The organism is Chelatococcus sambhunathii, from assembly GCF_001418005.1.
Lineage (GTDB): Bacteria > Pseudomonadota > Alphaproteobacteria > Rhizobiales > Beijerinckiaceae > Chelatococcus_A > Chelatococcus_A sambhunathii.
In genome coordinates this window covers 1-110,658 of the sequence record NZ_LIOL01000011.1, presented here as the reverse complement: position 1 = coordinate 110,658, position 110,658 = coordinate 1, and the positions used below count along the sequence as shown (strand labels likewise).

The 110,658-nt window shown below is 67.9% G+C and carries 119 protein-coding genes and 2 pseudogenes (1 of these 121 only partly in view); 52 read left to right on the top strand and 69 right to left on the bottom strand.

Annotation, left to right across the window (positions count from 1 at the left end):
* The 10 genes from ASC46_RS17705 to ASC46_RS17655 all read right to left on the bottom strand — a co-directional run.
* On the bottom strand, nt 1-128 hold the 5' portion of the coding sequence (locus ASC46_RS17705; RefSeq protein ID WP_055460629.1) for a DUF2190 family protein. It extends 208 nt beyond the left edge of the window; only the first 128 of its 336 coding nucleotides appear in the window; the start codon lies at nt 126-128; the stop codon falls past the left edge of the window.
* A gap of 72 nt (nt 129-200) precedes the next feature.
* Nucleotides 201-1,886 (bottom strand): phage major capsid protein, encoded by a 1,686-nt coding sequence (locus tag ASC46_RS17700; protein ID WP_055460628.1) that lies wholly within the window; start codon nt 1,884-1,886, stop codon nt 201-203.
* A gap of 88 nt (nt 1,887-1,974) precedes the next feature.
* Entirely contained in the window at nt 1,975-2,607 is a 633-nt protein-coding gene (locus tag ASC46_RS21355; RefSeq protein WP_141659713.1) for an HK97 family phage prohead protease, read from the bottom strand.
* Nucleotides 2,608-2,612: 5 nt separating this feature from the next.
* A complete protein-coding gene (locus ASC46_RS17690; protein ID WP_055460626.1) occupies nt 2,613-4,094 on the bottom strand; it encodes a phage portal protein in 1,482 nt (493 codons plus the stop codon).
* Nucleotides 4,095-4,107: 13 nt separating this feature from the next.
* Entirely contained in the window at nt 4,108-4,302 is a 195-nt protein-coding gene (locus ASC46_RS17685) for a phage head-tail joining protein (RefSeq protein ID WP_055460625.1), read from the bottom strand.
* Between the two features lie 2 nt (nt 4,303-4,304).
* Nucleotides 4,305-6,362, bottom strand: coding sequence for a terminase gpA endonuclease subunit (locus ASC46_RS17680; protein ID WP_072249560.1), 2,058 nt, complete (start codon nt 6,360-6,362; stop codon nt 4,305-4,307).
* Entirely contained in the window at nt 6,359-6,913 is a 555-nt protein-coding gene (locus ASC46_RS17675) for an ArsR family transcriptional regulator (protein WP_210166012.1), read from the bottom strand. Before ASC46_RS17675 ends, ASC46_RS17680 begins: the two co-directional genes overlap by 4 nt.
* A gap of 165 nt (nt 6,914-7,078) precedes the next feature.
* A complete protein-coding gene (locus tag ASC46_RS17670; RefSeq protein ID WP_055460623.1) occupies nt 7,079-7,693 on the bottom strand; it encodes a phage tail protein in 615 nt (204 codons plus the stop codon).
* 293 nt (nt 7,694-7,986) lie between these two features.
* Nucleotides 7,987-8,850 carry a hypothetical protein gene (locus ASC46_RS17660; protein ID WP_055460621.1) on the bottom strand — a complete coding sequence of 288 codons (864 nt, stop codon included), beginning with the start codon at nt 8,848-8,850 and terminating at the stop codon, nt 7,987-7,989.
* Nucleotides 8,851-9,192: 342 nt separating this feature from the next.
* Nucleotides 9,193-10,668, bottom strand: coding sequence for a primase-helicase family protein (locus ASC46_RS17655; protein ID WP_055460620.1), 1,476 nt, complete (start codon nt 10,666-10,668; stop codon nt 9,193-9,195).
* Between the two features lie 194 nt (nt 10,669-10,862).
* On the opposite strand from ASC46_RS17655, the gene ASC46_RS21350 reads away from it, so the two are divergent.
* Nucleotides 10,863-11,627, top strand: coding sequence for a hypothetical protein (locus ASC46_RS21350; protein ID WP_141659711.1), 765 nt, complete (start codon nt 10,863-10,865; stop codon nt 11,625-11,627).
* Between the two features lie 26 nt (nt 11,628-11,653).
* Here ASC46_RS21350 and ASC46_RS17650 read toward each other — a convergent pair whose 3' ends face one another.
* The 6 genes from ASC46_RS17650 to ASC46_RS21880 all read right to left on the bottom strand — a co-directional run bounded on the left by ASC46_RS17650 (nt 11,654) and on the right by ASC46_RS21880 (nt 15,584).
* Entirely contained in the window at nt 11,654-12,220 is a 567-nt protein-coding gene (locus tag ASC46_RS17650; RefSeq protein WP_055460619.1) for a GcrA family cell cycle regulator, read from the bottom strand.
* Nucleotides 12,221-12,223: 3 nt separating this feature from the next.
* On the bottom strand, nt 12,224-13,501 hold the full coding sequence (locus tag ASC46_RS17645; protein ID WP_055460618.1) for a DNA-methyltransferase: 1,278 nt from the start codon (nt 13,499-13,501) through the stop codon (nt 12,224-12,226).
* A complete protein-coding gene (locus tag ASC46_RS17640) occupies nt 13,498-14,700 on the bottom strand; it encodes a DUF7146 domain-containing protein (protein WP_055460617.1) in 1,203 nt (400 codons plus the stop codon). The genes ASC46_RS17645 and ASC46_RS17640 overlap by 4 nt, the downstream gene beginning before the upstream one ends.
* Nucleotides 14,700-14,897 carry a hypothetical protein gene (locus tag ASC46_RS17635; RefSeq protein WP_055460616.1) on the bottom strand — a complete coding sequence of 66 codons (198 nt, stop codon included), beginning with the start codon at nt 14,895-14,897 and terminating at the stop codon, nt 14,700-14,702. The genes ASC46_RS17640 and ASC46_RS17635 overlap by 1 nt, the downstream gene beginning before the upstream one ends.
* Before the next feature lies 1 nt (nt 14,898).
* On the bottom strand, nt 14,899-15,384 hold the full coding sequence (locus ASC46_RS17630) for a phage regulatory CII family protein (RefSeq protein ID WP_055460615.1): 486 nt from the start codon (nt 15,382-15,384) through the stop codon (nt 14,899-14,901).
* A gap of 65 nt (nt 15,385-15,449) precedes the next feature.
* Nucleotides 15,450-15,584 (bottom strand): hypothetical protein, encoded by a 135-nt coding sequence (locus ASC46_RS21880; protein ID WP_280949170.1) that lies wholly within the window; start codon nt 15,582-15,584, stop codon nt 15,450-15,452.
* Between the two features lie 152 nt (nt 15,585-15,736).
* Here ASC46_RS21880 and ASC46_RS17620 point away from each other — a divergent pair, with 152 nt between their 5' ends.
* Nucleotides 15,737-16,729, top strand: a complete 993-nt coding sequence (locus tag ASC46_RS17620; RefSeq protein ID WP_210166011.1) for a S24 family peptidase — start codon at nt 15,737-15,739, stop codon at nt 16,727-16,729.
* Here ASC46_RS17620 and ASC46_RS17615 read toward each other — a convergent pair.
* Nucleotides 16,721-16,957: a hypothetical protein gene (locus tag ASC46_RS17615; protein ID WP_141659710.1), complete on the bottom strand. Its 237-nt coding sequence runs from the start codon at nt 16,955-16,957 to the stop codon at nt 16,721-16,723. The genes ASC46_RS17620 and ASC46_RS17615 overlap by 9 nt on opposite strands.
* Nucleotides 16,958-17,149: 192 nt before the next feature.
* Here ASC46_RS17615 and ASC46_RS17610 point away from each other — a divergent pair, with 192 nt between their 5' ends.
* The 17 genes from ASC46_RS17610 (at nt 17,150) to ASC46_RS17545 (ending at nt 26,312) form a co-directional block, all read left to right on the top strand.
* A complete protein-coding gene (locus tag ASC46_RS17610) occupies nt 17,150-17,395 on the top strand; it encodes a hypothetical protein (RefSeq protein WP_141659709.1) in 246 nt (81 codons plus the stop codon).
* Nucleotides 17,392-17,529, top strand: a complete 138-nt coding sequence (locus tag ASC46_RS21345) for a hypothetical protein (RefSeq protein ID WP_157672353.1) — start codon at nt 17,392-17,394, stop codon at nt 17,527-17,529. The genes ASC46_RS17610 and ASC46_RS21345 overlap by 4 nt, the downstream gene beginning before the upstream one ends.
* 1 nt (nt 17,530) lies before the next feature.
* A complete protein-coding gene (locus tag ASC46_RS21340) occupies nt 17,531-17,671 on the top strand; it encodes a hypothetical protein (protein ID WP_157672352.1) in 141 nt (46 codons plus the stop codon).
* A complete protein-coding gene (locus ASC46_RS17605) occupies nt 17,668-18,312 on the top strand; it encodes an HD domain-containing protein (RefSeq protein WP_055460610.1) in 645 nt (214 codons plus the stop codon). Before ASC46_RS21340 ends, ASC46_RS17605 begins: the two co-directional genes overlap by 4 nt.
* A 21-nt stretch (nt 18,313-18,333) precedes the next feature.
* Nucleotides 18,334-18,678, top strand: a complete 345-nt coding sequence (locus ASC46_RS17600) for a hypothetical protein (protein ID WP_055460609.1) — start codon at nt 18,334-18,336, stop codon at nt 18,676-18,678.
* Nucleotides 18,679-18,705: 27 nt separating this feature from the next.
* Complete coding sequence (locus ASC46_RS17595; RefSeq protein WP_055460608.1) at nt 18,706-19,644, top strand: DUF2303 family protein; 939 nt, start codon at nt 18,706-18,708, stop codon at nt 19,642-19,644.
* 94 nt (nt 19,645-19,738) lie between these two features.
* On the top strand, nt 19,739-20,848 hold the full coding sequence (dnaN, locus tag ASC46_RS17590) for a DNA polymerase III subunit beta (protein WP_055460607.1): 1,110 nt from the start codon (nt 19,739-19,741) through the stop codon (nt 20,846-20,848).
* Between the two features lie 2 nt (nt 20,849-20,850).
* Nucleotides 20,851-21,135, top strand: a complete 285-nt coding sequence (locus ASC46_RS17585) for a hypothetical protein (protein WP_055460606.1) — start codon at nt 20,851-20,853, stop codon at nt 21,133-21,135.
* Between the two features lie 3 nt (nt 21,136-21,138).
* Complete coding sequence (locus ASC46_RS17580) at nt 21,139-21,384, top strand: hypothetical protein (protein WP_055460605.1); 246 nt, start codon at nt 21,139-21,141, stop codon at nt 21,382-21,384.
* Nucleotides 21,377-22,429 (top strand): DUF5131 family protein, encoded by a 1,053-nt coding sequence (locus tag ASC46_RS17575; RefSeq protein ID WP_055460604.1) that lies wholly within the window; start codon nt 21,377-21,379, stop codon nt 22,427-22,429. The genes ASC46_RS17580 and ASC46_RS17575 overlap by 8 nt, the downstream gene beginning before the upstream one ends.
* Entirely contained in the window at nt 22,426-22,929 is a 504-nt protein-coding gene (locus ASC46_RS17570) for an ASCH domain-containing protein (RefSeq protein WP_055460603.1), read from the top strand. Before ASC46_RS17575 ends, ASC46_RS17570 begins: the two co-directional genes overlap by 4 nt.
* A complete protein-coding gene (locus ASC46_RS17565) occupies nt 22,926-23,276 on the top strand; it encodes a DUF4326 domain-containing protein (RefSeq protein ID WP_072249557.1) in 351 nt (116 codons plus the stop codon). The genes ASC46_RS17570 and ASC46_RS17565 overlap by 4 nt, the downstream gene beginning before the upstream one ends.
* Nucleotides 23,276-23,770 carry a single-stranded DNA-binding protein gene (ssb, locus tag ASC46_RS17560; protein ID WP_055460601.1) on the top strand — a complete coding sequence of 165 codons (495 nt, stop codon included), beginning with the start codon at nt 23,276-23,278 and terminating at the stop codon, nt 23,768-23,770. Before ASC46_RS17565 ends, ssb begins: the two co-directional genes overlap by 1 nt.
* Nucleotides 23,771-24,023: 253 nt before the next feature.
* Nucleotides 24,024-24,497: a thermonuclease family protein gene (locus ASC46_RS17555; RefSeq protein WP_055460600.1), complete on the top strand. Its 474-nt coding sequence runs from the start codon at nt 24,024-24,026 to the stop codon at nt 24,495-24,497.
* The gene (locus ASC46_RS17550; protein ID WP_055460599.1) at nt 24,494-24,892 is read left to right on the top strand and encodes a dihydrofolate reductase; all 399 of its coding nucleotides are present in this window, start codon (nt 24,494-24,496) and stop codon (nt 24,890-24,892) included. Before ASC46_RS17555 ends, ASC46_RS17550 begins: the two co-directional genes overlap by 4 nt.
* Nucleotides 24,889-25,248 (top strand): hypothetical protein, encoded by a 360-nt coding sequence (locus ASC46_RS21740; RefSeq protein ID WP_072249555.1) that lies wholly within the window; start codon nt 24,889-24,891, stop codon nt 25,246-25,248. Before ASC46_RS17550 ends, ASC46_RS21740 begins: the two co-directional genes overlap by 4 nt.
* Nucleotides 25,173-26,312 (top strand): tyrosine-type recombinase/integrase, encoded by a 1,140-nt coding sequence (locus ASC46_RS17545; RefSeq protein ID WP_245280610.1) that lies wholly within the window; start codon nt 25,173-25,175, stop codon nt 26,310-26,312. Before ASC46_RS21740 ends, ASC46_RS17545 begins: the two co-directional genes overlap by 76 nt.
* 408 nt (nt 26,313-26,720) lie before the next feature.
* Here the strand turns inward: ASC46_RS17545 and ASC46_RS17540 are convergent.
* Nucleotides 26,721-26,965 (bottom strand): annotated as a pseudogene (locus tag ASC46_RS17540) (transposase); the annotation flags it as partial.
* Nucleotides 26,966-27,099: 134 nt separating this feature from the next.
* On the opposite strand from ASC46_RS17540, the gene ASC46_RS17535 reads away from it, so the two are divergent.
* Entirely contained in the window at nt 27,100-27,465 is a 366-nt protein-coding gene (locus tag ASC46_RS17535; protein WP_055460598.1) for a hypothetical protein, read from the top strand.
* A 255-nt stretch (nt 27,466-27,720) separates the two neighbouring features.
* On the opposite strand, the gene ASC46_RS17530 is transcribed toward ASC46_RS17535, so the two are convergent.
* From ASC46_RS17530 to ASC46_RS17505, 6 genes are all read right to left on the bottom strand, one after another.
* Entirely contained in the window at nt 27,721-28,308 is a 588-nt protein-coding gene (locus ASC46_RS17530) for a MerR family transcriptional regulator (protein ID WP_055460597.1), read from the bottom strand.
* Between the two features lie 99 nt (nt 28,309-28,407).
* Nucleotides 28,408-28,719 (bottom strand): integration host factor subunit alpha, encoded by a 312-nt coding sequence (locus ASC46_RS17525; protein ID WP_055460596.1) that lies wholly within the window; start codon nt 28,717-28,719, stop codon nt 28,408-28,410.
* Nucleotides 28,720-28,874: 155 nt separating this feature from the next.
* Nucleotides 28,875-29,852, bottom strand: a complete 978-nt coding sequence (locus ASC46_RS17520; protein ID WP_055460595.1) for a beta-ketoacyl-ACP synthase III — start codon at nt 29,850-29,852, stop codon at nt 28,875-28,877.
* Between the two features lie 14 nt (nt 29,853-29,866).
* Nucleotides 29,867-30,907, bottom strand: a complete 1,041-nt coding sequence (gene plsX, locus ASC46_RS17515) for a phosphate acyltransferase PlsX (protein WP_055460594.1) — start codon at nt 30,905-30,907, stop codon at nt 29,867-29,869.
* 99 nt (nt 30,908-31,006) lie between these two features.
* Entirely contained in the window at nt 31,007-31,549 is a 543-nt protein-coding gene (locus tag ASC46_RS17510; protein WP_055460593.1) for a YceD family protein, read from the bottom strand.
* 2 nt (nt 31,550-31,551) lie between these two features.
* Nucleotides 31,552-32,091 carry a ubiquinol-cytochrome C chaperone family protein gene (locus ASC46_RS17505; RefSeq protein ID WP_055460592.1) on the bottom strand — a complete coding sequence of 180 codons (540 nt, stop codon included), beginning with the start codon at nt 32,089-32,091 and terminating at the stop codon, nt 31,552-31,554.
* A 120-nt stretch (nt 32,092-32,211) separates the two neighbouring features.
* On the opposite strand from ASC46_RS17505, the gene ASC46_RS17500 reads away from it, so the two are divergent.
* Nucleotides 32,212-32,700 carry an outer membrane protein assembly factor BamE gene (locus ASC46_RS17500; RefSeq protein WP_055460591.1) on the top strand — a complete coding sequence of 163 codons (489 nt, stop codon included), beginning with the start codon at nt 32,212-32,214 and terminating at the stop codon, nt 32,698-32,700.
* A gap of 72 nt (nt 32,701-32,772) precedes the next feature.
* On the opposite strand, the gene ASC46_RS17495 is transcribed toward ASC46_RS17500, so the two are convergent.
* The 13 genes and pseudogenes from ASC46_RS17495 to ASC46_RS17435 all read right to left on the bottom strand — a co-directional run bounded on the left by ASC46_RS17495 (nt 32,773) and on the right by ASC46_RS17435 (nt 46,281).
* Nucleotides 32,773-34,896: a sodium-translocating pyrophosphatase gene (locus ASC46_RS17495; RefSeq protein WP_055460590.1), complete on the bottom strand. Its 2,124-nt coding sequence runs from the start codon at nt 34,894-34,896 to the stop codon at nt 32,773-32,775.
* A gap of 195 nt (nt 34,897-35,091) precedes the next feature.
* Entirely contained in the window at nt 35,092-36,294 is a 1,203-nt protein-coding gene (locus ASC46_RS17490; RefSeq protein ID WP_055460589.1) for an MFS transporter, read from the bottom strand.
* 23 nt (nt 36,295-36,317) lie between these two features.
* Entirely contained in the window at nt 36,318-37,313 is a 996-nt protein-coding gene (gene thiL, locus ASC46_RS17485; protein ID WP_055460588.1) for a thiamine-phosphate kinase, read from the bottom strand.
* 7 nt (nt 37,314-37,320) lie between these two features.
* Nucleotides 37,321-37,785: a transcription antitermination factor NusB gene (gene nusB, locus ASC46_RS17480; protein ID WP_055460587.1), complete on the bottom strand. Its 465-nt coding sequence runs from the start codon at nt 37,783-37,785 to the stop codon at nt 37,321-37,323.
* A complete protein-coding gene (gene ribH / locus ASC46_RS17475; protein ID WP_055460586.1) occupies nt 37,782-38,276 on the bottom strand; it encodes a 6,7-dimethyl-8-ribityllumazine synthase in 495 nt (164 codons plus the stop codon). The genes nusB and ribH overlap by 4 nt, the downstream gene beginning before the upstream one ends.
* A 101-nt stretch (nt 38,277-38,377) precedes the next feature.
* The gene (locus tag ASC46_RS17470; protein WP_055460585.1) at nt 38,378-39,025 is read right to left on the bottom strand and encodes a riboflavin synthase; all 648 of its coding nucleotides are present in this window, start codon (nt 39,023-39,025) and stop codon (nt 38,378-38,380) included.
* The gene (gene ribD, locus ASC46_RS17465; protein ID WP_055460584.1) at nt 39,025-40,137 is read right to left on the bottom strand and encodes a bifunctional diaminohydroxyphosphoribosylaminopyrimidine deaminase/5-amino-6-(5-phosphoribosylamino)uracil reductase RibD; all 1,113 of its coding nucleotides are present in this window, start codon (nt 40,135-40,137) and stop codon (nt 39,025-39,027) included. Before ribD ends, ASC46_RS17470 begins: the two co-directional genes overlap by 1 nt.
* A 3-nt stretch (nt 40,138-40,140) precedes the next feature.
* Nucleotides 40,141-40,691: pseudogene (gene nrdR / locus ASC46_RS17460) on the bottom strand (transcriptional regulator NrdR); the annotation flags it as partial.
* A gap of 24 nt (nt 40,692-40,715) precedes the next feature.
* On the bottom strand, nt 40,716-42,020 hold the full coding sequence (gene glyA / locus ASC46_RS17455) for a serine hydroxymethyltransferase (protein WP_055460582.1): 1,305 nt from the start codon (nt 42,018-42,020) through the stop codon (nt 40,716-40,718).
* A 297-nt stretch (nt 42,021-42,317) separates the two neighbouring features.
* Complete coding sequence (locus ASC46_RS17450; protein ID WP_082464892.1) at nt 42,318-43,598, bottom strand: L,D-transpeptidase family protein; 1,281 nt, start codon at nt 43,596-43,598, stop codon at nt 42,318-42,320.
* Nucleotides 43,599-43,864: 266 nt separating this feature from the next.
* Nucleotides 43,865-44,365: a transcriptional regulator LdtR gene (gene ldtR, locus ASC46_RS17445; RefSeq protein WP_055460581.1), complete on the bottom strand. Its 501-nt coding sequence runs from the start codon at nt 44,363-44,365 to the stop codon at nt 43,865-43,867.
* A gap of 331 nt (nt 44,366-44,696) precedes the next feature.
* Nucleotides 44,697-45,185 (bottom strand): DUF6163 family protein, encoded by a 489-nt coding sequence (locus tag ASC46_RS17440; RefSeq protein ID WP_245280609.1) that lies wholly within the window; start codon nt 45,183-45,185, stop codon nt 44,697-44,699.
* A 31-nt stretch (nt 45,186-45,216) separates the two neighbouring features.
* Nucleotides 45,217-46,281, bottom strand: a complete 1,065-nt coding sequence (locus tag ASC46_RS17435; RefSeq protein WP_245280608.1) for an enoyl-CoA hydratase/isomerase family protein — start codon at nt 46,279-46,281, stop codon at nt 45,217-45,219.
* A 327-nt stretch (nt 46,282-46,608) separates the two neighbouring features.
* Here ASC46_RS17435 and hemB point away from each other — a divergent pair, with 327 nt between their 5' ends.
* The 6 genes from hemB (at nt 46,609) to ASC46_RS17405 (ending at nt 52,423) form a co-directional block, all read left to right on the top strand.
* Nucleotides 46,609-47,616 carry a porphobilinogen synthase gene (gene hemB / locus ASC46_RS17430; protein WP_055460646.1) on the top strand — a complete coding sequence of 336 codons (1,008 nt, stop codon included), beginning with the start codon at nt 46,609-46,611 and terminating at the stop codon, nt 47,614-47,616.
* Between the two features lie 41 nt (nt 47,617-47,657).
* Nucleotides 47,658-48,995: a branched-chain amino acid ABC transporter permease gene (locus tag ASC46_RS17425; RefSeq protein ID WP_055460579.1), complete on the top strand. Its 1,338-nt coding sequence runs from the start codon at nt 47,658-47,660 to the stop codon at nt 48,993-48,995.
* An 87-nt stretch (nt 48,996-49,082) separates the two neighbouring features.
* Nucleotides 49,083-50,327, top strand: a complete 1,245-nt coding sequence (locus ASC46_RS17420) for a threonine ammonia-lyase (RefSeq protein WP_055460578.1) — start codon at nt 49,083-49,085, stop codon at nt 50,325-50,327.
* A 41-nt stretch (nt 50,328-50,368) separates the two neighbouring features.
* Nucleotides 50,369-50,818, top strand: coding sequence for an RDD family protein (locus ASC46_RS17415; protein WP_055460577.1), 450 nt, complete (start codon nt 50,369-50,371; stop codon nt 50,816-50,818).
* 76 nt (nt 50,819-50,894) lie between these two features.
* The gene (locus ASC46_RS17410; protein WP_055460576.1) at nt 50,895-51,641 is read left to right on the top strand and encodes an arginyltransferase; all 747 of its coding nucleotides are present in this window, start codon (nt 50,895-50,897) and stop codon (nt 51,639-51,641) included.
* Between the two features lie 215 nt (nt 51,642-51,856).
* Nucleotides 51,857-52,423, top strand: a complete 567-nt coding sequence (locus ASC46_RS17405) for a biotin transporter BioY (protein WP_055460575.1) — start codon at nt 51,857-51,859, stop codon at nt 52,421-52,423.
* A 49-nt stretch (nt 52,424-52,472) separates the two neighbouring features.
* Here ASC46_RS17405 and ASC46_RS17400 read toward each other — a convergent pair whose 3' ends face one another.
* A complete protein-coding gene (locus ASC46_RS17400) occupies nt 52,473-53,825 on the bottom strand; it encodes a cytochrome c peroxidase (RefSeq protein ID WP_245280607.1) in 1,353 nt (450 codons plus the stop codon).
* Between the two features lie 7 nt (nt 53,826-53,832).
* Nucleotides 53,833-54,690, bottom strand: coding sequence for a hypothetical protein (locus ASC46_RS17395; RefSeq protein ID WP_055460573.1), 858 nt, complete (start codon nt 54,688-54,690; stop codon nt 53,833-53,835).
* Between the two features lie 107 nt (nt 54,691-54,797).
* On the opposite strand from ASC46_RS17395, the gene ASC46_RS17390 reads away from it, so the two are divergent.
* Complete coding sequence (locus ASC46_RS17390; protein ID WP_055460572.1) at nt 54,798-55,457, top strand: Fe2+-dependent dioxygenase; 660 nt, start codon at nt 54,798-54,800, stop codon at nt 55,455-55,457.
* Nucleotides 55,458-56,121: 664 nt separating this feature from the next.
* On the opposite strand, the gene ASC46_RS17385 is transcribed toward ASC46_RS17390, so the two are convergent.
* The 8 genes from ASC46_RS17385 to ASC46_RS17350 all read right to left on the bottom strand — a co-directional run bounded on the left by ASC46_RS17385 (nt 56,122) and on the right by ASC46_RS17350 (nt 63,848).
* Entirely contained in the window at nt 56,122-56,874 is a 753-nt protein-coding gene (locus ASC46_RS17385; RefSeq protein ID WP_055460571.1) for an AAA family ATPase, read from the bottom strand.
* A gap of 12 nt (nt 56,875-56,886) precedes the next feature.
* Nucleotides 56,887-59,133, bottom strand: a complete 2,247-nt coding sequence (gene parC / locus ASC46_RS17380; protein ID WP_055460570.1) for a DNA topoisomerase IV subunit A — start codon at nt 59,131-59,133, stop codon at nt 56,887-56,889.
* A 139-nt stretch (nt 59,134-59,272) separates the two neighbouring features.
* A complete protein-coding gene (recO, locus tag ASC46_RS17375; RefSeq protein ID WP_055460569.1) occupies nt 59,273-60,007 on the bottom strand; it encodes a DNA repair protein RecO in 735 nt (244 codons plus the stop codon).
* Between the two features lie 30 nt (nt 60,008-60,037).
* Complete coding sequence (gene era / locus ASC46_RS17370; protein ID WP_055460568.1) at nt 60,038-60,988, bottom strand: GTPase Era; 951 nt, start codon at nt 60,986-60,988, stop codon at nt 60,038-60,040.
* Nucleotides 60,981-61,688 (bottom strand): ribonuclease III, encoded by a 708-nt coding sequence (rnc, locus tag ASC46_RS17365; RefSeq protein ID WP_055460567.1) that lies wholly within the window; start codon nt 61,686-61,688, stop codon nt 60,981-60,983. The genes era and rnc overlap by 8 nt, the downstream gene beginning before the upstream one ends.
* Nucleotides 61,689-61,704: 16 nt before the next feature.
* Complete coding sequence (gene lepB / locus ASC46_RS17360; protein ID WP_055460566.1) at nt 61,705-62,475, bottom strand: signal peptidase I; 771 nt, start codon at nt 62,473-62,475, stop codon at nt 61,705-61,707.
* 210 nt (nt 62,476-62,685) lie between these two features.
* Nucleotides 62,686-63,090 (bottom strand): holo-ACP synthase, encoded by a 405-nt coding sequence (gene acpS / locus ASC46_RS17355; protein WP_055460565.1) that lies wholly within the window; start codon nt 63,088-63,090, stop codon nt 62,686-62,688.
* Between the two features lie 8 nt (nt 63,091-63,098).
* On the bottom strand, nt 63,099-63,848 hold the full coding sequence (locus ASC46_RS17350) for a pyridoxine 5'-phosphate synthase (RefSeq protein WP_055460564.1): 750 nt from the start codon (nt 63,846-63,848) through the stop codon (nt 63,099-63,101).
* A 271-nt stretch (nt 63,849-64,119) separates the two neighbouring features.
* Between ASC46_RS17350 and phhA the strand changes: the two genes are divergently transcribed.
* From phhA to purF, 14 genes are all read left to right on the top strand, one after another.
* Nucleotides 64,120-64,995, top strand: coding sequence for a phenylalanine 4-monooxygenase (gene phhA, locus ASC46_RS17345; protein WP_055460563.1), 876 nt, complete (start codon nt 64,120-64,122; stop codon nt 64,993-64,995).
* A 104-nt stretch (nt 64,996-65,099) separates the two neighbouring features.
* Complete coding sequence (locus ASC46_RS17340; protein ID WP_055460562.1) at nt 65,100-65,621, top strand: c-type cytochrome; 522 nt, start codon at nt 65,100-65,102, stop codon at nt 65,619-65,621.
* 1 nt (nt 65,622) lies between these two features.
* Nucleotides 65,623-65,925: a hypothetical protein gene (locus ASC46_RS17335; RefSeq protein WP_055460561.1), complete on the top strand. Its 303-nt coding sequence runs from the start codon at nt 65,623-65,625 to the stop codon at nt 65,923-65,925.
* A 289-nt stretch (nt 65,926-66,214) separates the two neighbouring features.
* Nucleotides 66,215-67,609 carry a reverse transcriptase domain-containing protein gene (locus ASC46_RS20950; protein WP_082464891.1) on the top strand — a complete coding sequence of 465 codons (1,395 nt, stop codon included), beginning with the start codon at nt 66,215-66,217 and terminating at the stop codon, nt 67,607-67,609.
* A 241-nt stretch (nt 67,610-67,850) separates the two neighbouring features.
* A complete protein-coding gene (rpsF, locus tag ASC46_RS17330) occupies nt 67,851-68,291 on the top strand; it encodes a 30S ribosomal protein S6 (protein WP_055460560.1) in 441 nt (146 codons plus the stop codon).
* Nucleotides 68,292-68,294: 3 nt separating this feature from the next.
* On the top strand, nt 68,295-68,531 hold the full coding sequence (rpsR, locus tag ASC46_RS17325) for a 30S ribosomal protein S18 (RefSeq protein ID WP_019404164.1): 237 nt from the start codon (nt 68,295-68,297) through the stop codon (nt 68,529-68,531).
* A gap of 189 nt (nt 68,532-68,720) precedes the next feature.
* The gene (locus ASC46_RS17320; RefSeq protein WP_055460559.1) at nt 68,721-69,719 is read left to right on the top strand and encodes a DUF2232 domain-containing protein; all 999 of its coding nucleotides are present in this window, start codon (nt 68,721-68,723) and stop codon (nt 69,717-69,719) included.
* 18 nt (nt 69,720-69,737) lie between these two features.
* On the top strand, nt 69,738-70,304 hold the full coding sequence (gene rplI / locus ASC46_RS17315) for a 50S ribosomal protein L9 (RefSeq protein WP_055460558.1): 567 nt from the start codon (nt 69,738-69,740) through the stop codon (nt 70,302-70,304).
* Between the two features lie 191 nt (nt 70,305-70,495).
* Nucleotides 70,496-71,749 carry a cyclopropane fatty acid synthase gene (locus tag ASC46_RS17310; RefSeq protein ID WP_055460557.1) on the top strand — a complete coding sequence of 418 codons (1,254 nt, stop codon included), beginning with the start codon at nt 70,496-70,498 and terminating at the stop codon, nt 71,747-71,749.
* Between the two features lie 385 nt (nt 71,750-72,134).
* Entirely contained in the window at nt 72,135-73,625 is a 1,491-nt protein-coding gene (locus ASC46_RS17305) for a replicative DNA helicase (RefSeq protein WP_055460556.1), read from the top strand.
* A gap of 39 nt (nt 73,626-73,664) precedes the next feature.
* Entirely contained in the window at nt 73,665-74,816 is a 1,152-nt protein-coding gene (alr, locus tag ASC46_RS17300; RefSeq protein WP_082464890.1) for an alanine racemase, read from the top strand.
* Between the two features lie 3 nt (nt 74,817-74,819).
* Nucleotides 74,820-76,232 (top strand): DNA repair protein RadA, encoded by a 1,413-nt coding sequence (radA, locus tag ASC46_RS17295; RefSeq protein WP_055460555.1) that lies wholly within the window; start codon nt 74,820-74,822, stop codon nt 76,230-76,232.
* A gap of 102 nt (nt 76,233-76,334) precedes the next feature.
* Complete coding sequence (locus tag ASC46_RS17290; RefSeq protein WP_055460554.1) at nt 76,335-76,976, top strand: CvpA family protein; 642 nt, start codon at nt 76,335-76,337, stop codon at nt 76,974-76,976.
* A 136-nt stretch (nt 76,977-77,112) separates the two neighbouring features.
* Nucleotides 77,113-78,561, top strand: a complete 1,449-nt coding sequence (gene purF / locus ASC46_RS17285; protein ID WP_055460644.1) for an amidophosphoribosyltransferase — start codon at nt 77,113-77,115, stop codon at nt 78,559-78,561.
* 227 nt (nt 78,562-78,788) lie between these two features.
* On the opposite strand, the gene ASC46_RS17280 is transcribed toward purF, so the two are convergent.
* Together ASC46_RS17280 and ASC46_RS17275 are read right to left on the bottom strand one after the other, a co-directional pair.
* Nucleotides 78,789-79,397 (bottom strand): L,D-transpeptidase, encoded by a 609-nt coding sequence (locus tag ASC46_RS17280; protein ID WP_055460553.1) that lies wholly within the window; start codon nt 79,395-79,397, stop codon nt 78,789-78,791.
* Between the two features lie 159 nt (nt 79,398-79,556).
* A complete protein-coding gene (locus tag ASC46_RS17275; RefSeq protein WP_055460552.1) occupies nt 79,557-79,988 on the bottom strand; it encodes a hypothetical protein in 432 nt (143 codons plus the stop codon).
* 176 nt (nt 79,989-80,164) lie between these two features.
* Here ASC46_RS17275 and ASC46_RS17270 point away from each other — a divergent pair, with 176 nt between their 5' ends.
* The gene (locus ASC46_RS17270) at nt 80,165-80,905 is read left to right on the top strand and encodes an SDR family NAD(P)-dependent oxidoreductase (protein ID WP_055460551.1); all 741 of its coding nucleotides are present in this window, start codon (nt 80,165-80,167) and stop codon (nt 80,903-80,905) included.
* Nucleotides 80,906-80,945: 40 nt separating this feature from the next.
* Here ASC46_RS17270 and der read toward each other — a convergent pair whose 3' ends face one another.
* The 3 genes from der to ASC46_RS17255 form a co-directional block, all read right to left on the bottom strand.
* Entirely contained in the window at nt 80,946-82,307 is a 1,362-nt protein-coding gene (gene der, locus ASC46_RS17265) for a ribosome biogenesis GTPase Der (protein ID WP_055460550.1), read from the bottom strand.
* A gap of 19 nt (nt 82,308-82,326) precedes the next feature.
* Complete coding sequence (locus ASC46_RS17260) at nt 82,327-82,989, bottom strand: tetratricopeptide repeat protein (RefSeq protein ID WP_055460549.1); 663 nt, start codon at nt 82,987-82,989, stop codon at nt 82,327-82,329.
* 123 nt (nt 82,990-83,112) lie between these two features.
* Nucleotides 83,113-84,021: a DMT family transporter gene (locus ASC46_RS17255; protein ID WP_055460548.1), complete on the bottom strand. Its 909-nt coding sequence runs from the start codon at nt 84,019-84,021 to the stop codon at nt 83,113-83,115.
* Nucleotides 84,022-84,174: 153 nt separating this feature from the next.
* Between ASC46_RS17255 and ASC46_RS17250 the strand changes: the two genes are divergently transcribed.
* Nucleotides 84,175-84,612 (top strand): Lrp/AsnC family transcriptional regulator, encoded by a 438-nt coding sequence (locus ASC46_RS17250; protein ID WP_055460547.1) that lies wholly within the window; start codon nt 84,175-84,177, stop codon nt 84,610-84,612.
* A gap of 69 nt (nt 84,613-84,681) precedes the next feature.
* On the opposite strand, the gene ASC46_RS17245 is transcribed toward ASC46_RS17250, so the two are convergent.
* The 4 genes from ASC46_RS17245 to ASC46_RS17230 all read right to left on the bottom strand — a co-directional run bounded on the left by ASC46_RS17245 (nt 84,682) and on the right by ASC46_RS17230 (nt 88,747).
* Nucleotides 84,682-85,311, bottom strand: a complete 630-nt coding sequence (locus ASC46_RS17245; protein WP_342585602.1) for a LysE family translocator — start codon at nt 85,309-85,311, stop codon at nt 84,682-84,684.
* A gap of 82 nt (nt 85,312-85,393) precedes the next feature.
* Nucleotides 85,394-86,266 carry a 3-methyl-2-oxobutanoate hydroxymethyltransferase gene (gene panB, locus ASC46_RS17240; protein ID WP_055460545.1) on the bottom strand — a complete coding sequence of 291 codons (873 nt, stop codon included), beginning with the start codon at nt 86,264-86,266 and terminating at the stop codon, nt 85,394-85,396.
* 19 nt (nt 86,267-86,285) lie between these two features.
* Entirely contained in the window at nt 86,286-86,861 is a 576-nt protein-coding gene (locus tag ASC46_RS17235) for an NnrU family protein (protein WP_055460544.1), read from the bottom strand.
* A 422-nt stretch (nt 86,862-87,283) separates the two neighbouring features.
* Nucleotides 87,284-88,747 (bottom strand): catalase, encoded by a 1,464-nt coding sequence (locus tag ASC46_RS17230; RefSeq protein WP_055460543.1) that lies wholly within the window; start codon nt 88,745-88,747, stop codon nt 87,284-87,286.
* Between the two features lie 100 nt (nt 88,748-88,847).
* On the opposite strand from ASC46_RS17230, the gene ASC46_RS17225 reads away from it, so the two are divergent.
* Nucleotides 88,848-89,780 carry a hydrogen peroxide-inducible genes activator gene (locus ASC46_RS17225; protein WP_055460542.1) on the top strand — a complete coding sequence of 311 codons (933 nt, stop codon included), beginning with the start codon at nt 88,848-88,850 and terminating at the stop codon, nt 89,778-89,780.
* 67 nt (nt 89,781-89,847) lie between these two features.
* Here ASC46_RS17225 and uxuA read toward each other — a convergent pair whose 3' ends face one another.
* From uxuA to ASC46_RS17205, 4 genes are all read right to left on the bottom strand, one after another.
* Nucleotides 89,848-91,032 carry a mannonate dehydratase gene (uxuA, locus tag ASC46_RS17220; protein WP_055460541.1) on the bottom strand — a complete coding sequence of 395 codons (1,185 nt, stop codon included), beginning with the start codon at nt 91,030-91,032 and terminating at the stop codon, nt 89,848-89,850.
* Nucleotides 91,033-91,043: 11 nt separating this feature from the next.
* Nucleotides 91,044-92,321, bottom strand: coding sequence for a TRAP transporter large permease (locus tag ASC46_RS17215; protein ID WP_055460540.1), 1,278 nt, complete (start codon nt 92,319-92,321; stop codon nt 91,044-91,046).
* 6 nt (nt 92,322-92,327) lie between these two features.
* Nucleotides 92,328-92,858, bottom strand: a complete 531-nt coding sequence (locus tag ASC46_RS17210) for a TRAP transporter small permease (RefSeq protein ID WP_055460539.1) — start codon at nt 92,856-92,858, stop codon at nt 92,328-92,330.
* Between the two features lie 77 nt (nt 92,859-92,935).
* The gene (locus ASC46_RS17205) at nt 92,936-93,925 is read right to left on the bottom strand and encodes a C4-dicarboxylate TRAP transporter substrate-binding protein (protein WP_055460538.1); all 990 of its coding nucleotides are present in this window, start codon (nt 93,923-93,925) and stop codon (nt 92,936-92,938) included.
* 113 nt (nt 93,926-94,038) lie between these two features.
* On the opposite strand from ASC46_RS17205, the gene ASC46_RS17200 reads away from it, so the two are divergent.
* Nucleotides 94,039-94,782: a GntR family transcriptional regulator gene (locus ASC46_RS17200; protein WP_082464889.1), complete on the top strand. Its 744-nt coding sequence runs from the start codon at nt 94,039-94,041 to the stop codon at nt 94,780-94,782.
* 4 nt (nt 94,783-94,786) lie between these two features.
* On the opposite strand, the gene ASC46_RS17195 is transcribed toward ASC46_RS17200, so the two are convergent.
* Nucleotides 94,787-95,527, bottom strand: a complete 741-nt coding sequence (locus ASC46_RS17195; RefSeq protein WP_055460536.1) for an SDR family oxidoreductase — start codon at nt 95,525-95,527, stop codon at nt 94,787-94,789.
* Between the two features lie 104 nt (nt 95,528-95,631).
* On the opposite strand from ASC46_RS17195, the gene ASC46_RS17190 reads away from it, so the two are divergent.
* Together ASC46_RS17190 and ASC46_RS17185 are read left to right on the top strand one after the other, a co-directional pair.
* Nucleotides 95,632-96,234, top strand: coding sequence for a TetR/AcrR family transcriptional regulator (locus tag ASC46_RS17190; RefSeq protein ID WP_055460643.1), 603 nt, complete (start codon nt 95,632-95,634; stop codon nt 96,232-96,234).
* A 171-nt stretch (nt 96,235-96,405) separates the two neighbouring features.
* Entirely contained in the window at nt 96,406-98,211 is a 1,806-nt protein-coding gene (locus ASC46_RS17185) for a PAS domain S-box protein (RefSeq protein ID WP_072249551.1), read from the top strand.
* Between the two features lie 68 nt (nt 98,212-98,279).
* On the opposite strand, the gene ASC46_RS17180 is transcribed toward ASC46_RS17185, so the two are convergent.
* Nucleotides 98,280-99,779, bottom strand: coding sequence for a CoA-acylating methylmalonate-semialdehyde dehydrogenase (locus tag ASC46_RS17180; RefSeq protein ID WP_055460535.1), 1,500 nt, complete (start codon nt 99,777-99,779; stop codon nt 98,280-98,282).
* 128 nt (nt 99,780-99,907) lie between these two features.
* Here ASC46_RS17180 and ASC46_RS17175 point away from each other — a divergent pair, with 128 nt between their 5' ends.
* Both ASC46_RS17175 and ASC46_RS17170 read left to right on the top strand, forming a co-directional pair.
* Entirely contained in the window at nt 99,908-100,828 is a 921-nt protein-coding gene (locus ASC46_RS17175; RefSeq protein ID WP_055460534.1) for a LysR family transcriptional regulator, read from the top strand.
* A gap of 43 nt (nt 100,829-100,871) precedes the next feature.
* Nucleotides 100,872-101,072 (top strand): hypothetical protein, encoded by a 201-nt coding sequence (locus ASC46_RS17170; RefSeq protein ID WP_055460533.1) that lies wholly within the window; start codon nt 100,872-100,874, stop codon nt 101,070-101,072.
* Between the two features lie 8 nt (nt 101,073-101,080).
* On the opposite strand, the gene ASC46_RS17165 is transcribed toward ASC46_RS17170, so the two are convergent.
* The 6 genes from ASC46_RS17165 to ASC46_RS17140 all read right to left on the bottom strand — a co-directional run bounded on the left by ASC46_RS17165 (nt 101,081) and on the right by ASC46_RS17140 (nt 106,974).
* Nucleotides 101,081-102,058 carry a beta-ketoacyl-ACP synthase III gene (locus ASC46_RS17165; RefSeq protein WP_055460532.1) on the bottom strand — a complete coding sequence of 326 codons (978 nt, stop codon included), beginning with the start codon at nt 102,056-102,058 and terminating at the stop codon, nt 101,081-101,083.
* A complete protein-coding gene (locus ASC46_RS17160) occupies nt 102,058-103,347 on the bottom strand; it encodes an adenosylmethionine--8-amino-7-oxononanoate transaminase (protein ID WP_055460531.1) in 1,290 nt (429 codons plus the stop codon). Before ASC46_RS17160 ends, ASC46_RS17165 begins: the two co-directional genes overlap by 1 nt.
* Entirely contained in the window at nt 103,347-104,090 is a 744-nt protein-coding gene (gene bioD / locus ASC46_RS17155; protein WP_055460530.1) for an ATP-dependent dethiobiotin synthetase BioD, read from the bottom strand. Before bioD ends, ASC46_RS17160 begins: the two co-directional genes overlap by 1 nt.
* On the bottom strand, nt 104,087-105,214 hold the full coding sequence (locus ASC46_RS17150) for an 8-amino-7-oxononanoate synthase (RefSeq protein WP_055460529.1): 1,128 nt from the start codon (nt 105,212-105,214) through the stop codon (nt 104,087-104,089). The genes bioD and ASC46_RS17150 overlap by 4 nt, the downstream gene beginning before the upstream one ends.
* Complete coding sequence (gene bioB / locus ASC46_RS17145) at nt 105,201-106,223, bottom strand: biotin synthase BioB (RefSeq protein ID WP_245280606.1); 1,023 nt, start codon at nt 106,221-106,223, stop codon at nt 105,201-105,203. Before bioB ends, ASC46_RS17150 begins: the two co-directional genes overlap by 14 nt.
* A gap of 88 nt (nt 106,224-106,311) precedes the next feature.
* Nucleotides 106,312-106,974 (bottom strand): GntR family transcriptional regulator, encoded by a 663-nt coding sequence (locus ASC46_RS17140; RefSeq protein WP_055460527.1) that lies wholly within the window; start codon nt 106,972-106,974, stop codon nt 106,312-106,314.
* A 326-nt stretch (nt 106,975-107,300) separates the two neighbouring features.
* Here ASC46_RS17140 and ASC46_RS17135 point away from each other — a divergent pair, with 326 nt between their 5' ends.
* Nucleotides 107,301-109,418: a hypothetical protein gene (locus ASC46_RS17135; protein ID WP_055460526.1), complete on the top strand. Its 2,118-nt coding sequence runs from the start codon at nt 107,301-107,303 to the stop codon at nt 109,416-109,418.
* Between the two features lie 281 nt (nt 109,419-109,699).
* On the opposite strand, the gene ASC46_RS21335 is transcribed toward ASC46_RS17135, so the two are convergent.
* Nucleotides 109,700-109,924 carry a hypothetical protein gene (locus tag ASC46_RS21335; protein WP_141659706.1) on the bottom strand — a complete coding sequence of 75 codons (225 nt, stop codon included), beginning with the start codon at nt 109,922-109,924 and terminating at the stop codon, nt 109,700-109,702.
* Nucleotides 109,925-110,398: 474 nt separating this feature from the next.
* Between ASC46_RS21335 and ASC46_RS17130 the strand changes: the two genes are divergently transcribed.
* Nucleotides 110,399-110,658 (top strand): transposase (locus ASC46_RS17130; protein WP_055460525.1); only part of this gene is annotated, 260 nt, incomplete at its 3' end.

The following is a 110,658-nucleotide window of genomic DNA, read 5'->3' as shown; positions in this document are numbered from 1 at the left end:
TTGCCCTCACCCGTCGAAAACAGCGCCACGACGAAGAGCGAGCCGATGAGGTAGCCATTGCCACCGACGACGCCGCCGGCAGGAGCGGTCAGGGGAATGGTATCCCCGTGCTGAACATAGTTCTTCATGATGCCCTCGATTGATCTGCGCAGGTGGGATGGCCGGCCGGCGTCTGCCGGCCGGATGCGCGAGGGGCCGGCTTAGCCGGCCGCACCGGGGTTGCGATAAGCGCCGCGGAAGTCGATGGCGCCACAGCCGAAGTCATGCTCCAGCGAGATGCCGACGCCCGAGACGCCGAACGGGTTCTCGATGCGCATGCGCGGCGCCGTGTAGCCTTCCAGCAGCCCCCATTGGAAGACAGGCAGCGCCGACGGTTCGGCATAGAGCTCCCAGGCGTTGCCGGAGACCTGCGCCGTCGCCACCACCTCGAGGCGACCCGAGAAGGGGTTCACGTTCCCCGCCTGCTGCGGCTGGATCGACGAGGTGACCTGCTCGGCCTCGGTTTCCTTGTCCGGACCGACAAGAAGGATCCGCGGGGCGACGTTGATCGGCGCGCCGCTCATGTTCTTCTGTTTGCGCATCGCCGCCCGGGCCTTTCCGAGATTGGCGACGTCGATGACGGTGCCCGCCCCGGCGAGGTTGCCGTGATCGGCGTGGAAGACCGTCTTGTTGTCCTCCTTCAGCGTCGGGCCGAGGCCGGACGCCACACCCTTCATGGCGTAGAAGGTCTGCTCCTCGAAGAGAGCAACCGTGTCGCCATAAGAGCCGAGCACCTGGTCGATCGCGCCGAGGTGGTCGTTCACCAGCATCTGGCGGGTGAGCGCGAACTGCACCGCATAGGGCGCGACAACCACCGTCTCCTTCGCCTCGCCGAATGTGCCGAACTTGATCTTTCCGCCCTCGCCGACCGGCTGCAGCATCGGGAAGTCACCGACCCGCACCACGTCGTGGGGGCGGAAGTCGACGAAATTGCGCTGCACCGAGATGCGCCGGTAGGTCGGCTGCGCCTGGATATAGCGTGCCTGCAGCACGCGATTGATGGACCCCTCGAAGATGATCGGGAAATCCGTCGTCGTGTGGAAGGCGCGGCGCAGCACCTCCTCGCGTTCGGCGAAGGAGCGCGGCATGGAGCGCTCGCCCAGAACTTCGGCGGCCATCTCCGCAAGGCCATGGCGCGCGAAGGATTGCGCCGGCCCCGAGAGGGCGCGGACGACCTCGAGGCGTCCCTCGTCGTTCCGGCGCACGGCGGCGACACCGCCAATGCGGAACGAGAGCGCCTCGGAGAGGGCGGCACGGCGCGTCTCGGTCTCGTCGCGCTCGACGCGCACCGAGGAGGTCGCGCTCGACGACGCCCGGGCCGCCATATGGTCGAAAGCCCTGCGGCGGAACTCCTCCACCGTCTGCCCGGACCGCACTGCGCCGTCGATATCCTCGCGGGCCATGCCTGCGCGCGTGCCGAGGTCCATGATCTCGGCCGAGCGCGCGCGTTCCGCGGCCAGGTCCGGAGCAGGCGCAGGCGTCGGCGAGCGGGCGGCGTCAGCCCGCTCCATGGTGGCGATCTCGCCATTCACGCGCTCGAGCTCGCGCAGCAGCTCCCCGTGCTCGCCCTCAATGCGCCGGGCGTCGTCCGTCGGCGTGTCGTCCTTCACTTCGGCGATCTTGGCAGCCGCCCGCGCAGTCAGGTCATCGCGCTGCGCGCGAAGGGCAAGAAGCGCCGGATTGGCAAGCGCCATCGCGTCCTGCAGCCAGGACACAGCGGCATGGCCGTCGATGCCGGACTGGACCGGAACAATGGCGGCGAAGGCTTCCGGCGAAAACGCCGAGAGGGCAAGACTGGTGATCACGGCGCATGCGATGAGCACTGCCGCGAGTTTGATGGTCTTCATTGACCGTCTCCTCAGGGTTTGATCATCCGGGGGCAATGCGCCGTAGACCCTGCCGCCCCGGCGGCGGGCAGGTAGCGAACTGGTGGTCTCAGGCGATGCCGAGGCCGGCCGCCCGCATCCGCATGCGGGTGGCAATCGACGCGGTTCCGATGGTCGCGGCACGCGTTTCGAAGGTGCAGTCGAAGGAGCCGCGATCCTCGCTGCGCACCCGCGCATTCGGATCGGCGCCAATGGTCACGCTGGAGATCTCATAAGGCTCCCAGTCGACCGCCCGCCGCACCAGGCGGTTGTCTGCGTCCCGCTCCTGCTCGAAGCGATGCACCCGGTAGCCGACCGAGACATTCTTGCGGATGCCGTCGTCGATCAGCGCGAAGGTCCGGTCCGCATCGGCATCAATGCCCGCCTTCGGGAATCGGATGAGCGCGCGGCCTTGACTGCCGTCGAGCCAGGCCCGCTCGACAACTCCCATGCCGCGCCAGTGCTCGCTGAGGAACGGCGCCGCGCCGCTCGCCAGGCGCTCCATGCGAATGGCATTGGGGCTGACAACCAGTTCCTCGACGAACAGCTCGTCGGTCCAGAAATCCCGACGCAGGACCGGTGCACCGGTGGTCCAGATGACCTCGAAAGTGCGCCGGCCTCCGTCGATGCTTGTGACACCGGCCTCGCGCACAAGAAGGGGGATGGAGCGATTCTCCACCCCTATCGGCTTTTGGTGCTTCATGGTGCTCAGCCTTCGTCCTCGCGCCGCCCCTCGGGCTCGCTCGCCTGCGCTGCGCCGGTTTGCGTGGTGCGGCGCGGATCCGTATCGAGGATCACGCCCATCTCGTCCGCGGACTTCCAGAAGTCGGCAGTCGCCTGCAGGACCTCGTCAGGGTCGTTGCCCCAGGAGGCGATGAACTCCTGCGGCGTCATGCGCCCCGATCGCACGGCCAGGATATCGGCCTGCATGTCCTTGAGCGGATCGACCGGCTCGTTCGCCGGCATGATGTATTCCCGCGTGTAGGGTGCGACCCGCCGGCGCAGCTTGCCGGCCATAATCGCCGTCTCGAGGAAGCGCTCGACCACGGGTTCCATCAGCTTCGGCACGACGCACAGCCACTGCAGCTGTTCGACCAACCGCCGGTGCTCGATCCGGCCGGTCTTCATCGACGAGTAGTTCGCCCGCCGCAAATCCCCCGTCAGCTGGTCGTAAGTGATCATGCCGCCGGCCGCGATCCCCTGCAGGGCCGACAGGGCGATGGGTTCGAACTGGCTTGTGCTGGCCGGTGCGAAGGCCTGAACCGTCTCCCCATCGCGGAACCGCATTGTCATGCCGGGGCGAAGGCGATCAATCGGCTCCGGTGCCTCGCCCTGCGCTACTGTGCCGGGCAATCCGGTGCGCCCATCGGAGCTTGTGATGAGAAGCCCTATGCAGGCTTCCATCCGCGCCTTCACGACAACCGCGTCCATGAGATCCGCGAAGTCGCGCGCCGTCATCATCATGGGCGCCATCAGCGGCACACCGCGGACCTGCCCGGGCCGCAGGGCGCGGAAGAGATGGCAGAACTCCGACCGCGGAATGAAGCGCGACGGCGACAGCCCGCTTGCACCACCCACCGAGACGGCGGCCTCGCCGGGATGGCGGGGAAAAATATAGAACCCCTCCCGCGCGTCCCACTCACCGAGCACGACACCCAGTCTCACTCGCCGCTCGTCAACGAGGCCGTCGCGCGTCTCGTCGATAAAGTCGCCCTCGAGCACCTGCAGGCGGAGTGGCACACCCGGCGTGTCGAGCGGGCGAGGCACGAACCGCACCAGGCTGTCGCCGCCTTCGAGCATGGCCCGAACGGCGGCGAGCTGCTGCCCGGCGAAGTCAATCTCGCCCTCGACGTCCGAACGCTTGATCCACTCGTTCCAGAGCCGTTGCGCCGTCTTGTCCTTGAACTTGACGACGATGCCCGTGCCGACGACATGGGCGCAGAGCACGTCGAGCATGCGCTGCCCGATCCACGTGTTCCGCGACATGTCGCGGGAGCGATCGCGGAGCGGCTTCAGCGCGGTCGACAGAGCCGCATTGGCCGAATCGGCGCCGCGCTTGAAGCTTGCCCCGCGGCGGCCGCGGTTGGCCGCGTCGTAGGATCGCCAGGCGTCGATGGCCGCAAAGGTCCGCAGGCGCGCGGAAGCGGCCCCGGGCGCCACCCAGGCGAGAGCCTTGAGAATGCGGGACACGACGTTCTCCCGGTCAATCGCGCGAGTGTTCGGCGTAGGACACGATGCAGCGGTCTCGGCCTGCGAGCTCATCCTCCACCTTGGCGAGCATGGATTCGATCTCGGCCTGCGAGCGATAGGTGACTTCGCGACCGTCCGCGTAGCGGACCTTATGCGCCCCGGTCGCCAGAGCCCGGCGAAGCGTCACGGCATCTTCCTGTGTGAACATGGTCAGTCCAGCCAGTTGCTCAGATCGCGCCCGATCCAGTCGCCATCCCGAGCGGCGGGTTTCGTCACCTCAGCAGCGGGGCCGGGTGAGGCGTTCGGATTGTCTCGGGCCGGATCGGCCGCAGCCTCCTGCCGCGGCGTGAACAGGTCCGCCCGCGACAGCTCCTCAGGCAACCCTCGCCGCCGCGCGAGCGCCGCCCACTCTTCCGGGGTCGATGACGACAGGCCGAGATATTCGGCGAGCGCCAGGTTGTAGACCCGGCAGTCGAGCAGGTGATTGTTGCCCGTGTCGACCCAGCGTCGGCCGGCGACGCGTCCGCGAACGATCACGTCCTCGAGCCGCTCGTCGGTCAGCTGCTTGAAATAGGCCTCGTCGAGCCACGCGCCGAAGTGACAATAGCCCGGCGGATTGGCCGGCTGGTTGGACATGACGCCGAGCAACTGCAGGTCGGCATAGAACGAGCCCTTGAGGGGCCACGTGCCGACCGGCCAGAGCTTGGCGCCTTGCTTCACCTTCTGCCCGTCGAGGTCGATGTCGACGAGCCGCGGCGTGCCGATGGCCGGGTGCCCCCAGCCGTCCCGGCCATCGACCGCCAGGATGAGGTCGCGGCCCGTGTCCGGGTGCAGACGCTGGTTGTTCCGCACCCAGGAATAGACCACATGCGAGCGATAGCCGGCGTCGACCGCAAGCGCGTCGATGCGGCGAGGCCGGTCCCACGCATCTTGGAAGGTCCGGTCGATCGTCGCCGTCCGGAGCTTCTGGAAGGCCTCGCCCGTCGGCTGCGAGGTGTCGCCGTCGAGAAAGTCGACCTCGACGGTCCACGTCTGTCGGTCGGCGCCGACCGCGATGACCTCCAGCCAGATGCCGCGCATCTGCACGTCGGCGCCCGCGACGAGCAGGAGGCCGCCGGCCGGCACGCGCCCGCGCCGCACCTCCGGGTCGCGGCGGGCCATCAGCTTTTCATGGTCCGGGGCGTCGCCGCGGAACCGGAAAGGCCGGCCCAGCGTGAGGTTCGAGTAGTCCTTGCGGCCCCGCTCGCCACGCTTCTCGGCCTTGATCTTGTCCTCGGCGATCGCCTCGTAGCTCATCATCAGCGAGATGAAGGCGTCGATGTGGAAGCCGGGGTGCCGATCTGGCCCTTCAGCCGTCGGCCGCCAGTGGCAATCGCCCGACTTCAGCGCGGCGACCCGCTCCGTTTCTGTGATCCCGTGACCGCAGTGGTCGCACTGGTAAGCAGAGCGGTGCGGATGCTTCTCGTCGACCTGGAAGCGGTCCGGATTGTGCGTGAAGAACGATCCGCACTCCGGGCACGACAGGAAATAGAACCGCTGGTCCGACCGCTTGAAGGAGCGGTCGATGCGGCAATGACCCATCGCCTCGCCGAGCTCGTCGCCGGTGTCGATCTCCGGCGTCGAGATTTCGAGGATCTTGTAGCTTTTCGTCCGGCGGAACGCCGTGAAGCGCCCTTCGAACAGCGTTTCTGGATCGCCGAAGCCGGGGATGTCCTGCCACTTCGACAGTTCGTCCTTGATGCCCTTCTTCGCGGTCTTGGACGACAGGTCCATGACGGAATTGGCGTTGCCGAGCCACAGACGGCCGCCGGGAAACACCTTCTCGTAAGTCGTCGACCCGGCGCCCGAGCGCGACGTCTGCTCGGCGATGACGGTCCGCTTGATGTGCTTGTGCCAGGCCTTGATGAGGGGCCCGAGCTTCGCCGAGTTGAGGTCCCGCAGCATGTCGATGCCGGGCGCGACATAAAGCGTGTTCGCCGGCTCGCGGTCGGCGATGTAAAGGCACCAGCCGAGCGCCAGGATGGACGCGCCGGTCTGCTGCGACTTGCGCACCGTGACGAGGTTGCACGGGTGGTCGTCGCTGAGGCAGTCGGCGATCTCGCCGAGATAGGGCGCGCCCGCCAGCGTCCACAGCTCGCCGGCATTCGGCCCGTCGACGAGCACGAGGTTCTGGCTCATCCACCGCGACAGCGGCACCGGCTTCTGCGGCCGGATGGCGCGCGAAAACCCGCCGGCGACGAGCACCGCGGCGTCGGGATGTCCTGTCATGGCTCGGCCGGTTCGGGTTCCGTCTCGTCTTCGCTTCGCCTGGTCACGGCGACCTTGTCGAGTGCCTTGGCGATATCCTCGCGCATAGCGTTGGCGAGTTTCTTGAGGGCGACCCGCAGCCCGTGCGAGCCGTCCCGCGCGACCGCCGCGGCAAGATCGTCAGCCGACGACGGCAGGCGGTCGATGACGCTGGCGATAGCCGCCCCGCTCTCCGCGACGATGCTCTCGACGGCGGCGACGGGCACGAGCCTGCCCTTCATCTCCTCGAGCTCGATGCGGCGTCGCTCGGCCTCGTGCCAGGTCTTCTGGCGCAGGGCCTCGTCGTAGCTCTCGCTCGGCGGCGGCTGCGGCAATTCCTGCTGCCGCGGCGCCTGCGCCTTCGACGGATCCCCGTACCGGCCACGCAGGTGGTCGTATTCGGCCACGTTCAACGCGACCACCCGCCCCTGCCCGTCGCGCTCGACGGCAAGGCCGTGCCGCTCGACGAGGTCCTTGACCTTCTTCGAGACGGCCTGTTTCGACACCCCGTCCCGATCGGCGACCTGTTTCACCGTCCACATGACGGCGCGAGGCGCGTCAACCGGAGTTGTCGGCGTCGTCAACATCGTCAACCCTGATTTTTGACCTGACTTACTGGCAAAATCTCGCGGGCCGCGCCCCCGTGGCGCCCTCCCCGGGGGGAAGGACCCGTGAAACATCCGTCGTGAAACTTCGCGTCAGACCCCGTGGCGGGCCTTCACGCGGTCGATCTCGCGGCCGATCTCGTGCAGGGCCAGCGGCAGGATGACCTCGCCGACCTTGTCCGTGATGACCTTGGCCGCGTCCTTGTTGAACCCGACCTTGCGCTCGTCGAGCAGCGGGCGCGGCACGGACGGGCCGTAGAGCTGCTTAATCGCGTCCCGCTTGCCCTTCGGCGGCAGCATCTTTTTGCCATTGCGGGCGAAGACACCGATGTGACCGTTCGGCATCTTGGCGATGAACGCGCCGCGGTGCATGCCCCAGCGCCCTGCCACAACGCCGCTCGGCAACAGGAACGGCTTGCCGCCTGCCGCCAGCGCGTAGCGGAACAGGGTGAGGTAGCGCCCCGACACCGTCAGCGTCGCGGTCGGCCGCGCCGCCGAGGCGTTGAACACCACGGTCGCGCTGCGCACGTAGCCGTAGGGCAGTTGCGTGCTCTTGACGATGAAGCGCACCCACTGGGTGCGGGCCTGCGCCACGGCCTTATTGATGGCCCTGGCATAGGCGGCGTTCCGGCGCTCGACAGGCACGAGATCGCGGAAGGCGCGTTCGAGCTTGTCGAAGGTGTCGGTCACGCGGACGGTGACGCTCATCGCCGCAGCCTCGCTCGTGCCGCCGCCACCCGTTGCGCGAAGGCCGACGATGCGTCCTGCGCGGCGGACCGCACGACGCTGCGCACCTCGTCGAGGGCGCGGGCGCCATCGCCACGCACGAGCGCGGCGGCGGAGCGGCCAAGGGCGGCACGACGTTCGGCACAACCTCCGCACATGCCCGCCTCCAACGCAAAAACCCCGCGCGGGCGACCCGGCGGGGCTTCTTCGATTTCAAACCTTTTCGTGTGTGGTGACCATCGGCGAAATAAAGGTCGCGCGCAAGCCCCTTTTTCCTATCGCCGCGCCCGCCGCGGCCGCACCTCCTTGCCCTGCAACGGTTTCAGCATGCTTTGGAGGATGCGCGGCCCGGCCTCTCCCGCCTCCCACGGGCGCAGCGGGCGCGGCGAAGGCCGCACGTCGACTGATTCGAGCCGGCCCGAAAGCTCCTCGCTCAGCAGGTCGAGCGCCGCCCGCCACACCTCGTATTCCGCCCGCTCGACGAGGCCCGCGACCGGGTCCGGCACGAGGCGCGTCTTCTGATAGGCGCCGGGACGCGGCCGGCGGCGCGTATAGCTGTAGCCGTCCACCTCGACGATGCGCTGCACGCGCTCGCCGCTGACGGTCTCTTCCCAGATCACGTCCCGCATGAACCACGCCGGCTGGCCGGTCTTGCCACGGCGCACCACCTCGACGGCCGGCGCCTCCATCTCCCAGTCCGGGCACCCGCCGAGAATGGCGTGCTTCTCGACGAGGCGGCGCGGCGTGCGGCGCAGGCGGCGGCGGTCCTGGGCGTCGATGACGGTGACGCTGGCAATGGCGCGGGCGACCGCCTCCCGCCCGAGGTCGCCGAGGTCGCCGAGGTCCGCCATCGGGTTCCAGTCCTTGGGCAGGTCGATGACGAGTTCGTCGAGCGCCCGCACCCGCTCGAAGACGATGAGGGCGTCGTCGTGCGGCCCGCCGGTGGAGAGGAGGTCCGGCACGACGCCGAAGCCGTTGTCGTCGATGACCGTCAGCAACTCGACGAAGGTCTCGACGCTGTCCCACCCGGCGCTCATGCCGCGCGAGAGGCCGGCCCGCACCGGCGCCGCCTTCGGCAGCTCATCCCGATAGGTCCACCGCAGCACCGCCTCGATATCCATCACCCGCTTCACCGTCATCGCCGCGTCCCCTTGTCCAACCTGTCCAACCTTCCGAAACTGAAAAACGAAGGTTGGACAGCCGTAAGCCTTTGTTTCCGCTCGTTTTGTCCAACCTGTCCAACCTGTCCAACCTCAAGGGCCGAATTTGCCGGGCGAGAGCGGGACCGTTCGGCGCGAATGAACCCTCGCGCGTGCCCCCGCGCGCGCACACGCGGGAGGCGAAAAGGTTGGACAGGTTGGACAGGTTGGACAGCCCCAGCAAAATCAATCACTTGCGCTGTCCAACCTTCCCCTGCCCTGTCCAACCTAGGCTGGACACCGCCGCCAAAAGGCCTTCCATCCCTTCGAGCCCGGTCTCTCTCACGCTGCGTCATCGGGCCACGCCACGGGCTGCTGCACGGCCTCCTCGAAGGCGGCCCGGCAGTCCTCCAGCGACGGCAGGCGGAAGCACCAGCGTCGGCGCATCACGGCCGGGCTCTCCTCCCACCAGGCGCGCACGGTCGCGAGGCCGGGCACGAGCTTGCTCAGCTTCATGCCCACCTCAGTCTCGGCCGCCTTGCGCCGCACGCCGATGCGCTCCGAGGTCGCGATGTAGTCGTCGACCAGCGTCGATTTCGGGATTTCCGTCACCCACTCGCTGCCGTCGCGCGTGGTGGCGCCGGACATCAGGCGCTCAAACCACCAGCTTTCGACGCTGTCGAGGGAGCGGATCTTCTGTTCCAGCAGCGCCTCGGTGCGGGGAATCTGCCGCAGGTTCACGCTGTCGAGGTCGAATGTGAGCAGGTCGTGCAGCAGGGCCGCCCGGCCGCCGTTGTCGAGTTCCTCGTCCATCTCGCGGAAATAATCGTGGTTCTGCGCGCAGCGCGGGTCCACGTCGAGCACACAAAAGCGCCGCTCGTCCTTGCCGGCCGGCACCACCCAGTCCTCGTTCGAGGTCATGATGAGGCGCACGTAATTCTTGAGCCGGATGGGATCGACGCCCTTCGCCTCGATCTGCTGGATGGGCGACGTGACGAGGCCCTTGAGCCGCCCCTCCGCTGCCTTGTCGCCGGCCCACACGGCTTCGTCCGCCTGCAGCAGCAGACAGGTCGCCATGTGCGCGTTGAACTGGCCGGTCACATAGCGCGGGTCGTCGACAAGGAAGTAATGGCGCGGCAGCAGCGAGCCGATGATCTCGCCGACCTTGGTCTTGCCCGAGCCCATCTTGCCGCGCATCACGACGGCGACGCCGAGGCGCTCCCGCGGGCGTTGGAACATGTGGGCGAAGAAGCCAAAGAACCAGCGATAGTGCGCCTCATTGCCCCGGCACACGTTGTTCAGCATGTGGTCGCGCAGGATGGCATAGCCGTTCTCCTTCGCCCTGGGCGCGACGGAAAAGCCCGACCACAGGTTGAGATAGCCCGCCGTGCCGGGCGCCCCCTGCGGGTCCGGATAGAATTCGATGCCGCGAAAGCTGCGCCGGTCCCGGCTTTGCAGCCAGGCCGTCGCCCAGGTCACCGGCTTGATCTTGCCGTCGGCCCCGCGCACCTCGGTGTGGCGGTTGGCGAACCATGCCCGGAAGGCGTCGAGGGTCAGCACCCGTTGCTGGTCTTCCACCGGCGCATTGGGCTGGTCGAGGAAGACGACGGCCTTTGAGCCCATCAGCACGAGGGCGAATTCCTCGTTCATCCGCTCCACGTCGAAGCCGAGCGCGCGCGGCGTGGCCGGTGGGCCGCCACCGGCAGGGCTTTCCACCCCTTCCTGCCCGGTCTCTCCCTCGCCGTGGGAATCGCCCCCGCCCACCGGCGGCGCATTCTCGACGATCTCGGCAATCGTGCGCAGGGGATCGTCCGTCATGCGAACACTCCCCAATGGCACGCACCATCGACAACGCGAAGAGGCAAATGGGCCGACCGAGCGCAATATCTTGCCGCCCAACCTTCGAGAGCGCCCCCAACCGGACAGCAATGAATGTATCGAAGCAAATGATACCCTAGCAGGGACCCGCGAATCGACCGGAGGTGCGGATGCGAACTCGATCGAGGACTGCCGTGGTTGCCACGCTGGCGGGCCTTTTGGTTATCGGCGTTTATGCGTGCGTGGCAATCTCCGCGGCCATTATCTGCCCGTCTAAGGAGGCGGGCATTTCTTTGGGACTGGGGGTCTGCCGGCTGGAGTTTTGGCTCGACCGATACCAAAGCCTTGTCGCGGGAAGTCTCGCCATTATTGCCGCGGTAATCGCCGCGACCCCCGTAAGAGAACAAGTTCGTATTAGCAGAGAACAATCTGTAGTAAGCGTCTTGCCCCTCCTGCGCGACGAAATCTCCGCCCGCGTTAAAGAAGATGAAATACTTGCGAATATATCTATCATTCTTATGGAAATTGAGCGACACGCTAAGAACATACGAGCGCCAAACAATGCGATGTCCGCAGTTTTCAAACTTGGAATGTCGGAATCGAATATAATAATCAAAAAAACCGAGAACTTGGAAAGAGCTCTGAGAGAACACGTAACGCGATACCCACTTGGCATGCGTATCGATGATATTCGTCGGCAACCCGGCCATTTGATCAAAGCCGCCGGAAGTCTTTTCGATCTCTTCAATCTTCCAAGGGAAACTCTGGCAAGTATCCAGTACGCCAATGCGACGCAGATCGTCGACGAGCGAGTTGAAGAGTTCAACCGCCGCATTCAGGGTCATGTATCTACGGTAAGAGAGGCCCTTCGGCAGGCGGAAGAGGAGTCCTTTACGATCAAGCGCCAGTTGCAGGACGCACTTAGCAGGGCCAGTAGGCGAATTCGAGTGGCGTCGTAGCCGGCTGAGGGGGCCGCGTTGCAACATCACCCCCACCCCCACGCCACGTGCTGCGGCCGGGGGCCGTCCTTCCGCTTTTCCCTCACCGGCGCCGGCGCATAGCTGAGGCGCGTGTGCTCGGCGCAATAGGGCGAGCAGCCGTCGGAAAAGACGCCCGGCCGGCGCAGGCGCGAGGCGCCGCAGAAGCGCAGCCGGCCATCGGGCCCGGTGCCGACCGAATAGCGGCAATGCCGAAGCTCGAGGCCGGCGATGCCGACGCCGCCTTCCGGCGCCGGCTCGTCGGCCGGCACGGGCAAGGGAGGCAGGGCCACCGGCGCGCTGCCGCGCCTGTCCACGATGCGCGCGGCAGCCGCCGGCTCCGACAGGGACCGAGGCTCCGGCCGGGCAGCGGCCGCTCGCGCGGCGCGCGGTGCCCGCCGGGGCTCAGCATGGCTGCGCGGGGCGGTGCCGCGCAGTTCGGCTGGCACATGGCGGTGCCAAAGGCCGATCACGGCATTGCGGCTGAGGCCATAGCGCTCGCCGACCGTGCGGGCCGATTCACGTCCATAGGCGGCGACGATGGCGTCGCGGGTTTCCTTGGCTAGATGCGCCATGGCTCACTCCGCAGCAAAGAGGGAAAGGGTTTCGGCAGGTGCCGGCGCGTCTTCGGGCACGACGACGGCACGCCGCACGATGCCGACGTCGATCCGCTTCCGGGCGATCTCGGCGTATTCGGGATTGAGCTCGATCAGCGTGCAGTCGAGCCCGAGGGCATCAGCGACGAGCCCCGTCGTGCCTGCCCCGCCGAAGGGGTCGAGCACCCTGCCGTCGGCCGGGCACCCGGCACGCAGGCAGCGCTCGACGAGCTCGGGCGGAAAGGTCGCGAAATGCGCATCGCGAAAGGCCGCCGTCGCCACGTCCCACACGGGCAACGGGGCCGGCTCGAAATTCCGCAGCAGCCGTCCATTCCCCCGCTGCTCCTCGCGGGGCATGTCGTCCCAGCGCTCGTTGAAGCCGGCATGAGGGCGGGAGTGGCCGCGTTGCTTGCCCTCGACGTAACCACCCTTCTCACGGCCTTGCCGGTGGCGAGAGCCATGGCCACCGGGGCCGGTGTCCCACCCATCGGGCATCTTGACGCGCCTGTTCCCGCGCGTGGCGCGAGGCCCGGGGACGCCTCCGACATAGGAGCCTCCCCGGACTCCGTTCGCATCCTCGTCGGACGCTCGGGAGACGCGCACCGCCTCGGCATTGTAGAAGTGCCCGAGCCCGATCCACCGCGGCCCCGGCTTGCCGGTCGTCACCATGAGGCACTGCTCGGCGAGGTCCGGCGCGGACGAAATCTCGCCCGTGTCGCGCGCGGTCCAGAAATTCACCTCGTCGGACTTGGTGAGCAGGAACCACTTCTCGTGCGCCGTCGCCGGGCGGAAGCGGCCGGAGGAATCGGGCATCGCATTGGGCTTGCCCCAGATGATCTCGGAACGAACCCACCAGCCGTCCTCCTGCAGCGCGATGGCGAGCCGGTTCGGGACCATGCAAAGGTCCTTCGCCTTCAGCACCCCGCCGACCGTCGAGAAAGGCTTGTCCCGAAACGTCCGGTCGTCGCTGCCGGCCGCTTTCGTGTCGGCCGCGCTGCGGCCGTTCGGCGTCGTGGCGTAGCAGTCGCCGTAGTTGAGCCACAGCGTGCCCGTGGGCTTCATCACCCGCCGGACCTCGCGGAACACGTCGACCATAACGGTCAGGTGCTCGCCGAGCGTCGGCTCGAGGCCGATTTGCCCTGCCACGCCATAGTCGCGCAGCCCCCAATAGGGCGGGCTCGTCACGACGCAGTCGAAGTGGTCGGCCGGCAACTCGCGCAGGCGGGCGAGCACGTCGCCGAGAAGGATCGCCACCGTCATCCCGCCACCCCTTCGAGAAGATCATTGAAATCCGCCCCGGCCGGCGCCCAGGCGTTGCGGATGGTCCGGCCCTCGCGCGCATAGCGGGCGGCTCCGCGCTTGAGGGCGCATTCGGTGAGGAAGCGCTCGGAATCGCCGTCGCCGAGCTGCACCAGGTCCGTCACGCTGTCGTGCACGGGAATGCCCGGCTGGCTCATGTCCGGCATCGGGCCGGGAACGAGAACGGGTCGCGCGCGCCCGGCGCGGTCCACCTGTGTCAGGGTCGGGTGCGGCACCGTCCCGGCATGCAGGCCGCCGAGGTTGCCGAGGTCGACCGAGGACTGGAACACCGTCGCGCCGAGGTCCGCCCCCTGCGCCACGAGCGCCTTGCGCACCGAGAGCACCGTCTCGATGCCCTCCCCGCGGATGATGCGCGTCGGCCGTGCGTCCGGCCCGAACGGCCCAGCGAGATGGATGTGCCCGCCCCGTTTGGAGCCGCGCACCTTCTTGACCTTCAGTACCTCGCCCGTCTCCGGGTCGACGATGAGCGCCTTGCCCTTCGGCCGCGACGGGTCCACCCAGGTGATGTGCAGCCCGGCGAAGCGCCAGTCGGGCCCGATGATGCCGGCGAGCATGGCCGGCCCCGTGTAGATCACGCGCTGGCGCATCTTGCCCGGCCGCCGCGGGTCCGGCTCCTCGCCGTGGAAATAGGGCATCTCGCGCGCGGCGCGCAGGCGCCCCTCCGGCGGGGGCTCCAGCCCGCGCAGGCGCAGGTATTCCTCGGCCGCCGTGCCGCGGATCGGCGTGGCGCCCTGCCACAGGCGGAACAGCCGCTCGCGCTCCTTTTCGCGGAAGATGGCCGCCGCGCGCTCGCGCCGGGCGCGCTTGCGCTCCCGCTCCTCCTGCCGGCGCCGCTCCTCCTCGGGGTCCAGCACCTCGGCCCCGCCCAGCCACGCGACGGCGGCGCGGAAGTCGAGCCCCTGCACCTTCTCCACGAGGCGGATGACGTCGCCGCCGTCGCAGCACACGGCGCACACCCAGCGCTCGCCGTCCACCTCGAAGCGCCCGGCCGTCCGGCTCTGCCGGTCGTCCGAGCAGATCGGGCACGGCCCGATGAGCTTGCCGCCCGAGCGGCGCAGGCTCACCCACCGGCCGGCCACATCGGCCACCGGCCGGCGGGCGCGCAGGTCGTCTAGGGAAGCGTCGGAAAGCCGCGCCATCACGCCGCCCTCCGGAACATGGCGCGCTCTTCCGCGCTCCACAGGCCCGCCCCCGCCAGCACCGCCGCCAGCCGCTCCGCCCGCATGCCGAGCGCACGGCAAATCGCATGCGCCGGCCAGCCGGCAGCCGCCATGCGCCGGGCGATGCGCCCGCGGCGCGGGTGGCGCAGGTGGTGGACGGTGAAGCGCCGGCGCATGTCACTCGCCCTTGCCGGCGAGGCCGGTGAGCTTGCGCTGCACGCTGGTGAGGGCGTCGAGATGCTCGCCGATGGCGGCTTTCACCGCCTTCGCCTCGCGCGGCGTCACCACCCCGTCGGCGAGCGCCGAGCCGAGCTCGCTCGACACCCTGGCCCCGGTGCTCGTCGTCTTCACGAGGTCGCCCACCAGGTCGGTCGCACCGGCGTCGTCCGCCAGCGGCACCAGCCGGTGGCTGGTGAGCGAGGCGAGCGCCCGCGAGACGATGGGCTTTTGGGTGACGAATTCGAGCTGGAAGATCACGTCGAGCGGGGGCAGGTCCTTGTAGGCGTCGCCCTGCCAGCGGCTGATGGTGCCGCGCGAATAGCCGGTGAGCTGCTCGACACGCTCGGGCCCCGTGGTGCCCGGCACCGCGCAGGCTGCAACCTGCGCGCGGATCGCGCTCTTGATGAGGGTGATGAGCCCGTCGGGCAAAAGGATATCGCTCACGAAAAAAGCTCCTCGGCTTTTTCGTTCCGAAAACGGCGCGGTGGTGGGACAGTCAGGCGGTCAGATCACGGGGGACCACGCAGATGCAGCAGCACGAGACCGACAGGCAAAGGCGCATCGAAGCGGCGCGCGAGCGCCTGCGCGGCGCCCTCCGGCGCTACGCCTTGGCCGAGTCCGTGGTCGAGGCGATGAACGGGCATCACACGCCCTCCCCCGAAAGGGCCGGGGCAGAGGCGCGCTCCGCCCCGGCAGGAGTGCCCAGGTCAGGGGCACGGGAGGACCCTGAAGGACGTGGAACGTCCGATGGCCATGGCAAGTCGTCGGGCCACTGATCGGAAAACCAGCGCATGACTTGATCGTACTTCCGCGCCGTGAACGAGCAGCCGGACGCGATGCGATCGAGAAAGCGCCAATCGCCGGCAGCGAGTCGCGCAACCGTCGTCGCCTCGATGCCGCGGTGCGCGGCCAGCGCGGAGGCGCAGGAGATCAGATGATGGCGAAGCTCATGTTCCATGGTGACGCTGAGCATAGTAGGATATTTCCTACTACGTCAATCGGAAACATCCCACTCGCAGTGGAGGACGGAAAGTCGGATAAATCCGACATGGACGACTCCACTTTCCGCAACCGCATCGCCGATCGCCTGGCCGAGATCGGACGCAATCCGTTCGAGGCCGCACGCCGTGGCGGACTGGAGCGCTCTTTCATCGTCGACATCCTGACGGCGAAGAAGAAGTCAGTGCGCGGCCAGAACCTCGCGAAGCTCGCCAAGGCGCTCGACACAACCGTTGAGCACCTCCTCGGCGAGCCTCCCGTGAAGAGCAGTGGAAAGCCGTCGCTGGCGCTGACCAATGCGCCGCTCGTCGAGGTCAAGGTTGCCGGTATCGTCGAGGCCGGCGCCTTTCGTGAAGCCCCTTGGTTCAGCGACGAGGATGAGCCGGCGACGGTTGCAACCACGCGCGACAGAGACTTTCCCGAGGTTCAGCTCGTCGCCTTCGATGTCGGCGGGGACAGCATGAATGCGCTGAAGCCGCGCCCCATCCTGCCGGGCGACCGCGTCATCTGCCTCGACTTCGAGGACCTGCGCGGCCGCCTGCCACTCCGCGACGGCATGGTTGTTGTTGTGGAACAGACACTTGACGGCGGACACCACCGCGAATGGTCAGTCAAGCAGATCGAGCTCTACGAGGACCGCACCGAGTTCCACCCCCGCTCGACCAACAAGGCGCACAAGCCCATTGTCGTGCCGCGCGTCCTTGCCCGGGACCCGAGCGAGGAGGACAACCGCCAGGTTAAGATCCTCGCGATCGTCCGGAGAATCGAGAACGAGGTCCCGCTATTCTGAGGGCTCCAAGACGCCCGCTCGTCGGTCGACCATGAAGCCGACGACCACGGCCGAGCGACCGTCACAGGCGCGACAATGGAAGACGGGCCCGCGCCAGGTCACGTCGCCGACCACCGCCACCGGCACGGCCATGAACTGCTCCGCGAGGCAGCCCCTGCAGCGCAACTGAGCGCGCCACCTGCGGCCATCTCCCGCTGCACTCACCGTCCGCACCGGCGTTATCTGCATGTCACCCTCCCGGCCCATGAACCCCTCAAGACTGACTCCGGAATGAGAACGTAACAAGAACAGATCAGCGCATGTCCACATGCGTGATTCGCAGACCGCCTTGGCGAGCGAGTAGGATATTTCCCACTTTTCCGATTGACGTGCGGATTTTTCCTACTACGATGCGGAGCCATCCCACTGATGGAGGGCATCATGCTCGCACCCACCGCTTCCCTCACGCCGATCCATGATGCGCCGGCGCAGGACCGCGCGCTGCACAAGGCGGCGATGAATGCCCGCGTCGCGGCCATGGCGCGCGTCATGTACGAGACGAGCCTGCAGTCCGGCGGCTGCACGGCGGACGATCTCGCCCGCGCCGGTTTTACCGCCGCCGAGATCCTCGAGCACGCCGACGACGCCCGCGCCCTCGCCGGGCTGATCGATCAGGAAGCCGCGTGATGTGGCCCGCCTGCGCCGTCGCGGCCGGGCACTTCCTCTGCCGCGCCCTCTACGACGCCTTCGAGGTCCTGTGCCTCGCGGCCTTCGTCTCAGCCGTCGGCCTCTGGGCCGGCGCGCTCGGCACGGGAGGCTGAGATGGCGGACGTTCTTTCCAACATCGCCGCCGTCGCCCTCATGGCGCTCGCCCTCTTCCTCGCGGGCATCGCCTGGGTGCGTCTCAACGGCGCTCCCGCGCGCGGCTTCTACGGCGACCAGATCGACGAGGACCGGCCGTGACCTGGCTCCCCACCACCACCGGCAGAGTCGTCGACCTGCTGCGGCCGGACCCGGCGTCGATCGACTTCCGCGGCGACGTGGCGCCCCAGCTCGCCCGCGTGGCGCGCTTCGGCGGCGCGACGGGCGGCGGCATCTTCTCGGTCGCCCAGCACTGCGCCGTCGGCGCCGACGCCCTCTTTCACGAGACGCGCGACCCCGCCCTCGCGGCGGCCTTCCTTTTGCACGACGCCCACGAATACCTCATGGGCGACATCATCACCCCCGTGGTCGAGGCCCTGTGCGTGCACCTCACGCTCGACAGCAACGGCCGTGAGCGCGCGGTGCGCGTGCCGGAGGTCAAGGCGCAGATCACGCGCCTCAAGTCCCGGCTCGACCATGCCATCCACCGCGCCGCCGGCCTGCCCTGGCCGCTGCCGCAGCACGCGGAAAAGGCCGTGAAGGCGATGGACGTGCGCATGCTGCGCACCGAGCGCGACCATCTCACCGTGCCCTGCGGCCGCAAATGGGCGGCCGAGGTGGAGGCGGCCGAGCCGGTCCCCATGCGCGGCCGCCTCACCATCTGGCCGTGGCCGAAGGCCGCCGACGAATGGCTCATGCGCCTCGACCGCTACTGCCCCCAAGCCCTCAACCGCGCGGCGTGATCCGCAACCGAAGGAGGCCCCATGTCCGCCCGCCCGATCCGCCGCATCGAGGAGCTTCTGCCGCTCCTCTCCCGCGGCAACTTCCTCGACAAGTGCAACGAGCACCTTGCCAAGTCCATCGAGACCCTGGAGGCCCTGCCGCAGGAGAAGGGCACCGCCACCATCACGGTGACGCTCACCTTCACCTACGAATCCGGCCGGCTCGACGTGAAGCCCGCCGTGAAGTCCAAGCTGCCGGAGGAGAAGGCGTTCTCCGGCACCCCCTTCTGGACCTACGAGGGCGCCCTCTCGGTCCAGCATCCCAGCCAGATCGACATGTTCGCCGGCCCGCGCGATGTGGGCATGGGCGCGCGTGCCGAGGGCTGATCCACCCCGCCACCGGAGCCCCGACACATGACGAAACCCGCCCCTCTTTCCAACGACGTACCGGCCGCCGGCGCCGCCGCGCTGATCGCCGATCTCGCCACCCGGGCCTCGGCGCCCGAGGTCGTGAATATCCCGACCGAGGGCCTCGGCCCCGGCCTGCCGCCGACCGTGCCGGTGCTGTTCGACCGCCACAATCAGCGCGCCATCCCGCTCATGACGGAGATCGAGGGCGCCCGCCAGTTGCCGAAGCGGCGCGCCGGCACGGCAACGGTCGACACGCTGTCCTCCTTCATCGACCTGGTGAACCGCCACAAGGATGAGCATTCCGTCATCTTCGCCAAGGCGCAGTGGCCGGACCCGGCGCTCATCGCCGTGCTCGATTATCACGAGATCTCCCACGGCCCGCGCTGGGGCAAGCACCGCGTCGTCTACACCTTCCCGGTGACGGACGAGCTCAAGACGTGGATCGGCTGCAACAAGAAGCCGATGGAGCAGGCCGAGTTCGCCGCCTTCCTCGAGGAGCACGCGGCCGAGCTCGCGGCGCCGAGCGACGGTGAAGTGGCCGAGTTCGAGCGCCTGTTCAAGGAACGCTTCGCCACGCCGGCCGAGCTCATCGACCTGTCGCGCTCCCTCGAAGTGTTCGTCGGCGCCAAGGTCAAGCGCGCGGAGCGGCTGCAGACGGGCGAGCGGACGGTGGAGTTCGTCGAGGAGCACACGAACAGCAAGGGCGACAAGGTCGACATCCCCGGCATCTTCATGGTGTCGGTGCCCGCCTTCCTCGACGGCGAGCCCGTGCGCATCCCCGCCCGCCTGCGCTACCGCATCAGCGGCGGCAGCATCGCCTGGTTCTACCAGCTCTATCGCTGGGAATATTGGCTGCGCACCCGCGTGCAGAACGACCTCGGCCTCGCCGGGGACAAGACCGAGCTGCCCACCTTCGAGGGCGCGCCCGAGATGGGCGCCTGAAGCGCCACGCCTCCCATCCCTCTCCCCGCTGACGGGGAGAGGGATGGGGCGAGGGGCACCCTTGCCCGACGCCGCCAGCCGAGAGCCCGAGCCCATGAAACTCGTCATCGACCGCGCCGATCTCCTGAAGCCGCTCGCGGCCCTCAACCGCATCGTCGAGCGCCGCACCACAATCCCCATCCTCGCCAACGTGCTGTTGCGCGCCGAGGGCGGCCGGCTCAACCTGGCGGCAACGGATCTCGACATCTGGGCCGAGGCCAGCGTGCCGGCGGCCGTCGGCGAGCCCGGCGCCCTCACCGTGCCCGCCGCCACGCTCAACGACATCGCCCGCAAGTTGCCGGACGGCTGCCAGATCGAACTCGCCGCCGAGGCCGGCGGCGCTCGCCTCTCCGTCAAGGCCGGCCGCTCGCGCTTCGTCCTGCAGGCCCTGCCGGTGGACGACTGGCCCGACGTCTCCGCCGACGACCTGCCGCACCAATTCGCGCTGCCGGCCAAGACGCTACAGCGCATCCTGGCGCACACCACCTTCGCCATCTCGACGGAGGAGACGCGCTACTACCTCAACGGCATCCATCTCCACGCCGACGGCGAGGGCCTCCTCAACGCCGTGGCGACCGACGGGCACCGTCTGGCGCACCTCACCGTGCCCCTGCCCGAGGGCGCGGCCGACATGCCGGGCATCATCGTGCCGCGCAAGACGGTGGGCGAGATCGCCCGCCTCGTAGCCGACGCCGAGGGCGACATCGACATCGCCGTCTCCAGGGCCAAGGTGCGCTTCGTCGTCGGCGGCATCACGCTCACGTCGAAGCTCATCGACGGCACCTTCCCCGACTATCAGCGGGTGATTCCGACGAGCAACGACCGCGTCGCGGTGCTCGACACCGCCACCGTGAAGGACGCCGTCGCCCGCGTCGCCACCATCACAGGCGAGAACGGCCGGGCCGTGAAGATGGAATTCGCCCCGGGTGTCCTCACCCTCTCCGTCAGCAACGCCGACACCGGCGAGGCACGCGAGGAGATCGAGGCCGACTTCGAGGGCGAGCCGCTCGCCATCGGCTTCAACGGCCGCTACCTCGCCGAGGTCCTCGGCATCGCCGCCTCCGACACGGTGCGCCTCGCCCTCGCCGATCCCGGCTCCCCCTGCCTGATCAAGAGCCACGAGAGCGCCGATGCGCTCATCGTGCTCATGCCGATGAGGGTGTGACGATGACCATCATCTTGACCGAACGACAGCGCCACCTGGCGCGCCACGCCCTCGGGCTTCCTAACCGCTCGCGCCGCTCCTATCGCAATCACTTCGTCGCCGGCCCCGGCCATGGCGATTATGACGACTGGATGGCGATGGTCTCCGCCGGCGCCGCCCGGCGCCGGGACGGCTCCACGAGCCCGCTAACTGGCGGCGACGATTTGTTCTGGCTGACCGCGGATGGCGCCCGGGCCGGTCTCGCGCGCGGCGAGAAGCTCGACCCCGAAGATTTTCCGGAGGCCTGACCCATGCGCTGCCTCACCATGATCGAGCGCTTCGAGGCCGAGCGCCACCGCTGCCGGCAGGCCTACGAGAAGGCCCGGCGCGGCCACCGCAATGTCGGCCGCGCCGCCGAGGCGCTGCGGACGGCCACGCACGCGGCCCTGAAAGCCGAGGTCGACGAGCTCCGCCGCCTGAAGCGCGCCGTTGAGAAATCCGCCCGCCGCCGCGACGAGCGCATTCCCGACCTGTTCATGGAGGCCGCCCATGGGTGACCGCTCCGCGATCGAATGGACCGAGGCGACGTGGAATCCCATCGTCGGGTGCTCGGTCGTCTCGCCCGGCTGCGCCAACTGCTACGCCATGAAGATGGCCGCCCGCATTGAGCGGATGGCGGCCGGCGCCGGCAAGTGGACGCACTACAACGGCACGACGCAGGCGAGCAAGGCCGGCCCGGTGTGGACCGGCAGGCTCACCCTCGCCCCAGACGAGATCCTGACGGCGCCGCTGCGCTGGAAGCGCCCTCGCCGGATCTTCGTAAACTCCATGTCCGACCTCTTTCACGAGGCGGTGCCCGACGAATGGATCGACCGCATCTTCGCCGTCATGGCGATGTGCCCTCAGCACACGTTCCAGGTGCTCACGAAGAGGTCGGCGAGGATGCGCGAATACATGAACGGCATCCAGTCGAAGATCCCGTTCCTCGGCCGGATGCCGCTTGAGCGCATTCACCTCGAGGCCGCCGCGCATATGGAAGGGGACGGCGGCTTCATGGATGCGTTGAAGGATCGAGGCAACGTCTACAGCCTCTATCTCGACGCGCCCTGGCCCCTCCCAAACGTCTGGCTCGGCGTCAGCACCGAGGACCAACGCCGCGCCGACGAGCGCATGCCGGATCTGCGTGAGACGCCGGCGGCCGTGCGGTTCGTCTCGGCGGAGCCACTGCTCGGCGCGATCGACTTCGAGCCGTGGCTTGACCGGATCGACTGGATCATCGCCGGCGGCGAGAGCGGCCCCGGCGCCCGGCCGATGCATCCCGATTGGGCGCGGTCGATCCGCGACCAGTGCGCGGCGGCGGGCGTGCCGTTCTTCTTCAAGCAATGGGGCGAGTGGCTCGACGAGCAGGTCGCTACCGCAATGCATCTCGCTCCCGACGCGGCGATGTTTGATCGCTTCGGCGCGCCGAAGGGGCCGAAATGGCATCCTTACGAGGCGAGCGATCGCAATGGCGGCGCGCTGATCCGCGTCGGCAAGAAGGCCGCCGGCCGCCTGCTCGACGGCCGCGAGCACAGCGACATGCCGGAGGCGAGGCCGCTATGATCGAGATCCCCCGCCTCGCCCTCTCGGTACGGCAGCCATGGGCCTACTGCCTCGCGGTCGGCTGGAAGCCCGTCGAGAACCGCTCCTGGCACAAGCCGAACCCGGCGCTCAGTTTCCGCGGCCCCTTTGCCATCCACGCCTCGACGGGCATGACACGTGACGAATATGCCGATTGCGCCGATCTGTGCGCGCGGCTCGGCTTCGCGCTGCCCGCGCCGGGCGATCTGTTGCGTGGCGGCATCGTCGGCGTCGCCACGATCGTGGACATCGTGAGGGAGTTCGACAGTCGATGGTTCTTCGGGCCGTGCGGGCTGGTGATCGCCGATGCGCGCCCGGTGGATTTCATCCCGGTCGGTGGCCGCCTCGGCTTCTTCGACTGGCGCGAGCTGCTGCCGTACCGGAAGAGCGACGCTCCGGCGCCGCCCGCAAAATGGATGCTGCCGCGGGCAGGCGCTCCGAATCCACTCCCGGCCGCAGGCATGCAAGGGAGGCTACTTTGACGCTACCCACCCGCATCCAGCTCTCCCGCCGAAAGGGCTGGCGCATGCCGCCCGACACGGTGAAGGTCGACCGCTCCACTCGCTGGGGCAATCCCTTCGTCGTCGGCCGGCACGGCACCCAAGCCGAATGCGTAGCGCTTTACGCCCGGCTCGCCGGCGGCCATGTCCCCATCAGCTTCGGCCGCGAGACGTATGAGGCCGCCCGCGAAAGCCTGCGGCTCATCTGCGAGGACATCGGCGAGCTGCGCGGCAAGAACCTCGCCTGCTGGTGCCGGCTCGGTGAGCCGTGCCATGCCGACGTGCAGCTCGCCCTCGCCAATCCCCCCAAATGTGAGGAAATCGCCTGATGGCCGGATCCGTCAACAAGGTCATGCTCATCGGCCACCTCGGCCGCGATCCCGAGATCAGGCGCAACCAGGCCGGGGAGCCAATCGCCAACCTGCGGCTCGCCACCTCCGAGACGTGGCGCGACAAGGCCACCGGCGAGCGCCGGGAGCGCACGGAGTGGCACACCGTCGTCATCTTCAATCCGCGCCTTGCCGAGGTCGCGGAGAAGTACCTGCGCAAGGGCTCCAAGGTCTACCTCGAGGGCCAGCTCGCCACCCGCAAGTGGCAGGACCGCGACAACAAGGACCGGTACACCACCGAGGTGGTGCTCTCTCAGTATCGCGGCGAGATCGCCCTGCTCGACAGCCAGCGCAACGGCCCGCCGCCGGCGGCCGACCCGGAGGACTACGGCACCACCCGCTCGCGCGATGACGGCGGCTATGCGGCCGCGAGGGGCGGCGACAGCCCCACCCGGTCGGCGCCAGCCGACCTCGACGACGACATCCCGTTCTGAGGCCCGCCATGCTGAAGCGTTCCTCTGGCCATCCGAGGCCCAACCGCAGCCTCCGGCGCTGGCGCCCCTATCCGCCCTTCCTTCGTTGGCAGGTCCATGGAGTTGATCGGTCGGGCTGGTGCATTCGCGGCGGGATATCGCAGTTCCTGGTCGCCTACGGCTCGGGCTGGTCGGCACCCGTCGGCCGGGAGTTGTTCCGCAGCCTGGCCGCGCCGAGGACAATCTACGGCAAGCAACTGCCCCGGAGGCGTCCATGCTGATGCGCACTCCCGGATATCCGAGGCCGCGCAGCGGCCCCGAACGTTTCCGCCGATATGCGGCGATCATTCTCGGCGGAATCATCGCGCTCTACTTCGTCATCTTCGCCGCACTCTCCGCCGGGGCGGCCGGGCCACTCATCGTGGCCGTTGACGGCGACACGATCCACGTCGACGACGAGCGCATCCGCATCGTCGGCCTCGACGCGCCGGAGACCTACCAGGCACGGTGTGACAGCGAGCGCCAGCGCGGCCACGCCGCCACCGCCTATCTGCGGCGGCTGCTCGCCTCGGGCACCGTTACCGTTCGCCGGCAGGGCCGCGACCGCTACGGCCGCACCCTCGCACGGGTCTACATCGACGGCCGCGACGTCGCCGCGATCATGATCCGCGCCGGTCATGCCGTGCCCTATGATTGCCCGCGCGGTCGCTGCCCGCGGCGCATCGACTGGTGCGGAGGCCGGTCATGATAGATGTCCGCCTCATCGCCGCCGTCGGCCGGCGCGGACAGATCGGCCTCGCCGGCCGGCTGCCCTGGCACGAGCCCGAGGACCTCGCCTGGTTCAAGGCGCAGACACTCGGCGGCGCGGTCGTCATGGGCTTCCGCACGGCCCATGCCGTCGGCGCCCTGCCCGGCCGCGTGGTCGTGCCCTGGCTCGGCGACGATCCGCAGGCCATCATCGACAGGATCGCGCGCGAGCATCCCGGCCGCATCGTCTGGATCGCCGGCGGGGCGAAGACCTACGCCCACTTCATGTCCTACGTCCGCCGGGCCGTGATCACCCTCGTCGACTACGACGGCCCGGCCGACGTGTGGATGCCGCCGCTTTGGGAGGGCGCGCAATGCTGGGAGGATGCGCGATGACAGGCGAATTCATCATCCCCGACCGTCTCAGGCAGGCCTTTGACGGGCGCACGTCGCTCAATCTCGCCGAAGCCGCCGCCGCGCTCGAGATGGATCCGCGCCAGTTCCGCGCGGCGGTGAGCGCCGGCAAGGTGCAATTCATCTTGCGCGGTGGCGGCGAGCGGCGCAGGCTGCGGCGCTTCCTCATGTGCGATCTCGTGGAATACCTGAAGTCAGAGCGAAGGCAGGCATGTCCGTCTACCAAAGGAAAGGCTCGCCGTTCTACTGGGCGGAATTCTGGATCGACGGTGTACGATTTCGCCTCTCTACGGGAGAGACTGACCGGCGCCTCGCCATCGCCGCAACGAAGCGGCTGAAGGCTGAGAAAAAGAGCGAGATCGAAGCCGAGGAAGCACGGCGCGCCGCCTTCGGCGGCAAGGAGCCGCCCACGCTGGGTTACTGCATAGCCCGCTATTGGGCGGAGGTCGGCCAGTTCCACGCCGCACCTAAAACCACGTGGAACAGCCTGGAGTGGCTGGCCGAGCACTTCGGCAGCGAGACGCTTCTCCACGACGTCACGGGCGAGAAAATCGCCGCGATGGTAGCCCACCGCCGAACCATCCGCATTCGCCGCGACAAGGAGACAAAGCGCCTGTGCGAAATTCCCTGCGCCACGGTCGAGAACGCCACCGTCAACCGCTACGCCACCGAGCCGCTGCGCAAGCTGTTCCGCCGGGCGCGGGACGTGTGGGGCTACAGCGTGCCCTATCCCCGCTGGGGCGAATATCTGCTGCCGGAGCCGCAGGAGCGCGTCCGCGAAGCACATGAGATCGAAGAAACGGCCATCATCGCAGCTCTCGGCGAGGACTATGGGCGCCTCTTCCGGTTCATGATTGCAACCGGGCTCCGCTCGGCCGGCGCGCTGCTCACCTGGCCGCAGGTGGACCGGGTCAACAGCATCGCCCGCATCCGGGGCAAGCGCAGCAACGGGCAGGAGCGCTGGTATACGATTCCCCTCACCCGGGCGGCCCTCGCCATCCTCGACGAATGCGACGGCCACCATCAGACGCATGTGTTCACCTATGTCACGCGCCGGGCGCAGAAGATCGAAGGAAAAGCGCTGCCGAAAGGCACCCGCATGCCCATCACGGACAGCGGCTTCAAGACCGAGTGGCGCCGCTGCGTGTACGACGAAGGTATCGCACCCGGCTTCCGCCGGCACGACACGCGCCACACGACCGGCACCCGATTCCTGCGCGCGACCGGCAACCTGAAGGCGACACAAAAGCTGCTCGGCCATTCCCGCATCGAGACGACGCTGCGCTATGCCCACGTTCTCATCGACGACGTCCGCGCCGGCCTGGAGCAGATGGAAGCCTCGACCACCGCCGCACGCAACACCCACAAAAACACCCACACTCGCCGGCGCAAGTCGTCGTAAGCCTTGCGCTGCAACGGTTCTGCTCAGTAGGCCAGAATTCTGGGGGACTAGGGGTCGTGGGTTCAAATCCCGCCGCTCCGACCATTCAATGCATTGAGAATAAAGAGAATTTTTGATCGGCGCCATGCGGCGCCGTTCTCGTGTTGGGCGCGAAAAGTAGAGCGCGCAAGGGCGAACGAGAGTGCCCTGCCGGCCCTTGCCGGGGCCTTAACCGCTGTTCGAAGAGTCCGGGGCAAGGCTCCGTTTCTGACCTGCGTAATAGCCTCTTGGTTCATCCGAGCCACCTCCTCGGCTACCAATGCGCACCAGGGGCGTTCTAGCCGCTGACAGTTGTGCAGGCTCTCATCATAGCCGGCTCGGGTAGCCCGACAGGACAACCCTCCCCTTCAACATCAGCAATCAGGGCCCCGCCAAAAGCGACTTCAGCTTCCTATTCTCGCCCTCCAGCGTCTTCAGTTGCTTGGCGTCCGACACCTCATGGCCGCCGTACGTGGCCCTGCACTTGTAGAACGTCGCGCTGATGATCCCGTGCTTGCGGCAGACATAACCCACCTTCGCCCCGGCCTCCTACTCTCGCAGGACCGCATGATCCGCTCTTCCGTGAAAGCCTTGCCTTCATGTCCATCCCCCAAGGGGTGGTGGACTCGGCCCATTCCTGGACGAAATCGCGGGGCTCAGGTCACCCCAACCCTGCGTCATCTTACAGCAATGGCTGGTCACTAGAATCGCTCAGAGAGTTGGCTATGCTTCACGCATTGCTGGAAGCGAATGATTTGCCGAGGAAATCGTGAAAGAGATTGCAAGCGCCAAACTGGGAACGACCAATGGCGATGTGATGCTGCTGACGGAGGACGGGACGGAGTTGCGAATGCCTGTCGGCCTGCTCGTCACGCTCGCGAACCAGGCGCGCCGCCTTGTCGCCAGCGCCGACGCATTCCTGCCGGATGAACCTAGAGGCCCGGCTCCAACCCCGGTTCGCTCCTTCACTCTTGCCAGCCACGAGGCGACGGGCGACGTGGTGCTGCGCCTCGATCCCGGAACTGACTTCGAATTTCCGGTCCTGATGGATCATGGCCTTGCGACGGGTCTCTCCTTCGCCTTGCTAGGGACCTTGCACCGGCTCCCCGCCGATACGGAGACCGGCGCGGGCTGATATGCCGGACGGCAGCGAGAACGCCGCGCCCTGGGCATATCCTTGAGCAATTCCCGTCGGGCCGCGGTGCTTTCGTCTTTTCTCGGCCCGGAACGACCAGGAACAAATCCCCCACGCGCCGACTTTCCTTTCGGATGAGACAACGAGACGGAGAGCGCCATGCTGCGCGGAGCATTGCTTTGGATTATCGGCATTCCGCTGCCGATCATCATCATCCTTTGGCTGCTCGGTTATCTGAGCTGAACGGCGCGGGACTCACGCGTCGCCGTCGGCTCCACGACGCGCGGCATCGAGGAGGCGCCGGCATTCCGCCAGTTCCGCCAGCACGGCCTGCAGCGCGCGCCGTTGCGCCGCCGTGAGGCCGGAGGAGCCTGCCGATGCCAAAGTTGCCGCATCGGCCGCCGGACCGCGTCCCGACGGCGTCGACGCGACGGGCGCAGGGGTCGGCGGTGCCTGCATCAGCGCACCGTCGTCGAACAGGAACGCCCCGTCTTCGGGCGCATCGGCAAAGGCTGGCGTGTGCTTCGCATCGTCCACGTCGGCCCGCGCAACCGGCGCCGGCGCCGTGCCGTCCTGCCGCCAGATGGTCTCCACGTAGCGCACCCCCTCCTCCTTGAGGATGCGCTGGACGCCCTTGATGGTGTAGCCTTCACCGTAGAGGAGGTGGCGGATCCCGCGCAGGAGGTCGACATCGTCCGGCCGGTAATAACGGCGACCGCCGCCGCGCTTCAGCGGCTTGATCTGCGAAAAGCGCGTTTCCCAGAAACGCAGCACGTGCTGTGGCAGATCGAGGTCTTCCGCCACCTCGCTGATCGTCCGGAATGCGTCCGGCCCTTTGTCCACAACAGGCCCCTACTTACTTGCCCCGCCGCCGGCCCGGCCGGCGGCGCCTGCCACATGCTCACAGCCGCATCGCCATCCCGAATGCGACGCGGCGGCCGCTCACGCCTCGTCGTCGCCGCGCTCGCCGTTGATGCGGGCGCGCAGCACGTTCGACGGCTTGAACACCATGACCCGGCGCGGCTCGATCGGCACCTCAACCCCCGTCTTCGGGTTGCGGCCGACGCGCTGGCCCTTGTCGCGCACCACGAAGGAGCCGAACGAGGACAGCTTCACCGTCTCGCCACTCGCCAGGCAGTCGCAGATCTCGGAGAGCACCATTTCGACGAGCGACGCCGATTCCGTGCGGGAAAGACCCACCTTCTGATAGACCGCCTCGCAGAGATCTGCGCGCGTAACCGTGCGACCGGCCATGACCACCTTCCCGCCCCGATTCAGAAAACAGGATTATCTATATGAATTTACAAGGTATTGGCAGCGGCAGGCGCGGTCAATGGTACATTCGCCCATTCGTTTGACGAAGGACGGGCACGAAAACGCCTGTCCCGAAGCGGAGCTGAGGCCCGGCGCTACCAGCGAACCAGCGCGCTGCCCCAGGTGAAGCCGCCGCCCATGGCCTCGAGCATGACGAGGTCGCCCTGCTTGATGCGCCCGTCCGCCCGCGCCTCCGCGAGCGCCAGCGGGATCGACGCGGCCGAGGTGTTGCCGTGCCGGTCCACCGTCACCACGACCTTTTCGGGTGCGATGCCGAGCTTGTGCGCGCTTGCATCAATAATGCGGCGGTTGGCCTGGTGGGGCACGAACCAGTCGAGATCGTCGGCCGTGGTGCCGGTCGCCTGGAAGGCATCCTCGATGACGTCGGTGATCATGCCGACGGCGTGGCGGAAGACTTCGCGTCCCTCCATGCGCAGGTGCCCGACCTGACGGTTGGAGCCCGGCCCGCCGTCGACATAGAGCTTGTCGCGGTGACGGCCGTCGGAGCGCAGATGCGAGGTCAGCACACCGCGATCGGCGTTCGTGCCCGCGCCCTCCCCGGCCTCCAGCACGACAGCGCCAGCACCGTCGCCGAAGAGCACGCAGGTGGTACGATCCTGCCAGTCGATGATGTGGGAGAAGGTCTCGGCGCCGATGACGAGCGCGCGCCGGTGCGAGCCGGACGTCAGGAACTTGTCGGCGGTCGCGACGGCGAAGACGAATCCCGAACAGACCGCCTGCAGGTCGAAGGCCGCGCCGTGTGTCATGCCGAGTGCGGACTGGATCTGGGTGGCGGTTGCCGGGAAGGTGTAGTCCGGCGTCGACGTGGCGCAGATGATGAGGTCGATTTCGGCCGGCGTGAGGCCGGCGTCGTCGAGCGCTGCCTTCGCGGCGGCAAGGCCGAGGGACGACGTCGTCTCGCCGTCGGCGGCGATGCGCCGCTCGCGGATGCCCGTGCGCTGGACGATCCACTCGTCGGAGGTGTCGACCATTCCGGCGAGCTCGGCGTTGGTCACAACGCGTTCGGGAAGATAGGAGCCGCAACCGCGGACGACCGACCGGATTCGGGACACTTTAAGAGAACTCCTCAAGCCTCGGCCACGGCCGAGGGGTGCACCTGCGCAATCGTCTCGCGGATGGTGTCGGCGAGCGAATGGCGCGCCATGTCGTAAGCGAGTTCGACGGCACTTGCAAAGCCAAGGGCGTCGGTGCCCCCGTGGCTCTTGATGACGACGCCGTCGAGGCCAAGGAAGACACCGCCGTTGGAGCGGCGCGGATCCATCTTCTCCCTCAGCGCATCGAAGGCGCCCTTGGCGAAGAGATAGCCGACACGCGCCAGCAGGGTGCGTCCCATGGCGGCGCGCAGGTAATGGGCGATCTGCTTGGCCGTGCCTTCGGCCGTCTTCAAGGCGATGTTGCCGGCGAAGCCCTCCGTCACCACCACATCGACCGTGCCCTTGCCGAGATCATCGCCCTCGACGAATCCGCGGTAGTCGATGAGCGGGATATCCGCCTCGCGCAGGCGCTTGCCGGCTTCCTTGACCGCCTCGTTGCCCTTTACTTCCTCGACGCCGACATTGAGGAGGCCGACGGTGGGCCGCTCGATGTCGAGCACGATGCGCGCAAGCGCGGCGCCCATGACGGCGAGATCGACAAGATGCTGCGCATCGGCGCCGATAGTGGCGCCGACATCAAGCACGACGCTCTCCCCGCGCAGCGTCGGCCACAGGGCGGCGATGGCGGGACGGTCGACATTGGCCATCCGCTTGAGGCAGAAGGTAGCCATCGCCATCAGCGCGCCGGTGTTGCCGGCGGACACCGCGACGGCGGCGCGCTTGTCCTTCACCGCCTCGATGGCGCGCCACATAGACGACTTGTAGCGCCCGGCCCTGAGCGCCTGGCTCGGCTTGTCGTCCATACGCACCGCAACGTCCGTGTGGTGCAGTTCGGAAACGGCCTTGAGCGCGGGCTGGGCATCGAGCAGCGGCTGAACGACCGCCTCGTTGCCGTAGATGACGAAGCGCAGGTCCGGCCGCCGCTCGAGGGCGATGGCCGCTCCCGGAATCACAACAGCGGCACCCTGGTCTCCACCCATGGCGTCGAGTGCGATGGTGACCGGTCGTGACATAGGTTCAGCCCGAACTCCCGAAATGCGTCCCCACGTGCAAGGGACGGCGGACAATAGCGAAGCGCACGTCCCCCGCAACTCGAAAATGCCTTGCGGCGCTCATTGCCCCTCGCGCCGGGGCAGGTTCTTCAGCACGGCAAAGGGCGATGTCTTGCCATCATCGCCACCCTCGTACTGGAATTGCGCCCCCGGCTTGCGCGGATAGGGATCGAGCCCGAGGGCAAAGAACTCCGCGGTGACAGCGCCGAGATCGACAGCGCCGCCGACGATCTCGTCGGGCTCGTCCTCTGCGGGTGTCTCGCCCGCCTCCGGTTCCTCGAAGGCGGCGCGCCAGCGCTCCAGCGCCGGCGTCGACATGAAGGTGACATCGACTTCCTCGCGCATGTTGGTAGCGAACGGCTCCAGTGTGACGACGCAGGTCTGAATCAACCCGGCCTCGACAATCCCGGTCACATGAATGCGCTCGCTCGTGCCCGTCAGGCTGAACGAGCCGACGAGCCTGTCGATGGGGCCCGTACCGAAACGTCTGGCAAGCTCTGCCCGTTCGGCCTCGCTCGCTTCCACCGTCACCTCGAGGCCCGCAGCCGGAACATCGGCAACGGCGATGGGGCGGGACAGAAGCGCATCGGACGCCGCGGTCATGGTCAGGTCCTTTCAACGAATCGTACAGCAGGCGGGAAGGGATCCGGCCGCTGCAACAGGGCATCGAAGTCGAGGCCGTCGAGATCGGCCGCGCTCGCCCGCACGTAGGCGGCCAGCGCGGCATGGCGCTCGGCGGGTTCACCGAGGCGAACGGCAAGAAGGCGCCGCAGTTCCGTCTCGTCTCCGGCATCGACGGCGGCCGCATAGCGCCGCATGCGGTCGTTGAAAATGCCGGCGAGCGCCTTCATGCGCTTGGGCACGGCAAGGTCGCTGGTGCCGAGCTCGCGCAGCGCGCGATCAAGCTCGCGGAACATCACGTCGACCAGATCCTGCCCGGCATCGGGCGCCGGCGCGGACAGCGCGTTGAGCCGCCGCACGATGAGCGCGACATGCAGCACCAGCGCCTCGAAGCGGCCTTCCGCCGTATCGGGAAAGCCGAGCTCAAGGAACAGCGCAGGCTGGCGCGCCGCCCTGGCGACCCGTTGATAGAGGTCCTCGATGACGTCGTTGGGACGCCGGCGACGCAGAAAAGACAAGATCATGCCGACCTTCTTAACCTTCTCACCACGCCTTGCAAAAGGCCCGCGTGCGCGCTACGGCATCGGCGGGTCCCATCGCAAGTCCGGGGCGGAGCCCCCGGTCCCATAACACAGGTGGACGGTATGGCATTGCGAAAGTCTCTATCTTTCCAACGCATCGCGGCGCGTTGTCTCGTCGGCGCGACCTTGGCGATGGGGCTCGCAGCCTGCAGCAGCACCACCGAGACCCTGACCAAGGGCTACGTGATCGACGAGCGCGTCGTGGCCGAGATGAAGCCCGGCACGAGCGTGGAGAAGGTGCTGGAGCGGATGGGCACGCCCTCCACCGTCTCGACGGTCGGCAACAAGACCTTCTATTACATCAGCCAGACCTTCGAGCGGCCGGTGCAGTTCATGAGCCCGCGGCTCGTCGAGCAGCGCGTGCTCGCCATCTATTTCGACAAGAACTTCAAGGTCGAGCGCCTCGCCAACTACGGCCTCAAGGATGGCGTCGTGTTCGACTTCATCACCCGCACGACGCCCACGAGCGGCTCCGAGCTGTCGCTGATCGGCCAGTTGCTGCGCGCAACCGGCGGCGGCGGAGGGGCGACATTCAACCCCTTCGGCGCCTGACCGGCGCCATCCGGAAACAGGAAACCCCGCGGCATCGCTGCCGCGGGGTTTTTCTATGTGCGCGGCGCTTCACTACATGTGGGCGAGGATCGCCAGCAGCAACAGCGCCACGATATTGGTGATCTTGATCATCGGGTTCACAGCCGGGCCGGCAGTGTCCTTGTAGGGGTCGCCAACCGTGTCGCCCGTCACGGCCGCCTTGTGAGCGTCCGAACCCTTGCCTCCATGGTGTCCCTCCTCGATATACTTCTTGGCGTTGTCCCAGGCACCGCCGCCCGACGTCATCGAGATGGCGACGAAGAGGCCGGTGAGGATGACGCCGAGCAGCATGGCGCCGACCGCGGCGAAGGCGTTGTTCTTGCCGGCGATGGCGAGCACGATGACATAGGCGACGATCGGCGAGAGCACCGGCAGGAGCGAGGGAACGATCATCTCCTTGATGGCCGCCTTCGTCAGCATGTCGACGGCACGGCCGTAGTCCGGCCTGTCCTTGCCCGCCATGATGCCCGGCTTCTCGCGGAACTGGCGGCGCACCTCCTCGACTACGGCGCCGCCGGCCCGGCCCACCGCCGTCATGCCCATGCCGCCGAAGAGGAACGGCAGCAGGCCGCCGAACAGGAGCCCGACGACGACGTATGGGTTGGACAGCGAGAAATCGACCGAGACGCCCGCGAAATAGGGAAACCGCTCGGCATTGGCGACGAAGAAGTTGAGGTCCGAGGTGTAGGCAGCGAAGAGCACCAGGGCACCGAGACCAGCCGAGCCGATGGCATAACCCTTGGTGACGGCCTTCGTCGTGTTGCCGACAGCATCGAGTGCATCGGTTGACTTGCGCACGTCCCCCGGCAGGCCGGCCATCTCGGCAATCCCGCCGGCGTTGTCCGTCACCGGCCCAAAGGCGTCGAGCGCGACCACGAAACCGGCCAGGGCCAGCATGGCCGTCACGGCAACGGCAATGCCGAAGAGCCCAGCGAGAGAATAGGTCACGACGATGCCGGCGACGATGACGAGGGCGGGCAGCGCCGTCGACTCGAGCGAGACGGCGAGGCCCTGGATGACATTGGTGCCATGGCCCGTGACGGAGGCCGCGGCGATGGATTTCACGGGCCGGTAGTCGGTGCCGGTGTAGTACTCCGTGATGATGACGATGAGAGCCGTGACGACGAGGCCGATCGCCCCGCACCAGAAGAGATCGCCCGCCGTGAAGCTGGTGCCGCCGCCGGTCGTCAGCACCGTGCCGAAGCCGCCGAAGATGAGCCAGGTGACGATGGCGAGCGCGACGAGCGACAGCACGCCGGTGGCGATGAAGCCTCTGTAGAGCGCGCCCATGATCGACTGGTTGGCGCCGAGCTTGACGAAGAAGGTGCCGATGATGGACGTGACGATGCAGACGCCACCGATGGCAAGCGGATAGAGCAGCACGGCATCGAGCACCGGCTGGCCGACGAAGAAGATCGCGGCGAGTACCATGGTGGCGACGACCGTGACGGCATAGGTCTCGAAGAGGTCGGCCGCCATGCCGGCACAGTCGCCAACGTTGTCGCCGACATTGTCGGCGATGGTGGCCGGGTTGCGCGGATCGTCCTCCGGGATGCCGGCCTCCACCTTGCCGACAAGGTCGCCGCCGACATCAGCGCCCTTGGTGAAGATGCCGCCGCCGAGACGGGCGAAGATCGAGATGAGAGAGGCGCCGAAGCCGAGCGCCACGAGCGCGTCGACCACCGTGCGGTCGGCGACGGTGAGGCCCATCGCCTGCGTCAGCACCGTGTAGTAGCCGGCGACGCCGAGGAGGGCGAGGCCGGCAACGAGCAATCCTGTGACCGCGCCTGACTTGAAAGCGAGGTCGAGGCCCGCCGCAAGGGAACGGGAGGCCGCCTGGGCGGTGCGCACGTTGGCGCGCACCGACACGTTCATGCCGATGAAACCGGCCGCTGCCGAAAGGACCGCACCGATCGCGAAGCCGATGGCCACCGTAAGCCCGAGAAACCACGCGAGCGCGAGGAACAGCACGATGCCGACGATACCGATCGTCGAATATTGCCGCCGCAGATAAGCCTGAGCGCCCTCCCGGATGGCACTCGCAATTTCCTGCATACGCTGGCTGCCGGCATCGGCCGCCATGACGGACTGAATGGTATAGACGCCGTAGACGATAGAAAGCGCGCCCGCGGCTATGATCAAAATCAGTGCGGTCATTTTTCCATCCCTAGTGAGCGGGAGGGATTGCACGCACAGGTTCCGGCCGTACGGCCGGATGGCCGACGTCTCACCCCCCGAGCCTCGTCGTTTTCTGGGGCTCGCGCTGAGGTGAACAAAAAAACCGGGCCAAAGCAAACGACTTTACGTGACGCGGGCCGGCTTTTTTCTGTTTGGAGGCGTTTTGGGTCTGCTTCAGGCCGAGATCTGGCGTGTCCGCAGGCGGGTCATCAGTTCCTGCACGCCGATCATCACGAGGACGAGCGTGACGAGGGGAAAGACGATCCAGTTCACTGTTTCCCAGCCGGCCACGTCGAGCAGCTTGCCCGAGGAGAAGGACGCGACGGCGACCGTACCGAACATCAGGAAGTCGTTCGCCGCCTGCACCTTCGCCCGCTCCTCGGGCCGGTAGCACTCGGTGACCATGGCGGTGGCGCCGATGAAGCCGAGATTCCAGCCGACGCCGAGCAGGACGAGCGACAGCCAGAAATGCGCCACCGCCAGCCCCCACAGGGCGACGCCCGCCGCGGCGGCGATGAGCAGCAGGCCGAGTGCGGTGGTGGCGCTGTGGCCGATGCGGTTGATGAGACGGCCGGTGACGAAGCTTGGCCCGAACATGGCGAGCACGTGCCACTGAATGCCAAGCGTCGCCTCCCCCACCGTATGGCCGCAGCCGACCATGGCGACGGGCGCGGCCGTCATCACGAAGCTCATCAGGGCATAGGTGACGGTGCCGGCGCTGACGGCCACGATGAAGCGCGGCGCCCGCACGATCTGCCACAGGGGCCGGCCGCCGCCATGGGCAGCCGCCGGCATCGGCACCGGCCGCAACATGAAGAGGATGGGCAGGGCGATGAGCGCGAGCGCCCCCTGGCCGAGGAAGCTGCCGACGAACGGCGCCCCGGGGAAGAGGTCGCGCGTGTGGATCGCGACCTGCGGCCCGATGACCGCCGCCAAGAGCCCGCCCACCATGACGAAGGAGATGGCTCGCGGGCGGAAGGCGAAGCTCGCCCCGTCCGTGGCCGCGAAGCGGTAGCTCTGAACGAAGGAGGAGTAGTTGCCGGCGAGGAATGTGCCGAGGCAGAAGATCAGGAAGGCGCCGACATAGATGCCGCCGGCCGCGACGAGCCCCGCGAGCGCGCCGAGGACCGCCCCGACGACATAGCCCGAGCGCCGGCCGAGATGGCGCATCAGCATCGCGGCGGGGATGGTGCCGGCGGCCACGCCGAGATTGAACAGGCTCACCGGCAGGGTCGCCAGCGCCTTGTCCGGCGCCAGCCATACACCGACGATGCCGCCGAGCGACACGACGATGGGCGGGCTGGCGGCACCGAAGGCCTGGGCTCCCGCCAGAATGATCGCGTTGCGCCGGGCCAGCCTGTCGTCGATCTCAACCACCGTCAGCCCTCGCTTCAACCGCCTCAGAAATGCCCGTAGGAGCCCCTGGCGAACTGCCGCTCGCCTGCCCCGTCGCGGATGGTCAGCCCGCCACCGGGGGCGCCCACGGTCCCGATCCGGGTCAGTGGCGTGCCGGCACTGCGGGCAGCCTCCACAAACCCAGCGACTCCGCTCTCGGGGACCGTGCAGAGGATTTCATAATCGTCGCCCCCCGTCGCGATGGCCTCAACGAGGGTCTCATCTGCGTCGAGCGCAGAACGCGCCGCGGTGGACAGGGGCAGAAGCGCGAGGTCGATCTCGCCGCCGAGCCGGGCGGCACGCAGCATCTTGGCGAAATCGCCGACGAGACCGTCGGAAACGTCCATCGCCGCCCGCGCATTCGCCCGGACGGCCGCGGCGAGATTCGTCCGCGGCCGAGGGTGGAGATAGCGATCGACGAGGCATGCCCGCTCCTCCTCCGTCAGGGCCGCCGCCCAGGCGCCAGCCTTGCCCGTGTGGAGCGCGAGGCCGAGCGCGGCATCGCCGATGGTGCCGCTGACGAGCACCGCGTCACCTTCGTGCGCACCCGTGCGCGGCACCATCGTGCCCTGCGGCACGGCACCGAAGGCGGTGATCGACAGCGTCAGAGGCCCGGGCGTCCGCACGGTGTCGCCGCCGAGCAGCGGGCAGCCATAGGCCGCCGCATCCTCGCCGAGCCCGGCGGCGAAATCGGCCATCCACCCCTCCGTCCAGCCGGGCGGCAGGGCAAGGACGAGCAGGAAGCCGCGCGGCGCGGCCCCCTTGGCGGCGAGGTCCGAAAGATTGACCCGCAAGGCCTTGCGGGCGATGGAGCCCGGCGGATCGTCCGGCAGGAAGTGCACCCCGGCGACGACAGCATCAACCGTCAGGACGAGTTCCTCGCCCTCCGGCAGCGACAGGAGCGCCGTGTCGTCCTTGAGGCCGAAGCCGCCCTCGCCGGCGAGCGGCGCGAGGAAGCGCCCGATCAGTTCGTCTTCGCTGAAGGGTGAGCCGCCCGCCATGCCCGCCTCAGGGGCGCGTCGCGAGCTCGGCCGCCCGCACGCTGCGCGCCAGCGCGTCGAGCACGGCATTGACGAGGCCCGGCTCGTCCTCGTCGTAGAAGGCGCGGGCGACGTCGACATATTCCGAGATGGTGACGCGGACCGGGATGTCCTTGCGGAAGAAGAGCTCGTAGGCGCCGGCGCGCAGCACGGCCCGCAGCACCACCTCGACGCGCTTCAGCGGCCATCCCTTGGCGAGCGCCTCGTCGAGGCGGCGGTCCACGAGCTTCTGCTCACGTACCACGCCGGCGATGATGTCGCGGAACAGGTCGACGTCGGGCGCGCGGAAGGTCACGCCCTCGACCTCGCGGCCGATCCAGTGGTTCTCGAACTCGGCGACGGCCTCCATGACGCCCGTGACGGCGATGTCCATCTCGTAGAGCGCCTGCACGGCGGCGAGCCGGGCGGCGCTGCGCATCTCGCTGCGGCTCATCGCAACACCTCCGCCAGCGCCCGCTTGTGGCGCAGCACGGCGAGTGCCGCCTCGGCCGCGCCGCCGCCCTTGTTCATCTCCGCGACACGGGCGCGGGCGAAGGCCTGCGCCTCGTTCTCCACCGTCAGGATGCCGTTGCCGAGCGGGATGCGGCGCGAAACCGACAGGTCCATCAGCGCGCGCGCGCTCTCGCCGGCGACGATGTCGTAATGGCCAGTCTCGCCGCGGATGACGCAGCCGAGCACGACCACCGCATCGAAGGGCCGGCCGGCAGCCTCGGCCGCATCGAGCGCAATAGCGGCCATGGCCGGGGCCTCGAGCGCACCGGGCACGGTGATGAGGTGGCTCTCGGCACCGGCCGCCGCGATGGCGGCCTCGGCGCCGGCCAGCAGTTCGTCGGCGATCTCGTCGTAGAAGCGCGCCTCGACAATGAGGACACGTGCGCCCGGCAGGGGCGCGGCGTCAAGTTGGGCTTGGCGTGGACCGGCCATGATGTTCTTTTCGTTTGCGCGGCGGGACGGGAACCCGCCCGGACAATCGGGACCGCAGCCGTCGCGGCCACGGGTTCGTCGATCAGGAAATCTTGCTCGCGTCAGTACCCCGCCGCTCGCGCCTCCGCAAGGCGGGCGGCGTAGCGCGCCATCAGATCGACCTCGATGTTGAGCGCGTCGCCCACCTTGCGGTCGCGCCACGTGGTGACCGCGATGGTATGCGGGATAAGCAGCACGGAGAAGGTGTCGTCGGCAACGCCGTTGACGGTGAGCGACGTGCCGTCGAGCGTCACCGACCCCTTTTCGGCGATGAAGGGCGCGAGCTCGCGCGGCGCGCGCACCGTCACCCGGGCGCTCGGCCCCCAGGGATCGTCCGCGCCGCCGGTCTCGGTGATGCCGTCCCAGCCGATGATCTCGCCGACACCGTCGACGTGGCCCGTGACGATGTGGCCGCCGAGCTCGTCACCGATTTTCAGCGCCCGCTCGAGATTGACGCGCGTGCCCACGTGCCAGCGCGGCACGGTGGTGCGCGCCAGCGTCTCGGCGGCGCAATCGACCTCGAACCAAGAGCCGCCTTCGCGCGGGCCCACCGCGACGACGGTGAGGCACGGACCGCCGCAGGCGATAGAGGCGCCAAGGGCGATGCCGGCCGGATCGTAGGCAGAATGAATACGCAGGCGCCTCAGCGTGCCCTGGAAGTCCTCGGCGGCGACCACCTCGCCCACATCCGTCACGATGCCGGTGAACATCAACGAGTCCTTTCCCAAAAGGCCAGATGGTCCTCGCCCGCCATGGCCTCGCCGAAGCGCACTAGTGCTCCCTCCCCCGCGAGCGCTTCCGCGAGCGCCGGGCCGAGCGCGGCGATGCCGGCCTCGCGCCCGTCATAGGCAAGGCTGGCCGTGATCAGCGTCACCTCGTCGACGAGATCGGCCCTCGCCAGCGCTTCCGCAAGGGCCGGTCCGCCCTCGCACAGGATGCGCGTCAGGCCGAGGCTGCCGAAGAGTTGCAGCATGGCGGTAAGATCCACCCGCCCGTCCGGTCCGGCGGCGACGCGCATGACCTCGACGCCGGCAGCACGCAGCGCCTGCTCCGCCGCGATGGGCGCGTTGTCCGTAGCAACAATCCAGGTCGGCCACGCGCTCGCGGTCCGGACTATTTCCGCCGTCGCCGGCGTGCGCAAGGCGCTGTCGACGACGATGCGCAGGGGCGACCGCTCGTCCATGCCCGGCAACCGCACGGTCAGTTGCGGATCGTCGGCGAGGACGGTGCCGACGCCGACCATGATGGCATCGGCATGGGCACGCATCAGGTGCACCCGGTCGTTCGCCGCGCGGCCGGTGATCATGAGTCGCGTGCCGGGCCGGGCGGCGATGCCGTCGGCCGTCTGCGCCAGCTTGATGTGCACGGCAGGGCGGCCTTGGGTGACGCGCAGGAAGTGACCGCGATGCTGACGGAAGGCCTCTCCCCCGCCGAGACCGACCTCGACGGCGATGCCGGCGGCGCGCAGCTGGGCATGGCCCTGGCCGCGCACGCGCGGATCGGCATCCTCGATCGCCGAGACGACCCGGGCGATGCCGGCCTCGACGATGGCCTGGGAGCAGGGCGACGTGCGGCCGTGGTGGGAACAAGGCTCCAGCGTGACATACATCGTCGCGCCGCGGGCCGCCTCGCCGGCCCGATCGAGCGCCACGCGCTCGGCATGCGGGCGCCCGCCGGGATGGGTCACGCCGCGCCCGACGACGAGCGAGCCCGCGGCCGTGTGAGCCACGATGACGGCACCGACGGAGGGGTTGGGGGCGGCATGACCGAGGTTGCGCGCGCCGAGGGCGAGCGCCGTCGTCATGAAGCCCGTATCGAGCATCTCTCGGGAACGCGCAGACGGCGCGGCGGAGAAGGCTTCCGGCGCAACCGCTGGTCCGGGCACGGTCAACTTTCCTCGTGCTCCCGCCTGAGGGGAATGATCTCTCCCCCGGCCAGCTCGCCGATGATCTCCTCGAAATCCTTGGCCTCGCGGAAATTGCGATAGACCGAGGCGAAGCGGACATAGGCCACGCTGTCGAGGTTGCGCAGCCCTTCCATGACGAGTTCGCCGATCTTCTCACTCGGGATCTCGGTCTCGCCTGAGCTCTCGAGCTGGCGCACGATGCCGTTGATCATGCGCTCCACCCGTTCCTCGTCCACAGAGCGCTTGCGCAGCGCGATGGAGACGGACTGCATCAGCTTGTCCCGGTCGAAGGGCACGCGCCGGCCGGAGCGCTTCACCACCGTGAGCTCGCGCAACTGGACGCGCTCGAAGGTCGTGAAACGCCCGCCGCAGTCGGGACAGATGCGCCGCCGGCGGATGACCGAATGGTCGTCCGTCGGGCGCGAGTCCTTCACCTGCGTGTCGAGATTACCGCAATAGGGGCAGCGCATGGCGCTTCTCCGGCCGTGGCGGCCTCAGGGATAGATGGGGAACCGCCGCGTCAGCTCGTGCGCCTTCTCGCGCACGGCGTTCTCCACCGCCGCGTTGTTCTCCTCGCCGTTCTTGGCGAGCCCGGCGAGCACCTCGCCGATGAGCTCGCCGACGCGCCTGAACTCGGCGACGCCGAAGCCGCGCGTCGTGCAGGCCGGCGTGCCGAGCCGGATACCGGAGGTGATCGTCGGCTTCTCGGTGTCGAAGGGCACGCCGTTCTTGTTACAGGTGATGTGCGCGCGGCCGAGCGCCGCCTCGGCCGCCTTGCCGGTGAGGCCCTTGGGGCGCATGTCGACGAGCATCAGGTGGTTGTCCGTGCCGCCGGAGACGACGGCGAAACCCGCCTCCACCATCGTGTCGGCGAGGACCTTGGCGTTCTCGACCACCGAACGGGCATAGACCTTGAACTCGGGCCGCAGCGCCTCGCCGAAGGCCACCGCCTTGGCGGCGATGACGTGCATGAGCGGGCCGCCCTGCAGACCGGGGAAGATGGCGGAATTGATCTTCTTGGCGAGGTCCTCGTCATTGGTGAGGATCATGCCGCCGCGCGGCCCGCGCAGGGTCTTGTGGGTGGTCGTCGTCACCACATGGGCGTGCGGGAACGGCGAGGGATGCGCCCCGCCGGCCACGAGCCCCGCGAAATGGGCCATGTCGACCATGAAATAGGCGCCGACAGCGTCCGCGATCTGGCGGAAGCGGGCGAAGTCCCAATGGCGCGAATAGGCCGAGCCGCCGGCAACGATGATCCTGGGCTTGTGCTCGTGGGCGAGGCGCTCGACCTCGTCCATGTCGACGCGCTGGTCGTCCTCGCGCACCGTGTAGTGCACGGGGCGGAACCACTTGCCCGACATGTTGGGCTTGGCGCCATGCGTCAGGTGCCCGCCCGCGGCGAGGTCGAGGCCCATGAACACGTCGCCCGGCTGGGCGAGCGCCATGAACACGGCTTGGTTGGCCTGCGAGCCGGAATTGGGCTGCACATTGGCGAAGCGGCAGTCGAACAGGCGGCAGGCACGCTCGATGGCGAGTTCCTCGGCGATGTCGACGAACTGGCAGCCGCCGTAGTAGCGGCGCTTGGGATAGCCCTCGGCGTACTTGTTGGTCATCACCGACCCCTGCGCCTCGAGCACAGCTCGCGAAACGATGTTCTCGGAGGCAATGAGCTCGATCTCGGTCTGCTGGCGGCCGAGCTCGAGCGCGACGGCACGGGCGATCTCGGGGTCGGCATCCGCCAGCCCGGCCGAGAAGAAGCTGTTGGACAGATGGGACGGAACGGCGTTGCTCGCGCTCATGGCTTCACCTCGACTTCAGGTCACCGGATCCGGGTCACCGACGATCGGGGGCCGCCCGCCTCCCGAGGCGCTGGACGGGACGTCCAGCCGGGGCGCAAGCCTTTCGTGTGATGACCTACGATATGTTGGGGCGGGCCCTCTCGTCCCGCACGAGAGGTGCATAACACTTCGCTCGACGAGCGCCAACAGGCACCGGACGCTCAACGGCGTCGCACCCGCTGCATGGGCAGGCGCCTGCAACAAGAGACAGCGGCCCGCCAAGGGACGGGCCGCTTCTCGATCGGTCGGGATGGCAGGTCAGTTGACCGGCTCGGTCTCTTCCGCCTGGGCCGCCGCCATCACGTTCTGCACGCCGAGGCCGTCGCGGTTGTAGACGTCGTCGCGGAACTGCACGATGCCGTCGGGCGACGCCCAGGCCGTGATGTACGTCCAGTAGACGTTCACCGGCCTTGCGAGGCGGGCGTCGATTCGCTCGCCCGAGGCGATCGCCTGGTCGATCGCCGCGCGATCCCAACCGGACGTCTCCTTGAGCAGCCAGGTGATGTAGTCGCGCACGTTCTGCACGCGCACGCAGCCGGACGAGACGAAGCGGAAGTCGTCGCCGAAGATGCCCTTGGCCGGCGTATCGTGCATGTAGACGCCGTGCGGGTTGGGAATGTTGATGCGCACGAAGCCCATCGAGTTGAGGTCCGCGCCGGGATCCTGCCGGAACATGTAGCGCGTGGCCTCGTCGGAGTTCCAGTTGATGCTCTGCGGCGGGACTTCCTGACCCTGGCTGTTGTAGACGCGGATCTTGTTGTCCGACAGGTAGGTCGGGTCCTGCCGCATCTTCGGGATGAGGTCCTTGCGGATGATGGAGGCAGGCACCGTCCAGAACGGGTTGAAATTGATCTCGGTGATCTTGGCGTTCATGATCGGCGACTGACGGTCGATCTTACCGACGCCGGCGGCATGACGGCTGACGACCTGCCCGCCCTCGACCGTCTCGACGAGGGCGGCCGGGATGTTGACGATCACGTAGCGCTCGCCAAGGTCGCCCGAGAGGGCGCGCAGACGCACCAGATTGATCTCGAGCTGGCGCAGGCGGGTATCGACCGGCACGTTGAGCGCGGAAACGGTCGGCCCGTTGACGACTCCGGTCGCATTGAGGCCATGCCGCGCCTGGAAGCGCTTCACCGCGGCCTCGACGTAGGTGTCGAACACCGGCGAGTTACCGGCGGACGGCTCGAGGTCACCGGACAGGATGAGACGCTCGCGCAGGGCGACGACGCCCGGGCCCTTGGCGCCCATGCGCAGCCGCTGGTTGGATGAGACCTGGCCCCAGCCGCCTCGCGCCGCGATGTCGCGATAGCGCGCGATGGCCTGCTCGGTGCCGACGATCGCCTCCTGCGATACCGTCGGCATGAAGGAGCGCTGCACCCGGATCCGGGGCGCCGCATCGTAGCCCTGGCTCCACTCGGCCTGGGAGGCGATCACCATGGGCTGCTGGGCGCCGGCCGGAGCCGAGAGGGCGGCATATGCAACCGCGATGGCGCCGGCAAAGGCGAAGGCATGGAGTTTGGAAACCGAAATGCGCACTGGCAGGAATCCTGATCGTCGAATTCGCTGTGACTGCCGGCGGCGCACAAGAACGCCGCCACATCGCCGCCCGTAGGGACGACTGACCCTAATTAAACCGTCTACGGTTAATCAAGCGTGAGCTGTCGGCGAGCACTCGGGCCAATTTGTGGCAGGCGGCGCCATGATCCGGCCCCATCGCGCGCAAAAATCCGGGCGCTGCAATTATGCAACATCCGGCGACCGTGCCGGGTCGCCGGACGCCTTGCGATTCATGAAAAGGGACATCAGAGCCGGTAGCGGATCTGATCCGTCCAGTAGCGCTCGAGCCGTACGAGGGCCTGATTGAGGTTGCGGAAATCCTCGGCCGTGACGCCGCCGATGGCCTCGATCGTCCGCGTGTGCTTGTCGTAGAGCGTGGACACGATCTCGTGAACCTCGCGCCCGCGGTCGGTCAGGCTGATCCGCACCGAGCGGCGGTCGACCCGCGAGCGCGCATGGTGCAGGTAGCCCATCTCGACGAGCTTCTTCACATTGTAGGACACGTTGGAGCCGAGATAGTAGCCGCGGGTGCGCAGCTCGCTCGCTGTCAGCTCCTTGTCGCCGATGTTGTAGAGCAGCAGCGCCTGCACGGCATTGACGTCCGTGCGCCCGCGGCGCTCGAACTCGTCCTTGATGACGTCGAGCAGACGGCGATGCAACCGCTCCACCAGCGTCAACGCCTCCAAGTAGAGCGGACCGATTTCAGCGTCTATGGAATGAACCGGCGTCGGCTCTACCGTCTTCATCACAGTCCCCATCATACGCCCCATCGCCTGTTACGCAGGCCGGATTGTGATCTTCCGGCCTTTTATGAGGAGTACGATAGCCTGCGCCGATGAAGACGAATTTAAGCAATAGGATGAATCAAATCTTTGCGAAACGTCGTGAATCAAACCTCAACGATCCCTCGGTCATTACGTCCATTCGGCAGACATGCCTCATCTACTCCTTCCCGCATTCGCTGCAGGCTGTCCCTCATTGCAACCGACGTTGACGCCCGGTGCAAGGGAAAAGATCGCCAGCCGGTGCATTTCCCTTGCAATGAGTCCGCAAAGGAAGGCCGCCGAGCACAAGACATCAGTCTTCCTGGCGCGCCGCTTTCCATGAAATCGCGAGATAGAGCAGGATGAGCGAGACGAATGCGCTCAGCGTCATGGCATTGCTCATGACGATACGCGGAAAGAACAAGGCGAGAATGATGTGGCTCGTGACGGCCAGAAGCCACATCACGCCGCCCCACGTGCTCGTCAGCCACAGGCCGACGGCCGCCACGAGGTCGATGACGGCGAAGTAGATGATGGTGGCCTGGAAGGACAGCGAGCGCGCCTCGAAGGCGACGCCCTCCCCCGGGCCGAAGCCGAGCAGCACGGCCCAGGCGCCGAGACCCTTCACCAGCCAGGCGCAGGCCATCACGCGCATGAACCAGACGAGCATCTGGTCCCAGCGCAGGGCGGCCGCCCGCTCGTGCAGGGCGATGGCATCGAGCAGCCCGCGCGTCGTGCCGGGTGGTTCGCCCGGCTGCCCGCCACGGGCCTCGTCGTCTCCGCCGTGCTGGAACATGCCCATCACCCCTTTCCGCCGGGAAGGGCCGGCCATCTCAATCGATGGCGAGGTCGCCTTCCGGTAAAGGGGCGAAATAAGCCGCGATCGCCTCGCTTGTCACCTCCTCGACGCGCTGCGGGCGCCATTTCGGCGCCTGGTCCTTGTCCACGATCACGGCGCGCACCCCCTCGTAGAAGTCGTGCCCTTCCGCGATGCGCGAGACGATGCGGTACTCCAGCCGCATGGCCTCGGCGAAAGTGAGGCTGGCGCCGCGGCGCATCTGCTCGCGGGCAATCGCCATGCTGGTCGGCGACTTGGTGCGCATGAGCGCCGCCAGCCTGCCTGCATTTTCAGAGCTTTGGCCAGTTTCGCTCAGCAATCGATTCAGGATGTCGGGGATGTCCGCCCCGGCAAAGCAGCGGTCGATCATCGCCCGCTCGCCGGCGAGCGGCGGCGCGCCGGGATCGACGGCATGGGCGGCGAGCACCGCCGCGATGTCGCCGCCCGCGCATAAATCGTCCAGCACCTGCCCCATGGCCGAGGAGGCGACCGCGTGGGTGGCGATGCCGAGGGCGCAGGCATCGGCAAGGCCGATGCGCTCCCCCGTCACGGCGAGATAGGTGCCGGCGGCGCCGGGCAGCCGCGGCAGGGCGTAGGTGGCGCCGACATCCGGGAAGAAGCCGATGCCGACCTCCGGCATGGCGAACATCAGCTTCTCGCTCGCCACCCGGTGGCTGCCGTGCAGGGACAGGCCGACGCCGCCGCCCATGACGATGCCGTCGATAAGCGCGACATAGGGCTTGGTGTAGCTCTTGATGCGGGCGTTGAGCTTGTACTCCTCGCCCCAGAAGGTACGCGCCTCGTCGATGCGCCCTTCCCGCCCGAGATCGTGCAGCCGGCGGATGTCGCCGCCGGCACAGAAGGCCCTGCCGCCGGCCCCGGTGACGACGACGCGGGTGACGGCCGGATCCTTCTCCCAGGCGTCGAGCGCGGCGCGCATGGCGCGCACCATGCCGAGGGTGAGCGCGTTGAGCGCCTTCGGACGGTTGAGTGTGACGACGCCGGCAGCGCCGCGCCGCTCGCACAGGATTTCCGCTTCCGCCGCCTGATCGGACTGCACGTCGTCTCCTCCCTCAAGGTCTTGCATCGAGCACGTCTTCGACGGGCAAGGTGCCGGCGCGCGTGCCAAGCGTCAACGCGCACCGGCGCGGGGCACGGCGGGGAAAAATGCACGGCCCGGTGTCTGGCGAATGGCTGTGCGGCATCGGCACGTCTTCCGGGCCGCCGCGCGATCATGCTAGGGCAAGGGGGCACGATGGACAGCGACGGCGCCAGGCCGGACCTGCATGAAGCGCCCGACCTGCGGCACGAGCGAGACTTCGAGAGCGACACCATGACATCCAAGACCGTCAGCCCCCTCGACGAGCGCAAGCGTGCGGGCGGGGAGATGCTCGCCGCGCCGGCCCTGCCGGTGCCCGTCAAGCGCCCGCGCCGCAACCGCAAAGCGCAGTGGGCCCGTCGGCTGGTGCAGGAGAACGTGCTGACGACGAACGATCTCATCTGGCCGCTCTTCGTCATCGCCGGCGACAAGCTGCGCGTGCCGGTCGCCTCCATGCCGGGCGTCGAGCGGCTGTCGGTCGACATGGCCGTGCGCGACGCCGAGCGGGCGGCCGCGCTCGGCATCCCGGCGATCGCCCTCTTCCCCTATACGGACCCGGCCCTGCGCGACGAGGCCGGCAGCGAGGCCCATAATCCCGACAACCTCGTGTGCCAGGCCGTGCGCGCCATCAAGCACGCCGTGCCGGAGGTCGGCATCGTCACCGACGTTGCGCTCGATCCCTATACCAGCCATGGGCATGACGGCGTGCTCGCGGGCGAGACCATCCTCAACGATGAATCGGTCGCCCTGCTCGTGCGGCAGGCGCTGGTGCAGGCCGAAGCCGGCTGCGACATCATCGCCCCGAGCGACATGATGGACGGGCGCGTCGCTGCGATCCGCGCCGCGCTCGACGGGGCCGGCTTCCAGGACGTGCAGATCATGGCCTATGCCGCCAAATATGCCTCCGCCTTCTACGGGCCGTTCCGCGACGCCATCGGCACCAGCGCGACGCTTGTCGGCGACAAGCGCACCTACCAGATGGACCCGGCCAATTCCGACGAGGCCATGCGCGAGATTGCCATGGATCTCGAGGAAGGCGCCGACATGATCATGGTCAAGCCGGGCCTGCCCTATCTCGACATCGTGCGCCGGGCCAAGGACACCTTCGGCGTGCCGACCTTCGCCTATCAGGTGTCGGGCGAATACGCGATGATCGAGGCGGCGGCCCGCAACGGCTGGTTGGACGGCGAGCGGGCCATGGTCGAGAGCCTCCTCGCCTTCAAGCGTGCCGGTGCCGACGGCATCCTGACCTATTTCGCACCCCGGATTGCGGAGAAGCTCGGCCGCGCGCTCTAAAGGCCCCTTTCGCGGCGCGCGGCGCCCGCTACAGTGCGGCCATGCTGCGCCGCATCCTCCTGCTCCTTGCTGCCTGCCTTGCCCTTGCGGGCTGCGGGCGCGGCGTCGATGCGGAGCAGGCGCGCATCTGCCGGCAGGCGATCCCGGCCCTCAACGCCGATGGCGCGAACTTTCGCCTGTCGGAGCCGCGCCCCGGGCCGGGACGCAACGAGGTGCTGATCCAGTACGAGGTCGGCACCCCGCGTGGCACGCGCCGACGGACAATCACCTGCCGTTTCGCCGGCACCGGCTTTGCCGCGGGCAAGGCACGGCTCGTCGGCATCACGACCGAGCGGGGGGCGCTCAGCGACGCCTCCGTCTATTTCCTGCAGCGCTTCTATCTCGAGACGCCAGAGGCGGCTGCATCCGACCCGGAGCGGAGGGCGGGCGCAGCGCGCGTGCTGCAACTGCCCTCGCCCCTCGCCTACGGCCTCCAGCAGGCCCTTGCCGCTCTGCCGATGGCGGCGATCTACGGCCTCCTTGCGGCCTCCTATGCACTCATCTTCGGTCTCGTGCGGCGCATCATGCTCGGCTTCGGCGAGTTCGCCGTACTCGGCGGCATGGCGGCGACGCTGACCATCGCGCTCTCCGTCGCCGGCGGCGTCGTGACGCCGCTGCCGGGCCTTCTGTCGGGTCTTGTCGTCGCGGTGATGGCGGGCGCCCTGCACGGGCTCGTCGCGGGGCGGCTTGCCGTCGTGCCACTGCTGCGCCTCAAGGGCCAGCAGATCGTCATCGTGACGGTCGGGCTCTCCATCGCGCTCGCCGAATACCTGCGCCTCGCCCAGGGCGAGAGCGGACGCTGGGTGCCGCCGGTGTGGAATGCGACACTCGGCATTGCCGGGACCCGCGATTTCCTCGTCACCGTCACGCCCATGTCGCTCCTCGTCACCGCCACGGGCGCGCTGGCGGCCGGACTCCTCATCATCCTGCTGGCACGCACGCACTTCGGCCGCGCTTGGCGGGCCTATGCCGACGATCCCGTGGCCGCCGCCCTTTTCGGCATCGACGGGCGCGTGCTGTTCTCGCTCACCTTCGCCCTCGCGACCGGCCTTGCCGCGCTCGCGGGCTTCCTGATGGTCGCGCAATATGGCGGCGTCGGCTTTTCCGGCGGGCTGGCACTCGGGCTGAAGGCGCTCGTCGCGGCGGTCGTCGGCGGCATCGGCTCGGTCGCCGGCGCGCTCGCCGGAGGACTCATCATCGCCGCAGTGGAGGCCGCCTGGTCGGCGGCCCTGCCGATCGAGCTGCGCGACATCGCGGTCTACTGCCTGCTCGTGCTATTCCTCGTGCTGCGGCCGGGCGGGTTGTTCGGCGAACGCCACCTTGTGCCGCGCGAGATATGAGCCGCCGCGCAGCATCTGCGATAGGCCGCGCGGTCGGCGTCGATTAAGGGGAGCGGCTGGCAAGCCATGCTGGAGGACGTATCGGGAATGACCGCTGAGCGGCACGCCATCACCCTCGCGGATGTCGAAGCGGCGGCGGCCATCGTCGCCGGAAAGGTGCTGCGCACCCCGATGATGCCCGCTCCGCGCCTGTCGGCGCTCACCGGCGCCGAGGTCTTCGTCAAGCACGAGAACATGCAGGCGACCGGCTCCTTCAAGGAGCGCGGCGCGCTGGTGAAGCTGACGCGCCTCACCGACGACGAGCGCCGGCGCGGCGTCATCGCCATGTCCGCCGGCAATCACGCCCAGGCGGTCGCCTATCACGCGCGGCGGCTCGGCATTCCCGCCACCATCGTGATGCCCGAGGCGACGCCCCTCGTGAAGGTGGAGAACACCCGGGCGCACGGGGCGCGCGTCGTCCTCTTCGGCGAGACGCTGTACGAATCGGCCGAGCGGGCCCGTGCCATCGCCGCCGAGGAAGGGCTCGTCTTCGTCCACCCCTACGACGATCCGGCCGTCATGGCGGGTCAGGGCACCATCGCGCTCGAGATGCTGGCCGACGTGCCGGACCTCGACACGCTCGTCGTGCCCATCGGCGGCGGCGGCCTGTTCTCCGGCATCGCCGTGGCGGCGAAGGCGCTGAAGCCCGGGATCGACGTCGTCGGCGTCGAGGCGCTGCTCTACCCCTCCTTCCACAATGCCATCACCGGCAGCGACCTGCCCATCGGCGGACCGACGCTGGCCGAGGGCATCGCGGTCAAGACGGTGGGCACGATGACCTTGCCGATCGTGCGGGCGCTCGCGAGCGAGATCATCCTCGTCGAGGAAGCGGCGATCGAACGGGCGGTCAACGCCTATGCCACCCAGCAGCGCACCATGGCGGAGGGCGCGGGCGCGGCCGGCCTCGCTGCCATGTTCGCCCGGCCGGAGCGCTTCAGCGGCAGGAAGGTGGGGCTCGTCCTGTGCGGCGGCAACATCGACGCGCGGCTCCTCGCCTCGGTGATGGTGCGCGAGCTGGAGCGGGCGGAACGGATCGTCTCCTTCCGCATTACAACGAGTGACAGGCCGGGACTGCTCGGCCGTGTCGCCAGCCGGCTGGGGGAACTCGGTGCCAATATCCTCGAAGTTTCGCACGGGCGCCTCTATCTCGATGTCCCGGCCAAGGGGGTCACCATCGACCTCACGGTCGAGACCCGCGATGCCGAGCACACCCGCGCCATCCTCGCCGCGCTCGAGGCGGACGGGCTCGCTCCGCGCCGTGTCGATGCCCGCGGCCTGAGCGAGACGCCGTGAGGCACCACGACCAGCCGCCCCCTCGAAACAGGACAGGATCCATGAGTGAGAACATGCCGACGCTGCCGCCCGAGGCCACCGCGGGCGTGCTGACGCCACGCCTCTTCGCCTATCTCGTCGACATCTGCGTCATCGCCGTGCTCATGGTGATGCTGTTCGTCATCGTGGCGGTGCTCGGAGTATTCACCTTCGGGCTCGCCTGGTTTCTGTTCCCGCTCGTCGGGGCAGGCACGGGCGTGCTCTACAGCGCGGTCACGGTGGGCGGCAGCCGGCAGTCGACCATCGGCATGCGCATGTTGGGCCTCAGGGTGATCGGTCCCCGCGGCACGCGGGTCGACTTCATCACCGCAGCCGTCCACGCTCTCTTCTTCTACGTCGCGGCCGGCACCGTGCTGGTGCTGGTGATCGACATCCTCGTCGGCCTCCTGCGCGACGACCGGCGGCTGCTGCACGACGTGCTCACGGGGCTGACGATCGTGAACGCACGGTAACGGCGCTTGAGCGCCGTCAGGGCGGTGGTATCGTCAGTGGATACTCTCGCGGGCGATGGACGGAGGGAGGAACGAGGTGACGACGCAACCGCGCGACGCGCCGCAGTTCTACCTGACGGCGCCCTCGGCCTGCCCCTATCTGCCGGGTCGGGAAGAGCGAAAGGTCTTCACTCATCTCATCGGCCGGCGGGCCGCCGAGATCAACGACATCCTGACGCAAGGCGGCTTCCGCCGCTCGCAGACCATCGCCTACCGCCCGGCCTGCGAGCACTGCAAGGCCTGCGTCTCGGTCCGCATCGTCGTCGATGCCTTCCGGCCGGGGCGTAACCTGAAAAGGGTGCTCCGGGCCAATGCCGACCTCGCCGGCGCCATGGGCGAGCCGATCCCCACCTCCGAGCAATATTCGCTCTTCCGCCACTATCTCGAGGCGCGCCATTCCGACGGCGGTATGGTGGACATGACAATGCTCGACTACGCCATGATGGTGGAGGATAGCCACGTGCCGACGCGCCTCGTCGAATACCGGCGGCGCGGGCCAGATACGGGCATCAACGGCCGCGGCACGGGCGACCTCGTGGGGGTGGCACTCACCGACGTGCTCGGCGACGGCCTGTCGATGGTCTATTCCTTCTACGATCCGGACGACGGCGAGCGCAGCCTCGGCAGCTTCATGATCCTCGACCATATCGCCAAGGCACGGCGCCTCGGGTTGCCTTATGTCTATCTCGGCTACTGGGTCGAGGGCTCGCGCAAGATGGCCTACAAGGCCCGCTTCCTGCCGCAGGAGCGGCTCTATCCGCAGGGTTGGGTGCGCTTCGGCTGAGGGTTCCCGCGACACTCCCGTTTCCCGGACGCATGCAGCGGAGCGGAATGCGACCCGGGGACCAGCGCAATGACTCGCCGGAGGCGCCGAGATGAGTCCCCAGGGCACGACGGCGCACTCCGGTTTCGGCCCCTTGCCCCAGCTTTCCCACATCGACGGGCTTGACGACGGCGCACAGCCAAGGAAGTGTCGCGGCATCGATTGGGAGTCCCCTGATGTCGTACACCACCTCCACCCCTCATGCCGCGCCGCTGGCGCGTCTTGTCGGTTCCTCCGCCCTGCGCCGGGCCACCGTCGTGCTTCTCGGCAGCTGGCTCATCGCGGCCTCGGCTTGGATCGAGGTGCCGATGTATCCGGTGCCCATGACGATGCAGACCTATGCGGTGCTGCTGGTCGGCGCGCTCTGCGGCTGGCGCCTGGCGAGCGAGACGCTGGTGGCCTACCTTGCGCAGGGCCTCGCCGGCCTGCCGCTCTTCGCCGGCGGCAATGCCGGGATCCTCTACGCCATGGGCCCGACGGGCGGCTATCTCGTGGGCTTTCTCCTCGCCGCCGCCTTCGTCGGCTGGCTCGCCGACCAGGGCTGGAACCGCCACTACGGCAAGCTCGCGGTCTCGCTCCTCGTCGGCCACCTCATCGTCTTCGTGCCGGGCGTCGCCTGGCTCGCCCATCTCATCGGCTTCGAGAAGGCGATCGCCGCCGGCTTCGTGCCCTTCATCCTCGGCACGGTGCTGAAGTCGGCCCTCGCCTATGCGAGCGTCGTGGCGCTCGACCGCCGGCGCTGAGCGCGCGACACGATTCGATCCGGAAGGGCGGGCCTCGGGCCCGCCCTTTTCATTTCGGCGCCACCTCGACCGTAAGGCGCATCTCGGGGTGGATGCCGCAGGTGACGAGGAACTGCCCGGGCTCCTCGAAGGATAGGACCACCTTGTCGCCGGGTTCCTGCGCGCCGGAGCTGTAAGCGAGGCGCGGATCGTCGACACGCACGTTGTGGGTGCGGGTGTCGTCGTTGACCACGGTGAGCCCCTCGCCCGCGCGGATGCGCACGTGATCCGGCGCGAAGCGCTTGCCGGCCTGGCCGATGGTGGACACCGACACGGCCCCGACGCTGCCCGGCGCCGCTTCCACATGCGGCGGCAGCGAGGCCGGTCGCGGCGGATCCTCGCTCGACAAGGTACCGAGGAAGGCGATGAGCTGGCCCCTCTCCTCCTCGCTCAGCGACAATCCCTTGGGCAGGTCGGCCGACAGTGTCGGCCGGTCGACGATGCCGCGCTCGTAATGGGCGACGACATCCTCCAGCGTCGCCAGAGCGCCGTCGTGCATGTAGGGCGCCGTCCAGGCGATCTCGCGCAGGCTCGGCGTCTTGAAGGCGTGATCGGCCGCCGCAAGGCCGAGGGCGGCGCCCCGGCCGCGGTCGTCGCCGGGAAGGCCGATGTCGTGGAAGGCCTCGTCGGTGAAGCGCCAGCCGCTGTGGCAGGCGACGCAACCGGCCTTGCCGGTGAAGAGGCGGAAGCCGGCGATCTCGTCCGCCTTCAGGGCGTCGCGCTCGCCCGCCACGAAGCGGTCGAAGCGGGTCTCCGGCGAGACGAGCGTGCGCTCGAACGCGGCGAGCGCCCGTGACAGGTTGAGCCCGTCGACCACCGGGCGCTCGGGAAAGGTCTCGGCGAAGGCCGCGTGCATCGCCGAATCGTCGGAGAGGCGGGCAACCACATCCTCCAGCTTCGCGCCCATCTCGACCGGGCTTTCGATGGGCCCGGTCGACTGGCTCTCCAGGCTCGTGGCCCGCCCGTCCCAGAAGAAGGTGCGGCCCCAGGCGAGGTTCCACAGCGCCGGCGTGTGGCGCGGCAGGCGGCTGCCGGCGATGCCGCGGCCGAGCGGCACGCCGTCGGCGAAGCCAAGCTGCGGATCATGGCAGGAGGCGCAGGCGAGGCTGCCATCCCCCGACAGCCGCGTGTCGAAGAAGAGCGCCTGCCCGAGTGCGACCTGCCGCGCATCGTCGTCCTCGGCCGAGGGGCGCCGCGCAGGACGGGCGAAGGCGGCGAGGACATCGGCCGGCACGGACGGCGGCGGCGCCTCAGCCAACGACAGGCCGGCACAGAGCACGACAGCGCAGGCACCGGCGGCCGCGCGCCACGGCCGCCGCACCGCCCGATCAAAGGCTGCGCCGAATCTGCTGCCTGCGCGCATCAATCGCTCACATCAGCTTGCCGATCTCGATCTCGGCCTTGGCGATGAGCCCGAGCACCTCTGAGACGTCGAGCACCGGCTTGTCCGGCGCGACCGCATGGGGCCAGGCCTTCTTCAACTCGCCCAGCTCGCGCTGCAGGGCGGCATAGGCCCCGGCGTTCTTCTTCTCGAGGTCGGGCGCGACGGCCGCCAGCATCTGCTCGGCCTGAAGGATGAAGCCGCGCGAATCCTGATACTCGACGACGAGCTTGAACTTGCCGTCCTCGATGGCCGCTTCGTATTCCTCGCCGGCGGTGTTGAGCACCTCGAGCACGGCATCGAGCGTCAGGCCCGGCCAGTCGGCGGTCTTCGCCTTCACCGCCGCGTCGGCGGTGGCGAGGCGCTCGCGCACCGTCTTCAGCGCCCCCTCGTAGGCCTCCTGCTTCTGCGCCTTCACCGTCTGGGCGAGCACCTTGAGGGCCGCGGCGAAGGGCGGGATGCCGAAGCTCTTGAGATCGCCGGCGATGCCGCCGTAGAGCTCCTCCGCCGGGTGGAGGAAATGCACCATCGCCTCGCTCCAGCGCCCCGCCTCGACCAACTCGTTGCCCACGGTCAGATGGCCGCTGATGAGGGCGAGATCGCGCGTCAGGCGCAGGTCCGGCGCCAGCTGGGCACCGCCGCCCTCGCCTTCGCCATCCCCAGCCGGGGCATGGCCGGCATGGCTCTCCGTCACGCGCAGGACGAGATGGCGAGCCGCCGACGCCTCGCCGGGCGCCGCCTGCTCGATGCCGCGTGCCAGCGGCTGCGCCTCGGCGGGGGCGCCGACGCCGGTGCCGGCGAGCACGGCCGCACCGAGGCCGACCCAGACTTTCCTCGACTTGATCATGGCTGGTCTCCAGATCCGAGAATGGAATTGTTACAATTAAAATTCCTATTCATTTTCATGACCTTAGCTAGATGCTATGGCTGGTCCGGTCAATGGAGGGATGGAAGATGCTCGTCCTCATCGGCGATGTCCTGACGGCGAAGGACCTCACGGAGATCCGCGCAGCACTGGCCCACCTGCGCTTCGAGGACGGGCGTGCGACGGCGGGCCGCAGCGCCCGGCTCGTCAAGGACAACGAGCAGGCGCGGGAGGGCGCGGCCGTGCGGGGCCTGCGCGAGAGGATCTCGGCGCGCATCCTCGCCAATCCCGTCTTTGCGGCGGCGGTCCGGCCCAAGGCGCTGACGCCGATCCTCTTCAGCCGCTACGGCGCCGGCCGGGCCTATGGCACGCATGTCGACAACCCGATCATGCACGGGCTGCGCACGGACGTGTCCTTCACGCTCTTCCTCGCCGATCCGCAGACCTACGAGGGCGGCGAACTCGTCATCGAGAGCGCGGCGGGCGAGGAGGCGATCAAGCTGCCCGCCGGCCATCTCGTCGCCTATCCCTCGACGACGCTGCACCGGGTCGAGCCGGTGCGAACCGGCGAACGCCTCGCGGCGGTCGGCTGGGCACGCAGCTACGTGCGGGACGGGGCGCAGCGCGAGTTGCTCTTCGACCTCGACACCGCGCGCACGCAGCTGTTCGAACAGCACGGCAAAACGCCGGAATATGACCTGCTTGCGAAATGCGCCGCGAACCTGACACGCATGTGGGCGGAGGATTGAGGAAACCGGCACGGCCGGCGGATGGGGAAGCACCGCCGCATGGCCTTCGAACCGCTTCCCCCGTCTCCGCCATTTCGCCGTTTCCACCGCTTCCGCCGTCATACCCGCGCTTGTCGCGGGCATCCACGCCGTCCACGCTCGTGCAGGGGTGAAAGGCGTGGATGGCCGGGACAAGCCCGGCCAAGACGGGCGGGGAGGTTGTGCCGCGCTCTTCCCGCTTCCTTTGCGCAGCCGTCTCCACTGTCATGCCCGCGCTCGTCGCGGGCATCCACGCCGTGACGCTCGCGCAAGGCTGAAAGGCGTGGATGGGCGGGACGAGCCCGGCCATGACGGGCGGAGAGATTGCGCCACGCTCTTCCCGGTCCATTTGCGTAACCGTCCCCGCCGTCATGCCCGCGCTCGTCGCGGGCATCCACGCCGTCCACGCTCGCGCAAGGCTGAAAGGCGTGGATGGCCGGGACAAGCCCGGCCATGACGAACCGGGGAGGTTGTGCCTCACTCTTCCCGTTCCATTTGCGTAACCGTCTCCGCCGTCATGCCCGCGCTTGTCGCGGGCATCCACGCCGTTCACGCTCGCGCAGGGTTGGAAGGCGTGGATGGCCGGGACGAGCCGGCCATGACGGGCGCAGAGGTTGTGCCACGCTCTTCAGCCCCGCCCCCGCCTTCACTCGTCCAGCATCGAATCGACGAAAAGCTCGGGGTCGAGGAAGAACTCGCGCAGGACCCGGAAATGGTCCGTGTCCTCGATGCGCGTCGGGAACAGGCCGGCGCGGGTGAGCATCCTGAGGTCGGCGCCCGGATAGGCCATGAGGAGCGGCGCGTGGGTGGCGATGACCACCTGGCAGCGGCCGGACCGCTCCATGGCGCGCAGGATCTTCATGAACTCGATCTGCCGCGAAGGCGAGAGGGCCGATTCCGGCTCGTCGAAGAAATAGACGCCCTGCCCCGCGCAGCGCTCGCGGAAGAAGGCGAGGAAGCCCTCGCCGTGCGACATCTCCAGCCAGTCGGGCGGCGGGCCGCTCAGCGGCTCCTTCGCGGCCTCGACCATGTAGCGCACGAGGGAGAAGAAGGTCTCGGCGCGAAAGAAATAGCCGCGCGTGATGCGCGGCAGCCAGGAGAGCGCGAGCGCGTCGGCAAGCGTCGCCTCGTCGTCGTGGCTGCCGAGCCGGTGGCCGGTCGCGCCGCCGAAATGGCCGAAGCCGGCCTTGACGGCGATGCCCTCGAGCAGCGTCGACTTGCCCACCCCGTTCTCGCCCACGATGACGGTGACGGGATGGGTGAAGGCGATCTCGAATTCCCGCTTCCGGAACATCGGCAGGCAGAAGGGATAGGCCGCCCAGTCGCCGACCTTCTCCGGCACCAGCGCGACGCGCTTCAGATAGGGCGCCGGCAGGTTGACGGGGCGCGACCTGCGCATCTTCGCTGCCCGTCAGCCGCCGAACCTGTTGTTGCGCGGAAAACCCTTCGGCGGCAGGCGGCCGGCATCGCCGCGGTTGCCGAGCCAGTCCTTCAGGTCGTCGCCGGCCACCGTCCAGGTGCGGCCGGAGGTGTCCTTCCAGGTCAGACCCTCGGCGAGGGCGAAAACCTTCACGTCCGACAGGCCGCCATCCTTGTATTTCTGCAGGCGCACGCCGCGGCCGCGCGCCATCTCGGCCACCTGCGCGAGAGGGAAGGCCAGGAGCTTGCGATTCTCGCCGACGATGGCGACATGGTCGCCCTCCGCCGGCACGCAGGCGGCGGCCTTGTAGGGTGCGGAGACGTTGAGCACCTGCTTGCCCTTGCGGGTGTTGGCGACGACGGTATCGGCCGCGGCAACGAAGCCGCGCCCCTCGCTCGACACCAGCAGCAGCTTCGTCTCCGGCCGATACGGGAAGGCGCCGACGATATCCGCGCCCTCGTCGAGATCGGCCATCAGGCGCACCGGATCGCCGAAGCCGCGCCCGCCGGGCAGCTTCGACGCCTCGAGCGTGAACACCTTGCCGTTGCTGGCGAGCACCAGGATCTTGGCCGTCGTCTCCGTGTGGAAGGCTACCTTGAGGGCGTCGTCGCCCTTGAACTGCAGGGTCGAGAAATCGGCCACGTGGCCCTTGAGCGCCCGGATCCAGCCCTTCTCGGAGAGGACGACCGTGACGGGCTCGCGCTCGACCATGGCCTCCGTAAGGTCGATGATGGCCGCCTCCGGCGCCTCGGCGAAGGTGGTGCGGCGGCGCCCCAGCGGGGTCTCGGGCCCGAAGGTCTTTTTGACCTCGCGGACCTCCCAGGCCACCGTCTTCCACTGCTTGTCCTCGGAGGCGACGAGTTCCTCGATGCTGCTCTTTTCGGCAGTGAGTTCGTCGAACTCCTTGCGCAGCTCCATCTCCTCGAGCTTGCGCAGGGAGCGCAGCCGGGTATTGAGGATGGCGTCGGCCTGCACCTCGGTGAGGGAGAAGACCTTCATCAGCTCGGCCTTCGGCTCGTCCTCCTCGCGGATGATGCGGATCACCTTGTCGAGGTCGAGATAGACGATGAGCAGGCCGCCGAGGATCTCGAGCCGGCGCTCGATCTCGCCGAGGCGGTGGCGCGAACGGCGCAGCAGCACCTCGCGGCGGTGGTCGAGCCACTCGCGCAGCGCCTCGGCCAAGCCGAGCACGCGCGGCACTTGGCCGGCCGTCAGCACGTTCATGTTGAGCGGCACGCGGCTCTCGAGATCGGTGAGCCGGAAGAGCGATTCCATCAGGAGGACGGGATCGACGGTGCGGGCGCGCGGCTCGAGCACGATGCGCACGTCCTCGGCCGATTCGTCCCGCACGTCGGCGAGGAGCGGCAGCTTCCGCTCCTGCAGCAGCTCCGCGATCTTCTCGATGAGGCGTGCCTTGGCGACGCCGTAGGGAATCTCGGTGACGACGGCGACCCAGCCGCCGCGGCCGGTATCCTCCTTCTCCCAGCGTGCCCGCACGCGGAAGGAGCCGCGGCCGGTGCGGTAGGCGTCGAGGATCGATTCGCGCCCGTCGACGATGATGCCGCCGGTCGGGAGGTCCGGCCCCTGGACGAAGGTGAGGAGCTGCTCCGAAGACGCGCGCGGATGGCCGATAAGGTAGAGCGCGGCATCGCACAGCTCGGCGACATTGTGCGGCGGGATCGATGTCGCCATGCCGACGGCGATGCCCTGGCTGCCGTTGGCGAGGAGGTTCGGGAAGGCTGCCGGCAGGACGATGGGCTCGCGGTTGGCCTCGTCGTAGGTGTCGCGGAAATCGACGGCGTCCTCGTCGATGCCTTGCAGCAGGAGGCGCGCCACCTCCGTCATGCGCGCCTCGGTGTAGCGCATGGCAGCCGCGTTATCGCCGTCGATATTGCCGAAGTTGCCCTGCCCCTCGATCAGCGGGTAGCGCTGGGCGAAATCCTGCGCGAGGCGCACAAGCGCATCGTAGATCGCCTGGTCACCGTGCGGGTGGAACTGACCCATGACGTCGCCGACGACGCGGGCAGACTTCTTGAAGGCGGCGCCGGGATCGAGCCTCAGGAGGCGCATGCCGTAGAGGATGCGCCGGTGGACCGGCTTCAGGCCATCGCGGGCATCGGGCAGCGCCCGGTGCATGATGGTGGACAGCGCATAGGCGAGGTAGCGCTCCTCGAGCGCGTCCTTGAGATTGATGTTCTCGATGCTGCCACCGGACGGCGGATCGACAGGCTTGCCCATTCCCAATTCCTCTCTCGGGGAACGGGTAGCGAACATGGCGCCGCACCGCAAGTGCGACGGGGGTCCAGGTTGCGGCAGCCGTGCTTCGCGGAACGAGGCGACGTCGCTCCGTGTTCCCGCGAGCGGGGAGCGGATTCCGTCAGGTCGCCTCGCCGCGCGCGAGAAACTCGATCAGGCGCCGGCGGGCATCCGGCTCGGCAAGGCCGCGCGGCTCGTAGACGTGGCGGGCGAAGAAGAGCCCCGTCAGCTGGAAGCCGGCGAGCACGTCGCGGACGCCGATCGTGTCGACGAGGCCGCCCTCGCGCAGGAAGGAGGGCAGCGGCAACAGCCGGTCACCGTAGGGCTCGCCGGCGGTGCGCGAGACGGCACGGCCCGATTTCGGCGAGACATAGACGAGTTCCTGCGTGCTGCCGGTGGCGGCGCAACTCGAAAGGTCGAGGCCGAAACCGAGCCCTGCAAGCACCGCCAGTTCGAAACGCACGATGAGCGCCGGGGCGATGGCGGGGTCGTCCATGTGCTCCATGAGCACGGTCAGCGCCTCGTAGAGGCCGGGATGCGGGTCGCGTTCCGGCATCAGGCGCAGCAGGGCCGTCAGGGTGCCGAGGCCGTGAAGCGCGAGCGGGGATGCGATGAAACGGGCGGCGCGGATGGCCGTCGCCTCCACCGCATAGAGGCCGAGGTGTTCCTCGATGCGGGCGCGCCAGACGACGGCGACGCTATTGCCCGGCTGCAGGACGGGCTGCAGGCGGCGCGAGCGCCCGCCGCGCACGAGGCCCATGTGGCGGCCGTGCGCCGCCGTCATCAGCTCGAGGATGACATTGGCCTCGCCGTGGCGCCTGGCGCCGAGCACGATGCCTTCGTCCTGCCATTCCATGGCTCACCCGGATGGCACGCCCGGCGGGGCTCAGCCCTTCGGAAACTCCAGCCCCATCTCGCGGTAGCGGGCGGGATCGTCACTCCAATTCTCGCGCACCTTGACGAAGAGGAACAGGTGCACCTTCGTCTCGGCAACCTCGGCGATCTCCGACCGGGCGAGCGAGCCGATGGTCTTGATGGTCTGGCCACCCCTGCCGAGCACGATCTTGCGCTGGCTTTCGCGCTCCACATAGATGGTCTGCTCGATGCGCACCGAGCCGTCCTTCATCTCTTGCCACTGCTCGGTCTCGACGGTCGAGGAATAGGGCAGTTCGTCGTGCAGCCGCTCGAACAGCTTCTCGCGCGTGATCTCGGCCGCCAGCATGCGCAACGGCGCGTCCGACACCTGGTCTTCCGGGTACAGCCAGGGCCCCGGCGGCATCATGGCGGCGAGCTTGGCGCGCATGCCGGCGACGCCGCTGCCGGACAGCGCCGAGACCATGAAGGTCTCGGCGAAGGGCTGGCGGGCGTTGATGTCAGCGGCGAGATGAAGCAGCTTCTCCTTCTGCACCAGGTCGACCTTGTTGAGAATGAGCACCTTCGGCTGGCGAATGTCCGCGAGCTTGCCCAGGATGGCCTCGCTCTCATCGTCGAGGCCCTTGCGCGCGTCGATGAGGAGGCAGACGACATCCGCATCCCCCGCCCCGCCCCAGGCCGAGGTCACCATGGCGCGGTCGAGCCGGCGCTTGGGCCTGAAAATGCCCGGCGTATCGACGAAGATGACCTGACTCTCGCCTTCGAGCGCGATGCCACGCACGAGGGCGCGCGTCGTCTGCACCTTGCGCGAGACGATAGACACCTTGGTGCCGACGAGGGCGTTGACGAGCGTCGACTTGCCGGCATTTGGTGCGCCGATCAGGGCCACGAAGCCGCAGCGCGTCGCCTCGCCTGCCGGAGAAGCGTTTTCTGCGGCGTTTCCGCCGGCGTTCTCGTCAGACATCCTGGTTCACCGTCCAGATCCTCTCGCGCAGCAGGAAGGCCTCGGCCGCCGCCTGCTCGGCGTTGCGCTTGGCCGTGCCGCGCCCTTGCGCCTGCGCCATGCCCTCGACATTGACACCGACGACGAACTCGGGCGCATGGTCCGGCCCGGAACGCTCGACGAGCTCATAGGTAGGCGCCGGCAGGCCGCGCCCCTGCGCCCACTCCTGCAGCGCCGTCTTGGCGTCGCGCAGGGGGCGGCGCGGGGCGTGGAGGCGCGCCGCGAAGGCCCGCTCGACCAGCGCGCGCGCCGCGGCATAGCCCCCATCGAGGAAGACCGCGCCGACGATGGCCTCGCACACGTCGGCAAGGATAGCACGGTTGCGCCGCGCCCCGGAGGAAACTTCGCCGTCGCCGAGGTGCAGGTGCGGCCCCACGTCCCAGGCGAGGGCGACTTCGGCGCAGCTCTCCTTGCGCACGAGCTCGGCGAGGCGGCGCGACAGCTCGCCCTCCTCCGCCGCCGGGAAGGCGGCGAGCAGCATGTCGGCGACCGACAGGCCGAGCACCCTGTCGCCCAGGAACTCGAGACGCTGGTAGGAGCGCGTCTTGTCGGAGGGCGAGGCGCTGACATGGGTCAGCGCACGCTTCAGGAGATCCTTGTCGGTGAAGGAATAGGCAAGCTGCGCTTCGAGCGCGGCGGTATCGGCGGATTTGCGGCCCAAGTCAGTGCACCGTCTTTCACTTCACCGGGTTGAAGATGCGCTCCCAGCGCACGGTCCACGGCCATTCCCACACCTTCCAGCCGGCGCTTCCCTCCCCGATGGAGAAGAAGATGATTTCGGCGCGGCCGACGAGATTCTCGAAGGGCACCTGGCCGACGGCGTTCTCGTCGCGGCTGTCGGTGGAATTGTCGCGGTTGTCGCCCATCATGAAGTAATGGCCGGGCTGCACCTTGTAGACATAGGTGTTGTCCCAGTAGCCGCGGTCGCCGTCGCGTTCGATGACGACATGGCTCGTGCCGCCGGGCAACGTTTCGCGGTACATCGGCACCTCGATGTCGCGACCCCAGGAATCCTGCGTGACGTAATTGCCGATGCGTTCGCGCTTCACCGCCTCGCCGTTGATGTGCAGCACGCCATCGATCATCTGGATGGTGTCGCCCGGCAGGCCGACGACGCGCTTGATGTAGTCGGTCGAATTGTCCTTCGGCAGCTTGAAGACGGCGATGTCGCCGCGCTTGGGCTCGGAACCGAAGATTCGGCCGGAGAACAGCGGCGGTCCGAAGGGGAAGGAATAGCGCGAATAGCCGTAGGAATATTTGGAGACGAAGAGATAGTCGCCGATCAGCAGGGTCGGGATCAGCGAGCCCGAGGGAATGTTGAAGGGCTGGAACAGGAAGGTGCGCACCACGAGGGCGATCAGCAGCGCCTGGACGATGACCTTGACCGTCTCGAGAATGCCGCCCTGCTCGGCTTTCTTCTTCGTTTCGTCCACGCGCGCCTCGTCCATCGATCGTGCCTTTTCGGGAACCCTCACCGGACCACGTTTCCGACGCCACGTGGAGCGGCTCCAACCATTGCGCGGGACGGCCGGCGGAAAGCCCGCCGCAGGCCGCGCCTGTTCAAAGAATCCGTTGCGGTCTAGCCGATACGCCTCCGCGCCGCAACGCGAACCCGCGCAGGCCATAGCGGATGTGATTGCGGCGCGAGCGTGGCACGATCAACCCGGCCGCGCCAGCGCCTCGATGATGACGAAGGCCTGCGCCAGCGGCGGGTCGTCCGTCAGCGAGACGTGCACCACGGCCTCGTGGCCGGGCGGGGTCATCTCCTCGAGCCGCTTCAGCGCGCCGCCGGTCAGGCGCATGGTGGGGCGCCCGCCGGGCAGGTTGACCACCTCCATGTCGCGCCAGAAGACGCCGAGCCGCATGCCCGTGCCCAGCGCCTTGGCGCAGGCCTCCTTGGCGGCGAAACGCCGCGCATAGGAGGCGGCCCGCGCCGCCCGCCGGTCGCTCTTCGCGCGCTCGCCCTCGGTGTAGACGCGATGGGTGAAGCGCTCGCCGAAGCGCGCGAGCGAGCGCTCGATACGCCGGATGTCGCAGAGGTCGGAGCCGATGCCGATGATCATGGAAGCCCTTATGCGCCGGCCCGCCCGGCCTCGATCGCCGCGCGCATGGCACGCACGGCCCCTTCGAGCCCGATGAAGACGGCCTCGCCGACGATGTAGTGGCCGATGTTGAGCTCGGCCACCTCAGGGATCGCCGCGACCGGTCCGACATTGGCCGTGGTGAGCCCGTGGCCGGCGTGCACCTCGATGCGGTAGTGGGCGGCGCGCGCTGCCGCCCTGCGCAGGCGCTCGAGCTCGTGGGCGATGCGCGCCTCGTCTCCCGCCAGAACCGCCTCGGCATAGGAGCCGGTATGCAGCTCGACCACCGGGGCGAGCAGCGCCGCCGCCGTCTCCATGATCGCCTCGTCAGGCTCGACGAAGAGCGAGACGCGGATGCCGGCGCCGGTCAGTTCGGCGACGATGGGCCGCAGATGCGCATAGCCGGTCACGATGTCGAGACCGCCCTCGGTCGTGCGTTCCTCGCGCTTCTCCGGCACCAGGCAAGCGGCATGCGGCAAGGTGGCGAGGGCGATCGCCACCATCTCCTCCTCCGCCGCCATCTCGAAATTGAGCGGCACCGGCAATTCGGCCTTGAGGCGCGCGATGTCCTCGTCGCGGATGTGGCGCCGGTCCTCGCGCAGATGCGCGGTGATGCCGTCCGCCCCGGCGGCGACGGCGGCATGGGCCGCGCGCACGGGATCGGGATGGTCCCCGCCGCGCGCGTTGCGGATGGTGGCGACGTGATCGATGTTGACGCCCAGTCTCACAGTGGAAGCCATGGTGACGTGCTCTCCAGGCAGGCGTCGGGCGCCGGCCGCTCGCGTGCGGCAAGGGCCCCCGCCCAGTTCTGACGGGTTTAGCCGAAGTCGCGCCGTCCAGCCATCCCGCCGCGCGGGAAGCAGCCTTGCCGCGGAGGGGGCAAGGCGCGATGATCGACGAGGACGTCCTGCGGGCCGGGCGGACCTGCCGCGCCGCTTCGTGCGTTATGCCGGCGGAGCCTGTCGCGAGGCCGCATCCGCAGCCGGCTCCCGCACCTCAGGGAGGCAAGCGATGGCCACGCACGCCGTGTTGAACGCGCAGAGCGTCGAAGAGTGCATCATCGCGCAGGACTGGGAGCGCTACAGCGCCGAGGACCACGCGACCTGGGGCATCCTCTTCGATCGCCAGCGCAAGACGTTGGAAGGCCATATCTGCCAGGAATATCTCGACGGGCTCGCGGCCCTCGGCATCGGCCCCGAGGGCGTGCCGGACTTCCGCGCCATGAACGAGCGCCTGAGGCGCCTCACCGGCTGGGAGGTGGTGGCCGTGCCCGGCCTCATCCCCTCGCGCCCCTTCTTCCAGATGCTGTCCGACCGGCGCTTCCCGGCCGGCACCTTCATCCGCAGCCGGGCGCAGCTCGACTATCTCGAGGAACCCGACATCTTCCACGACGTCTTCGGCCACGTGCCGCTGCTGACGAACCCGGCCTATGCCGACTACATGCGCGAATACGGCCGCACGGGGCTTGTCGCCTGCGACAACAAGGGCGTGAAGTTCCTCGCCCGGCTCAACTGGTACACCATCGAGTTCGGCCTCATCCGCAAGCCCGAGGGCATCAAGGCCTACGGCGCCGGCATCGCCTCCTCCTACGGCGAGGCGAAATACGTGGTCGAGGACCCCTCCGCCAACTTCCTCGCCTTCGACCTCGAACGCGTGCTGCGCACCGGCTATTACATCGACGACTTCCAGGCCACCTACTTCGTCATCGACCGCTTCGAGGACCTGTTCGCCCTGATGCGCGAGACGGACTTTCTGGAGCTGTACGTACGGCTGCGGACGGAGCCGGAGCTGACGCCGTTCGAGATCGGGCCGGAGGATGTGGTGGTGCGCGAGGGGACGGGGGATTACTGGCGCGAGTTTCCGCAGACGAAGTCGCATCTCAAGTGACGCACGCCCGGCCGGTCGGGGCCACCGGCATGGAAGAAGATTTCAGTTTATGTTAAATTTTATCCTTTCCAGCCAAGACGCGGGCAAGCGGAGGGAGAAGAGTCATGTCACGGATTCTTCTTGTGTTTCTGGCCGCCTCGGGCATCGCACAGGCATTGCCGGCACTCGCCGAGGACGCTGAGGTCGCGCGCGGCAAATATCTCGTCACCATCGGCGGCTGCAACGACTGCCACACGCCGGGCTATCTCTTCGGTTCACCCGACATGTCGCGCTTTCTCGGCGGCTCCGACGTCGGCTTCGAGATCCCGGGCGAAGGCGTCTTCGTCGGTCCCAACATCACGCCCGACAACGAGACCGGCATCGGCAGCTGGACCAAGGAGCAGATCGTAACGGCGATCCAGACCGGCGAGCGGCCGGACGGCCGCATCCTCGCGCCGATCATGCCCTGGCACGCCTTCGCCAACCTCACGCCCGACGACGCCGTGGCGATCGCCGCCTATCTGAAAAGCCTGCCGCCCATCAGCAACAAGGTCCCCGGCCCGTTCAAGCCTGGGGAGAAAGTGTCGACGTTCACGTTCCGGATCTTGCCGCCAGGCGAGACGGCGGCGGCTGCGCCAGGGAAGTGAATTGCAGGTCGGCAACGAACGAGGGCAAGTCAGGCACACGGCGCGAGGCCGCAGAGCGCCGAACTTCAACCGCTTCCTGCGCACAGGCTATTACATCGACGACTTCCAGGCCACCTACTTCGTCATCGACCGCTTCGAGGACCTGTTCGCCCTCATGCGCGAGACGGATTTTCTGGAACTGTACACGCGGCTGCGGACGGAACCGGAACTGACGCCGTTCGAGATCGGGCCGGAGGATGTGGTGGTGCGTGAAGGGACGGGGGATTACTGGCGGGGGTTTAGTGAGGAGAAGGGGTTGAAGTGAAACACAGTGCTGTCAACGTGGGAGAGGACTCACGAAGCAGGCGGTGAGTTGTCCCCATTGGAATGCTGAACCTACTTGACGTTTTTCAAGCGCTCTTCTTATCTTGCTTCAGTTGGCTCTAGCGGGTAGCGCGGCCGGCGGGATGACCGTCGAGAGCGAGCGGATCTGCTACGGCGAGGCGATGGCGCAAGTCGTCGCCCCGATTGTGCGGCAAGGGCCGAAAGGTTCCGCTGCGGAGTTCAGCACACCGTCAGGCGGGTGAGGTGAACCAGCAGGACCCCAAAGACGCTTGGCATCTGAACTTATCAAAGCAGTTAGGCGACTAGGAAACCTGGAACGCGCATGGAGCGTGATCCAGAGCAACGGGCGCACATCGAAGTCGAAGAAAGTCCGATCGGAGTTGGCCACTTTTTCAGAAGACGCGCCGAGCAGACTCCGATCGATTAAAGGCAAGCTCAGTCAAAATTCGTTTACGTTTGAGCCGGCTGAAGGGATACCGCTCCCTAAAAAGGATGCCCAAGGGCGCGAGACCGGCGCGTTCAGACCAATCGTTCTTGCCCGCGTCGAAAGTCGAATCGTTCAAAGGGCAATTTTGAACGTTCTTTTGGAAGTCCCTGAATTACAGCCGTACATTAAGACCCCCTACAGTTTTGGCGGAATTCGAGGAGAACGGAGATCGCAAGAGGATCTACAAGAACGCAGCGAATCTCTTTCCGCCGTTCCGGCTGCGATCCGAGCCGTTTTAGATGAGATAAGCAGTGGCGCGCGCTTCGTTGCATGCGCAGACATCCGGAGTTTTTTTACGCGCATCTCAAAAGACGCGGTTACTAATATCATCTCCGTCACGACAAAGGACGAAGAATTTACTCGCCTATTTCGGCGCGCCATCGACGTCGAGCTGTCCAACATGGCGCAACTTAGAGAGCGAGCATCAGCGTTTCCGATAGAGGACATTGGCGTCGCTCAAGGTAACTCTCTCTCACCGCTACTTGGAAATATAATTCTTGCTGAATTCGATAAAAAAATGAACGAAGGCGATTGCCGCTGCATTCGCTATATAGATGATTTTATAATATTGGCTCCTTCCAAGAAAGCCGCTGGAGCGCGCTTGCGCAAGGCAACAGAGCTTCTTGCTGCCTTGGGCATGGAACTATCCCCTGAGAAGAGCTCTAAAGGTGGCATTCCAATTGATGACGGCATAGACTTTCTCGGAATAAATATCTGCCGAGGCGCAATTAGACCGAACATCAAGGCGCAAGGGCGGATTCTACTCTCCGTTCAAACGGTCCTCAATGATAGCCTGAAAGCCATGCGAGGCCTTCAGAATGGTAAGCCATTCGATATGGCATATTCACTATCAAGCACATTGAAGAAAATTGACGACATGATCGATGGCTGGGGTAAACACTATTGGTTTTGCAATGATCGTCAGATTTTTGAAAATCTTGACAATAAAATTAATGAATTTATACGGCGCTACCTTGGAGAATATACAGCCATCCGCAGCGCGTCGCAGAGGAGCAAATTTCAAATATTCTTAGGCATAACGGAACTGCGCAACATTAAACGTGAACCGTTTTCGTATCCCAAGTTGAGCAAGTCTACAAGGATCGCAAGTCCCACTCCCCATACAGACTTGCTGTCAGGGACCTCCCTAACCTCGGATTCGGTCACAGTCCCTTAGTCGCCCCCTTGCCATCCCCCTCAAAATCCCTTAAAGGCCCCGCTTCACGTTCGCTCCGGCCGGGGGCTGAACGGACGGCGGTGCCTTGCCGACGGGATCTGATCCCGAGGTGAGGCCCGTGAGGGGCATCCGCCCCGGCGTCCCGTGTCTCCGCCTTCGAACAGCGCGCTCGGGCCTTGGCGACAGGGCTCGAAGGGCTCAGCGCCGGAGAGAACGTCGGTTGTAAAGGAAAGGCCACTCAATGGCTCTCTACGAGCACGTCTTCCTGGCACGCCAGGATATTTCCGCACAGCAGGTCGAGGCCCTCGTCGAACAGTTCAAGGGCATCGTCGAGACGAACGGCGGCTCCGTCGGCAAGACCGAGTACTGGGGCATCAAGTCGCTCGCCTACCGCATCAAGAAGAACCGCAAGGCGCATTTCACGCTGGTCAACATCGACGCCCCGGCCGCGGCCGTGGCCGAGATGGAGCGCCAGATGCGCATCAACGAGGACATCCTGCGCTTCCTCACCCTGCGGGTCGAGGCGCACGAGGAAGGCCCCTCGGCGATGATGCAGAAGCGCGACCGCGACGAGCGCCGCGACCGCGACGGCGGTTTCGACCGCGGCCCGCGTGGCGATCGTGGTGACCGCGGCCCGCGCCGCGACCGCCGCGAAGACGAAACGGCGTCCGAGGAGAACTGAGCCATGTCGAGCGCACCCCGCCGCCCCTTCTTCCGCCGCCGCAAGACCTGCCCGTTCTCGGGCCCCAACGCGCCGGTGATCGACTACAAGGACACGCGCCTGCTCTCGCGCTACATCTCGGAGCGCGGCAAGATCGTGCCCTCGCGCATCACGGCCGTCTCGGCCAAGAAGCAGCGCGAGCTCGCCCAGGCCATCAAGCGCGCGCGCTTCCTGGGCCTGCTGCCCTACGTCATCAAGTAAGGTGACGTTCGACGCGGCATCCGGCTCGCCGGGTGCCGCGCACAGCCCCGAGCGGACGCCTCGCCCGCCCGGACGCAGCAAGCGAACTGAAAACCCCGTCGCTCTCCCGTCACGGTTTCGTGGAGAGTTTGCTGGGACGGACATCGGATCCGCCCCTAACCCTGCGAAAGGCAGCGGGACAGCAGGACGATGATGAGCACTCTCGTCATAGGCGCAGGCGCCGGCCTCGTATCGGCCCTCCTCTTCACCGTGGTGATCACCGGATCGCCGCTGGCGGTGATGCTGTCCTATGTCGCCCCCCTTCCCGTCATCATTGCAGCCCTTGGCTGGAACCACCGGGCCGGCCTCGTCGCCGCCGCCGTCGGCGCGCTCGCCATCGGCATCGCGCTGCGCTGGGCGGCCGCGCCGGCCTTCGCGCTCGGCGTCGCCCTGCCCGCCTGGTGGCTCGCCTATCTCGGCCTTCTCGGCCGCGCCACGGGCGACGGGCGCACCGAATGGTATCCCATCGGCCGTCTGCTGCTGTGGGTGGCCGCGGTCGCCGGGCTCGTCACCTTCGCCGGCGCCGTCTCGCTCGGCTGGTCCTACGAGGCCTATGTCGAGACCATGCGCCGCGCCATCGAGTCCGTGCTGAGGGCGGAGCTCGGCGCCGGGGCTGAAGGCGCCGCCGGGGGCGCCGGCGAACTGCCCGGCGGCCTTGCGAGCGTCGCGACGGTCGACACCATCGTCGCCGTGTTGCCGCTCGCCGCCGCGGCCTCCTTCGTGCCGATGCTCGTCATCAACCTCTGGGGCGCGGCCAAGGCGGTGAGCCTCTCCGGCCGGCTGCCGCGGCCGTGGCCGCCGCTGCCGCTGATGATGCTGCCGCGCCAGGCGCCTTTCGCGCTGGCCATTGCGCTCGCCGGCGGCGTCATGCTGACGGGCTTTGCCGGCGTGCTCGCCCAGGCGCTCACCGGCGCGCTCGCCGCTGCCTTCGCGCTGCAGGGTCTCGCGGCCATCCACCGCTGGACGATGGGCAAGGCCGGACGGCCGCTGATCCTCGGCCTCGTCTATCTCGTCGTCGTCATCTTCCTCATCTGGGCGCTGCCGGTGCTCGCCGTCGTCGGCGTCATGGCGGCCTTCTTCGGCCCGCCCGAACACCAGATCACGTCGGGCACGCCGCCCGTCGCTCCCGATCGCCAGAACCGAACCTGAAACGTAAGGAGAACCACCATGGAAGTCATCCTGCTCGAACGCGTGCCGAAGCTCGGCCAGATGGGCGAAGTCGTGCGCGTGCGCGACGGTTTCGCCCGCAATTTCCTCCTGCCGCAGGGCAAGGCGCTGCGCGCCACCACCGCCAACAAGGCCCGCTTCGAGCAGCAGCGCGCCCAGCTCGAGGCCCGCAACCTCGAGCTCAAGAGCGAGGCCGAGAAGGTCGCCGAGAAGCTCAACGGCGAGAGCTTCGTCGTCCTGCGCCAGGCCGGCGAGACGGGCGTGCTCTACGGCTCGGTCGCCACGCGCGACATCGCCGAGGTGCTGACGGCCGGCGGCTTCAGCGTCTCGCGCCAGCAGATCGTGCTCAACGCGCCGATCAAGACGCTCGGTCTGCACACCGTGCCCGTGGCGCTGCACCCGGAGGTCGAGGTGTCGATCACCGTCAACGTCGCCCGCAGCGCCGAGGAGGCCGAGCGCCAGCAGCGCGGCGAGGCCGTCTTCACCCGTGAGGAGACGAACCTCGACGACCTCGGCCTCGAGGTGGGTGCGGCACTGGCCGACGCCGCCGGCGAAGAGCAAGTCTGAGGCAAGACAAAGCCCATGAAACAGCGACCGGCGGCGGACGAAGCCGCCGGTTTCAGCCCGTTTCTTCAGCCACCTTCGCAGTTCATGGGCGCCGTGATTGGCGCCCATTGCATTTCTGGGCAACCGTTCCTAACCTTTTTCTGTCGTTCCAGCACAGTGCAACGGCCGCGAGGCCGGGAGGAGGTGCAGGTATGGACAGGTTGCTGCGACCGTTGCTTGGGCGCCTCATCCGGCAAGGCACCCTCGAAGTGCAGGTGGCGGACACGCCACCCTTCGTCGTCGGCGACGGCAGCGGCCCTCCCCTCAGCGTCCGCATCGCGGGCCGGCGGGACGTGGCGGCGCTCATCGCCAATCCGGACCTTGCCCTCGGCGAACTCTACATGAACGGCCGCCTGACGATGCAGAAGGGCGACATCGCCGATCTGATCGCGCTCGGCATGATCAACCTGCGCCTCGCGCGCCCGCCCCTGCCGGTGCGCCTCGTCCGGCGCTGGCGCAAGTGGCTGCGCGGCTTCATGCAGTGGAACCGCATGCCGCGATCGCGGCGCAACGTCGCCCATCACTACGACCTGGACGGGCGCCTCTACAGCCTCTTCCTCGATGCCGACAGACAATATTCCTGCGCCTATTTCGAGACGCCCGACCAGTGCCTCGACGATGCGCAACTCGCCAAGAAGCGGCACATCGCGGCCAAGCTGCTCGTCGAGCCGGGGCACAAGGTGCTCGACATCGGCTGCGGCTGGGGCGGACTGGGTCTCTATCTCGGCGCCTATGCGGAAGCGGACGTCGTCGGCATCACCCTGTCAGAGGAGCAACTCGGCGTCGCCAATGCCCGCGCCAAGGAGCGCAACCTCGCCGACAAGGTGCGTTTCCGGCTGCAAGATTACCGCGCCGTCGCCGAACGCTTCGACCGCATCGTCTCGGTCGGCATGTTCGAGCACGTCGGCGTGCCCTATTACCAGACCTTCTTCGACACGGCGGCGCGTCTGCTCGACGACGACGGCGTCATGCTGCTGCATTCCATCGGCCGCATGGAGGAGCCCGGCGCGACCAATTCCTGGATCGCCAAGTACATCTTCCCCGGCGGCTACATCCCGGCTCTGTCGGAGGTGCTGCCGGCCATCGAGCGCGCCGGCCTCATGGTGACGGACATCGAGATCCTGCGTCTGCACTATGCCGAGACGCTAAAGGCCTGGCGCCAGCGCTTCCATGCCCGCCGGGAGGAGGCGGTCGCGCTCTATGACGAGCGTTTCGCCCGGATGTGGGATTTCTATCTCGCCGGCTCGGAGATGTCCTTCCGCCACGACGGCATGATGGTGTTCCAGATCCAGCTCGCCAAGAAGATCGGCACCGTGCCGCTGACGCGCACCTACATCGCCGAGCGGGAAGCCGCGCTGCGCCGGCGCGAGGGCCAGCGCAGCCCGCTGAGGCTCGCCGGGGAGTAGCGGGACGGGGAAGAGACTGCGGAGCCCCACGGCCACGGTCGCTGAAACCCGGTGCCGTCCCTTCCTGCCGTCATGCCCGCGGTTGTTGCGGGCATCCACGCCTTTGACGATTGCAAGCCCGAAGGCGTGGATGGCCGGGACAAGCCCGGCCATGACGAGGGAGCCCCCGCACCTGCATTGACACGCCGGCGTCATGGGCAATGCCCTGCCTCCGTGCGACAGAGTCACCCGCGCGACACGGTCAACGAAAGGTTAACGACTTCTCAACGTCGTCCCCGCTTTGCTGGACTGTGCACCGCGTTTTCGCCGCCGCCCGCCCGCGCCGCTTCGACGGACGCGGCGACGTGTTAGTCTGATCGTCCAGCGACTCGATGACCGAAGACCGATGGCAACCGTGAATTCACTCGCAGCGCGGCTCGACGGCCCCGATGAGCCCCGCTACCGTCTTGCGCCGCACAATATCGACGCCGAGCAGGCGCTGCTCGGCGCGATTCTCGTGAACAACGAAGCGTTCTTTCGCGTCTCGGACTTTCTCGAGCCCGCCCATTTCCACGAGGAGGTGCACCGGCGCATCTACGAGGTGACATCGAGCCTCATCAAGGCAGGCAAGATCGCGACCCCCATCACGCTGAAGACCTTCCTTGGCGACCACGACCTCGGCGGCCTTACCGTATCGCAATATCTCGCGCGGCTCGCCGCCGAGGCGACAACCATCATCAACGCCGAGGACTACGGCCGCACGATCCACGACCTCGCCATCCGCCGCGAGCTCATCAGCATCGGCGAGGATATGGTCAATGTCGCCTATGATGCGCCGGTCGACGTCTCGCCCCGCGATCAGATAGAGGACGCGGAACGCAAGCTCTACAGCCTTGCCGAAACCGGCCGCTACGACGGTGGCTTCCAGCGCTTCGCCGATGCGCTCACCGCGGCCATCGACGTCGCCGCTGCGGCTTACAAGCGCGAGGGCAAGCTCTCCGGGCTCGCCACCGGCCTGCACGACCTCGATCGCATGATGGGCGGCCTGCAGCCGTCGGACCTTGTCATCCTGGCCGGCCGCCCGGCCATGGGCAAGACGTCGCTCGCCACCAACGTCGCCTTCAACATCGCCAAGGCCTACCGCGGCGAGAAGCAGCCGGACGGCGCGGTGAAGACGGTGGACGGCGGCATCGTCGGCTTCTTCTCGCTCGAAATGTCGGCCGAGCAGCTGGCCAACCGCATCATCGCCGAGCAATCCGGCATTCCCTCGTACAAGATCCGTCGCGGCGACATCCGCGAGGAGGAGTTCTACCGGATCAGCGATGTCGCCCGGGAGATGCAGACCATTCCCTTCTACATCGACCAGACGGGCGGTCTATCCATCGCCCAGCTCGCAGCGCGGGCACGGCGCCTGAAGCGTCAGCGGGGGCTGGACCTCCTCGTGGTGGACTACCTGCAGCTGCTCTCCGGCTCGTCCAAGAAGGGCGACAACCGCGTGCAGGAGCTGACCGAGATCACGACGGGCATGAAGGCGCTCGCCAAGGAGTTGCACGTGCCCATCATCGCCCTGTCGCAGCTGTCGCGTCAGGTCGAGAACCGGGACGACAAGCGGCCGCAGTTGTCGGACCTGCGCGAATCGGGCTCGATCGAGCAGGATGCCGACGTCGTGCTCTTCGTGTATCGCGAGGAATATTACCTCAAGAACAAGGAGCCGAAGCCCGGCACCGAGGAACATTTCAAGTGGCAGGCCGAGATGGACCAGGCCCATGGCAAGGCCGAGGTCATCATCGGCAAGCAGCGCCACGGCCCGACTGGCACCGTGCAGCTGTCCTTCCAGGCGGATGTCACGCGCTTCGGCAATCTCGCGCAGGAAGACCGCCTGCCAGAGCAGTTCTGAACGGCCCTGAGGCCCGATCCACATGAGGCTCCGGACATCGTGACCAGCAAACCGAACGAGCCGCGCCCCGCCATCGGCGAAGACGAGGCGGGCGGGCTCCTCACCATCGACCTCGGCGCCCTCGTCGCCAACTGGCGCATGCTGGCCGCCAAGGCGGGCGGAGCCGAGACGGCGGCAGTCGTCAAGGCCGACGCGTACGGCATCGGCATCGACCAAGCGGTCCCCGCGCTTTACGCTGCCGGTTGCCGCACCTTCTTCGTCGCCCATCTCGTCGAGGCGCGGCGCACGCGCGCGGCGGCGCCGGATGCCGTGATCTATGTGCTCAACGGCCTCCTGCCCGGCACCGCCGCCGCCTACCCGGCGCATGACCTGCGGCCGGTGCTCGGCTCGCAGGAGGAAGTCGAGGAATGGGCAGCCTTCTGCCGGGCGGGTGCGGGCCGGCTGCCGGCGGCCATCCATGTCGACACGGGCATGAACCGTCTCGGCCTCAGGGCCGAGGCCGCGCTGCAGCTCGCCGAAGACGCCGAGCTTCTCGGCGCCTTCACGCCGAGCCTCGTCATGAGCCATCTCGTCTCGGCCGAGGAGCCGGAGCATCCGATCAATGCCCGGCAGGTCGCCGCCTTCACGCATGTGCGCGAGCGCTTTGCCGGCGTGCCAGCCTCGCTGTCCAATTCCTCCGGCATCTTCCTGCCGCAGGCGCCGCATTTCGACCTCGTGCGGCCAGGCTACGCGCTCTACGGCGGCAACCCGACCCCCGAACGCGCCAACCCGATGCGCCCGGTGGTTCAGCTCGAGGCGCGCATCATACAGCTGCGCTGGGCGCCGGATGGCGAAACGGTGGGCTATAATGGCCACTGGACGGCACAGGGCCGGCGGCGCATCGCGACGTTGTCGGTCGGCTATGCCGACGGCTATCTGCGCACGGCGAGCGGCACCAATCTCAAGAGCGGCGGCGAGGCGCTCGTGGCCGGCGTGCGCTGCCCCTTCGCCGGGCGCATCTCGATGGATCTGATCACGCTTGATGTCAGCGCCGTGCCCGAGGGCGCTGTCCGGCGCGGCGACAAGGTCACCCTCATCGGCAACGGCCTCACCGTGGACGAGGCCGGCAAGCGCGCCGGCACCATCGGCTACGAGATGCTGACCGACCTCGGCAAGCGGTATTACCGTCGCTACCTGCCGGCAGCGTCCTAGCGTATGGCCAGACGTGCGCCCTCCTTCATCTGCCAGAGCTGCGGCGCCTCCTATACGCGCTGGCAGGGCAAGTGCGATGCGTGTGGGGCGTGGAACAGCCTCGCCGAGGAGACGGCGAGCGCCCCGTCCATGCCCGTGCCGGGCGCGCGGCTCGGCGGACGGGCAAAGGGACGCGTCTTCCCGCTCGAGGGACTCACCGGCAGCGAAGCACAGGCACCGCGCGCGGCGAGCGGCATCGGCGAACTCGACCGCGTGACGGGCGGCGGCTTCGTCGAGGGCTCGGTCATCCTCATCGGCGGCGACCCCGGCATCGGCAAGTCGACCCTGCTGATCCAGGCCTGCGCCGCGCTGGCACGGGCCGGCCACCGCATCGCCTACATCTCGGGGGAAGAGGCCATCGGCCAGGTGCGCCTCAGGGCTGACCGCCTCGGCCTCACCGACGCACCGGTGGAGCTCGCCTCGCAGACCAATGTCGAGGACATCGTCGCCACTTTGTCGCAGGGGCCGGCGCCGCGGCTCGTGGTCATCGATTCGATCCAGACCATGTGGAGCGGCCTCGTCGATGCGGCGCCCGGCACCGTCACGCAGGTGCGCGGCAGCGCGCAGACCCTCATCCGCTTCGCCAAGACCACCGGCACCTGCGTCATCCTCGTCGGTCACGTCACCAAGGACGGGCAGATCGCCGGCCCGCGCGTGGTCGAGCACATGGTGGATGCGGTGGTCTCCTTCGAGGGCGACAGCGGCCACCATTTCCGCATCCTGCGCGCCGTCAAGAACCGCTTTGGGCCCACTGACGAGATCGGCGTCTTCGAGATGACGGGCAGCGGCCTTGCCGAAGTGCCCAACCCCTCCGCCCTCTTCCTCGCCGGCCGCGACCATGCGGCGCCCGGCGCGGCGGTCTTCGCCGGCATGGAGGGCACGCGCCCCCTCCTCGTCGAGTTCCAGGCGCTCGTCGCCCCGACCTCACTCGGCACGCCGCGACGGGCGGTGGTGGGATGGGAGCAGAACCGTCTCGCCATGGTGCTGGCCGTGCTCGAGGCACACGGCGGCCTCAGGCTCGGTATGCACGACGTCTATCTGAGCGTTGCGGGCGGGCTGAAAATCACGGAGCCGGCGGCCGACCTCGCTGCGGCGGCAGCCCTCGTCTCCTCCCTCGCCGGCCGGCCGCTACCGCCCGAAGTCGTCTTCTTCGGTGAGATCGGTCTTTCCGGCGCGGTCAGACCGGTCGCCCAGGCTGCCCAGCGCCTCAAGGAGGCGGCCAAGCTCGGCTTCCGCCGCGCCGTGACGCCCGCGGCCATCCGCGAGGCGGGCGATGCGTCGCTCGCCCTCACCGGCACGGCCCATATCGCGGATCTCGTCGCCAACGTCGCGGCCGGGCCGCGGCAAAGGGATGCCCGGCTCGTTCATGACAGGTGACGAAAGCCCATCGGCGGGCTATACAGCGCGCTGAGGCAGCAACGTGGCCAGCGGCACCGGAGCCGAGGGCATAACGAACACAAGGCTCAACGGCGCGCGCTCATGCCAGTTCCGCTTCTCGATCTCATCGTTCTTGGCATCGTCGTCATCTCGGCCCTGCTGGCGACCGTGCGCGGGTTCACGCGCGAGGTCCTCGCCATCGCGTCCTGGGCCGCTGCGGCGATTGCCGCGCTGATGCTGCATCCGGCGCTGCTGCCCTACGTGAAGCAGCACATCTCGAACCCGACCATCGCGCTTGTCGTGGCCATCGCGGCCATTTTCCTCGTCACGCTGATCATCGTGTCCTTCATCACGGTGCAGCTGTCGGACCTGGTGCTCGATTCGCGTATCGGCGCGCTCGACCGTTCGCTAGGTTTCATCTTCGGCGCGGCCCGCGGCTTCCTGATCTGCGCCGTCGCCTTCCTCTTCTTCAACTGGCTGGTCACACCCGAGATGCAGCCGGAATGGGCGCGGGACGCCAAAACGCGCGGCATCCTGCAATCCACCGGCAACAGCCTGATGGCGCTTCTGCCGGATGATCCGGAAACCGCCATCCTGCAACGTCTCAAGCGGCCGAAGCCCGAAGGCGAGACCGGGGAACCGCCGGCCGAAGCGGTACCGGAGCAGCGCACCCAGCAGATGCCCGGCAGCTACGAACAGGGCGACCGGCAGGGCATTCGCGCCCTCGTGGGGGGAAACAACTGAGGCAACCCGCGCTTTTCGCACATGCGGCATGACGCGAGTGCGGATTGCAACGACAATGGTTTGACACGACATGAGGCGTGACCGCCCGTTTCCATGATCCCATGGTCGGCGGGCTACCGTGCATGCGGTGGACGACATGATGGACAGCGACTTCGACGGGGATACCCTGCACGAGGAGTGCGGGGTGTTTGGCATTTTCGGACATCCTGACGCGGCGGCGGTCACTGCGCTCGGCCTGCACGCACTGCAGCACCGCGGGCAGGAGGCGGTCGGCATCGTCTCCTACGACGGCGCCAAGTTCCATGCGGAGAAGGGCCTCGGTCTCGTCGGCGACAACTTCTCCGACGCGGCGGTGATTGCCCGCCTGCCCGGTGCGGCCGCCATCGGCCACGTGCGCTATGCGACGACGGGCGAGACGGCGCTGCGCAACGTGCAGCCCCTCTTTGCCGAGTTGCACGGCGGCGGCTTCGCCGTGGCACATAACGGCAATCTGACCAACGCGCTCACCCTGCGCCGCCAGCTGGTGCAGGAAGGCGCTATCTGCCAGTCGACCAGCGACACCGAAGTTATCCTGCATCTCGTCGCGCGCAGCCGCCGCGGACGCTTCATCGACCGGTTCATCGACGCGCTGCAGCGCCTAGAGGGAGCCTATTCCTTCGTCGGGCTCACCAACAAGAAGCTCATCGGCGCCCGCGACCCGCTCGGCATTCGACCGCTGGTGCTGGGGCAGCTCGACGGGCGCTACATCCTTGCCTCCGAAACCTGCGCGCTCGACATCATCGGCGCGAGATTCGTGCGCGACATCGAAAACGGCGAGGTCGTCGTCATCTCCGAAGAAGGCATCGAATCGATCAAGCCGTTCCCGGACCAGCCGATGCGCCCCTGCATCTTCGAGTACATCTACTTCGCCCGGCCCGATTCCATCGTGCACGGGCGCAATGTCTACGAGGTTCGCAAGCGCATGGGCGAACAGCTGGCGCGCGAGGCGCCGGCCTCGGCCGACGTCGTCGTGCCGGTGCCCGATTCTGGCGTGCCGGCGGCCATCGGTTATGCCCAGGCCTGCAACATTCCCTACGAGCTCGGCATCATCCGCAACCACTACGTCGGGCGCACCTTCATCCAGCCGACCCAGTCGGTGCGGGAGATCGGTGTGCGCATGAAGCACTCGGCTAACCGCGGCGTGGTGGCGGGCCGGCGCATCGTGCTCGTCGATGATTCCATCGTGCGTGGCACCACGTCAGTGAAGATCGTGCAGATGATGCGTGATGCCGGGGCGACCGAGGTGCACTTCCGCATCGCGAGCCCGCCGATCGCCCATCCGGACTACTATGGCATCGACACGCCGGAGCGCGACAAGCTGCTGGCAGCGACCCATTCGCTGGAGGAAATGCGGGCTTATATCGGTGCCGACTCGCTCGCCTTCCTGTCGGTCGACGGCATCTACCGCGCCGTCGGCTACGAAGGCCGCGACACTGCGCGCCCGCAATTCACCGACCATTGCTTCACCGGCGATTATCCGACGCCGCTCACCGACATCTCCGGTGAAGCGCCGCGTCAGCTCTCGATGCTGGCCGAAGCGGGCTGAATCACCGCGTCCTTCCGATGAAAAACCCGCCTTCGTGAGAAGGCGGGTTTTTTCTTGCCAGCCCTGAAACCTTCAGGCCGGCCCTCTCTGCATCATGCCTGCGCTCGTCGCGGGCATCCACGCCCGCCGGCCTGTGCAACGTCGGGGCGTGGATGGCCGGGACAAGCCCGGCCAGGACGCTCCAAGCCGACCGCGTCTCAGGCAACTGACGACCGCACAACTACAGGTCAGATCACGATCACCCGTGTTCCTGTCGGCACGCGCTGGTGGAGGTCGATGATATCGTCGTTCATCAGCCGCACGCAGCCGGAGGAGACCGCCTGGCCCATGGTCCAGGCTTCGGTCGTGCCGTGGATGCGGTAGAGTGTGTCGACTCCATTCTGGTAGAGGTAGAGTGCGCGGGCGCCGAGCGGGTTCTTGATGCCGCCGGCCATCATCACCGGCAGCTCCGGCTGGCGCTTGCGCATCTCGGGCGGCGGATACCAGGCGGGCCAGACGGCCTTGCGCGCCACGGTCGCCTCGCCCGACCAGGAGAAGCCGTCGCGGCCGATGCCGCAGCCGTAGCGCAGCGCCTCACCATTTGACAGCACGAGATAGACGAAGCGCGTCTTGGTGCGCACGACGATCGTGCCTGGGCGGCCGGGACCCTCGTAGGGCACGATCTGGCGCATGTAGATGGGGTCGATGACGAAATCCTGCGGTGGGCCGGCAAGGTTATCAGGCGCCTGCTGGGCGGAGGCCCCGACGCCGGTCATGGCCGCGGCCGGCAAGCCCGCGAGCGAACAGGCGGCGGCGCTGAGACCGATGGAGAGAAAATTGCGACGATTCATGGACATGTCTTCTTCCTCGGGAGGGGCGGACGCCGCCGGCAGCGGCACGGCCCGAGGCTGGCCTCCAGGCACCCGCCGCGACCGCCGGGACATCGCGTGCCCGGCGGATTAATCCTGCCGTGCGGGCGATGCCCTCGGGGCGTCATGAACGAAAACGGAGATGGTTCAGATGACGAGAAGCCGCGGCGGGCCGAGCGGCGGCGGCATCTCGTGCGTCGGCGGCATGCGGCTCTGCTCGCAGGCAGCAAGCCCCGAAAAGCCTCGCAACGGCACCGCAACCGCGGCTGTCGGCAGGATGCCCGGCTGGCAAGGCGTCTTGGTCTCGCCGGCTGGCACGGCCTGACCGTCGATGGCCGATGCCGCATCAAGCGACAGGACGGCAAGCTCGCTGAGGCTCGACGCCGCGAAGGTGACGGCGAGGCGCTCGGCCGCATTGCGTGCATGGGCCATCCGCCCGGCAACCATGGCAACTGCCACGGCAACAACGAGCGCCAGACCGGCGCCGCGCACGAAGCGCCGCCACCCGACACGTCCATCGATGCTCGCTGATATCAGCACGATTGCCCCGCCAAAGCTGCGGTTTCCGCCTGCCGCCATGTACACCGGTCAGATGCTGCCGCATTGCGGCAAAACTGGGCAAATCACAGGCCGGCGAGCTGAGAAGGCAACAGTGTTGCACAAACTCCACAACTGCGTTCCCAGCCTCGCCCAGCGGCGCAAATGGTGCTAGGGACGGGCCAGATCAGACTCGCGCCTCAACTGCAGGATCGTCCATGTCCAGCCCCCTCGCCGACCGCATCGCCCTCGTCACCGGCGCCTCGCGCGGCATCGGCCGTGCCGTCGCGCTCGAACTGGCGCGCGCCGGCGCTCATGTGATCGCCCTTGCCCGTACCAGCGGTGCGCTCGAGGACCTCGACGACGAGATCCGCGCCCTCGGCGGCTCGGCAACTCTGGTGCCGGTCGACCTCAAGGATTACGATGCGCTCGACCGGCTCGGCGCCGCCATCCACGAGCGCTGGGGCAAGCTTGATGTGCTCGTCGCCAATGCCGGGCTGCTCGGCGCGCTCTCGCCACTCGGTCATATCGAGCCGAAGGTGTGGGACGACGTGATGGCTGTGAACGTCACCGCCAACTGGCGCCTCATCCGCTCGCTCGATCCGCTGCTGCGTGCCTCCGATGCCGGCCGGGCGGTGTTCGTCTCCTCCGGCGCGGCGCACAAGGGCACCGCCTATTGGGGCGTCTATGCGGTCTCGAAGGCGGCGCTCGAGATGCTGGCGCGGACCTATGCGGCCGAAACCGCCAGCACGCCGGTGAAGGTAATGCTCGCCAATCCGGGCCCGCTGCGCACGGCCATGCGCCGGGCGGCCATGCCGGGCGAGGACCCGCAGACCCTGCGCACGCCGGAGGATTTCGCGCCGCACCTCGTCAAGCTGGTGCTGCCGGAGTGGCAGGAGAGCGGGCTCATCTACGATTTTCGCGAGGATCGGCTGCTGAAGCCGCAGATGCCTGCCTAAGGCGAGGCATTAGGCAGTCGTTGATCCGACTGCCGATTGCCTATTGCCGACTGCCCTTCTCGTACGGGTTCTTGCCCGTGCGTAGTGAGAGGCGGATCGGCACGCCCGGCAGGTCGAAGGCCTCGCGCAGGCCGTTGACAAGATAGCGCGTGTAGGACCTCGGCAGTTCCTGCAGTTGGTTGCCGAAGATGGCAAAGTGCGGCGGGCGCGCCTTCACCTGGGTCATGTAGCGGATCTTGATGCGCCGGCCGGCCACCGCCGGCGGCGGGTGGCTCGCCAGCATGTCGCCGAGCCAGCGGTTGAGCTGAGCGGTCGATACGCGGCGGTTCCACACGTCGTGCGCCGCGAAGACCGCCTTCATCAGCACATCGATACCCTCGCCAGCGAGGCCGGACAGCGGCACGACCGGCACGCCCTTGACCTGGGCGAGCAGGCGCGAGGCCTCTTCCTTCAATTCCTTCAGCAGGCCCGGCCGGTCGGCGACGAGGTCCCACTTGTTGAGGCCGATGACGAGCGCCCTGCCCTCGCGCTCGACGAGATCGACGATGGTGAGGTCCTGCTTCTCGAAGGGGATGGTCGCATCGAGCAGCACGACGACGACGTCGGCGAAGCGCACGGCGCGCAGGCCGTCGGCCACGGATAGCTTCTCGAGCTTGTCCTCGACGCGGGCGCGCTTGCGCATGCCGGCGGTGTCGAACAGCTTCACCCGCCGGCCGCGCCAGTCCCAGTCGAGCGAGATGGTGTCGCGCGTGATGCCGGCTTCCGGGCCGGTGAGCAGCCGCTCCTCGCCCAGCATGCGGTTGACGAGGGTGGACTTGCCGGCATTGGGGCGGCCGACGATGGCGACGCGGACGGGCCGGTCGGCCTCCTCAACCTCCTCAACCTCGTCCTCATCCTCCTCCGGCTCGCGCGGCAGCAGGGCCTCGAGCGCGTCGTAGAGCTCGCCAAGGCCCTCGCCGTGCTCGGCCGAGATCGGCACGGGATCGCCGAGGCCGAGGCCGAAGGCCTCATAGGCGCCCTCGATTCCCTTGCCACCCTCCGCCTTGTTGGCGAGCAGCACCACGGGCTTGCCGGAGCGGCGCACCACGTCGGCGAAGGCGCGGTCGGTCGGTGTCAAGCCGGCCCGCACGTCAACGACGAAGAGGATGACGTCGGCATCGGCGATCGCCGCTTCGGTCTGCGCACGCATGCGCCCGGCGAGGGAAGCCTCGTCCGCCTCCTCAAGGCCGGCCGTGTCGACGATGTTGAAGGTGAGGTCGCCGAGCCGTGCCTCGCCCTCGCGCCGGTCGCGCGTAACGCCCGGCCGGTCGTCGACCAGCGCGAGCTTCTTGCCGACGAGGCGGTTGAACAACGTCGACTTGCCGACGTTGGGCCGGCCGACGATGGCGACTGTGCCAGCCATGGCTTCGTACCTCGTGAACTCAGCCGGCCTTGCCGACGGGGCCGCTGCGCACGAGTTCGAGATAGATGTTGACGCGCTGGCGCAAGGCCGGCGGCGCCTCGCGGTCGGCGGCAATCTGATCGAACCAGCGGCCCGCCGCCTCGTAGTCGCCGGCCTTGAGCGCCGCGAGGCCGAGGAGTTCGCGCGCGCTGTGGCGCCACACGGCGGCAGGCGTGGCGAGCGGCTCGAGCTTCGCCGTCACGGTCGGGGCGTCCATCTGGTCGAAGCCCGCGACGACGGCGCGCAGGCGCGCGAGATCGCGCAGGCCGGCCGGCACGGTCGCGTCGGCCGCGATCGCCTCGTAGGCCTCGACGCCCCGGGCCGGATCCGAGCGTGCGGTCTCCGCCGCCAGGCGCAGGCGCGCCACGAGGCGGTAGCCGGTCGACCCGTCGTTCTCGATCTCGCGCAGCAGCGCCGCGGCCTCGTCGCCCCGGTTCGCACCGAGAAGCTCGAGCGCCTGCTCGTAGCGGGCGCCGGTCGCCTCCGCCTGGCTGCGCTGCTGGTGCTGGTAGAATCGCCAGCCGCCAATGGCCGCGACGAACACGACCGCCAGGACGATGACCTTGGTGCCGTGCTTCTTCCAGAAGGCGAGCGCCTTGTCGCGCCGCAGTTCCTCTTCGATCTCGTGAAAGATATCAGCCATCGAGCCCGTAGACCGCTGGCCCGCGCGAGGCGCGGGCAAATTTCATCCAGCCGGTCGCCTAGCACAGTCACCGGCCAAAGGCGAGCGCCATGGACGAGCGCGCGCCGGCGAGCCGCCGCGCGTTCAATCGCAGGCTCGCGCCGGCGCGATCCGGCGGAGCGGACGGCCGGGAAGCGACCATCCGAGGTTCATCGCCGCCGCGGCGAAAAGCACGCCGACGGCGCCGGCGATCTGCAGCCCCTGCAGGGGATGGCCGAAGACCAGAAGATCGACCAGCACCGCGGCGATCGGATAGATGAAGGACAGGGCCCCGGCGAGATGAGTCGGCAGCCGCTGAAGAGCGCCGTAGAGCAGGATGTACATGAGCCCAGTATGCACGATGCCGACGGTCGCGAGCAGCGTCCACTGCCTTGCGCCGGACGGCGGATGCGCCAGATCGGCGAAGGGCGCCAGCATCAGGATGCCGACGCAGACCTGCACGAGGGCGATGAGGTGCGGCGGCGTGCCGGCGAGCCTGCGCGCGACGATGGCGGCGAGCGCATAGAAGAAGGCCGCGGCAAGCGCCAGGAGAATGCCGCCGAGATAATCGCCGCTGGCTGTGGCCGCAGCGGGTTTTCCCTCGACGATCAGCAGCATGCCGGCGAAGGCGAGCGCGAGCCAGACGAGCTGCGCGCCGGTCACCCGCTCGCGCAGAAGGAGCGCCCCGAGCCCCACCAGCATGAAGGGCTGCGTGTTGTAGACCACCGTGGCGACACCGATGGACGCCCGCGAATAGGCGGCGAAGAGCAGCAGCCAGTTGAGAACGATCGCGACGCCCCCGAGCGCGGCAAGGCCGAGGATGCGAAGCGGCCATGTTCCCCGCAGGAGGCCCATGGCCGCGCAGACGACGAGGAGCGTCGCCGCGCCGAAGACGCAGCGCCAGAACACCACGTCGAGTACAGGCCGGCCGGACATGACGACGAACCAGCCGATGGTGCCGGAGATGACCATCGCCGCCGTCATCTCCGCCGTGCCCCGCAACCTCTCGCTCATGATCCGTCCTCCGCGGCCGCTGCCGCCGGTACCATTGCCATCGCTGACGATGATGATGCGGCGCCCGGGCGCATTCCATGCGTTCTGGAAGGCAGGTTTTCAAATCTTCCTAATTATGCAAGGCTGAAGGCTCAATCTGCCGATGAGGCCGCCATGCTGGACGATATCGACCGACGTCTCCTCGCCGTCCTCGTGGAGGATGCGCGTCTCTCCCTCAAGGAGCTCGCAGCCCGTGTGGGCCTGTCGTCGCCGAGCGTGTCGGAGCGGTTGCGGCGGCTGGAGGAACGGGGCGTGGTGCGCGCCTATACGGTGGATATCGCCCCCCAGGCGCTCGGCTATCAGTTGCAGGCGATCGTCCGCATCCGCCCGATGCCGGGTAGATTGCATGTCGTGCAGAAGCTCATCGAGGAGACCGAGGCCTTCTGCGAATGCGACAAGGTGACGGGCGACGATTGCTTCATCGCCCGTCTCTTCGTGCGCTCCATCGAGGAACTCGACCGCATCCTCGACCGCATCGCCGACAAGGCCGAGACGAGCACCGCCATCGTCAAGTCGCAGCCGATCCGCCGGCGGCCGCCTCCGCTGGCCTGAGCTTACCCTCCGTCGCCCCTGCCTGGAACATCGCGCCGGAAAGGTTGAAGGCGCACCCCGAAGCATCGCTCACAGTAGCGGCGCGATGAGGGAGGCGACAAGCAGCAGGGCAAGCGTGACATTGGTCAGCCGCGCCCCAAGCGGATCATGGAGGAGGCGGGAGAGACCGGTGCCCGCCAGCAACCAGGCGAGATGGATAATGACGATCATGGCCGCGAGGACGGCCGTCTTGATGGCTGCGTCCTTCCAGTCGGCGCCGCTCACGACGCTCGTGCTGGTGAAAACGGCGGTGATGGCGAGCCAGGCCTTGGGATTGGCGAGCGCCAGCAGGAAGCCGCCGATGAAGGAGGGCGCGGCTGCTTCGCCACGACCGCGGCCGCCGCGGTCGAGCGGCGGCGCTGTCGCGATGTCGAAGGCAAGGTAGAGGATATAGAGGCCGGCCGCCGCCGCGAGAACTGGCACAACGCCGGGCAAGGCGCCCAGCAGCGTGGCCATGCCGAGGGCGATGGCGAAGAGCACCGTCGTCGTGCCCGCCACGAGGCCCGCGGCATAGCCGAGAGACCTCCGGAATCCGAAGGCCGCGCCGACCGCGGCGAGGCTGATCGTCGAGGGGCCGGGACTGCCCATGACGACAACCGCCGCGAGCACGAATGGCACGAGTGCACGCCAGTCCTCCAGCCACGACAAGGCCAGCGCCATCATCGGCTTTCCCCACACTTTCGCCAGTCGGTACGAGGATGACCGTGGGGTACGGGCGTGTCTTGGATGCGCGTGCGGATCGCTATTTCGTTGCAGCGCTCGGCTCGTCGTCCGAAGGAGCGATGTCCGGCGCCTCGAAGCCGGGTTCAGCATAGGTGTTCTCGACGCCGGGGAAGGCCCGGTTGCGGACGTCGCGCGCATAGCGGGCGATGGCGTCGGAAGCGATGGCCCCGACCTCCGCATAGCGCCGGACAAACTTCGGCACGCGCGGCATGAGACCGAGCATGTCCTCGGCAACGAGGATCTGACCATCGCAGACGACAGAGGCGCCGATGCCAATGGTCGGCACGGGCATGGCGCGTGTCAGGGCCGCCGCGACACGCACCGGGACGGCCTCCACCACCAGCGCGAAGGCGCCGGCGGAGACGACCGCTTCGGCATCGGCGGCGATCGCCTCGCTCTCCACGTCGTCGCGCCCGCGCGGGCGGAAGGAGCCGAAGCTGTTGATGGACTGCGGCGTCAGGCCGACATGTCCCATCACGGGAATGCCGCGCTCCACGAGATAGCCGACGGTCGCCGCCATGTGGCAGCCGCCCTCCAGCTTCACCGCACCGCAGCCGGTCTCCTTCATGACACGCGAGGCGGCCCGGAAGGCAGCCTGCGGGCCGTCCTCGTAGGAGCCGAAGGGGAGATCGACGACGACGAGGGCATGGCGGGAAGCCCGCACGACGGCGGCACCGTGCGCGATCATCATGTCGAGCGTCACGGGCACGGTCGTGTCGTAGCCGTAGAGGACCATGCCGAGGGAATCGCCAACCAGGAGGAAGTCGCAATGCTCGTCGGCAAGGCGCGCTCCGGGGGCATGGTAGGCAGTGAGCCCGACGACCGGCGCTCTGCCTTTGCGCGCGCGAATGTCCGGCGCCGTCAGCCGGCGTACGCCACCCACAACCGACATGCTTTATTCCTTTCCCCGTTCAGGCCGGCAATACCGGTACCCCGATCAATAGCGGATGCAGCCAGAACAAAAAAGCAACATAGACGATAGTACCAGCGACGACCGCCACCACGTCGTTGCGGGGAGAGCCGACCGGAACGGCCGCATCGCTGCCGGGACGCCGCTTCACGGCGATGCGGTCCACCACCGCCCAGACGAGGAAAGAGCCGAACAGGAGCAGGGAACCGAGATCGCCGTTGGCGAGAAGGTGCGCGAAGGCCCAGATCTTCACCGCCGCCAGCATGGGATGGCGGACCTTGCGCTTGATCGCACCGGGCGCATAGGCCGCGACGAGCAGAACGAAGACGGGCCACATCAACGCCAGCGCCAGGTGCCGCCCCCACAGTGGCGGGTCCCAAAGGGGAATGTAGCCCTCCGCCCGATAGCGCCCGAAGCCCCAGACGATCAGCACGAGACCGATCAGGGACACCAGCGAATAGAGCGTCTTGTAGCCCCCCTCGCCCAGCCTCGCGACAGCGACAGCGCGGGGACCGCGATACATCGTGAAGACATGGGCAGCGAAAAAGATCGCAAGGCCGATGATCAGCAGAGTCATGCCAGCGTCTCGACAGCAACGAGGGCCGCACAGTGCTTCATGCCGCAGGGTGATGCAAGTGCGCTTATTCCATGCAGAGCCGCCACCGCGCGCGCGGCACCAGCCCCGCGCAAGCAGGGCCGGCGGTCGCTGCGCGGCACCGGCACAATGCCCTCTTGCATGCCGGGACCGTTTCTGGTTCTAATCACCTATGGTTGTATATAGCATTATGCATAACTATTGATTGTGGACTTTCCGGATCTGCCGACGTCCGCAACGAACGGGCTGTTCGTGCGTCAAATGCGTCGTCACGCCGCGCAGGATCGTCTGCAGGCGCCACGGAGGAGGTCGTCATGCACATCGTCGGGCGGCGAACGGAGGCCTTCGAGCGGCCCTGCCGCGAGCACGCCCGCGGCAGGTGGATGCCCATCGGCGGCGGCAGCCTATTCCGCGGCCGTCGCAAGCGAGCCGACGTCGACGCCCATGCGGCGGGCGACGCCGGCGCCATAGGCCGGGTCGGCCCGGTGGAAGTGCACGATCTGCCGGCGCACGATCTCCTCGGGCACGCCGTCCATGGCGGCGGCGATGTTGTCCATCAGCCGCTCCTGCGCGTCGGCGGGCATCAGGCGGAAGAGGTTGCCGGGCTGGGTGTAGTCATCGTTGCCCGCGCGATGGTCGTAGCGCGCCGCATCGCCCGAGATCTTCAGCGGCGGCTCGGCATAGTCCGGGTTCTGGGCCGGGCCGCCGAAGCTGTTCGGCTCGTAATAGGCGTTCGCATTGGCGTGGCCTGCGAGGCGCATGGCGCCATCGGCGTGGTAGGTGTGCACCGGGCAACGCGGCTGGTTCACCGGGATCTGGTGGTGGTTGATGCCGAGCCGGTAGCGATGCGCATCCGCGTAGGAGAAGATGCGCGCCTGCAGCATCTTGTCGGGCGAGAAGCCGACGCCCGGCACCACGTTGGCGGGCGTCAGGCCGGCCTGCTCGACCTCCGCGAAGTAGTTCTGCGGGTTGCGGTTGAGCTCGAGGATGCCGACCTCGATGAGCGGATAGTCGGCGTGCGGCCACACCTTGGTGAGGTCGAAGGGATTGTACGGCGTCTTTTCGGCGTCGAGCTCCGGCATCACCTGGATACAGAAGCGCCAGCGTGGATAGTTGCCCTTCTCGATCGACTCAAAGAGGTCCCGCTGGGCCGATTCACGGTCCTTGCCGATCACCTGCTCGGCCTCGGCATTGGTCCAGGTCGCGATGCCTTGCATCGACTTGAAGTGGAACTTCACCCAGAAGCGCTCGCCCGCGGCATTGACGAAGGAATAGGTGTGCGAGCCGAAGCCGTGCATTTGCCGGTAGTTTTGCGGCAGTCCGCGGTCGGACATCAGGATTGTCACCTGGTGCAGACTCTCCGGCGACAGGGACCAGAAGTCCCACATGGCGGTGTTCGAGCGCAGGTTGGTGACGGGGTGGCGCTTCTGGGTATGGATGAAGTCGGGGAACTTCAGCGGGTCGCGCACGAAGAAGACCGGCGTGTTGTTGCCGACGATGTCCCAGTTGCCCTCTTCCGTGTAGAAGCGCAGGGCAAAGCCGCGCACGTCGCGCTCGGCATCAGCGGCGCCGCGCTCGCCCGCCACGGTCGAGAAGCGGAGGAAGGCTTCGGTCTGCTTGCCGATCTGCGAGAAGATCTTTGCGCGGGAGTAGCGGCTGATGTCGTTGGTAATGGTCAGCGTCCCGTAGGCACCCGAGCCCTTGGCGTGGACCGTGCGCTCGGGAATGCGTTCGCGGTTCTGGTGCGCCAGCTTCTCGAGAAGATGGAAATCCTGCATCAGGAGCGGGCCGCGGGGTCCGGCGCTGAGGCTGTTCTGGTTGTCCGCCACAGGCGCGCCACTGGCCGTCGTCATCGTCGATTTCGACATCGAACCTCTCCTTTCACGTTTCTGAACGCGACATTGAGGATAGTTCCGTATCAGGTCCAATTGTTTTACCTTACTCAGTTGATAAGAAAGACTGATTGCCATGATCACTCTGCGCCATCTCAGATATTTCGAGGCCCTGTCCCGCCATCGTCATTTCCGCCGCGCGGCGGAAGAATGCTCGGTCACCCAGCCGGCGCTATCGATGCAGATGCAGGAATTCGAGGCCTTGCTCGGCACGGTCCTCATCGAGCGGCGTAGGGGCGACGTCCAGCTGACGGAGATGGGCCACGAGGTGGCCCGGCGCGCCCGGGAGATCCTCGTGGCAGCGCGCGATCTCATGGAATATGCGCGCACCCGTCAGGAGGTGCTGTCCGGGCCGCTGCAGCTCGGCATCATTCCCTCGATCGCGCCCTATGTCCTGCCACGCATCCTGCCCGAGATCACCGAGGCCTATCCCGCGCTGTCGCTCAACATCCGCGAGACGCTCACGGCCCAGCTCCTCGACGAGCTGGTGGCCGGGCGGGTGGACGTCGTCCTGATGTCGCTGCCCATCGACCATCCGGATATCGAGGCCGTGCCGCTGTTCGACGACAATTTCCTGCTCGCCATGCCCGCGGCGGAGGACATGCCGGCCCATCAGCGGCCTCAGCCGGAGACGCTCGATCTCAAGCGTCTCCTCCTCCTCGAGGAGGGGCATTGCCTGCGCGAGCAGGCGTTGACCTTCTGCGGCATGCCGGGAGCGACGCAGCGACAGCAGTTCGGGGCTTCCAGCCTGGCGACGATCGTCCAACTCGTCGCCAACGGCTATGGCCTGACCCTCGTGCCGGAGATCGCCGTGCCCGTGGAGGTCGGACAAGATGCCCGCATCCGGCTCGTGCGCTTCGCCGATCCCGAGCCCTATCGCACCATCGGCCTTGCCTGGCGACGTAGTTCCTCCCGCCGCAGGGATTTCGAGGCGCTCGCCGCCATCGTCCGGCAGGTGGCGGGCCAGATCCTCACGGACGTCAAGCAGCGCGAGCGGGAGGCCGCTTGAAGCGACAACGCGCCGGGACGAAGGCCCCGGCGCGTTGCCGAATTCTGCGAAAGCCGGTCAGGCCCGCTCAGGTGAGCGCGGCCACCGCCTTCATCACGCCGCGCAGTTCGGCGAGTCCCCGCAGCCGGCCGACGAGCGGATAGCCCGGATGCGTCTTGCGCGAACCGTCGTCGAGCAGCACCTGCCCATGGTCGGGGCGCATGGGTATCTGCCGATCCGCCCGGCCCTCGCGCGCGCGGCGCTGCTCTTCCGCATGCAGCGCGACGATGACGGCCACCATGTCGACGTCGCCGTCGAGATGCTCGCTCTCCATGAAGCTGCTGTCCGCGTCGCGCTTCACATTGCGCAGATGTGCAAAATGGATGTGGGCTGCGAAGCGGCGCGCGATCGTCGGAAGATCATTATCGGCCCTGGCGCCGAGCGAGCCTGTGCACAGCGTAATGCCATTCGCGGGCGATGGCGCGGCCGCGACGATATAGGCAAGATCCTCTGCATTCGAGACGATGCGCGGCAGGCCGAAGAGCGGTCGCGGCGGATCGTCCGGATGCACACACAGGCGCACGCCCGCCTCCTCCGCCGTCGGCACCACCTCCTCGAGGAAGCGCTTAAGGTTGGCGCGCAGGTCCGCGACGCCGAAGCCGTCGTAGCGCGCGAGCACGGCCTTCAGGCCCGGCACGTCGTAGCGCGTGTAGGCGCCCGGCAGGCCGGCCATGATCGTGTCGAGCAGGCGCTGTCGGTCGGCCTCGGTCGAGGCGTCGAACCACGCCCTCGCGCGGGCCAGCACCTCCGGCGAAAACTCCGCCGCAGCACCCGGCCGCTCCAGCATAAAGCAGTCGAAGGCCGCATGGAGATGGGCGTCGAAACGAAGCGCGAGCGCGCCGCCAGGCTGGGGATAGGCAAGATCCGTCCGCATCCAGTCGAGCAGCGGCATAAAATTGTAGCAGACGGTGGTGACGCCCGCGGCGGCGAGATTGCGCAGCGAGGTGCGGTAGTTGTCGAAGAGGGGACGCAGATCCCCCTCCCCGAGCTTGATGTTCTCGTGCACCGGCAGGCTCTCGACGACGCTCCAGCGCAGGCCGAGGCTCCGATCGGCCTCGATCAGGCGCCTGCGTTCCATGATCGCCTCGAGGGGCCAGACTTCGCCATAGGGGATGTCGTGCAACGCCGTGACGATGCCACGCGCGCCGGTCTGCCGGATTTCGTTCAGCCGCACTGGGTCCGCCGGACCGAACCATCGGAACGTTTCTTCCATGAGAGAGCGCCTCAGCCGACGATATTGGGAAGGAACAGGACGACGCCCGGCAGCAGGGCGAGCGCGAGGATGACGAGGATGATCGCGGCGAGGAACGGCAGCGATTCCCGGAAATACTCCTCGACCGGGCAGCGCAGGATGCCGCAGACCGTGTACATCGCGACGCCTACCGGCGGGGTCATGCCGCCGAGGGTGATGACCGACATCATCAGGATGCCGAAGTGCACGGGATCGACCCCGAGCCGCGTGACGAGCGGCACGAAGATCGGCGTCAGCATGAGGACGAGCACGGTCGATTCGACGAAGAGCCCGGCGATGAACAGGAAGAGGAGGATGAGCAGGATGACGAGCACCGGCTCCTGCGTCAGCCCGAGCATCGCCGCAGCGATCGTCTGCGGCGCCTGTTCGAAGATGATGGCGTAACCGACCATGCCCGACATCAGGATGATGAGCATGATGACGCCGACGTCGAGCACTGCTTCGCCGAGCGCTTCGACGAGGCCGGACCAGGTCAGCTCCCGGTGCAGCAGCACGCCGACGAGCATGGCATAGACAACCGCGAAGGCCCCGACCTCGGAGGCTGTGAAGATACCGCCGCGAATGGCGACGAGCAGGATGACGGGGAAGAGCAGCGCCCATTTGGCATCGCGGATCGCGCGCCACACGTCGCGCGCCGTCGGCAGTTCGGCGCCCTCCGCCTGGTAGCCGCGCTTGCGGGCGACGAGCCAGGCCGTGAACATCATCGCCGCCATCATGACGAGGCCGGGGATGACGCCGGCGAGGAACAGCTTGCCGATGGAGACGTTGCCGACGAAGCCGTAGAGGATGAGGCCGAGGCTCGGCGGGATGGTCGCCGTGATCAGCGAGCCGACGGCGATGACCGCGCCGGTGAAGCCGCGCGAATAGCCGCGCCGGATCATGTCCGGCCCGAGGATGCGCGCCTCCATGGCGGCATCGGCGACGGCCGAGCCGGAGACGCCGCCCATCAGGGTCGACAGCACGATGCAGACCTGGGCGAGGCCGCCGGCCATCCACGAGACGAGCACGTTTGAGCAGGCGATGAGCCGGGTCGTGATGCCCGTGCGGTTCATCATGTGGCCGGCGAGCACGAAGAAGGGCACCGCGAGCAGCGGGAAGCTCTGCGAGGCCGTGGCCACCTGCTGCACGCCGATGGACACCGGGATCGAGCCGGCACCGAGAAAGAAGCTGAAGCCCGCGATGCCGATGGCAAAAGCGATCGGCAGGCCGGCGAACATCAGGACGAAGAAGATCGCACCGAGAAGCAGCATCGCCTGTCACTCCGCGGCGTGGCTGGCGCCGGCCATGTCCTCGTCGGGCCGCGCGAAAACGAGGTTCGGGCCGAGGGAGCCGCCGGTGAAGGCGCCGGCGAGGCTGCGCACGAGGTGGACGGTGAGCGTGAGGGCGAGCAGCAGGCAACCGGCCGGTACCGCGCCCGTCACCCAGCCGTAGGAGATGCCGCTGTCGCCATAGACGCGCTCGAGGTTGAGCATCGTCAGACGCGCGCCCTGCCAGGCCATGGTGAGAAGGAAGGCGAGCGTCATGAGCCCCAAGAGGATCTCGAGGCCGTGGCGCAGCCTGACGGGCAGCTTGCGCACGAAGAAATCGACGCCGACATGCGCCTTGATGCGCAGCGCCTTGTTGGCCCCGAGCATGGCGAGCCAGACGAAGAAGAGCTGGGCGAGGTCCACGGACCAGATCAGCGGATGGCCGAAAGTGCGGGCCATGGCCGCCAGAAAGACGAGGAGGACGATCGCGCCGAGCAGGAGCTTGGCGAGCGCATCCTCCAGCGCGAGCAAGAAGCGCATGGAGCGTCTCCGAATGGAAACGGGCCGCCACCAAAGCAGCGGCCCGGGCGGGGGCCTGGCAAGGCGGCCCGTCGTGATTACTTCAACATCTCGTCGATGGTCTTCTTGAGCTCAGCATAGCCGAGCTTGCCGTAGACGTCCGCCGTCGCCTCGCGGAAGGGGGTAACGTCGATCTCGGTGATCGTCACGCCCTTGGCGGCCATGTCCTTCTCGTAGGTACCGATGGCCTCCTCGGTCGTGCGGGAGGCGAAGTCGCCGGCGGCCAGGGCCTCTTCCTTCAGCGCGGTCTGCATGTCGGCGGGCAGGCCGTCGAACCAGCCGGCGCTGGTGACGAGGCCGGTAATGAGATTGATGTGGCCCGTCTTGGTCATGTGCTTGGTGACCTCGTAGAGACGGGCGCCGTAAGCGGCCGGCGTCTGCGCCTCCACGGCGTCGATGGCCTGCTGCTGCAGTGCCGGATAGACCTCAGCCCAGGCCATGGGCGTCGGCGTCGCGCCCATCGCGCGGATGGTCTCGATCCAGACCGGCGCGCCGGGGGTGCGCATGCGGACGCCGGCGAGGTCCGCCGGCTTCGACACCGGCTTGTTGGTGAGCAGATGCCGCTCACCCTGCCACCAGTTGAAGGACAGCACCTCGTGGCCGGAGGCCTTGCGCAGCTTCTGCGCCCATGCGTCGAAGAGCGGCGACGTCACGACCTTGCGCACGCCGTCGTAGCCGCTGGCGAGAAAGGGGCCGCCAAGGACACCGAATTCAGGCACGAAGACGGCGAGACGGCCGCCGTCGACGACGACCGCGACATTGGCGCCGGCGCGCGCCTGCTCGAGCACGTCCTCGTCCTTGCCGAGCTGCGAGCCGGAGAAGATACGGATCTCGAACTCGCCGTTGCTGCGCTCCTTCATACGGTCGCGCAAGCGCTCGAGCCCCTTGTAGATGGGGTCGTCCGTCGTCAGCGCCGTGTTGATGTTCAATTGATACTTGGCCGCAAGCGCGGCGCTCGACATGGTGGTGGCGGCGGCAAGCGCCGCAAGGCCCGCGCAGGCGGACAGGACGACTCGATGGATGAACATCAGCAATCTCCCAGAGGTTTCCCCGGCGAACGAGCCTTATGCCTATCCCGCTCGCTTAACTGGTATGGTAGTATGGTTATAGCAAAATGCAAGACGCCCGGGAGGAAAGCTGCGTGAGAAACGAAGTCGATCCTGCGGCGGCCATCGCGCCGCAGATCTATCGCCTGCTCAGGCAGGCGATCGTGACGCTGGAATATCTGCCGGGGCAGCGTTTGTCGGAGCAGGAGATCGGCGCCCGCTTCGGGGTCAGCCGCCAGCCGGTACGCGAGGCCTTCATCAAGCTGAGCGAGGCGGGGCTCGTGCGCATCCTGCCGCAGCGCGGCACCTTCGTGGTGAGAATCTCCATGAGGGACGTCGCCAATGCGCGATTCGTGCGCGAGGCGGTCGAGGTGGCTGTGGCGACGACAGCCTGCGCGGTGGCGCCCCCCGAGGCGCTCGACCGGCTCGGCGAACTCATCGCGCTGCAGAAGGAGGCGGCGGCCAGCGACGACCAGCGCCTCTTCCTGCGCTACGACGAGGCCTTCCACCGCACCCTGGCCGAGGCGGTGGAATGCGCGAGCGCCTGGCCGTTCATCGAGGACGTGAAGGCGCAGATGGACCGGGTACGCTACCTCAGCCTGCCGGCAGCCTCGCCCATGTCGCTGCTGATCGACCAGCACGCGGAGATCGTCCGGGCGATCGCCTGTCGCGACGCGCAGCGGGCGGGCGATGCCATGCGCCTGCACCTGCGCGAGATCCTGAACTCCCTGCCCCGCCTCGCCCGGGCGCATCCGGAGCTGTTCGAGGACGACGAGATGCCTGCCCACGCCCGCGAGGCGGCGAGCGCTACCTTCGGCCGCGACGCGGCGCCGGCCTGAGGCCTCAGGCGTTGGCGCCGCCGTCGATGGTGAATTCGGCGCCCGTGACGGAAGCCGCGGTCGGCCCGACGAGCCAAGCCACGAGATCGGCGACGTCCTCCGGTCGGCCATAGCGCGCGATGGCCATAAGGCCGCGCTGCAGATCGGCGCTCTCGCCGTCGGCCGGGTTCATGTCGGTGTCGGTGGAGCCGGGATGGACGATATTGGCCGTGATGCCCCGCGGGCCGAGATCCCGCGCCATGCCTTTCGTCAAGCCGACGAGCGCCGCCTTCGTCATGGCGTAGAGGCTGATGCCGGGCCACGGAACGCGCACGGCGAGCGTGCTGCCGATGGTGACGATGCGCCCGCCCTCTCCCATCGCCCGGGCCGCCCGGCTCGATGCCAGAAAGACGGCACGCAGGTTGACGTCGACCATGCGGTTGAAGTGCTCGGCCGTCAGGTCCACAATCTCGCCCGTCTCGAAGATGCCGGCGTTGTTGACAAGGATATCGATCCTTCCCTTCGGGGCGGCGACGGCGTCGACGGCCGCCGTTACCGCTCCGGGATCGCGGTTGTCGGCCCGGATTGCCCGCGCCTTGCCGCCGGCCGCTTCAATGTCGGCGACGACGCGTGCCGCCTTGTCCTGCGCATGCGCATAGGTGATCGCAACCTCTGCCCCCCGGGCGGCGAGGCGGCGCGCGATCGCCGCACCGATACCGCGGCTGCCACCGGTGACGAGCGCGACTTTGTCCTGAAGAACGGCCATGGCTGGTCCTTTGTGTAACGAACGATACACAAAAGCTACGCGCTTGCCGCCAGCCGTCAAGGGCTTTATTTTATCAATCGATACATAAAATGGTGACGAGCCCGATGGCCCAGCGTGGACGCCCCCGCAGCTTCGACCGCACGGCGGCCCTTCGCCAGGCGATGGAGGTCTTCTGGCAGAAGGGCTACGACAATGCCTCGATGGCGGATCTGACCGCTGCCATGGGGCTGAACCCGCCCAGCCTCTACGCCGCTTTCGGTAGCAAGGAAGGCCTCTTTCGCGAAGCGGTTGCGTTCTATGTCGAGACCGAAGGCAAAGGCATCTGGGAAGAGATCGCCAAGGCGCCGACCGCACGGGAGGCGGTGGCACATCTGCTCGAAGCGACCGCCCTTGCCTATACGAGCGGACCCGAACCGCGCGGCTGCCTGATCGTGCTCGGGGCGCCCCAACCCGAATGCGCCAGCCCCGCCATCCGCGACGACCTAAAGAAGCGTCGGCTGGACGGTGTCCGCATCCTCGAGGAGCGGCTGGAGCGGGCGGTCACCGACGGCGAGATCCCGAACCATGCTGATTGCGCCGCCATCGCGAATTTCTATGCCACCGTGCAGCACGGCCTGTCCATCAGGGCGCGCGACGGGGCATCGCGCGAGACGCTGCTTTCCGTGGCCGGCTGCGCCATGGCGGCATGGGACAAGCTGACCACCTGAAGCCGGCGAACGACCCTCCCCACCGCCGTCTTCCCCCCGCCGTTCGCAGCGCAGCGACGAATATGCTTGCATTTCCGAGAGTGACCACCAACAACTAGCGGCCATGGCACTTCGACGGAGCAAGATTGTCGGCCGCCGGGCATCACGCAGTGTCTATCGCATAGGTTGCCGATGAGCAGCTCCGACGTTACCTCTTTGCCGCTGTCACAAGTGGAACGCGAGCCCACCGACAGTTGGCTGGACATCGAGCGCCTGCTCGACCTCTTCCCGGGCGCATTCTATATCTGCGACCACGAAGGGCGTATCGTCCGCTACAACCAGGGTGCCGCTGATCTGTGGGGTCGCAGGCCGAGACTCAACGACCCGAGCGAGCGGTTCGGCGGTGCTGTTCGTCTTTATCGTCCGGATGGCTCGCTCCTGCCCCACGGGCAGCACCCCATGGCGGAAACCTTGCGGACAGGCGCGCCTGTTCGCAACGCGGAGATCGTGATCGAGCGGCCGGACAGGACGCGCATTCTGGCTCTCGTCAACATCAACCCGCTGTTCAACGCCGCCGGCGCGATCACGGGGGCGATCAACTGCTTCCGCGACATCACGGAACACCGGCAGCAACAGGAGCAGGTCTATAACGAGGCCCTGCGCTCGCACGAGCTGTTGAGCCTCCTGCCGGCCGCGATCTACATGACGGACGCGCAGGGGCGGATCACTTTCTACAACGAGGCGGCGGCAAACCTCTGGGGCTGCCGCCCGGAACTGGGCAAGAGCGAGTTCTGCGGCTCGTGGAAGCTCTTCTGGCCCGACGGAACGCCATTGCCGCACGACGAATGCCCGATGGCCATGGCGCTCAAGGAAAAGCGACCAATCCGCGGCCTCGACGCGGTGGCCGAACGGCCGGACGGCACCAGGGTGCCGTTTCTCCCCTATCCGACACCGCTCTTCGACGCATCGGGCCATCTCGTCGGCGCCGTCAACGTCCTCGTCGACATGACGGAACGGCTGCACGCCGAAGAAGCTGCCCGCCGGCTCGCCCTGATCGTCGAGTCGAGTGACGATGCCATCATCAGCACCGACCTCGACGGCATCGTGACAAGCTGGAACGGAGGCGCCGAGCGCCTCTATGGCTATACGGCGGCCGAAGCCATCGGCCGACCGGTCATGATCCTGATCCCCGACGACCGGCCGGACGAGGAGCCCTCCATTCTCGAACGCATCCGCCGGGGCGAACGCGTTGACCATTACGAGACCGTGCGTCGCTGCAAGGACGGCAGGCTCGTCGATGTCTCGCTCACCGTCTCGCCCATTCATGACGGCGCGGGACGGATCATCGGGGCCTCGAAGATCGCCCGCAATATCACGGACCGGCGGCAGGCCGAGGAGCAGCAGGCATTGTTGCTGCGGGAGATGAACCACCGGATCAAGAATCTCTTCGCCCTCGCGATCGGCATCGTCAGCCTCAGCGGCCGTGCGGCCGGTGCGGAAACTGTGACCGACGCGATCCGCGAGCGACTCGCCGCACTCGCCCGGGCGCACGAACTGACGCTGCATGCTGCAGCCGGCGACGGCATGCGCAGCACGACGCTCAGGGCGCTCATCGAAGCCATCCTCGAACCGTATCGCGAGGCGTCGGCGCCCGGTCGCCTTGCGCTCGACGGCACCGACCTGCCCATCGGCGGCCCGGCACTCACTGGCATCGCGCTTCTGATGCACGAGTTCGCGACCAACGCCGCCAAGTACGGTGCCCTTTCCAGCCCGACAGGACGGATCACGATCCGCTGGGCGCTGGATGGCGACCGGGTGACGATCCTCTGGCGGGAGCACGGCGGACCGCCCATCCAGCATCCGCCGGCGGAGGAAGGCTTCGGCAGCTCGCTCGCGCGCTCGACGGTGCGGCAACTGGGCGGCGCGCTGGCGCGCGAATGGTCGCGCGAGGGCCTCGTCATGCGGCTCAGCATCCCGGCCGAGCGGCTCGGCGCCTGACTTCACACGACGAAGGCCGCCGCCGGGCAGCCGGCGGCGGCCTTCGGGTGCGGCAGGTCCGGGGCGCGTCAGCGCATCGTCGGCATGACGAAGTCGGCCCCGGCGCGGATGCCGGTCGGCCAGCGGCTGGTGATGGTCTTCAGCCGCGTATAGAAGCGTACGCCCTCCGGCCCGTGCATGTGGTGGTCGCCGAAGAGCGACGCCTTCCAGCCGCCGAAGGAGTGGAAGGCCATCGGCACCGGGATCGGGACGTTGATGCCGATCATGCCCACCTGGATCTGGTGCGCGAACTCGCGCGCGGCGTCGCCGTCACGCGTGAAGATGGCGGTGCCGTTGCCGAACTCGTGCTCGTTGATCATGCGGGCGGCCGTCTCGTAGGAATCGGCGCGGGCGACGGCGAGCACGGGGCCGAAGATCTCCTCCTTGTAGATCGTCATGTCGGTCGTAACGTTGTCGAACAGCGTGCCGCCGATGAAATAGCCGTTCTCGTAGCCCTGCATCCGGAAGCCACGGCCGTCGACGACGAGCTTTGCGCCTTCCGCCACGCCGGTATCGACATAGCCGCGCACGCGCTCGAGATGCTGCTTGGTGACGAGCGGGCCCATCTCGGCGTCGGGATCGGTGCCGGGGCCGATCTTGAGGGCGCGCACGCGCGGCTCGAGCTTGGCGATGAGCGCATCCGCCGTCTTCTCGCCGATCGGCACCGCGACCGAGATCGCCATGCAGCGCTCGCCGGCCGAGCCGTAGGCGGCGCCCATGAGCGCGTCGACCGCCTGGTCCATGTCGGCGTCGGGCATGACGATCATGTGGTTTTTGGCGCCGCCCAGCGCCTGGCAGCGCTTGCCGGTGCGCGCCGCCGTCTCGTAGATGTAACGGGCGATCGGGGTGGAGCCGACGAAGCTGACGGCGGAGATGTCGGGGTCGAAGAGGATGGCGTCGACCGCCTCCTTGTCGCCGTGCACGACGTTGAAGACGCCATCCGGCACGCCGGCCTCCTTCAGCCAGGCGGCGAGCAGCAGCGAGGCGGAGGGATCGCGCTCCGACGGCTTCAGAATGAAGCAGTTGCCGCAGGCGAGCGCCACCGGAAACATCCACATCGGCACCATGGCCGGGAAGTTGAAGGGCGTGATGCCGGCGACGATGCCGAGCGGCTGGCGCAGCGAGTGGCTGTCGACGCGCGTGCCGACGTTCTCCGTCACTTCGCCCTTGAGGAGCTGCGGCGCCGCGGTGGCGAATTCCACCACCTCCATGCCGCGCTGGATCTCGCCCCTGGCGTCGGACAGCACCTTGCCGTGCTCGGCGGTGATGACGGCGGCGAGTTCGTCCGTGCGCTCCTCGAGGATGCGCAGGAAGCGGTTGAGGATGCGCGCGCGGCGCAGCGGCGTCGTGCCAGCCCATTCGGGAAGGGCCTTCTTCGCCGCGGCGACGGCCTCGCGCACCTCGTCCGTGCTTGCGAGCGCCACGACGCCCGTCTCTTCGCCCGTGGCCGGATTGAAGACGGCGGCGGTGCGGCCGCTGCGGCCGGCAACGCGGCGACCGCCGATGAAATGGGGAATGTCGGTCGGCATGGCAGATCCTCCCAGAAGACTCGGACCGGAGCGTCGGGCCGATTGAACCGCCCCCCTTATCGTTTCCAGAGATTTGCACATCAATGGCCGATATTGCGGCTCTGATGTGCAAAAACTATAGTCGTCTGATGGACTGGGACCGCATCCGCATCTTTCTCGCCGTGGCCCGTACCGGGCAGATCCTCGGCGCCGCCCGGCGCCTCGGGCTCAACCACGCCACGGTGGGGCGCCAGCTCACGGCCCTCGAGGAGGAACTCGCCACGAAGCTTGTCGAGCGCCAGACCAACGGCTGCGCCCTGACGCCCGCGGGCGAGGCGCTGATGGCCGCGGCAGAGCGGGCCGAATCCGAGTTCCTCAAGGTGGAGGCGCAACTGTCCGGCACCGCCGAGGCGATCGGCGGCACCGTGCGTGTCGGCGCCCCGGACGGGCTCGGCAACTATTTTCTCTCGCGCGCGCTCGGCGCGCTCGCCGCCGAACATCCCGACCTCGTCATCCAGCTCGTGCCTTTGCCGCGCACCTTCTCCCTGTCGCGGCGCGAGGCCGATCTTGTCATCACGCTCGACCGGCCGAAGCAGGGCCGCGTCATCGTGAAGAAGCTCACGGATTATACGCTCAGCGTCTATGCAGCGGAGAGCTACCTCACCCGCAGCGGTGCCATCACGCGCGAGGAGGACCTCGCCGGCCACCTCTTCGTCACCTACGTGGAGGACTTCGTCTACAGCCGCGCGCTCGACTATGCGGCGACCCTCGGCCGGCTGATGCACCGGCGCTTCGAATGCGGCAGCGTCGTCGGCCAGATGGAGGCGGTGCGGGCCGGCCACGGCGTCGGCATCCTGCACGACTATGCCGCCATGCAATATCCCGAGCTCAAGCGGCTCCTGCCTCACATCCGCTTCATGCGGAGCTACTGGCTGATCGCCCATCCCGACACGCACGACACGCGCCGCGTCGCCGCCGTGGCGCGCCGCATCACGGCGAGCGTGCGCGAGGCGCGCGACGCATTCGTCGTCGCAGGTGCGGATGACGCGCTCGGGAATACAGAGCGATAGCGATCCCGGTCCTGCGGACCGGAACCGAAGCGGCGAAGCCTCGTTGGCGGCAGATGATGCCTTCAAGCCCGCGATCAAAGCAAATGAGGAATGGCGCAACCGGCTGTCGGTCGAGCTCGCCGCTCATCTCGGCGCGGAGCTGCCGCTTCTGGTGCGCAGCGCCTGCTGCGATCAGCACTGCTCCGAGAGGCAGCAACCCCGACCGCGACGCGGTCATCGCCGAGCCGGCGCAGCACTGACCTGATCCGCCTGCTACAGGCGGTAGATGGCCGCTCCCCCGGCAAGGCCCGCGCCCGCCGCGGCGAGGAGCAGCAAGTCGCCTTGACCGAGCCTGCGCGCGCCTTTTGCCTGGGACAGGGAAAAGGGAATGGTCGCCGCGGACGTGTTGCCGAATTCGGCGAGGGTGGACAGCGTTCGCTCCGGCCCGATCGCCAGCTTGTCGGCCACCGCCGCGATCATGCGGCCATTGGCCTGATGCGGCGCGAAACAGGCGATTTCGTCCGCCGCGATCGCCGCTTCCGCGAACACCTGCCGGCAGGAAGAGACCATCATCTCCACCGCCGCGGCGAAGACGGCGCGCCCGTCACGCATCACCATGCGGCCGTCGCGTGCGGGCGTGTCCGCCGTCAGCGCACGGCGGCTGCCGCCGGCGGGGATCTGGATGAGGTCGTAGCCGGTGCCATCACTCGCGAGCGCCGAGGCGAGAAGCCCGGCCTCGCGGCGCCCATCAGGCGCGAGGACGAGCGCCCCGGCGGCATCGGCGAAGAGCGCCGCCGTCATGCGATCGTCCGGATCGATGCGCCGGGACAGGATGTTGGCCGCGATCACGAGCACCGCCCGCCCCGTCGCGCGCACGAACCCCTCCGCCAGCACGAAGGCATAGAGGAAGCCGGCGCAGGCGCCCGTGAGGTCCACCGCCCCGCAGGAGAGGCCGAGCCGCTGCGCGACGAGCGGCGCGGTCGGCGGCAACAGGTGGTCGGGTGTGCTGGTGGCGAGGAGGACGAGGCCGAAGGCATCGGGCGCCATGCCTGCTTCGGCGAGCGCCATCGCCGCCGCCGGCACGGCAAGGTCGCTCACCGCCTCGTCCGCAGCCGCCCAGCGCCGCTCGCGGATGCCGGTGCGCCGGGCGATCCAGCCCTCGTCGAGACCGAGCCTTGCCTCGATCTCGGCATTCGCCACGACGCGCGCCGGGGCATGATGGCCGAGGCCGGCGATGCGGGTCCCGCCCATCAAGCCCGCCCGAACCGCTCCGCCGCCGCGGCGACGGCGGCGTAGATGCGGTCGAGGTCCTCGGCGGTCACGCAATAGGGCGGCATGACGTAGACGGTGTTGCCGAGCGGGCGCAGCAGGAGGCCCCTTTCGCGGAAGAAGGCCGCGAGCTGCGGGCCGATGCCGGCGAGATAACCGGGATCGTCGACGGTGAGGTCGAGCGCCGCGACGGTGCCGAGGCGCCGCACCCAGGCGAAGCGCGCATCGTCGCGGAAGCGCGCCAGCCGCTCCTCTTGCAAGGCGCCCAGAGCGGCGATGCGCTCGCCGACCGGCTCCGCGTCCCAGATGTCGAGATTGGCGTTGGCCGCGGCGCAGGCGATGGGATTGGCCGTGAACGAGCTCGAATGGAAGAAGGTGCGTCGGCGGTCCTCGGAATAATGGGCGTCGAAGATCTCGCGGCGGCAGAGCGTGACGGCAAGCGGTAGCGCGCCGCCGGTGAGGCCCTTGGCGCAGCACAGGATATCCGGCGCGATAGCGGCGTGCTCGCAGGCGAAGAGCCGGCCCGTGCGGCCGAAACCGGTCATCACCTCGTCGGCGATGAGGAGCACGCCGTGGCGCTCGCAGATGCGGCGCATCTCGGCGAGCACCCAGGCCGGATAGACCAACATGCCGCCGGCGCCGAGGATGAGCGGCTCGACGAGCAGCGCGGCGCAGGGCGCTTCCCGGCACGTGGCCTCGAGCGCGGTGAGCGTCGCCTCCTCGCGGCCCTCAGCCGGGAACGGCAGGCGGGCGACATCGAAGAGCAGTGGCTCGTAGGCAACGTTGTAGATGCCGCGCGCGCCCGCCGACATCGTGCCGATGGTGTCGCCGTGATAGCCGTGCTCCAGTGCGAGGATGCGGCTGCGCGGCTCGCCGATGTTGCGCCAGTAGCCGACCGCCATCTTGAGCGCGACCTCGACGGCGGTGGAGCCGCTGTCGGAGAAGAAGACATGGGCGAGCCCCTCCGGCGCCCGCGCCACCAGCCGGCGCGCCAGCGCCTCGGCCGCCGGATGCGTATGGCCGGCGAAGATGACCTGGTCGAGGTCCCCGGCCTGTTCGCGGATCGCCGCCACGATGCGCGGATGGCAATGGCCGTGGGTGATGACCCACCAGGAGGAGATGGCGTCGAGAATGCGCTCGCCCGTCGCCGTCGTCAGCCACGCGCCCTCACCGCGCAGGACGAGCGGCGGCTCGGGCGCGAGCGCGTGCTGGGTAAAGGGATGCCAGACCGGAGACGGGCCGGCGAAGGTCGTGCGATAATTCATGGTCATCACCGAAAGTCGGCCGGATCGAAACCGGCGGCGAAGGCCGAAGCGAGCGTTTCCCGCGTCAGCAGCGGCAGAAGCGGCAGGCGACCGAGGCGACGCACGACGCCGAACTCGGCGATGATGGCCTCGCTGTCCTCGTTCGGCTCGCCGATGAAGGCGACGCCGTGGACGGGAATGTGCCGCCGCTTCAGGGCCTCGAGGGCGAGCAGCGCGTGGTTGATGGTGCCGAGGCGCGTCGCGGCGCAGAGGATGACCGGCAGGCCCCAGGCAGCGAAGACATCGATGAACAGCGTGCCCCGCGTCAGCGGAACCATCGGCCCGCCGGCGCCCTCGACGACGAGCGGGCCGGCGACGGTGGGCAGGGTGAGCGCGCCCAGATCGCGCGAAGAGGCCACTGAGCCGGGGGCGCCCGGATCCCCCTCCTCCCGCCTGCGGCGGGGCGAGGGAGCGATGGTGCTCTCGCGCCCTATGGTGTGCGTCGGGGGGCGCGATCCCACATCGATCACAACGCCTTCCGCCTCCGCGGCGCGGTGGGGCGAGGCCGGCAAGGCGAGACGGTACGCCTCGAGCAGGACATGGCTATCCTGCAGGCCGGAGAGGCGGCGCACTGTCTCCGAATCCGTCTCTCCGTCAAGGCCGGCCTGCACTGGCTTCCAGTAGAATCCGCCGAGCGCGCCGACGAGCGCGGCGCAGAAGACGGTCTTGCCGATGCCGGTATCGGTGCCGGTGACGATGAAGCCGCTCAAGACGTCCTCCCCTTCATGAAGCGGCCGAGCGCCGCCATGAGCGCGCCGATCGCCGCCTCGTCCACGTGCAGCGTCAGCGCAATGCGCAGGCGCGCCGTGCCGGGCGGTACCGTCGGCGGGCGGATGGCACGCACGTCGAACCCCTCTTCCTGCAAGGCGGCCGCGACGGCGCTCGCCCGGCGGTCCGCGCCGAGGATGACGGGCTGGATGTGCGTCGCCGTCGCGGGCAGGCCGCAGCGGGTGAGACCTGCTCGCGCGTGAGCGACGAGCGCTGCGAGGCGCTGCCGGCGGTCGTCGGCCGCAGAAGCGAGGCCGAGCGCCGCGCGCACCATGGCGGCGACGAGGGGCGACGGAGCGGTGGCATAGATGAAGCCGCGCGCGCGGTTGATCATGTAGTCGCGCAAAGAGCGCGGCAGGCAGACGAGCGCGCCCATGACGCCGACCGCCTTGCCGCAGGTGTGCAGCGTTACGACATTCGCCTGCCCCTCGAGCGCGGCGGCGAGGCCCCGCCCGCCGGGCCCGCAGATGCCGGTCGCATGGGCCTCGTCGAGGAGCAGCATGGCCTCGTGCCGGTCGGCGATCGCCGCAAGGTCCGCGAGCGGGGCGACGTCGCCGTCCATGCCATAGAGCGTCTCGGCGGCGATCCACACGCGGCCGCGCCCGCCCGCCGCCCTGAAGCGGCGGATCGCATCGGCGACGGCATCGGCATCGTTGTGCGGCACCGCGACGGCCTCGGCCGGCGAGGCAGCGAGCCCCTCGTGCACGCTGGCGTGGATCAGCGCATCGTGGACGACGAGATCGCCGCGGCGCGGCAAGGTGGCGACGAGGGCGGCATTGGCGGCAAAGCCGCCCGCGAAGAAGAGCGTGCTCTCGGCGCCGAAGAAGGCCGCCGCCTCCTCCTCCAGCGCCTCGTGCTCGGCGTGGTTGCCGCGCAGCAGGCGCGAGCCGCCCGCCCCCGCCGGCACGCCGCGGGCGAGCGCGGCGGCCGCAGCCTCGCGCAGCGCCTCGCTCCCGCTGAGGCCGAGATAGTCGTTGGACGTGAAGTCGATGCCGCAGCGCGGCGCCAGCGCGCGCAGCCGCCCGCGTCGGCCGAGCGCCGCAAGGGCCGCCTCATGCGTCGGCATCGACACCCTCGCCGGCCGGCATCGCGGTGAGGCCAAGGCGTGCGAAGAGCGCCGCATCCCGCTCCTCGCTCGCGTTGCGGGTCGTCAGCAGCGTCTCGCCGAGGAAGAGCGAATTGGCCCCTGCGAAGAAGCACAGGGCCTGCGCCTCGTCGCTCATGTACTGCCGGCCGGCCGACAGGCGCAGCACGCTTTGCGGCATCATGATGCGCGCCACCGCGACGAGACGTGCGAAGGCGATGGCGTCCGGCCGCTCCGCCCGCGCGGCGACGGGTACGCCCGCCACCTCGTTCCACAGGTTGAGCGGTACGCTTTCGGGCGCGGGGTCGAGATTGGCGAGCAGGACCAGCATGGCGAGCCGGTCGTCGAGCGTCTCTCCGAGGCCGACAATGCCACCGCAGCACAGCTTGAGGCCCGCCTCGCGCGCGTTGGCCAGTGTCGCGAGCCGGTCTTCCAGGGTGCGCGTCGAAATGATCTCGCCGTAGAAGCCGGGCGAGGTGTCGACATTGTGGTTGTAGTAGTCGAGCCCGGCGGCGCGCAACGCCCCGGCTTCCTCCCCGGTCAGCATGCCGAGCGTGGCGCAGGTTTCGAGTCCGAGGGCCTTCACGGCCTCGACCATGGCGGCGACGCGGGCGAGGTCGCGCGGCTTCGGACTGCGCCAGGCCGCCCCCATGCAGAAGCGCGTCGCGCCCTCCGCCTTCGCGCGGCGGGCGGCGGCGACGACCTCCTCGAGCGCCATCAACCGGGTCGCCTTGACGCCCGTGTCGTAGCGGGCGCTCTGCGAGCAATAGCCGCAATCCTCCGGGCAGCCGCCCGTCTTGATGCTCAGGAGACGGCTGAGCTGGATGGCATTGGGGTCGAAATGGCGCCGGTGCACCGCATGGGCGCCATGGATGAGATCGTTGAACGGCAGCCCGTGGAGCGCCTGCGCCTGCTGCAATGTCCAGAAACCCGCCTGCCCGGTGCCAGCCTGCCCTGTCGCCTCGGCCTCTCCGGTTGGTGTCTCGAGCATCGGCCACTCCATTTTATAGATAAAATAGCGAATCCACTCATCAATGGATTCCACACGATCTATAAAATGGCAATCCGATCTCTAGCCGTCAGCCGAAGAGCGGATATCCGCCCTGCTCAACCCGCGCCCGCCGCGGCAGGGGACCGATGCGCTTGACGTGGCGGGCGAGCGTCGCGCAGGCAGCATCAGCGTCGCCTCTACGCAGGGCGGCAAGAATGGCCCGATGCTCGACATCGACGCGCGGCTCCCACGCCGCCGCCGAGCCTCCGACGAGGAAGCGCGCGCTCGCCGCATGCAGGTCGTCGATCGTCCGCAGCAGCCGCGGCATCCCGCAAGGCGCAAGGAGGAGCCGGTGAAAGCGCCGGTTCGCCGCCTCCCAGGAACGGATATCGCGGCAGCGATCCGCCGCATCAGCCGCCCGCTCCGCCTCGGCGAGCATGGCAGGAGTGAGATGCGGCACGGCATGGCGCAGCGCCAGCGCCTCGAGAGCCGAGCGCATCTCGGCCACCTCACGCATCTCGGCAGGATCGAAGGCAGCGACGCGCACGCCGCGCCGCGGCTCACTGACGGCGAGCCCCTGCGCCTCCAGCCGGCGGAAGGCTTCCCGCACAGGCACGTGGCTCGCGCCGAACTCGGCAGCGATATGGTCCTGCCGCAGCTTCTCCCCGGGCGCCAACGCCCCCGATACGATCCGCTCGGCGAGGATGCGGGTGATCTTGGACGCAACCGTCTCTTCAGGCTCTCGTGTCATGATTTTATAGATAAAACACGCACGCCCGGCTGTCGACAGAGGGCGGACGGCGTTGCCGGTCCAGCCACAGCGGGCAAGCGCCACACGACGGGCGCGCCCACCCTGACCGCCACGGAAATACAGCATTCATTGAGCGCTATACTTGCGTTTTCCGCCGATCTACCGCTACCTCTATAAACAGATTACAATAACGTGACTACACGCCGCCTATAAAGAAAAATTAAAATACAATATCTAAAATATATTCAACAACATCTCAGAAAAAGCTGTCCGAACCCACCTTCGGACCATCAAGCCTGCAACGAGTCGATTGAAAGGAGGCCGATGTGCCATCCCTCTCACAGCTTCTGCCGTTTTCCTCACGCCCGGCCTTCCGCATCGAAAACGCCAGCGACAGGAATGCGTTCAAGGCCCCCTTCGTCGCCGCCTATGAGAACCTGCGATCGGTCGACGGGATCGACGATTTCGCCTCGCTGCTCGGCATGTCCCTGCCGCAGCTGCAGCAGGCCATCGCCACGCTTGCCATCCTTGGCGTCGCGACGCCCTTCGTCGCCGTGGGTGCCAAGGGCACCATCGACGAGTGCCTCGAGCGCTTCAGGCAGGATTTCCCCCTGCTGCTGCAGAAGCTGCACGAGCGCGAGGAGGCGATCATCGACCTGCTGGAGCGATCCGGCACGTCACCGGCCGATGTCGAGCGAATCAAGGGAATGTTCAGGGAGTCACAGGGCCTTGTCTCCGCCTGCACCGGCAGAACCGTGCCACCCCAGGACATTGCGGAAGCGGTGATGGACCTCGCGCGGAAGACCGCGGCAGCGCGACCGGAAGCCGGCGGAAATGGCGAACAGCCGAACGCGACCCTCGCCTATCAGGCCGCCCGCTATGCACGGGACAGATCGACGGCCACCTCCGAGAAGATCGACCGCAACTTCAGCATCCCAACGGCGGCGGCGATGACGGGCATGACGGCCGGCATGGTGCTGTCGATGGCAGATTCGATAGCCGGCATCGTCGAGGGCGCTGCACCGGCCGGCTCGGCGGCAAGCCAAGGAGCCACGACCGCTGCGGCCGTGCTCGGCACGGCCGCGACGGCCGCGTTCCTGCCCTCGCAGCTCGCCATGGCCGCGGTCGGCGCGTCGAAATGCGTGACGGGCGTGATGCGCCACCGGCAGTTGAAGGGAGACAGGCTGGCACTGCGGGGCGTCCGCAACCTCCTCGACCCCGCAGTCTTCCGGGCGGTCGACCAGGGGCTCAAGCGGCTCGGCTATTACAACAGGCACCATTCCATCGTCCATGGCGCGGGCATGGCGGCCGGGCAGAGCCTGATGGCGGCCGGCAGCATCGCCTCGCTCACCGGCGTCGCCGGCCTCGTCGGCGTCCTGCTCGCGGCCGTCGGCGCGCCGCTGACGGTCGGCGCCGCGGTGGAGAAGATCGTCTACGAGAAGAAGGAGGCGCGCTTCCGCGGAGAGGGCGCATCGGAATTGGCGCATGCCGCCGCCGAGGCGTCCGCGCCGGATGAACTGGTGCGGACCGCCGGCTCCGACGGCGCGCTCGCCGTCCTCGCCGGCCATTATGCAGATGCCCAGCGACGCACCGTCGTAGCCAAGCTGCACGGCCTGATCGATCAGGTGCTCGCGGAGGAAGACCCGGCCGCCCCCGCCGACGCGCTGAGCCGACGGGAGAAGGTCGCGAAACGTGTGGCGGACCTCTCGTCGGGCCACCGCACGGGGCTTCTCCCTGCGGATGTGATGCGGCTGACGGAACTCTTCCACAAGGATTATCCCCCGCAGTCGTTTGCGGGCACGGCCGGCGATGTGCGCACTCGCCTGAAGGAGAGGATGGACAACGATCCGCGGACGCGGCTCCTCGCCGCCTCCGGCCCGGTTCAAAAGGCCATCTTCGAGAAAACGATGCACCGCGTCATCAAGGACGGGGCAATTGACATCGCAGGCCATCTCAACCTCGCTGGCCGTGGCCCGCATCTCATGAAGCCGGAACACCTCGCCGCGCTCAGGGCCGCCGATCCACGCGCCGAGGATCATTATCTGCGCAGCAGCCTGAAGGTCCTCAGCAGGCAGGAGAAGAAGGACGGCAAGCTGGCGCGCGACAGGGTTGCCCAAGACATCGTCGCCGTCGCCCGTGGGGCGCAGCTCGCCGCCGCCCTCGTGCCGGAAGCCGCATCCCGAACGCCGGCGCCGGCGCAGCCCGAGCGGTCTTCTTTACCCCCACCGCGCCCCGCAACGCCGGAGGTTGCAGCGGCCGCGCCGGCCGCCTCCGTGGAGGAGGCTGCTTTCCTGGCGCGCGCCCGGGCCGGCATCGCGCTCAACCGCTACGGCGAAGACGCCGCCTACATCGCCCATGCGCAGCGGGGCATCGACCTGAGGCAGGAAGCCCTGCAAAAAGCGCCGGACCGCGAAGGGCCGCGCGAGGGTTTGCTCGCAGGCTGACGCAAGGCAGGAGCGGTCCCGGCCACACGTGGCGGGGACCGACAGGGCGCGCATGTTTCTCCGCGCCGCGGCGGACGGTTCAGTGGCCCGCGCCCCGCGCGATCATCGTTGCGGGCGTTTCGGGCGACGTTTTCTCGACCGGCTCCGATGCACAACCCGCTCCTGCCGTCGCGCGCAGGACGGCCACGCCGTCGGCAATCACACCACGCAGTCTCGACGGTGTTGAGCGGGACCAGCCCGTCGTTTTCCGACCGCCCTGCCGCCAAGCGAACTGTCTTTGATCATGTGGAGCAGTGCTCGGAGAGTTTTGCGTTCAGCGCCACGACAGTTGGCGAATGCCGCTTGTTCCGGTGACAATACGCTGCTCGGCACTCATCGCCGCACGGGCGGGTAAAATCAATCAACCAATCGAGCAGGCTCCAACGAATATCGCCCTGCTGACAGCCGGCCGTGATCTGGTTTTCCGTCAGGTCACCGGCTAGCTGTCTGTCGACGAGATTGGCCATCTTTCGGAGAGGCCCCTCCCCGTCACGCCGGCCTTTCTACCACGTTCGGCCGCCACTTGATCAAGCGCTTCTCGGCCACGTCGAGAACACTGTCGATCAGGAGCACGAAGGTAGACGCCGGATGTTAATCCGTTCTGTTTATATACTATTTAATTATATCATGACGAAATCGCAGGATACTGCAGGATACCTTGGGCGGGCCCTGAATCATTCCCACTCGAATATTTTTTTAGCCCTAAGCATCTGATAAATCTGCGAAAAATAATTTCAACGGCTGAGTATGCCGTGTAAGGTACCGTCAAAACCTAGCCTTTTGATTTTGCTGGGCTTTCGGGAGCGAACCTAGCTAGAAAAATCCTGTGAACTATCGAGATCTATCGGCCATTCTCGTGGTGTCGTAAACGGCGATTGACCTGACCCCCTGTTTTTCCTCCACTTGCGAGTAGAGTCCGGCCCAGCAGAGGGACGGATTGGATGAAGCGGAAGCGGTTTTCGGACGAGCAGATCATTGGCATTTTGAAGGAGGCCGATGCGGGGGCGGTGGTGCTGGATCTGTGCCGCAAGCACGGGATGTCGAGCGCGACTTTCTATGCGTGGAAGGCCAAGTATGGCGGGCTGGAGCTGAGCGAGGCGAAACGTCTGCGCGCGCTCGAGGACGAGAATGCCAGGCTGAAGCGGCTGCTGGCGGATGCGATGCTCGACAATGCGGGGTTGAAAGACCTGCTGGGAAAAAA

Bases quoted from the DNA above. Each gene is read 5' to 3' on its own strand.
- ASC46_RS17270 (WP_055460551.1), top strand. From the start codon at position 80,165: ATGTCCAGCCCCCTCGCCGACCGCATCGCCCTCGTCACCGGCGCCTCG.
- ASC46_RS17420 (WP_055460578.1), top strand. From the start codon at position 49,083: ATGACCGCTGAGCGGCACGCCATCACCCTCGCGGATGTCGAAGCGGCG.
- ASC46_RS17655 (WP_055460620.1), bottom strand. From the start codon at position 10,668: ATGACGGACGATCCCCTGCGCACGATTGCCGAGATCGTCGAGAATGCG.
- purF (WP_055460644.1), top strand. From the start codon at position 77,113: ATGATGGACAGCGACTTCGACGGGGATACCCTGCACGAGGAGTGCGGG.
- ASC46_RS17640 (WP_055460617.1), bottom strand. From the start codon at position 14,700: ATGGCGCGGCTTTCCGACGCTTCCCTAGACGACCTGCGCGCCCGCCGG.
- ASC46_RS17685 (WP_055460625.1), bottom strand. From the start codon at position 4,302: ATGTTCACACAGGAAGATGCCGTGACGCTTCGCCGGGCTCTGGCGACC.
- ASC46_RS21355 (WP_141659713.1), bottom strand. From the start codon at position 2,607: ATGAAGCACCAAAAGCCGATAGGGGTGGAGAATCGCTCCATCCCCCTT.
- parC (WP_055460570.1), bottom strand. From the start codon at position 59,133: ATGGGCAAGCCTGTCGATCCGCCGTCCGGTGGCAGCATCGAGAACATC.
- ASC46_RS17550 (WP_055460599.1), top strand. From the start codon at position 24,494: ATGATAGATGTCCGCCTCATCGCCGCCGTCGGCCGGCGCGGACAGATC.
- bioB (WP_245280606.1), bottom strand. From the start codon at position 106,223: ATGCTCGAGACACCAACCGGAGAGGCCGAGGCGACAGGGCAGGCTGGC.
- glyA (WP_055460582.1), bottom strand. From the start codon at position 42,020: ATGAGCGCGAGCAACGCCGTTCCGTCCCATCTGTCCAACAGCTTCTTC.
- ASC46_RS17500 (WP_055460591.1), top strand. From the start codon at position 32,212: ATGGCATTGCGAAAGTCTCTATCTTTCCAACGCATCGCGGCGCGTTGT.
- ASC46_RS17405 (WP_055460575.1), top strand. From the start codon at position 51,857: ATGTCGTACACCACCTCCACCCCTCATGCCGCGCCGCTGGCGCGTCTT.
- ASC46_RS17650 (WP_055460619.1), bottom strand. From the start codon at position 12,220: ATGGCGCATCTAGCCAAGGAAACCCGCGACGCCATCGTCGCCGCCTAT.
- plsX (WP_055460594.1), bottom strand. From the start codon at position 30,907: ATGTCACGACCGGTCACCATCGCACTCGACGCCATGGGTGGAGACCAG.
- ASC46_RS17635 (WP_055460616.1), bottom strand. From the start codon at position 14,897: ATGCGCCGGCGCTTCACCGTCCACCACCTGCGCCACCCGCGCCGCGGG.
- ASC46_RS17575 (WP_055460604.1), top strand. From the start codon at position 21,377: ATGGGTGACCGCTCCGCGATCGAATGGACCGAGGCGACGTGGAATCCC.
- ASC46_RS17310 (WP_055460557.1), top strand. From the start codon at position 70,496: ATGGACAGGTTGCTGCGACCGTTGCTTGGGCGCCTCATCCGGCAAGGC.
- ASC46_RS17395 (WP_055460573.1), bottom strand. From the start codon at position 54,690: ATGATCAAGTCGAGGAAAGTCTGGGTCGGCCTCGGTGCGGCCGTGCTC.
- ribD (WP_055460584.1), bottom strand. From the start codon at position 40,137: ATGCTCGATACGGGCTTCATGACGACGGCGCTCGCCCTCGGCGCGCGC.
- dnaN (WP_055460607.1), top strand. From the start codon at position 19,739: ATGAAACTCGTCATCGACCGCGCCGATCTCCTGAAGCCGCTCGCGGCC.
- era (WP_055460568.1), bottom strand. From the start codon at position 60,988: ATGTCTGACGAGAACGCCGGCGGAAACGCCGCAGAAAACGCTTCTCCG.
- ASC46_RS17210 (WP_055460539.1), bottom strand. From the start codon at position 92,858: ATGCGCTTCTTGCTCGCGCTGGAGGATGCGCTCGCCAAGCTCCTGCTC.
- ASC46_RS17235 (WP_055460544.1), bottom strand. From the start codon at position 86,861: ATGACTCTGCTGATCATCGGCCTTGCGATCTTTTTCGCTGCCCATGTC.
- ASC46_RS17280 (WP_055460553.1), bottom strand. From the start codon at position 79,397: ATGTCCATGAATCGTCGCAATTTTCTCTCCATCGGTCTCAGCGCCGCC.
- ASC46_RS17260 (WP_055460549.1), bottom strand. From the start codon at position 82,989: ATGGCTGATATCTTTCACGAGATCGAAGAGGAACTGCGGCGCGACAAG.
- lepB (WP_055460566.1), bottom strand. From the start codon at position 62,475: ATGGACGAGGCGCGCGTGGACGAAACGAAGAAGAAAGCCGAGCAGGGC.
- ribH (WP_055460586.1), bottom strand. From the start codon at position 38,276: ATGGCCGGTCCACGCCAAGCCCAACTTGACGCCGCGCCCCTGCCGGGC.
- uxuA (WP_055460541.1), bottom strand. From the start codon at position 91,032: ATGGAAGAAACGTTCCGATGGTTCGGTCCGGCGGACCCAGTGCGGCTG.
- ASC46_RS17615 (WP_141659710.1), bottom strand. From the start codon at position 16,957: ATGCAGATAACGCCGGTGCGGACGGTGAGTGCAGCGGGAGATGGCCGC.
- ASC46_RS17645 (WP_055460618.1), bottom strand. From the start codon at position 13,501: ATGACGGTGGCGATCCTTCTCGGCGACGTGCTCGCCCGCCTGCGCGAG.
- ASC46_RS17230 (WP_055460543.1), bottom strand. From the start codon at position 88,747: ATGTCGAAATCGACGATGACGACGGCCAGTGGCGCGCCTGTGGCGGAC.
- ASC46_RS17195 (WP_055460536.1), bottom strand. From the start codon at position 95,527: ATGGCCGTTCTTCAGGACAAAGTCGCGCTCGTCACCGGTGGCAGCCGC.
- ASC46_RS17290 (WP_055460554.1), top strand. From the start codon at position 76,335: ATGCCAGTTCCGCTTCTCGATCTCATCGTTCTTGGCATCGTCGTCATC.
- ASC46_RS17495 (WP_055460590.1), bottom strand. From the start codon at position 34,896: ATGACCGCACTGATTTTGATCATAGCCGCGGGCGCGCTTTCTATCGTC.
- ASC46_RS17205 (WP_055460538.1), bottom strand. From the start codon at position 93,925: ATGTTCATCCATCGAGTCGTCCTGTCCGCCTGCGCGGGCCTTGCGGCG.
- ASC46_RS21340 (WP_157672352.1), top strand. From the start codon at position 17,531: ATGGCGGACGTTCTTTCCAACATCGCCGCCGTCGCCCTCATGGCGCTC.
- ASC46_RS17275 (WP_055460552.1), bottom strand. From the start codon at position 79,988: ATGGCGGCAGGCGGAAACCGCAGCTTTGGCGGGGCAATCGTGCTGATA.
- ASC46_RS17320 (WP_055460559.1), top strand. From the start codon at position 68,721: ATGATGAGCACTCTCGTCATAGGCGCAGGCGCCGGCCTCGTATCGGCC.
- ASC46_RS17255 (WP_055460548.1), bottom strand. From the start codon at position 84,021: ATGAGCGAGAGGTTGCGGGGCACGGCGGAGATGACGGCGGCGATGGTC.
- ASC46_RS17700 (WP_055460628.1), bottom strand. From the start codon at position 1,886: ATGAAGACCATCAAACTCGCGGCAGTGCTCATCGCATGCGCCGTGATC.
- ASC46_RS17670 (WP_055460623.1), bottom strand. From the start codon at position 7,693: ATGAGCGTCACCGTCCGCGTGACCGACACCTTCGACAAGCTCGAACGC.
- ASC46_RS17660 (WP_055460621.1), bottom strand. From the start codon at position 8,850: ATGACGGTGAAGCGGGTGATGGATATCGAGGCGGTGCTGCGGTGGACC.
- ASC46_RS17185 (WP_072249551.1), top strand. From the start codon at position 96,406: ATGAGCAGCTCCGACGTTACCTCTTTGCCGCTGTCACAAGTGGAACGC.
- ASC46_RS21880 (WP_280949170.1), bottom strand. From the start codon at position 15,584: ATGCCCGTTCATCGCCTCGACCACGGACTCGGCCAAGGCGTAGCGCCG.
- ASC46_RS17215 (WP_055460540.1), bottom strand. From the start codon at position 92,321: ATGCTGCTTCTCGGTGCGATCTTCTTCGTCCTGATGTTCGCCGGCCTG.
- radA (WP_055460555.1), top strand. From the start codon at position 74,820: ATGGCCAGACGTGCGCCCTCCTTCATCTGCCAGAGCTGCGGCGCCTCC.
- ASC46_RS17610 (WP_141659709.1), top strand. From the start codon at position 17,150: ATGCTCGCACCCACCGCTTCCCTCACGCCGATCCATGATGCGCCGGCG.
- recO (WP_055460569.1), bottom strand. From the start codon at position 60,007: ATGGAATGGCAGGACGAAGGCATCGTGCTCGGCGCCAGGCGCCACGGC.
- ASC46_RS17350 (WP_055460564.1), bottom strand. From the start codon at position 63,848: ATGGCTTCCACTGTGAGACTGGGCGTCAACATCGATCACGTCGCCACC.
- ASC46_RS17570 (WP_055460603.1), top strand. From the start codon at position 22,426: ATGATCGAGATCCCCCGCCTCGCCCTCTCGGTACGGCAGCCATGGGCC.
- ASC46_RS17440 (WP_245280609.1), bottom strand. From the start codon at position 45,185: ATGGGCATGTTCCAGCACGGCGGAGACGACGAGGCCCGTGGCGGGCAG.
- ASC46_RS17385 (WP_055460571.1), bottom strand. From the start codon at position 56,874: ATGCGCAGGTCGCGCCCCGTCAACCTGCCGGCGCCCTATCTGAAGCGC.
- rplI (WP_055460558.1), top strand. From the start codon at position 69,738: ATGGAAGTCATCCTGCTCGAACGCGTGCCGAAGCTCGGCCAGATGGGC.
- ASC46_RS17190 (WP_055460643.1), top strand. From the start codon at position 95,632: ATGGCCCAGCGTGGACGCCCCCGCAGCTTCGACCGCACGGCGGCCCTT.
- rpsF (WP_055460560.1), top strand. From the start codon at position 67,851: ATGGCTCTCTACGAGCACGTCTTCCTGGCACGCCAGGATATTTCCGCA.
- ASC46_RS17225 (WP_055460542.1), top strand. From the start codon at position 88,848: ATGATCACTCTGCGCCATCTCAGATATTTCGAGGCCCTGTCCCGCCAT.
- ASC46_RS17415 (WP_055460577.1), top strand. From the start codon at position 50,369: ATGAGTGAGAACATGCCGACGCTGCCGCCCGAGGCCACCGCGGGCGTG.
- ASC46_RS17250 (WP_055460547.1), top strand. From the start codon at position 84,175: ATGCTGGACGATATCGACCGACGTCTCCTCGCCGTCCTCGTGGAGGAT.
- ASC46_RS17510 (WP_055460593.1), bottom strand. From the start codon at position 31,549: ATGACCGCGGCGTCCGATGCGCTTCTGTCCCGCCCCATCGCCGTTGCC.
- ASC46_RS21335 (WP_141659706.1), bottom strand. From the start codon at position 109,924: ATGGCCAATCTCGTCGACAGACAGCTAGCCGGTGACCTGACGGAAAAC.
- ASC46_RS17175 (WP_055460534.1), top strand. From the start codon at position 99,908: ATGGACTGGGACCGCATCCGCATCTTTCTCGCCGTGGCCCGTACCGGG.
- ssb (WP_055460601.1), top strand. From the start codon at position 23,276: ATGGCCGGATCCGTCAACAAGGTCATGCTCATCGGCCACCTCGGCCGC.
- ASC46_RS17470 (WP_055460585.1), bottom strand. From the start codon at position 39,025: ATGTTCACCGGCATCGTGACGGATGTGGGCGAGGTGGTCGCCGCCGAG.
- ASC46_RS17390 (WP_055460572.1), top strand. From the start codon at position 54,798: ATGCTCGTCCTCATCGGCGATGTCCTGACGGCGAAGGACCTCACGGAG.
- ASC46_RS17165 (WP_055460532.1), bottom strand. From the start codon at position 102,058: ATGGGCGGGACCCGCATCGCCGGCCTCGGCCATCATGCCCCGGCGCGC.
- ASC46_RS17680 (WP_072249560.1), bottom strand. From the start codon at position 6,362: ATGACAGGACATCCCGACGCCGCGGTGCTCGTCGCCGGCGGGTTTTCG.
- ASC46_RS17600 (WP_055460609.1), top strand. From the start codon at position 18,334: ATGTCCGCCCGCCCGATCCGCCGCATCGAGGAGCTTCTGCCGCTCCTC.
- ldtR (WP_055460581.1), bottom strand. From the start codon at position 44,365: ATGAAGACGGTAGAGCCGACGCCGGTTCATTCCATAGACGCTGAAATC.
- ASC46_RS17555 (WP_055460600.1), top strand. From the start codon at position 24,024: ATGCTGATGCGCACTCCCGGATATCCGAGGCCGCGCAGCGGCCCCGAA.
- rpsR (WP_019404164.1), top strand. From the start codon at position 68,295: ATGTCGAGCGCACCCCGCCGCCCCTTCTTCCGCCGCCGCAAGACCTGC.
- ASC46_RS21740 (WP_072249555.1), top strand. From the start codon at position 24,889: ATGACAGGCGAATTCATCATCCCCGACCGTCTCAGGCAGGCCTTTGAC.
- ASC46_RS17595 (WP_055460608.1), top strand. From the start codon at position 18,706: ATGACGAAACCCGCCCCTCTTTCCAACGACGTACCGGCCGCCGGCGCC.
- acpS (WP_055460565.1), bottom strand. From the start codon at position 63,090: ATGATCATCGGCATCGGCTCCGACCTCTGCGACATCCGGCGTATCGAG.
- hemB (WP_055460646.1), top strand. From the start codon at position 46,609: ATGCTCGCCGCGCCGGCCCTGCCGGTGCCCGTCAAGCGCCCGCGCCGC.
- thiL (WP_055460588.1), bottom strand. From the start codon at position 37,313: ATGGCGGGCGGCTCACCCTTCAGCGAAGACGAACTGATCGGGCGCTTC.
- ASC46_RS17505 (WP_055460592.1), bottom strand. From the start codon at position 32,091: ATGATCTTGTCTTTTCTGCGTCGCCGGCGTCCCAACGACGTCATCGAG.
- ASC46_RS17580 (WP_055460605.1), top strand. From the start codon at position 21,139: ATGCGCTGCCTCACCATGATCGAGCGCTTCGAGGCCGAGCGCCACCGC.
- ASC46_RS17425 (WP_055460579.1), top strand. From the start codon at position 47,658: ATGCTGCGCCGCATCCTCCTGCTCCTTGCTGCCTGCCTTGCCCTTGCG.
- nusB (WP_055460587.1), bottom strand. From the start codon at position 37,785: ATGAGCCGCAGCGAGATGCGCAGCGCCGCCCGGCTCGCCGCCGTGCAG.
- ASC46_RS17400 (WP_245280607.1), bottom strand. From the start codon at position 53,825: ATGCGCGCAGGCAGCAGATTCGGCGCAGCCTTTGATCGGGCGGTGCGG.
- ASC46_RS17160 (WP_055460531.1), bottom strand. From the start codon at position 103,347: ATGACCATGAATTATCGCACGACCTTCGCCGGCCCGTCTCCGGTCTGG.
- ASC46_RS17525 (WP_055460596.1), bottom strand. From the start codon at position 28,719: ATGGCCGGTCGCACGGTTACGCGCGCAGATCTCTGCGAGGCGGTCTAT.
- ASC46_RS17180 (WP_055460535.1), bottom strand. From the start codon at position 99,779: ATGCCGACCGACATTCCCCATTTCATCGGCGGTCGCCGCGTTGCCGGC.
- ASC46_RS17585 (WP_055460606.1), top strand. From the start codon at position 20,851: ATGACCATCATCTTGACCGAACGACAGCGCCACCTGGCGCGCCACGCC.
- ASC46_RS17305 (WP_055460556.1), top strand. From the start codon at position 72,135: ATGGCAACCGTGAATTCACTCGCAGCGCGGCTCGACGGCCCCGATGAG.
- panB (WP_055460545.1), bottom strand. From the start codon at position 86,266: ATGTCGGTTGTGGGTGGCGTACGCCGGCTGACGGCGCCGGACATTCGC.
- ASC46_RS17245 (WP_342585602.1), bottom strand. From the start codon at position 85,311: ATGGCGCTGGCCTTGTCGTGGCTGGAGGACTGGCGTGCACTCGTGCCA.
- der (WP_055460550.1), bottom strand. From the start codon at position 82,307: ATGGCTGGCACAGTCGCCATCGTCGGCCGGCCCAACGTCGGCAAGTCG.
- ASC46_RS17150 (WP_055460529.1), bottom strand. From the start codon at position 105,214: ATGCCGACGCATGAGGCGGCCCTTGCGGCGCTCGGCCGACGCGGGCGG.
- ASC46_RS17140 (WP_055460527.1), bottom strand. From the start codon at position 106,974: ATGACACGAGAGCCTGAAGAGACGGTTGCGTCCAAGATCACCCGCATC.
- ASC46_RS17340 (WP_055460562.1), top strand. From the start codon at position 65,100: ATGTCACGGATTCTTCTTGTGTTTCTGGCCGCCTCGGGCATCGCACAG.
- phhA (WP_055460563.1), top strand. From the start codon at position 64,120: ATGGCCACGCACGCCGTGTTGAACGCGCAGAGCGTCGAAGAGTGCATC.